The organism is Streptomyces virginiae (genome assembly GCF_040638905.1).
Lineage (GTDB): Bacteria > Actinomycetota > Actinomycetes > Streptomycetales > Streptomycetaceae > Streptomyces > Streptomyces virginiae_B.
Genome location: NZ_JBEZYV010000029.1, coordinates 1 through 97,527, shown reverse-complemented (window position 1 = coordinate 97,527; position 97,527 = coordinate 1). Strand labels below are relative to the sequence as shown.

The following is a 97,527-nucleotide window of genomic DNA, read 5'->3' as shown; positions in this document are numbered from 1 at the left end:
AGGTGCCGCTCGATGAGCCGGGCCATCGTCACGTACTGCGTGAACACGAGCACCGAACCGCCCTCGGCGACGATGGTGTCCAGCAGCTCGTCGAGCAGGGCGAGCTTGCCCGAGCGGTGCGGGAGGCGGGGCTGCTCCTCCTTCAGGTACTGCGCGGGGTGGTTGCAGATCTGCTTGAGCGAGGCCAGCAGCTTCATGATCATGCCGCGTCTCTCGATGCCCTCGCTCTCCCCGATGACGGCCATCGCCTCGTCCACCGCGGCCTGGTAGAGGGAGGCCTGCTCCCGGGTGAGGGACACCGGGTGGTCGGTCTCGGTCTTCGGCGGCAGCTCGGGCGCGATGCCAGGGTCGGACTTCTTGCGCCGCAGCAGGAACGGCCGGACGAGCGCGGCCAGCCGGGCGACCGCCGCCTCGTTGCCGCCGTCCTCCTCCTGCTGGTGCTCCACGGGGCGGGCGTGGCGGGCCCGGAAGGTGGTCAGCGGCCCCAGCAGCCCCGGCGTGGTCCAGTCGAGCAGCGCCCACAGCTCGGAGAGGTTGTTCTCCACCGGGGTGCCGGTCAGCGCCACCCTGGCCGGGGCCGGGATCGTGCGCAGGGCCTTCGCGGTCGCCGAGTGGGGGTTCTTCACGTGCTGCGCCTCGTCGGCGACGACCATGCCCCAGTGCTGTTCGGCGAGGAGGGCGGCGCTGGCCCGCATCGTCCCGTAGGTCGTGAGCACGAACCCGCCCGCGCAGGACGTCAGGTCCTCGGTGCTGCGGCCGCCGCCGTGGAAGCGGCGCACGGGCGTGCCGGGCGCGAACTTCTCGATCTCCCGCTGCCAGTTGCCCAGGAGGGACGCGGGGCACACCACGAGCGTCGGCTCGCGGCGGTCCCGGTGCAGGTGCAGCGCGATCAGCGTGACGGTCTTGCCCAGGCCCATGTCGTCGGCGAGGCAGCCGCCGAGCCCGAGGGAGGTCATCAGGTCGAGCCAGGCCAGGCCGCGCGCCTGGTAGTCGCGCAGGGTGGCCCGGAGCGCGGCGGGCTGCGGGAGCGGGGCGAACTCGCCCGTCAGCCGTTCCCGCAGGGCGGCCAGCGCCCCCACCGGTACCGCTTCGACCGGCTCGCCGTCGACCTCGGCCGTCCCCGAAAGGGCGGTGGCCAGCGCGTCCACCGGGTCCAGCAGGCCCAGCTCCCGTTTGCGCGCCTTGCGCACCAGCTCGGGGTCGACCCGCACCCACTGGTCCCGCAGCCGTACGACGGGCCGGTGGGCCTGTGCCAGGGCGTCCATCTCCCCCGGGGTGAGCCGGTCACCGCCGAGGGCCAGTTCCCAGGAGAAGGCGAAGAGGTGTTCCGCGTCGAAGAAGGCGGTCCCGTCGGTGGCCGACCCGGGCGCGGTGGACCGTACGACAGCGGTCGCGGACAGCGTACGGGCCAGGTCGCGCGGCCAGTGGACGACGACCCCGGCGGCGGCCAGCCGGTTCGCGGCGACCCCCAGCAGGTCTTCCAGCTCCGGGTCGGACAGGGCGAGGGCGTCGGGGACGGGCTGGTCCAGCAGCCGCAGCAGCGGCGGCCAGACGCGCGCTGCCCGGCGCAGCGCGAGCACGGCGTCGATCCGGGCTCGGGGACCGAAGCCGGCCCCCGCAGTGCCGGCCCACAGCTGTCCGGCGTCGGTGACGAGCGTGGGATCGGCGAGGCTGTGCACCTGGACGACGGCGGCGCCGGCGCGCCGGGTCTCCTCCCCCTCGGCCTCGTCGAAGAGGCGGAAGGAGGACAGGTCGAGCCGGAGCGAGAGCCCGACTCCTGTGTCGGCCCCGGCCGCGACCCGGGCGGCCCACTCCTGTATCCCGGGCACCTGCTGCGGTTCCCGCGCGGCGAACGGCCGCCCGGCCGCCACGGGCGCCGCCGGGGTGCGGGGCAGGCTGTCGGCGACGGCGTCGAGGAACGCGCGGACCAGCGCCTCCGGCTCGGGCAGCTGGAGCGGGCGGCGCCCGGCGAGGGGCGTCGCGTGCCCCTCGTGGGGCAGGGCGGCGGCGACCGCCCGGAGGTGGGCGATGTCATCGGCGTCGAGCGGACCCGCGCGCCAGGCGTCGACGCCCTCGAGGGTGAGCCCGGGGAGCAGCCGGCCGCGTGCGGCCAGGGTGAGGGCCTGCGTGGCGGCGGTGCCCCAGGCCCGGGTGGCGGGGTGCGCGACGGGGCTGCGGGGGGCCCGCGCGAGCAGGGGCAGGGCGTCGGTGACGGAGAAGGTCACCGCGGGCACGGGCCGGCTGCGGACCCCGCTGCCGTGCGGCCGTACGACGGTGAGCGGACCGGGCGTGCCCGCTTCGGGCAGAGCGTCGCCGTCGGGCGACCAGAAGGCGACCCGCCCCTCCCGGGGGACGGCGGCGGGCAGGAAGACGGCGGCATGGCGCAGGAGCGCGGATGCCTGCGGCTGCGGCTGCAGCTGTCTCAGCGACTCCGGCTGTCGCAGCGGCTGCGTCTGCCCCTGTGACTGTGACTGTGTCTGCGCCTGTGTCTGGGCCTGTGCTGTCATGGTGTCCCCCTCCCTCACGCTCGTCCTCCCGGACCTGCCGGCCCCTTGCCCACGAGTCTAGGTGCGGCCACTGACATCGCCCCTGGCCTGCGGTTTCAGCGGGCCCAGCGGCCCTGTTCCAGGGCGTACCCGTAGACGGGCCGGCCGGTGGCGGCGCTCGTGCGCAGCGGGCGGCCGCCGTCGTCGACGCGCAGGGTGCCCGACCCGGCCGGAGAGGTCCACCGCAGATCGAGGGACCAGTCACAGTCGCAGCCCGTGGTGACGGCCTCCACCCTCAGGACGACCGGCTCGTCGGCCGTGACCCGCATCGGGAAGGCCGGGGCCGGAAGCCGGTTCCCGGCGTCGTTCCCGGCGACGGGGCGGGCCAGCGGGCGCGGCGCGTCCAGGTTGACGGCGAAGACGGCCGGGGTGAGACCCCCGCCGCAGCCCTGCGACATCTGGTAGACGTTCCAGGCGGGCGGTGTGCGTCGCGCCCCCACCCGCACCTCCAGCCCCTCCAGGACCACCGCGCCCGCGCCCGTGCCGTGCAGGGTGACCTCCACGATCTGGCTCCCGGCGTGCACGGCGGACTGCGCCGTCGCCCAGGCGGACGCGTCCGCCTGCACGGGCGGCGGGGGCACCGATCCGGGGCCCCGAGCGGCCAGGTAGGCGTGGTCGCAGCCCGCGGCCCACACGTGCGACCGCACTGCCGCCTTGAGGGGCGCCGCCGGTGCCCGGCCGGGCGGCACGGGCGGTGGGGCGGAGGTCTGGGCCGGCGCCGTGGCCGGTCCCCCGGACGACGCCGAAGGCCGTGCCGGACCGGTCGGCGGATCCGTCGGCGCGGCACCCGGCGCGGACGGGGTCGCCGCGGCGGCGGCGGAGCCCCCGGGTCCGCCCGTGCCGGCGCCCGCCCCCGCCCGCGTACCCGCTCCGGCGTGCGGCGCACCCCGGTCGGGGCCGGTCACCGCCAGCAGCGCCACGGCCACCGCCCCGGCCGTCAGCCCCGCCGCCGCGACCACGACCGCCCTGCGCCGGTACCAGGACGAGCGCGCTCCGGATTCCGTTGCCGTCGGTCCGGCCCCCGTGCCCCGGCCCGCCACGGCAGGCGGCCCCACCACGACGGCCGACTGCGGCTCCACGACGGCCGGCTCCGGCTCACCGGCGGCGGGTACCGGGTCCGGCGCGGGCGCCCCCGCGCGCCGCCGGGCGTCCGCCAGCAGCCAGGCCCGGTGCAGGTCCACCGCCTCCGCCGCCGAGGCCCCGCAGGCCCGCGCGAAGCGGTCCACCACCGCGAACTCCACCGGCAGCGCCTCCCCCTTGCAGTACCGGTGCAGGGTCGACGTACTCGTGTGCAGCCGGCGCGCGAGGACGCCGTAGCTCAGCCCGCCGCGCTCCTTCAGCTCCCGCATCCGCCGCGCGAAATCCTCGGCCTCACTCACGGTGTCCCCCGTCCGTGTCCCACGGCTCCGTTCCATGCCTGGGGTGTTCCCCCAGGTGACAGGGCGTACGGGCGTTCCAGTGTCCCGATTTCGCCCCGAACCGTGGCCCTGCGCCCCCGCCGGGGAACAGCTTTGGCAGGCACACCGATGCAGCGTCCACGGGGAGAACCGACATGTTCCGACGTACCGACACCGCCGCCACCCTCGCCACCGCACTGGTCGCGGCGGCCGCCGCCCTCGTCCTCACCACCTCGACCTCCGCCGCGGCCGCCACCGCGCCCGGATTCCTGCACGGCACCGACCTGCCCCCGCACCCCGCGTCTCCCTGGTACGCGGGCGAGATCACCAAGGGACTGCCCGAGACGGAGACGTTCTGCCTGGACGGGGTGCTTCCGGCGGCGGGCAGCTGGCACCGCACGTTCGGCACCGAGTACGACACCGGCGCCGTGCAGGTCTCCGTACGGTCCGCCTCGCCCTCCGCGGCCGCCAAGCTCGTCGGCACGCTGGAGCGCAAGGTCGCCACCTGCGCCGCCGACTGGCTGCGCACGACCCCGGGCGGCACGGCGTCCTGGCAGGACTACGGGACCCTGCCCGTCGAGGAGGGCGCGCACGTCTACGGGGTCCACACCTCGATCCCGGAGTCCGAGCCGGGCGTGCACCTCTACGGGATCGGGCGCGACGGCTCCACCGTGACCGTCGTCAAGTGGGGGCAGATGGGCGACCTCTCCCAGGCGCCGGTCGCCGCCTTCAAGAAGTCGACCGCCAAGGCCGTGAACAGGCTCAACCCCTGACGGGACTGGCCGGCCGAGTGGGACCATGGACAGGAGAGGCGATGCCATGCGTTCCGGAAACGAGCCGGTGACAGCGCGCAGTCCGCTGCGGCTGCGGTTCTGGCTGGGCGTCTGGGGGCTGGTCTGGGCCGCCGCCGGCACGGCCGCCTTCGCGCTGGCGGGCCGTCCCGGATGGGCGGCGGCGTGCGGTGCGCTGGCGGTCGTCGTCGGCGTGGACCTGTTCATGATCGTGCGCCACATCCGGCAGGGCCCGCACTACCAGCCCGGCCGGGACGTCCCCCCGTACGAGCCGCCCGAAAGTCGCTGAGGGGTGGAGCGCCGGTCCCTCCGGATCAGGCCTGTTCCTCGAAGCGGGCCGCCGCCCGGTACTCCGGCTGCGGGTCGAGGGCCGCGGCCAGCCGGAAGTGCTTGCGCGCCTGCTCGGGCCGGCCCGCCCGCTCGTGCGTACGGGCCAGCGCGAAGTGGGCGAAGGCGTTGTCCGGCTCACGCTCCAGCACCAGCTCGAACTCCAGCTGCGCCGGGCGCAGCTGGGCTGCGGCGAAGAAGGCCCGGGCGCGCAGCAGCCGGGCCGCCGTGTTCTCCGGGTGGGCGGCCACGACCGAGTCGAGGAGCTTGACCGCACCGCGGGGGTCGCGTGCAGCGAGCAGCTGCTCCGCCGCCCGGAAGTCGATGACGTGTGTTTCCGGGCTGGACGGCGTGGGGCGCGTGGTCTCGGACACGGTATGGATCCTTCCCTCTACCGGCGCCTTCAACGCCCGAGCCCCGCGCGGTATTCCATGCACACGTCAGGCGGCGCCGTCGCCCGCCGTCGGCGCCGCCGACGCCCGCGCCGTGAGTTCTTCCCACACCTTGCGGACCTGCGGCTCCAGCGCGTCCAGCGGCCCGTCGTTGTCGATCACGAGGGTGGCCACCGCCAGCCGCTGGTCGCGCGTGGCCTGGGCGGCCATCCGCGCCCGGGCCTCCTCCTCGGCCATCGCGCGCAGCCCGGTCAGCCGGGTGAGCTGCGTCGACGGGGCCGCGTCGACCACGACGACCAGGTCGTAGAGCGGTGCGAGGCCGTTCTCGGTGAGCAGCGGTACGTCGTGCACGACGATGGCGTCGGGGCCCGCGGCGGCCTCCAGCTCGGCGGACCGGGCGCCGACCAGCGGGTGCACGATCGCGTTGAGCGTACGGAGCTTCTCCGGGTCCGCGAACACGATGGATCCCAGCTTCGGCCGGTCCAGCGTGCCCTCGGGGGTCAGTACGTCTTCCCCGAAGGCGGCGACGACGGCCGCGAGCCCCGGCGTACCGGGCTCCACGACCTCGCGTGCGATCCGATCGGCGTCCACGACGATCGCCCCGTACCCCGCCAGCAGGCGCGAGACCTCGCTCTTGCCGGCACCGATTCCGCCCGTCAGGCCTACCTTCAACATGCCCCGCAGCTTAGGCCCCCGCACAGCCGTGCGGGGCCGGGCCCCCGGGACGGGGGACTCAGCCCTCGCCCTCGCGCTCCGCCAGGAACCGCTCGAACTCGCGGCCGATCTCGTCCGCCGACGGCAGTTCCGCCGGCTCGGCGATCATGTTGCCCCGGGTCTCGGCCCCGGCGGCGGCGTCGTACTGGTGCTCCAGCCCCTGCACCAGGCCGACCAGCTCCTCGTCGCCCTCGCGGATCTGCCGGTCGATCTCCGTCTGCGTACGGTGGGCCTCGGTCCGCAGCGCGTGCGCCACGGCCGGCAGCACCAGGCCGGTCGCCGCCGTGATCGCCTCCAGCACCGTCAGCGCCGCGTCCGGGTACGGGGAGCGCGCCACGTAGTGCGGGACGTGCGCGGCGACGCCGAGCACGTCGTGTCCGGCCTGGGACAGGCGGAACTCCACCAGGGACTCGGCGCTGCCGGGCACCTGGGCCTCGTCGAAGGGGCTGCGGTGGCCCGGCATGAGGTCGGTCCGGTTGCCGTGCGGGGTGATGCCGACGGGCCGGGTGTGCGGGACGCCCATCGGGATGCCGTGGAAGTTGACCGAGAGCCGGACCCCGAGGCGTTCGACGATCTGCCGGACGGCGACGGCGAAGCGCTCCCACTCCACGTCCGGCTCCGGGCCGGACAGCAGCAGGAACGGCGCTCCGGTGGCGTCCTGGACCAGCCGGACCTCCAGCCGGGGCTCCTCGAACTCCGCCCAGTGGTCGCGCTGGAAGGTCAGCAGCGGACGGCGCGCCCGGTAGTCCACGAGCCGGTCCGCGTCGAAGCGGGCGACGACCTGGTGGGGCAGGGTGTCCAGCAGCCGTTCGACGATCTGCTCCCCGGCCTCTCCCGCGTCGATGTACCCCTCGAAGTGGTACAGCATGACCAGCCCGGCCGAGTCCTGGGCGACCGCCAGGTCGGCCACCGCCAGACCCTTGGCATCCCATTCGTACAAACCCTGTGGATCAAGCACCGCCACCACTCCTCCTCGCCTCGTTCTCTGCCAAGAACGTCCAAGGCGGCGCCGTCATTCCCCAGTTGGCCCCCTTCACAGGAACGCAATGGATCACGTCGCGACGGGCGGGACGGGTGGGGAGGGACGGGACGGGCGGGAACACCGGGTGCCGAACACCGGGAACGCCGGGAACGCCGGGAACACCGGGAACGCCGGTGAACGCGGTGAGGCCCGCCCCCCGAAGGGGACGGGCCTCACCGTCGTGCTCAGTCAGCTCTGCTCACACCGGAGTGCGATGCGCGCTGCGATCAGCTCTGGCCGCCGGCCAGCTTCTCGCGGAGCGCGGCCAGGGCCTCGTCCGACGCCAGGGCGCCGGAGGTCTCGTCCGACTCCGAGGAGTAGGAACCACCCGAGATGCCCGCACCGGCGTTGCCACCGGCGGCCGGGGCGGCAGCGCCCTCGGCAGCAGCGGCCTCGTCGGCCTCGCGGCTCTTGATGACCTGAGCCTGGTGCTGCTCGAAGCGAGCCTGCGCCTCGGCGTACTGGCTCTCCCAGGCCTCGCGCTGCTTCTCGTAGCCCTCGAGCCAGTCGTTGGTCTCGGGGTCGAAGCCCTCGGGGTAGATGTAGTTGCCCTGGTCGTCGTAGGACGCGGCCATGCCGTACAGGGTCGGGTCGAACTCGACCGACGCCGGGTCGGCACCGAAGGACTCGTTGGCCTGCTTCAGGGACAGCGAGATCCGGCGACGCTCGAGGTCGATGTCGATGACCTTGACGAAGATCTCGTCGTTGACCTGGACGACCTGCTCCGGGATCTCCACGTGGCGCTCGGCCAGCTCGGAGATGTGGACCAGACCCTCGATGCCCTCGTCCACGCGGACGAACGCGCCGAACGGAACCAGCTTGGTGACCTTACCCGGGACGACCTGACCGATCTGGTGCGTACGGGCGAACTGCTGCCACGGGTCCTCCTGCGTCGCCTTCAGCGACAGGGAGACACGCTCGCGGTCCATGTCGACGTCGAGGACCTCGACGGTGACTTCCTGGCCGACCTCGACAACCTCGGACGGGTGGTCGATGTGCTTCCAGGACAGCTCGGAGACGTGGACGAGACCGTCGACGCCACCCAGGTCCACGAAGGCACCGAAGTTGACGATCGAGGAAACGACGCCGGAGCGGACCTGACCCTTCTGCAGGGTGGTGAGGAACGTCTGGCGGACCTCGGACTGGGTCTGCTCCAGCCAGGCACGGCGGGACAGGACCACGTTGTTGCGGTTCTTGTCCAGCTCGATGATCTTCGCCTCGAGCTCCTTGCCCACGTAGGGCTGGAGGTCGCGGACACGGCGCATCTCGACCAGGGAGGCCGGGAGGAAGCCGCGGAGGCCGATGTCGAGGATGAGACCACCCTTGACGACCTCGATGACGGTACCGGTGACGATGCCGTCTTCTTCCTTGATCTTCTCGATCGTGCCCCAGGCACGCTCGTACTGAGCGCGCTTCTTGGACAGGATCAGACGGCCTTCCTTGTCCTCCTTCTGGAGAACCAGGGCCTCGATCTCGTCGCCGACCTTGACGACCTCGTTCGGGTCGACGTCGTGCTTGATCGAGAGCTCGCGGCTCGGGATCACGCCTTCCGTCTTGTAACCGATGTCGAGCAGGACCTCGTCCCGGTCGACCTTCACGATGACGCCGTCGACGATGTCGCCGTCGTTGAAGTACTTGATCGTTTCGTCGATCGCGGCGAGGAAGGCTTCCTCGTTACCGATGTCGTTGACCGCTACCTGCGGAGTGGTAGAGGTGGTCTCGGTGCTGCTCGTCATGTGGGAAAGGGCTCCGGTTACGGACAGAAAGTCGTAGGTACTGCTACGCCGGGAGCCCTTATCGGCATCTGCCGAAGAAGCCGGACAGCCAAGGAAGCCCCTGATCCCCACAAGCGGGGAGGGCCTCGAAAACCGAGGGGACATCAACAGATGCAAGCGCAGCCTGCTAGGTCTGAGGAGCACAGGCTCGCAGCGCAACTTGTAGCATACGGGGGCAGCCGGACAGGGTCAATGCGCGAAGCCCCACACCCCGGGCGGATCACCGCACAACCGGCACAATTCATGGGCGGGAAGGCCCTGATGGCGCTTCCTGCCACATTCCCAAGACACTCGCAGACTACGACGACGGGCCCCATGAACCAAGAGGACTACGCCCCCGAAGACGCGTACGCGGCCGATCCGGACTCCTCGGACGACGCCGAGGCCACGCGCCGTGACGCCGGGGAAGCGGAGAGCAGCCGGGCGAGCCGCAGCTGGTGGGACCGCAACGCCGACGAGTACCAGAGCGAGCACGGCACCTTCCTCGGCGACGACCGCTTCGTATGGGGGCCCGAGGGGCTGGACGAAGCGGACGCGGCCCTGCTCGGCCCCGCCGCCTCCCTCAAGGACAAGGACGTGCTGGAGATCGGCGCCGGCGCCGCCCAGTGCTCCCGCTGGCTGGCCGCCCAGGGCGCCCGCCCGGTGGCCCTCGACCTCTCGCACCGCCAGCTCCAGCACGCCCTGCGCATCGGCGGCGGCGACGTGCCGGGGGTCCGGCTCGTCGAGGCCGACGCCGGCCGGCTCCCCTTCCGCGACGGCTCCTTCGACCTCGCCTGCTCCGCCTACGGCGCCGTCCCCTTCGTCGCCGACCCGGTCAACGTCATGCGCGAGGTGCACCGCGTCCTGCGCCCCGGCGGCCGCTGGGTCTTCTCCGTCACCCACCCCCTGCGCTGGGCCTTCCCCGACGAGCCCGGCCCCGAGGGCCTGTCCGTCTCCGCCTCCTACTTCGACCGGACCCCGTACGTGGAGCAGGACGAGGAGGGGCGCGCCGTGTACGTCGAGCACCACCGCACCCTCGGCGACCGCGTCCGCGACGTCGTCGCGGGCGGCTTCCGCCTGGTCGACCTCGTCGAACCCGAGTGGCCCGAATGGAACAGCCAGGAATGGGGCGGCTGGTCCCCGCTGCGCGGGAACCTGATCCCCGGCACCGCGATCTTCGTCTGCGAGAGGGCCTGACGCCTTGATCCGCCAGGCCGCCCTCGACGCCCTTCCCGTACGCGAGGCCCTGCCCGAGCTCGTCTCCGCGCTCGACGGACACGGCGCCGCGGTGCTGTGCGCGCCACCCGGGACGGGCAAGACGACGCTGGTCCCGCTGGTGCTCGCGGGCCTGGCGGGCGGCGGGCCGCGGCGCCGGGTGATCGTGGCGGAGCCCCGGCGGATCGCCGCCCGGGCGGCGGCGCGCCGGATGGCCTGGCTGCTGGGCGAGCGGGTCGGCGGCGCGGTCGGGTTCACGGTGCGCGGCGAGCGGGTGGCCGGCCCCGGCACCGTGGTGGAGGTGGTGACCACCGGTGTGCTGCTCCAGCGGCTCCAGCGCGACCAGGAGCTGGCCGGCGTGGACGTGGTCGTCCTGGACGAGTGCCACGAACGGCACCTGGACGCCGACACGGTCGCCGCGTTCCTCCTCGACGTACGCGAGACCCTGCGGCCGGAGCTGCGGCTCGTGGCGGCCTCGGCGACGACGGACTCCGCCGGCTGGGCGCGCGTGCTCGGCGGTGCGCCGGTGGTGGAGGCGGCGGGCGTCTCGTACCCGGTGGAGACCGTCTGGGCGCCTGCGGCCCGCCCGGTGCGGCCCCCGCACGGGATGCGGGTGGATCCGGCGCAGCTCGCACACGTGGCCTCGGTGGTGCGGCGGGCGCTGGCGGAACGTTCCGGTGACGTGCTGTGCTTCCTGCCTGGCGTCGGCGAAATCGCCCGGGTGGCGGGGCAGCTGGGCGGCGTGGACGCGGAGGTGCTGCAGGTCCACGGCCGGGCCCCGGCGGCCGTGCAGGACGCCGCGCTGACGGCCTCGGACCACCGCCGGGTGATCCTCGCGACGGCGGTGGCGGAATCGAGCCTGACCGTGCCCGGCGTGCGCGTGGTGGTCGATTCGGGGCTGGCGCGCGAGCCCCGGGTGGACCACGCCCGCGGGCTGGGGGCGCTGGCGACCGTACGGGCGTCCCGCGCGGCCGGGCGCCAGCGGGCGGGCCGGGCCGGGCGTGAGGCGCCGGGCACGGTGTACCGCTGCTGGGCCGAGGCGGAGGACGGCCGGCTGGCCGCGTTTCCCTCCCCGGAGATCCGGATCGCCGACCTGGCGCAGTTCGCCCTGCAGGCCGCCTGCTGGGGCGACCCGGACGCGGCCGGGCTGGCACTGCTGGATCCGCCGCCGGCCGGTGCGATGGCCGCGGCGCGCGAGGTGCTGGTGGCCGTCGGCGCGGTGTCCGCGGCCGGCGCGGTCACCCCCCGCGGGCAGCGGATGGCCCGGCTCGGGGTGCACCCGCGGCTGGCGCGGGCCCTGCTGGACGGCAGCGCCGCGCTCGGCGCCCGCCGGGCGGCGGAAGTGGTGGCGCTGCTGAGCGAGGAGCCGCCGCGGGAGTACGGGGACGACCTGGCGGCGGCCTGGCGGCGGGCCCGCGCGGGCGGCGACGCGTACGCCGCCCGCTGGCGCACGGAGGCCCACCGCCTGGAGCGGGCTCTCCAGGACCCTGCGGGGCTCTCCGCCGCACCGCCCCTTCCCGACACCGGGGGTTCCGCCTCCGGCTCTCCGGTCCCGGGTTCCGCCCCGACCCCGGCGGCGGCTCCGCCCCCGGGCGCGGGGCGGGTCCCCGACGACGCCGCGGCCGGGCTGATCGGCGCACTCGCGTTCCCCGAGCGGATCGCCAGGAGCAAGGGATCGGGGGCCTTCCTCATGGCCTCCGGGACGGGGGCCGATCTCGGCGACGGGTCAGCGCTGCGCCACGCGCCCTGGCTGGCCGTGGCCGTCGCAGACCGGCCCCCGCACTCCGCCGCCGCGCGGATCCGGCTGGCCGCGGTCGTCGACGAGGACACCGCCCTGACCGCCGCCGCGCACCTGCGCGCGGACGCCGACGAGGTGCACTGGGAGGACGGCGACGTGGTCGCCCGCGCCGTCCAGCGGCTCGGGGCGATCGAGCTCGCCGTGCGCCCTCTGCGCGCTCCTGGCCCGGCGCTCGTCCGGGCCGCGCTGCTCGAGGGGCTGCGCGCCGAGGGCCTCGCCCTGCTGCGCTGGACCCCGGACGCGCGGGCCCTGCGGGCCCGTCTCGGCTTCCTGCACCGCACGCTGGGCGGCGCCTGGCCGGACGTGGCCGACGACGCCGTGCTGCTGGAGCGGGCCGACGACTGGCTGGAGCCCGAGCTGTCCCGGGCCCGGCGGCGCGCGGACCTCGCCCGGATCGACGCCGGCCAGGCCCTGAACCGGCTGCTGCCGTGGGCCACCGGCGAGGCGGTCCGGCTGGACGAGCTGGCTCCGGAACGGCTGGAAGTGCCCAGCGGGTCCCGTATCCGGCTGGACTACTCCGCCGAGCACGGGCAGCCGGTGCTCGCGGTGAAGCTCCAGGAGCTGTTCGGGCTGGCCGAGACCCCGCGGGTGGCGGGCGTACCGGTGCTCGTGCACCTGCTGTCCCCCGCCGGCCGGCCCGCGGCCGTCACCGCCGACCTGGCCTCCTTCTGGCAGGGCGGCTACCGCGCGGTCCGCGCGGAGCTGCGGGGGCGCTACCCCAAGCACCCCTGGCCGCAGGACCCGGCCACCGCCGAGCCCACCCGCCACACCAACGCCCGGCTGCGCCGCTGATCTAAGGGGTGTCCCGCGGTTCGCGGGCGCGGCGGCCGCGGGCCTCCAGCCACAGCGCCGGCACGAGCAGGGCGAGGCCGCCGGCGGCCAGGCCCGCCGGGGCGTAGGTGTGGAGCACGAGGACCTTCGTACGGTTCGCCTTGACCAGGTCGACGGTGTGGTCGGAGTAGTCCTCGCGCATGGTCACGTGTCCGGCGAAGGCGGTGAGCTTGCCGTCGGGTCCGCCGGAGGCGATGCCGCCGCGCATCTCCTGCTGGATGTCCTGTTCGGCGTTGACGGGCGCCCCGGTCACGGGGTCGACCCAGAAGCGCACCTTCGCTGTGTACCAGAGGGTGGTGCCGGTCGCCGCCTCGATCGTCGCCGGGTCGATGCCCTCGATCGGCATCTTCTTCGGCATGGACACCTTGGTCCACGGGACGGTCTGCTCGAAGTAGTAGACGTCCATGCCCTTGAAGCGGCGCGGTCCGACGTAGTGGATCGGCGAGGAGGTACGGGTCTGGGCGTCGAAGTAGAGGTAGTCGCGCGGTTCGGTGAAGAAGGGCCATTTGAACTCGATGCCCTCGCGCTTGACCGCGTCGCCGTCGACCATCTCGCCGGTGGCGTGCACCGGGTCCTGGGTGTGGGCGTCGAAGATGTAGCGCTCGGGGATCTGGGAGACCATCTTGCCGTCGGGGCCGATGATGTAGGACAGGGTGTCCCAGACCACGACGTCCTTGCCCGCGCTCGCCTCAATCTCCTTCGACGCCTCGACGTTGCCCTTGAGGGTCTGGACGATCGTGACCTTGTCGACCTTCTTGGGCTGCATACCGCCGGTGTAGTCGAGGAGGGTCGCGTCCTTCGCCTCCAGGACCATCTCCTGGTACTGGTTCGGCGGGATCTTCGCGAGGCGCGGGTACGCGTACCAGCGCAGCAGCGGGGCGAGGGCCGCGCAGAACACGGCCAGGGCCAGCAGGACAAGGCTCGCTCTGCGTCGCACGGCCGGGCCCTCCTCTACTTTCCGGGCGCGGGGGGCGCGGTGGTGAGCAGGGGCCTGGGTGAGGTCTCGCCCTCGGGCACCCCGAACGCCGTGATGGCGAACACGAGGGCCAGCGCGGCCGCGAGGCCGATGACGGCGGCGACGAATGCGCGCATGCCGGGGCTCCGAAATCTGATGAGGCGTCAGAGATGGGGCACCGTAGCAACGGGAGGCCGAGATGAGAACCGTCTCGCGTCGCCTACGGGGAAGGGGGCCGGCGGGATCCGGAAGCGACCGCCTGCGTGATGTCGGCGCGGGCGACCGCAGGGCCGAGCCCGGGCGGAATGTGCGCGGCGACGAGGGCGACCGCTTCCCCGGCGGTGTCGGCCCAGCCGATCACGTGGGCGCTGCGGACGCTGCGGACGCGGAACCGCCCGTCGGCCATGGGGTCCACGGAAGGTACCTGCACGAGGCAGGGGTGCTCCGTGCAGCTGCTGAGGTTCAGGCTGTAGTGACTGGTGAAGGGAAACAGCCGACGCAGACGCGGGTGCGCGTACGCCGCCTCCAGGAGGGGGACGACGGACGGGTACGGGCGGTCGGGACCACGCACCTGGTAGTGGTCCCGGGCCGCCCGCCGGCCCAGCAACAGCGCCTACCAGCTCGGCTCGACGAACTCCGCCGGTCCGAGCAGGCGCGCGGCGGCCAGGTCGGGAAGGACCGGCCGACGCATGAGGGGTGTCTCGCACGCGGCGGGGTCGCCGCTGTCGGTCATCACCCCAGTGGGACGGCCGACGCGGCGCGCGTCGCCGTCGGGCTCGGCCCGGGAGCGGACCCGGGCTTCGCGGAAGCCGTGGGGCTGGGCGTGGGAGTGGGCCGGGCACCGGTGGTCGGGCTCGGGGAGGGCTTCGGGGTCGGCGTCGGGGTCGGGGGCGGCGTCGGCGTCGGACTTCCCGTCGGGGTGGGGGTGGGAGCCGGCGTCGGGGTCGGCTTCGGATCCGGCGTGGGAGTGGGTGTAGGCGTCGGCGTCGGCTTCGGGTCCGGCGTCGGCGTCGGGGTGGGCTTCGGGTCCGGCGTCGGGGACGGGGTGGGCGTCGGGGACGGGGTGGGCGTCGGCGTGGGCATCGGCGTCGGCGTGGGCCTCGGGTTCGGCTTCGCCGGCGGGGTCGGCGCCGTGCCGCCCGTGTCCGGGACTTCGTGCGCGCCCTTGAGGTAGTACGCGAACCAGGAGCGCACCGTCCGCAGGTACTCCGTCGACCGGTTGTAGGAGAGCACGGCCCGGTCCAGGTCCGCGTCGACGCGCAGGTCCCGGGTTCCCGCGCACAGGTACCGGCCGGCCGCCAGGGCCGCGTCGTGCACGTTGTTCGGGTTGCGCCGGCCGTCGCCGTCCGCGTCCTGACCCCACGCCGCCCACGTGGAGGGGATGAACTGCATCGGCCCGACCGCCCGGTCGTACCGCGCGTCCCCGTCGTAGGCCCCGCCGTCGGTGTCCGCGATGTTCGCGAAGCCGTTGCCGTCGAGCACCGGCCCCAGGATCGGCCGCAGCGTGGTCCCGGTCGCGTCCACCTGCCCGCCGCGTGCCTGTCCGGACTCCACCTTGCCGATGGCCGCGAGGAGTTGCCAGCGCAGACCGCAGCCGGGATCGCTCTGCCCCACCGTCTTCTCGGCCCGCTGGTACGCCGCGAGCACGCTCGCCGGTATCCCCTGCGCGGCCCCGCCCACGGCGACCGCCGTCGCCGGCTGCGGCGCCCCCTGTTCCTGCGGCCGGGCCTCGGGCGGCCCGTCCGGCAGCACCACGGCCGGCGGCTCCGGGCCGACCAGCGGCGGGAGTTCGGTGAAGTAGGACGAGTCGCCGCCGCCCGGGTCCGCCGGAAGGGGCTGGGCACCGTTCGCGCCCGACGCCGACACCGGGGCCGGGCCGTCGGGCGACGGGCCGCGGGAGCCGGTCAGCGCCGCGGCCGTCAGGGCACAGACCAGGGCGGCGGTCGCGCCCCTGTACAGCCTGTAGCGCCCGCGTCCGCCTGATATGGACGACATGAGCCGGACTCCTCCCCCTCGACGTCCGCGTGACCCTACGTCAACTACCTTGAGAGGGCACGGGCAGCGCGTCGGAATTCACCGGATCCCCACGTCCATGTAGAGGTCACGCATACTGTCGGGACCCTTCGGGCGCATTGACCCGAAGCAGAGGAAACGCGCGGAACGTCCAGGAGAGGTGCCATGCCCTTCACTCTCAGCCATGCGGCCGCCGTACTGCCGGCCGTCCGCCGGACGGGGCGTGCGCGGGGTCCCCTCGTGGCCTCGGCGCTCGTCCTCGGCTCCTTCGCACCCGACACCTTCTACTTCACGGACGCGATCGTCGAGGGCGTCATGGCGTACGGCACCTTCACGCACTCGCTGCCCGGCGTGCTCACCGTGGACGCACTGCTCACCGCCGTGCTCGTGGGCTGCTGGCTGCTGCTGCGCGAACCGCTGGTCGCCCTCCTGCCGAGCGGTCTGCGGGGCAGGGTGCATGCCTTCGTACGGGGCGAGGAGTGGCGCGTGAACCGCCGACTGCCCGCGCTGGCCGCCTGGTTCTACGTCTCGGCGGTCGTCGGGTCGCTCACCCACGTGGTGTGGGACAGCTTCACGCACATGGACCGCTGGGGGACGAACGCGATGCCGTGGCTCGGCGAACCCATCGCCTTCGGCTTCCCGCCCTACACCTTCCTGCAGTACGGCACTTCGGCGGTCGCGGCCTGTGCACTGCTGTGGTTCACGGCGACGGCGCTGCGCCGGCTGCCCGCGTCCCCGGCGCCCGCGGACGTGCCGGTGCTCGGCCGTGCCGAGTACTGGGGCTGGCTGGCGCTGATCGCGGCGTGCGTGACGACCGGCGCCACGGTGCGCGTGATCCGCTTCTTCACCTTCTTCGACCGGATCCGTACGCCCCTCGACATCATCCCGACCATCTGCTTCGGGGCGGGCGGCGGACTGGCCGTCGGCCTGCTGCTCTACGGGCTGCTGGTCCGGCTGCGCCACCGCCGCGACGGCCGCGACCGCGGCGGACGTCCGGCGGACGAGCAGAGGGGCGAGGAAACGCGGACGCCCGTCCCCACCGCCTGAGCGGGCGGTGGGGACGGGCGCCGGCCGTGCCTCGCGCCGGTCAGTGCGCGGCGGACTCCCAGTCCGCGCCGACACCGACCGACACGTCCAGCGGGGCGCGGAGCTCGACGGCGGCGCCCATCTCGCGGCGCACCAGCTCCTCGACCTGCTCGCGCTCGCCGGGGGCGATCTCCAGCACGATTTCGTCGTGGACCTGGAGCAGCATCCGCGACCTCAGGCCGGCCTCGGCGATCGCCTTGTCCACGCGCAGCATCGCGACCTTGACGATGTCGGCGGCGGTGCCCTGGATCGGGGCGTTGAGCGCCATCCGCTCGGCGGCCTCGCGGCGCTGGCGGTTGTCGCTGTTGAGGTCGGGCAGGTAGCGGCGGCGGCCGAAGATCGTCGCCGTGTACCCGGTGGCGCGGGCCTCGTCCACGACGCGCTGGAGGTAGTCGCGCACCCCGCCGAACCGCTCGAAGAAGGTCTCCATCAGGCCGCGCGCCTCGGCGGGCTCGATGCCCAGCTGCTGGGAGAGACCGAAGGCGGACAGACCGTAGGCCAGGCCGTAGGACATCGCCTTGATCTTGCGGCGCATCTCGGCGTCGACCTGGTCGCGCTCGACACCGAACACCTGGGAGGCGACGGTGGTGTGCAGGTCCTCGCCGGTGGCGAACGCCTCGATCAGGCCCTCGTCCTCGGAGAGGTGGGCCATCACGCGCAGCTCGATCTGGCTGTAGTCGGCCGTCATCAGGGACTCGAAGCCCTCGCCGACGACGAAGCCGCGGCGGATGGCACGCCCCTCGTCGGTGCGCACCGGTACGTTCTGCAGGTTCGGGTCGGTGGAGGACAGCCGACCGGTCGCGGCGACGGTCTGGCTGAAGCTGGTGTGCACCCGGCCGTCGGCGGCGATGGTCTTGACCAGGCCCTCGACGGTGACGCGCAGCTTGGCCTGCTCCCGGTGGCGGAGCATGATCACCGGCAGTTCGTGGTCGGTCTGCGTGGCCAGCCAGGCGAGCGCGTCGGCGTCCGTGGTGTAGCCGGTCTTGGTCTTCTTCGTCTTCGGCAGGTCCAGCTCGCCGAAGAAGACCTCCTGGAGCTGCTTGGGCGAGCCGAGGTTGAACTCGTGCCCGACCGCCGCGTGCGCCTCCTTGACCGCCTGCTGCACCGCTCCCGCGAACTGCTGCTCCATGGCTTCCAGGTGGTCGCGGTCGGCGGCGATGCCGGCGCGCTCCATCCGGGCGAGCAGCTCGGAGGTGGGCAGCTCCATGTCGTGCAGCAGCTCCGCGGCGCCCACCTCGGTGAGCTTGCCGGTGAAGGCGTCGCCCAGGTCCAGGACGGCGCGGGCCTGCGCCATCAGTGCCTCGGCCTCGGCCGTCTCGTCGGCGCCGAAGGCCAGCTGCCCGTCGGCGGCGGCGGGGGCCAGCTCACGGTGCAGGTACTCCGTGGACAGGGCGTCCAGTGCGAAGGAGCGCCGTCCCGGCTTGACCAGGTAGGCGGCGAGCGCGGTGTCCATGGCGATGCCGGCCAGGCTCCAGCCGTGCTCGGGGAAGACCCGCATCAGACCCTTGGCATTGTGCACGACCTTGGGCCGGGCCGCGTCGGCCGCCCAGGCCGCGAAGGCCCGCTCGTCCGTCTCGTCGAGCTCGGCCGGCGTGAACCAGGCCGCGGCTCCCCCGGCGGCGGCCAGCGCGACCTCGCTGACATTGCCCTGGCCCAGCGCCCAGCTGTCGACGGTCGAGACGCCCAGCGGCTCGCCGCCGTGGCTCTCCAGCCACGGCGCCAGCTCGCCCGTACCCAGTACGCAGCCGTCGAGCTCCACGCCGGCCGCGGGCGCCGGGGCGGCGTCCTGTTCGGCGGCGCCCGGGTCCACGGCCAGCAGCCGCTCGCGCAGCGACGGGTTGCGGATCTCCAGCACGTCCAGCACACCGGTCACCGCGGACCGGTCGTAGGGCAGGCGGCCCAGGTCGGCGGGGGCCTTGGACAGCTCCACGTCCTTGACCATCTCGGTCAGGACCCGGTTGAGCTTGACGGCCTCCAGGTGGTCCCGGAGGTTCTGCCCGGCCTTGCCCTTGACCTCCTCGGCGCGCTCCACGAGCTCCGCGAACGACCCGAACTGGGTGATCCACTTGGCGGCGGTCTTCTCGCCGACGCCCGGGATGCCGGGGAGGTTGTCGGACGGGTCGCCGCGCAGCGCCGCGAAGTCCGGATACTGCTGCGGGGTGAGTCCGTACTTCTCCTCGACCTTCTCCGGCGTGAAGCGCGTCAGCTCCGAGACGCCCTTGGTCGGATAGAGCACGGTGGTGTGCTCGGACACGAGCTGGAAGGAGTCCCGGTCACCGGTGACGATCAGCACCTCGAAACCGAGGGCCTCCGCCTGCGTCGCCAGCGTCGCGATCACGTCGTCGGCCTCGAAGCCGTCGACCGCGAACCGCGGCACCTTCATCGCGTCGAGGAGTTCGCCGATCAGCTCGACCTGCCCCTTGAACTCGTCGGGCGTCTTGGAACGGTTCGCCTTGTACTCGGGGAACTCCGTCGAGCGCCACGTCTTGCGGGACACGTCGAACGCCACCGCGAAGTGCGTGGGCGCCTCGTCGCGCAGGGTGTTCGCCAGCATCGACGCGAAGCCGTAGATGGCGTTGGTCGGCTGCCCCGTCGCGGTCGTGAAGTTCTCCGCGGGCAGCGCGAAGAACGCCCGGTACGCCAGGGAGTGCCCGTCCATGAGCATCAGGCGGGGGCGGTTCGCTGCGGTCGTCTGGTCCGTCTTCTTCGATGCTGAATCTGCCACGTCCCCGATCCTAGGCGCCCCCACCGACAATTCCGGCCCGTCGCCTCCCCCTGCGCATCCGCCCCACCGGACGCCCCGGCGCACCGGCCGGGGCGCCGCGAACACCGGACCGCCTCCCCCGGTACCCGTGGGTCGTGCAAGGATCGAAGGACGCGGCCACCCGTGCTGCGACGTACGTACGCTCGAAGGGGAGCGCGATGGCGACCAAGCCGCCCACAGGTGATCCGGTACAGGACGCACCGCAGGTCACACCGCCCAAGCACGCGGCCGCCGGCCTGCCCGCGATCGGCCACACCCTGCGGATCGCGCACCAGCAGATGGGTCTGGCCCGCACCGCCCGCACCCTTCTCAAGGTCAACCAGAAGGACGGCTTCGACTGCCCGGGCTGCGCCTGGCCCGAGGGCGACAAGCGGCACACCGCCGAATTCTGCGAGAACGGCGCCAAGGCCGTCGCGGAGGAGGCCACCCTGCGCCGGGTCACCCCGGAGTTCTTCGCCGCGCACCCCGTGGCCGACCTGGCCACCCGCTCCGGCTATTGGCTGGGCCAGCAGGGCCGCATCACCGAGCCCGTGTACCTCCCCGAGGGCGGCGACCGCTACGAGGCGATCAGCTGGGAGCGCGCCTTCGCCGTCATCGCGGAGGAGCTGACCGCGCTCGGCTCCCCCGACGAGGCCCTCTTCTACACCTCGGGCCGCACCAGCAACGAGGCCGCGTTCCTCTTCCAGCTCTTCGCGCGCGAGTTCGGCACCAACAACCTGCCCGACTGCTCCAACATGTGCCACGAGTCCTCGGGCTCCGCGCTGACCGAGACCATCGGGATCGGCAAGGGCAGCGTCTCCCTCGAAGACCTCCACCAGGCCGACCTGATCATCGTCGCCGGGCAGAACCCGGGCACCAACCACCCGCGCATGCTCTCCGCCCTGGAGCGGGCCAAGACCGCCGGCGCGAAGATCATCTCGGTGAACCCGCTGCCCGAAGCCGGCATGGAGCGGTTCAAGAACCCGCAGACCCCGCTCGGCATGCTCAAGGGCACCGCCCTCAACGACCTCTTCCTGCAGATCCGCATCGGCGGCGACCAGGCCCTCTTCCGCCTCCTCAACAAGCTCGTCATCGAGACCGAGGGCGCCACCGACGAGGCCTTCATCCGCGAGCACACCCACGGCTACGAGGACCTCGCCGCCGCCGCGAAGGAGGCCGACTGGGACGAGACCCTCACCGCGACCGGTCTGACCCGGCCCGAGATCGAGCGCGCGCTGGCCATGGTCCTGGCCTCGAAGCGCACCATCGTCTGCTGGGCCATGGGCCTCACGCAGCACAAGCACGCCGTCGCCACCATCCGCGAGGTCGTCAACCTCCTCCTGCTGCGCGGGAACATCGGCCGCCCCGGCGCCGGCGTCTGCCCCGTCCGCGGGCACTCCAACGTCCAGGGCGACCGCACCATGGGCATCTTCGAACGGCCCGCGCCCGCCTTCCTCGACGCCCTCGACAAGGAATTCGGCATCACCTCGCCCCGCGGCCACGGCTACGACGTGGTCCGCTCCATCCAGGCGATGCGCGACGGCCGGGCCAAGGTCCTCTTCGCCATGGGCGGCAACTTCGTCGGTGCCACCCCCGACACCGACGTCACCGAGGCCGCGATCCGCCGCACCGCCCTGACCGTGCACGTCTCCACCAAGCTCAACCGCTCCCACGCGGTCACCGGCCGGCGCGCCCTGATCCTGCCCACCCTCGGCCGCACCGACAAGGACGTCCAGGCCTCGGGCCGGCAGTTCGTCACCGTCGAGGACTCCATGGGCATGGTCCACGCCTCCCGCGGCAACCTCGCACCCGCCTCCCCGCACCTGCTCTCCGAACCCGCGATCGTGGCCCGCATGGCCCGCGCCGTCCTCGGCACCGCCTCCGCAACCCCCTGGGAGCAGTTCGAGCGCGACTACGCCGCCATCCGCGACCGGATCTCCCGCGTGGTCCCCGGCTTCGAGGACTTCAACGCCCGCGCCGCCCGCCCCGAGGGCTTCCGCCTCCCCCACGCCCCGCGCGACGAACGCCGCTTCCCCACCAAGACGGGCAAGGCCAATTTCACCGCGGCGCCCGTCGAATACCCGCGGGTCCCGCAGGGCCGGCTGCTCCTGCAGACCCTGCGCAGCCACGACCAGTACAACACCACCATCTACGGCCTCGACGACCGCTACCGCGGCATCACCGGAGGCCGCCGCGTCGTCATGGTCAACCCCGCCGACGCCGCGGAGCTCGGCCTGGCCGACGGCTCGTACACCGACCTGGTGAGCGAGTGGCAGGACGGCGTGGAGCGGCGCGCACCGGGATTCCGCGTCGTGCACTACCCGACCGCCCGCGGCTGCGCCGCCGCCTACTACCCCGAGACGAACGTGCTGGTGCCGCTCGACTCCACCGCGGACACCAGCAATACCCCGGCGAGCAAGTCCGTCGTCGTGCGCTTCGAACCGGCCTGATAGAACGACCTCAGGACATGAAGGTTAACGAGCGTTGACGAACGGAGCCTGACCATGGGTGAGCAGCACGCAGTGAAGTTCCCGCAGGAGGTCCTCGACGAGTACGCGGCCCTGGGCGTCGACCTGCCCGCGCTGTTCTCGGCCGGCGACCTGGGCGAGCGCATGGACATCCGCATCCTGGAGGCCTCCGCCGACCGCGTCGTCGCCACCATGCCCGTCAAGGGCAACACCCAGCCCTACGGCCTGCTCCACGGCGGCGCCTCCGCCGTACTGGCCGAAACCCTCGGCTCGATCGGCGCCATGTTGCACGGCGGCATCAACAAGATCGCCGTCGGCGTGGACCTGAACTGCACCCACCACCGGGGCGCCCGCAGCGGCATCGTCACCGGCGTCGCCACCCCGGTGCACCGCGGCCGCTCGACCACCACCTTCGAGATCGTCATCACCGACGAGCAGGACAAGCGGATCTGCACCGCCCGCCTGACCTGCCTGCTGCGCGACGTCGACCAGGTCGCCGGGGGCGCCGAGGCCCACGCGGGATCCTGACCCGGCCGAGAGCCCGGCACCCCTGCCGCAGGGCGCCCCCAGGCCCGGACCCCGACCCTCACGGGCGGTGGATCCGGGCCTGCGCCGTCCCGGCGCTCCCGGGCACCGGCGCTCCCGGGCACCGGCGCCCCCAGGCACGCCTCCCCGGCCCGCGACCGCCCGGAATCCGCCAGTCCGCACGCTTCGCGGCGACATCTGTTGTCTCGCAGGGGGCCACCGCCTACCGTCCCCCCATGGGGACCATGCGACGCACGGCCCGGTACGCCGCCCACACCCTCCTCGCGGTGCTCGCCCTGGCCGGGTGCTCATCCTCCGCACCACCCTCCGCGGCGGGTTCCCCGAGCTCCTCCGCCCCCACCCCCGCCTCGCCCGTACAGGTGTGCACGAGCCTGGTGTCCTACTGGGCGAGGGAGACCCTCCTGGGCACCAAATGGTCCGGCCTGGACTGGGAACAGAAGGGACTTTCCAACGACCAGTACGCGATCCACGAGGACGCGGTGGCCGCGGGGCGCGCCGAGGAACGAACTGCCGGGCGGAACAAGGCACTTGAGCTGATCGACCGGCTCGTCGCGCAGCGCTGCGCCGAACAGGACGGCGCGACGCGCAGTTCGGAGAACTGGCGTCCGCCGGTGTGACCGGCGTCACCGCATTCCGAGCACACTGTCCGGCTTCCGGTCACATGACCCTGCGGGGTCGAACCGCAGGTGAGGGGCCCTGCCATCCCCAGGACAAGATCCTTCACAGTCCCGACACGCCGCCGCAATGATCACTCTGCGTAATGCCCAGGACGGTCTTAATCCGTCTTTTCCCTTGAGAATGGCCACCCCGCGGATTCTTTCGGACACACGCAGCCACATTCGGCTGAATTTGATCTAAGACAGGTGCATGGAGCCCTCAAGCCCCTTAGGGGAACAGGTATTTCTCACGATGCGGACAATCTTAGAGGTACCTAAATGTCCGGTTTGCTCTAACTCTCACCACACATTCTTGGCCTTGGCATAACAAGAGCGTCACATCCTCCTTTCCCGCCTCCCGGTGCTCGCCACCTCGGCCCTAGAGTCACGGCCAGTCACCGCGCCGCAGAGCGCGAATCAGCACGGCCGTGGACCTCTCCAGTGCGGCCCGGCGACCCAACGGCAACTCGACAGAGTGCGCCGCGCCAGGGAAAGGAAGAATCGTGCGACACCGTTCTTTGCTCATCCTCACCACCGTGATCACCACGGGAGCACTGACCCTCACCGCTTGCGGATCGCGCGACGGAGGCTCCAAGGACAACAGCGGCGGCAAGAAGACCGTCGTCGTCATCGGCGTCGACGCCCCGCTCACCGGATCCCTCTCCGCTCTCGGTCAGGGCATCAAGAACTCCGTCGACCTCGCGGCCAAGACGGCCAACAAGAACAACGAGGTCCCGGGCATCGAGTTCAAGGTCGAGGCCCTCGACGACCAGGCCGTCCCGGCCTCCGGCCAGGCCAACGCCACCAAGCTCGTCGGCAACAAGGACGTCCTCGGCGTCGTCGGCCCGCTGAACTCGGGCGTCGCCCAGCAGATGCAGGGTGTCTTCGCCTCCGCCAAGCTGGCGCAGGTCTCCCCCGCCAACACCAACCCCGCGCTCAGCCAGGGCGACAACTGGGGCAAGGGCGAGTTCAAGCGCGGCTTCGACACCTACTTCCGCACCGCCGCCACCGACGTGGTCCAGGGCAAGTTCGCCGCCCAGTACCTCTTCAAGGACGCCGGCAAGAAGAAGGTCTTCATCGTCGACGACAAGCAGACCTACGGCGCCGGCCTCGCCGCGATCTTCGCCGACGAGTTCAAGAAGCTCGGTGGCGAGGTCGCCGGCACCGACCACGTCACCGTGAAGGAGACCGACTTCTCCTCCACCGCCGACAAGGTCAAGTCCTCCGGCGCCGACTCCGTCTACTTCGGCGGCCAGTACCCCGAGGGCGGCCTGCTCGCCGACCAGATCAAGAAGACCGGCGCCAACGTCCCGCTCATGGGCGGCGACGGCATCCAGGACCCCGCCTTCATCAGCGCCTCCGGTGAGGCCAACGAGGGCGACCTCGCCACCTCCATCGGCTACCCCGTCGAGAAGCTGGACACCGCCAAGAAGTTCATCGAGGACTACAAGGCCGAGGGTTACAAGGACCCGTACGCCGCCTACGGTGGCTACTCCTACGACGCCGGCTGGGCCGTCATCCAGGCCGTCAAGGCCGTCGTCGCCGCCAACAGCGGCAAGCTCCCCGACGACGCCCGCGCCAAGGTCGTCGAGGCTCTCGGCAAGGTCTCCTTCGAGGGCGTGACCGGCAAGGTCGCCTTCGACCAGTACGGCGACACCACCAACAAGCAGCTCACGGTCTACAAGGTCGAGGGCGGCAAGTGGGTCGACGTCAAGAGCGACACCTTCAACCAGTAAGCCCGTAGCACCCAGCACCACCCGTAACACCTGAACCAACGCCGCGCGAGGGCGCAAACAGTGCCCTCGCGCGGAGTCTTATCCGACACGCTCATCGGAGGCCCTGCGGTGCACGAACTGCCGCAACAGCTGGCCAACGGCCTGGCCCTCGGTGCTCTCTATGGCCTCATCGCCATCGGGTACACCATGGTCTACGGCATCGTCCAGCTCATCAACTTCGCCCACGGCGAGATCTTCATGATCGGCGGCTTCGGCGCGCTCACCGCCTACGCCATCCTCCCGACCGGCACCACCCTGCTGATCGCGATACCCGTCATGATCGTCGGCGGCGCCATCTGCTCCGTCGCCGTGGCATGCGCAGCCGAACGCTTCGCCTACCGCCCCCTGCGCAGCGCTCCAAGGCTCGCACCCCTCATCACCGCAATCGGCCTCTCGATCGCGCTCCAGCAGCTCGTCTGGCAGTTCTACCCGGACGCCAAGAAGGCCGTCAGCTTCCCCGAGTTCACGGGCCCGGCCTTCAAGATCACCGACAGCCTCGCGATCCAGCGTGCGGACCTCTTCGTCCTCATCCTCGCCCCGCTCTGCATGCTCGCCCTCGGCGTCTTCGTCCAGAAGAGCCGCAGCGGCCGCGCCATGCAGGCCACCGCGCAGGACCCCGACACCGCCAAGCTGATGGGCATCAACACCGACCGCATCATCGTCATGGCCTTCGCCATCGGTGCCGCGTTCGCCGCCGTCGCAGCCGTCGCCTACGGCGTCGACAAGGGCCAGATCAACTTCGAGATGGGCTTCATCCTCGGCCTCAAGGCCTTCACCGCGGCCGTCCTCGGCGGCATCGGCAACATCTACGGAGCCATGGTCGGCGGCGTCGTCCTCGGACTCGCCGAAGCCCTCTCGATCGCCTACATCGAAGAGATCCCCGGCATGCAGCAGCTCGGCGGCGGAGCCTGGTCCAACGTCTGGGCCTTCGTACTCCTCATCGTCGTCCTCCTCGTGCGGCCCCAAGGCCTGCTCGGCCAGCGCGTCACGGATCGGGCGTGAGAACCATGACCACCAACACCACCCCGCAGACGCAGACCGCGAAGACGGCACCCGCACCCGCCGCGCTCCTCTACGCGATCGTCGGTGGCAGCCTCCTCACCATCGTCAGCGCCTTCCTCGCCTGGACGTGGACCGCCGACTTCCCCGGCGACCTCACCTTCTACGGCAGCCCCGCCGACCTCCAGTACGTCACCCTGGCCGGCGCCGCCCTCACCCTGGTGCACGCGCTCGCCGCACTCGGCGTCAAGGGCTTCAGCTGGCTCACTCCCGCCGGCTCCCGCAAGGCCGTCTGGTTCCTGGCCCTCGGCACCCTGGCCGCCACCTGGTTCACGGTCATCTCGATCACCGTCGTCCTCGGCGGCGTGGTCAACCTCGAACCCGGCGCCTACGTCGCCCTCGTCGGCTCCCTCGTCCCGGCCCTCGCCGCGTACAAGCTCCCCGACGACACCCGCAAGGCCGCCCCGGCCAAGAGCAAGCTGCCCTCTTGGGCCGAGATCCTCATCATCACCGGCGTCTTCGCCCTCGGCCTCTTCGTCATCACCTTCGGCATCGACACCGATGACAAGGAACCGCAGCTCTTCGTCGCCTACCTGATCATGGTCGGCCTCGCGGCCCTCGCCCTGAACAAGTCGGGCCTCCTCGCCCGCTTCTCGGTGCTCACCGCGAACAACCGCCAGGTCACCCTCCTCGGCACCGCGGCCGCCGCGATCGCCTTCCCGTTCATCCAGCAGAGCGGCGACACCTACACGCTGATCGCGGTCAACATCCTGATCTTCGCGACCGTCGCCCTCGGCCTCAACATCGTCGTCGGCCTCGCCGGTCTCCTGGACCTCGGATACGTCGCCTTCCTCGGTGTCGGCGCCTACGCCGCCGCCCTGGTCTCCGGCAGCACCGCCTCCGCCTTCGGCATCCACCTCCCCTTCTGGGCAGCGGTCATCGTCGGCGCGATCGTCTCGCTCGTCTTCGGCGTGGTCATCGGTGCACCGACCCTGCGCCTGCGCGGCGACTACCTCGCCATCGTGACCCTCGGCTTCGGAGAAATCTTCCGCATCGCCATGGGCAACCTCGACGGCACCTCCGGCCCGGACGTCACCAACGGCCCCAACGGCATCCCGAACATCCCCCACCTCGAAATCTTCGGGTGGAACTTCGGCGAGTCCCACATCGTCGCGGGCATCGAACTCGGCGCCTACGCCAACTACTACTTCCTGATGCTGCTGGTGATGGCCCTGGTCGTCCTGGTCTTCGCCCGCGCCGGCAACAGCCGCATCGGCCGCGCCTGGGTCGCCATCCGTGAGGACGAGACCGCCGCCGAAGCCATGGGCATCAACGGCTTCAAGGTCAAGCTCATCGCCTTCGCCCTCGGCGCCACCCTCGCCGGCCTCGCCGGCACCGTCCAGGCACACGTCAACACCACGGTCGTCCCCGAGAACTACGTCTTCGCCGGGCCCGTCCCGCCGAACTCCGCGTTCCTCCTCGCCGCCGTCATCCTCGGCGGCATGGGCACCATCCGCGGCCCCATCCTCGGCGCCGCACTCCTCTTCCTGATCCCGGCGAAGCTGGCCTTCCTCCAGGACTACCAGCTCCTCGCCTTCGGCATCGCCCTCATCCTGCTCATGCGCTTCCGCCCTGAAGGCCTCATCGCCAACAAGCGCGCGCAGCTCGAGTTCCACGACGACACCGCTGACCAGGCCCCCCAGGACCTGGCCACCGCCAAGGCGGGGGCGTGAACAACATGACGACCACCACGGACACCACCACCAAGACCAAGACCACGGTTCTCGAAGCCAAGGGCGTCACCATGCGCTTCGGCGGCCTCACCGCCGTCAAGGGCGTCGACCTCCAGGTCAACGCGGGCGAGATCGTCGGACTCATCGGCCCCAACGGCGCCGGCAAGACCACCTTCTTCAACTGCCTCACCGGGCTGTACGTCCCCACCGAGGGCTCCGTCAGCTACAAGGGCAAGGTCCTCCCGCCCAAGCCCCACCGGGTCACCGAGGCCGGCATCGCCCGCACCTTCCAGAACATCCGGCTCTTCCACAACATGACGGTGATGGAGAACGTCCTCGTCGGACGCCACACCCGCACGAAGGAAGGCCTCTGGTCCGCCCTGCTGCGCGGCCCCGGCTTCAAGAAGGCCGAAGCCGCCAGCGAGGCACGCGCCATGGAACTCCTCGAGTTCATCGGCCTGGAGCACAAGGCCGACCACCTCGCGAAGAACCTCCCCTACGGCGAGCAGCGCAAGCTGGAGATCGCCCGCGCCCTCGCCAGCGACCCCGGTCTCATCCTCCTGGACGAGCCCACCGCCGGCATGAACCCGCAGGAGACCCGCGCCGCCGAAGAGCTCATCTTCGCGATCCGGGACATGGGCATCGCCGTACTCGTCATCGAGCACGACATGCGCTTCATCTTCAACCTGTGCGACCGCGTCGCCTGCCTCGTCCAGGGCGAGAAGCTCATCGAAGGCACCGCCTCCGAAGTCCAGGGCGACGAGCGCGTCATCGCGGCCTACCTCGGCACCCCCTTCGAGGGCGAGCCGGGAGCGGCCGAGGTCGCCGCGGTCGAGGCGGCAGAAGCCCACGCCGAGGCACAGACCGAGCCCGAGGCGGAAGCCGAAGCGGAGGCCGAGCCCGAGGCTGCGGTCGACGCCGACGCCGGGACCGAGGCGGAAGCCGCGGACGAGGACGAGGCCCCCGCGGCCGACTCGGACGACGCACCCGCCACGGACGCCGGGGCCGAGGGCGACGCGGACAGCACCACCAGCACGGAAGGAGAGGCCAAGTGACCGCACTGCTCAAGGTCGAGGACCTCAAGGTCGCCTACGGCAAGATCGAAGCCGTCAAGGGAATCTCCTTCGAGGTCAACGAAGGCGAAATCGTCTGCCTCGTCGGTACCAACGGCGCCGGCAAGACGACCACCCTGCGTACCCTCTCCGGGCTCCTGAAGCCCACCGCGGGCAGCGTCACCTTCGACGGCCAGCCCCTCGTCGGCGTCCCCGCCCACAAGATCGTCGCCCTGAAGCTGGCTCACTCCCCCGAGGGCCGCCACATCTTCCCGCGGCTGACGATCGAGGAGAACCTCCAGCTCGGCGCCTTCCTCCGCAGCGACAAGGACGGCATCGAGAAGGACATCCAGCGCGCCTACGACCTCTTCCCCATCCTGGGCGAGCGTCGCAAGCAGGCCGCCGGCACCCTCTCGGGCGGTGAGCAGCAGATGCTCGCCATGGGGCGCGCGCTCATGTGCCAGCCGAAGCTCCTCATGCTGGACGAGCCCTCCATGGGTCTCTCCCCGCTGATGATGCAGAAGATCATGTCGACCATCTCCGAGCTCAAGGCCTCGGGCATGACGATCCTGCTCGTCGAGCAGAACGCCCAGGCGGCGCTCTCCCTCGCCGACCAGGCGCACGTCATGGAGATCGGCAAGATCGTCCTCTCGGGCACCGGCCAGGACCTCCTCCACAACGAGGACGTCCGCAAGGCCTACCTCGGCGAGGACTGACGAAACGTGTGAGGCCCGCCTCCCTCGGGGGAGGCGGGCCTCACGCATGTTCCGGGGACCGAAGGGAGGGGAACTACTTCCCGCTCTCCTTCTTCTTCGCCTCGGCGTCCTCGATGACCACCTCGGCGACCTGCTGCATCGACATCCGGCGGTCCATGGAGGACTTCTGGATCCAGCGGAAGGCGGCGGGCTCGGTCAGCCCGTACTGCGTCTGCAGGATGCTCTTCGCCCGGTCGACCAGCTTGCGGGTCTCCAGCCGCTGCGAGAGGTCCGCGACCTCCTGCTCCAGAGCACGCAGCTCGGCGAACCGGGACACCGCCATCTCGATGGCCGGCACCACGTCGCTCTTGCTGAACGGCTTCACGAGGTACGCCATGGCCCCGGCGTCCCGGGCCCGCTCGACGAGGTCGCGCTGCGAGAACGCCGTCAGCATCAGGACGGGCGCGATGGACTCCTGCGCGATCTTCTCAGCGGCGGAGATCCCGTCCAGGACGGGCATCTTCACGTCGAGGATGACCAGGTCGGGCCGGTGCTCGCGGGCGAGCTCGACGGCCGTCTGCCCGTCGCCGGCCTCGCCGACGACGGAGTAGCCCTCTTCTTCGAGCATCTCTTTGAGGTCGAGACGGATGAGCGCCTCGTCCTCGGCGATGACGACCCGGGTCGTCAACGGCGGAACGTGCGACTGGTCGGCGTCGGGCGTGGGCGTCGACTCGTGCTCGGCGGTCACGGGGGCTCCTTGTTGCAAGGCGATTCAGCTCCCCCGAGCCTACCTAGCTCCTGTATGTTTGTGACACGGAGGGTCTTCTGTATCCTTCATTTCGAAGGGGCCCCGGTAGCCCAGCGGTAGAGGCAATGGATTCAAAACCCATTCAGCGTCGGTTCGAATCCGACCCGGGGTACTTCTCCTTCAATTTCAAGGTCGCGAGGATAATTCAGCGATCTTCACTCGTCCCGGTGAACGAAACTTCGAATTGCGGCCAACCGGGCGAAGGCCGGCGAGGCTCCCGATTGCGGAGCACTATCCCTCGATGTCTTCCGGGTCGGTGGACAGGCGGGCGTGCAGGTGTTCGTCGTGGTGGAGGCCGTCTCCGAAGAGGTGGGACTCGCGCAGGGTGCCTTCGGGGAGGTAGCCGCAGTGGTGGGCGACGCGGCAGGATGCCTCGTTCCCGGTGGCGTGGGCGAGTTCGATGCGGCGGGCACCGGCCGTGTGGAAGCCCCAGGTGGTGACGGCCCTGGTGGCGCGGGTGGCCAGGCCGCGGCCGCGCGCGTCCGGGAGGAGCCAGTAGCCGATCATGGCGAGGCCGTCCGCCCGGTCGACCCAGCGGAGGTTGACGGTGCCGAGCAGGGCGCCGTCGGTCGCGGCCAGGACGGCGAAGGCGGCGCCCGCGCCCCGGTCCCAGCCGTCCTCGCGGGCTTCGAGCCAGGTCTGGGCGGCTTTGCCGTCGGTCGCGGCGAGGGGGTTCCAGAGGGCGATCGTCGGGTCGGCCGCGGCGGCGACGAGGTCGTCCAGGCGCTCCGGTCCGGCGGGATCGCGGCCCCACGGGTGGAGAGTCGCGTCGCCCAGGTCGAGCGTGGTGCGGACGAACGTCCTCATGGAAGTGCTCATGGCGCCCTTCCTACTCGGCCGCCGGTCCCGTCGCCAGCCCTTTTCCGACGTTACGGCAGGTCGCCGTCACCTCCGAGGTTGCCGGCCATGCGGCGCAGTACGTCGATGGTGGCCGCGTATTCGGCGTCGTCGATGCCCTGCCGCATCGCGGTGTGGACCTTGGCGTTGCGGGCTTGGGCGCGCAGGCGGCCCGCCTCGCCCGCCTCCGTCAGCGTCATGCCGTCGGTGGTCTCGGCGAGCCAGCCGCGGGCGGTGAGGTCGTCGTAGACGGTGTCGAAGTCGGTGTGCTGGTCGTCGTACGGGGCGAGCTTCGTGGTGAGGGTGGGGCGGGTCCATGCGCCGGGGGCGCCGGCGACGTGGTTGAGGGTCCACCAGTGGGGCTGGGTGAGGTCCTCCTCGGCGAGGGCGGTGCGGAGGGCTCCGATGGCCAGGTTGGCGACTTCGCGGCTCCAGTAGCCGATGGGCTGGGCGGCGAGCTGTGCCCGGGAGTACTGCTTGGCGGTGGTCATGCGGGTGACCGTAGGACCTCAAGTGGGCTTGGGGTCAAGGGCGGTAGGGAGTGTCGTCGAAGTGGCGTCGGCCGCCCCAAGGGCGGGGCCGGCGACCCCGCCGGTCAGGGGGGGACTTTGACGACACGACCCAGGGGGGTGGACCTCCCGTACGACTGCGGTGGCGGTCGCGGGACGGCCTTCGTGCATGGTGATGCGTTGGCCGGGTCGGACGTGGTTCCAGTGGGCGGGGGTGAGGGGGACGAGGCGGGCGGTGGTGCGGTCGCCGGGTTCCAGGGAAGGGGTGTTTTCGAGCCAGAGGGCGGCGATGTTCACGGCCGGCTCGCCGGTGGGTGAGAGGTTGCCGATGTTCCATACGGGGCGTAGGACGCCGTGTCCGGGGATCGGTGCCCTGCGTGCGCCGAGGGTGAGGTCGATCCGGATCATGCCGTTGCGGAGTTCGGCGGATCGCCAGCGGCACCAGGCCGCGCTGTGGGCGAGGTGGAGTTGCTCGGCGGCTTGGGCGAGTTGTTCCCAGAAGTGCTGGGATCGGGGCGGCGTGTTCCCGAGTTCTTCCAGGATGTTGAGGGCGGTTTCCCACTCGTCGTGGGCGAGGTGGTCCCAGACGTCCCGCGCCGTGAGGTCGTTGTCGGTGGCCTTCTCCTCGGGGGTGAGGAGGGCGGCTGATTCGAGCAGCTCGATGACGTCCATGGGGTGATTGTCCGCACCGCGCCGGGCGCTCCGGCGCGGTGGGGTGGGATGGGGTGGGTGGTGGGGGGCGGGGTGGAGCGGGTCAGCGGACGGCGTCGCCGATGTGGTGGATGCGGACGAGGTTGGTGGAGCCGGTGACGCCGGGGGGTGAACCGGCGGTGATGACGACGACGTCACCGCTCACGCAGCGGCCGATGCGCAGGAGTTCTTCTTCGACCTGGGCGACCATGGCGTCGGTGGAGTCGACGTGGGGGCCGAGGAAGGTTTCGACGCCCCAGGTGAGGTTGAGCTGGGAGCGGGTGGCCGGGTCGGGGGTGAAGGCGAGGAGGGGGATCGGTGAGCGGTAGCGGGAGAGGCGGCGGACGGTGTCGCCGCTCTGGGTGAAGGCGACGAGGAATTTGGCGTCGAGGAAGTCGCCCATTTCGGCGGCTGCGCGGGCGACGGCTCCGCCTTGGGTGCGGGGCTTGTTGCGGTCGGTGAGGGGCGGGAGGCCCTTGGCGAGGATGTCCTCTTCGGCGGCTTCGACGATGCGGGACATGGTGCGGACGGTTTCGACGGGGTGTTTGCCGACACTGGTCTCGCCGGAGAGCATGACTGCGTCGGTGCCGTCGATGACGGCGTTGGCGACGTCGGAGGCCTCGGCGCGGGTGGGCCGGGAGTTGTCGATCATCGAGTCGAGCATCTGGGTGGCGACGATGACGGGTTTGGCGTTGCGCTTGGCGAGTTTGACGGCGCGCTTTTGGACGATGGGGACTTGCTCCAGGGGCATTTCGACGCCGAGGTCGCCGCGGGCGACCATGATGCCGTCGAAGGCGGCGACGATGTCGTCGATGTTGTCGACGGCCTGGGGCTTTTCGATTTTGGCGATGACGGGGAGGCGGCGGCCCTCTTCGTCCATGACGCGGTGGACGTCCTCGATGTCGCGGCCGCTGCGGACGAAGGAGAGGGCGATGACGTCGGCGCCGGTGCGCAGGGCCCAGCGGAGGTCTTCGATGTCCTTGTCGGAGAGGGCGGGGACGGAGACGGCTACGCCGGGGAGGTTGAGGCCCTTGTGGTCGGAGACCATGCCGCCTTCAATGACGCGGGTGTGGACGCGGGCTCCGTCCACGGCGGTGACTTCGAGGGTGACGCGGCCGTCGTCGACGAGGATGCGTTCGCCGGTGGTGACGTCTGCGGCGAGTCCCTTGTAGGTGGTGCCGCAGGCGTGGCGGTCGCCTTCGTGGTCTTCGACGGTGATGGTGAAGTCGTCGCCGCGTTCAAGGAGTACGGGTCCTTCGCGGAAGCGGCCGAGGCGGATCTTCGGGCCTTGAAGGTCGGCGAGGACGCCGACGCTGCGGCCGGTCTCGTCGGAGGCCTTGCGCACACGCTGGTAGCGCTCCTCGTGTTCGGCGTAGGTGCCGTGGCTGAGGTTGAAGCGGGCGATGTCCATTCCGGCTTCGACCAGTGCTTTGATCTGGTCGTATGAGTCGGTGGCGGGGCCCAGGGTACATACGATTTTCGCTCGGCGCATAAGGCGAGCGTATTCCCCTACCAACGGGTAGGTAATCGCTTCCGGGTGTCCACTCAACAACCTTTGCGCAAAAGGTTGTTGACAACTGTTGAATGTGCATGGGGGTGCTCCGATGAGCACCCCCGGGGGCCCGTTTCGTACGCGTTTCAGAGTTGGGGCGGGGTCATCGTGAAGCGGGCGTTCACCTGGGCGTAGACGGTCTGGCGCTGGGGTTCGAGGTCGAGCGGCGGGGGGCCGCCCGCGTCCTCGGCGGCGCTGAAGGCCATGGTGCGCATGCCGGCGCCGGGGGCGGCGGCGAAGGGGGCGGCGTTCTCGGTTCCGAGGTCGGCGAGTTCGACGAGGGCGGCGAGGCGGGCGCCGAGCGCTTCGGCGTATTCGCGGGCGCGCTGGACGGCTTCGAGGACGGCCTGGCGGCGGGCCTGGCCGTGGGCGGGCGAGGTGGGGCGCAGGGCCCACCAGGGGCCGTCGACCTGGGTGAGTTCGAGGTCGGCGAGGCGGGTGGTGAGTTCGCCGAGGGTGGTGAAGTCGCTGAGTTCGGCGGTGATGTGGACGCGGCCGTGGTAGGCGCGGACGCGTTCGGCGCGGCCGTGGCGGGTGAGTTCGGGGGTGATGGAGAGGGCGCCGGTTTCGAGTTTTTCGACGGGGTCGCCGTAGCTCTTGATGAGGTCGAGGACGGTGTTGTTGCGTCGGGTGAGGTCTTCGAGTGCGGTGCGGCGGTCGGTGCCGCGGGCGTTGACGGTGATGCCGATGCGGGCGATCTCGGGGTCGACTTCGAGGCGGGCTTCGCCGCGGACGGCGACGCGGGGTACTTCGGGGGTGCCGTAGGGCTGGTGCGATGCGTCCTGGGTCATGGTTTCACTCTCGCACTGTCGCCCGTTCGGGTGTGGTCATCGGATCGAAACCTGACGGGGGTGTTGCGGCTTGTTACCAGTGGGTCAGAATCTACGCGCGTTGTTCACGCCTCAAAAGGGGAGACGGCATGGCGTTCGACCGCAGGACATTCATAGGGACCACGGCCGCGACCGGTGCGGCCGTGGCGTTGGCGGGGGCCACGAGCACCCCGGCCGCCGCCGCGCAGCAGGATGCGAAGAAGCAGGGGCCGCGGACGTACGCGTTCACGGTGATGGGGACGACGGACCTGCACGGGAACGTCTTCAACTGGGACTACTTCACGGACAAGGAGTTCGACGACAAGGCGCACAACGACGTCGGTCTGGCGAAGATCTCGACCCTGGTGGACCAGGTGCGGGCGGAGAAGGGGCGGTGCAACACGCTGCTCATCGACGCGGGTGACACCATCCAGGGCACGCAGTTGTCGTACTACTACGCGAAGGTCGATCCGATCACGGCGCGGCGTGGTCCGGTGCATCCGATGGCGCAGGCGATGAACGCGATCGGTTATGACGCGGCGGCGCTGGGGAACCACGAGTTCAATTACGGCATTCCGGTGTTGCGGAAGTTCGAGGAGCAGTGCGACTTCCCGCTGCTGGGGGCGAACGCGCTGGATGCGAAGACGCTGCGGCCGGCGTTCGCGCCGTACAGCATGCACCGGTTGCGGACCCCGCACGGGCGCGACGTGAAGGTGGCGGTGCTGGGGCTGACGAATCCCGGTATCGCGCTGTGGGACAAGGCGAACGTGCAGGGGAAGATGACGTTCCCGGGCCTGGAGGAGCAGGCGGCGAAGTACGTGCCGCGGCTGCGTTCGATGGGTGCGGACGTGGTGATCGTGTCGGCGCATTCGGGGTCGAGCGGTACGTCGTCGTACGGTGACCAGCTGCCGTACATCGAGAACGCGGCGGCGCTGGTGGCGGAGCAGGTGCCGGGGATCGACGCGATCCTGGTGGGTCACGCGCACACGGAGATCCCGGAGTACCGGGTGAAGAACAAGGCGACCGGCAAGGACGTGGTGCTGTCGGAGCCGCTGAAGTGGGGGCAGCGCCTGACGCTGTTCGACTTCGAGCTGGCGTGGGAGAAGGGCCGCTGGTCGGTGGCGAAGGTCGCGGCGAAGGTGCTGAACTCCAACACGGTGGCGGAGGACGCGAAGATCACGCGGCTGCTGTCGGACGAGCACCGCAAGGTCGTGGCGTACGTGAACCAGGTGATCGGCACCTCGACGCAGGCGATGTCGTCCGCGGAGGGTCCGGTCAAGGACGTGGCGATCATCGATCTGATCAACCACGTGCAGGCGGAGACGGTGAAGGCGGCTCTGGCGGGTACGCAGTGGGCGGCGCTCCCGGTGCTGTCGCAGGCTTCGTGCTTCTCGCGGACGGCGGCGATCCCGGCCGGGCAGGTGACGATCCGGGACGCGGCGGGTCTGTACCCGTTCGAGAACACGATGGAGGCCCGGCTGCTGACGGGTGCGCAGCTGAAGGACTACCTGGAGTTCTCCGCGCGGTACTTCGTGCGGACGGCGCCGGGTGATGCGGTGGATCCGGCGAAGCTGACGAACGCCGATGCGATCCCGGACTACAACTACGACGCGGTGTACGGGCTGGCGTACGACATCGACATCGCGCAGCCGGCGGGTTCGCGGATCTCGGGGTTGTCGTTCCAGGGGAAGCCGGTGGATCCGGCGGCGCAGTTCGTGCTGGCGGTCAACAACTACCGGGCGTCGGGTGGCGGGAACTTCCCGCACGTGCCGCAGGCCAAGCAGCTGTGGTCGAACTCGGACGAGATCCGCAACACGATCATCCAGTGGGTGCAGGCGAAGGGGACGATCGACCCGGCGCAGTTCGCCTCGGTGGACTGGCGGCTGACGCGGGCGGGCGTGCCGGTGTTCTAGTCGGCGGTCGTTTTCGACGGGGGTCGGTGTCCGCGGCGGCGGGCGCCGGCCCCGTCGGTGTTCTCAGGGGTCGGTGCGGACGAGGTGCGCCGGGACGGCGGCGTCGAGGGCGGCGATGACGCGTTCGCCGCGTGCGACGTGGTCCGGGTGGATGTGCAGGTGGCAGCCGCAGCCGGTGAGGACGATGCGGCCGGGGCCTTCGTGTCGCATGACGGCGATCTCGTCGAAGCGGATGTCGTGTTCGTCGCGGTTGCCGTCGCGGACGACCAGGCCCCAGGGGGCGAGGAGGTATTCGCCGCTTTCGTGGCGGGGGGTGATGAGGCGACGGAGGGGGGTCTTGCGGAAGCGGGTGCCGGGGGCGCTGGGGGTGCCGGGGTGCTCACCGTGGACGCGCCAGCAGGTGGAGTTGGGCAGCGGGGTGCCGCCGGGGGTGGCGGGCCGGGGGAAGACCTGGGGTGGCACGACGAGGACGGCGTCGGTGAGGGCGCGTTGCAGGTGGTCGGCGACCTCCTGCGGGGTGACGGCGGCGTGCTGCGCGAGGAGGGTGCCGGGGTCGTGGTAGGGGATGCCGAAGTGTTCGCTTTCGAGGGCGCGTTGGAGGGACGTCCAGCGGTCGTGGCCGCAGTGTCCGTCGTGGCAGCGCAGTTCGGCGCGCGCGTGCTCGGTGAAGGTGTCGAGCTCGTGCCGGGTGGGGCCTCGTCGGGCGAGGCGCAGGGTTTCGTTCCACAGGATGTCGGCGGCTTCTTCGGCGTGGCCGTCGGCGGGGCGCAGGACGAGGACGCGGTCGAGGGTCAGTCGGTCGCGGAGGAACCGGTGGAGGGTGACGCCGTCGGAGATGCCGCGTGTGTGGTGCGTGAGGTGCTCGACGCGTTGGCTCAGGACGTGGCAGGCGGCGACGGCGGCGGGTTCGTGGGCCCGTGAGGTCAGGAGGAGGGAGACGGTGTCGACCAGGCGGTGCTGCCAGGTTCCCGGTACGCCGGCGCGCAGGCGGGGAGCGGACCGGTCGGGGCGGGGGCCGTCGGGCAGCGGGAGGGTGAGTCCGGCGGGTGGGGGGCCGTCGAGGGCGAGGACGGCGTTGCCGCGGGTGAAGTGGGCGGCGGCGTGGGTGCGGACGGCGTCGGGGGTGAGCCGGGCGTACATGTCGGGGTCGTGGTGCAGGACGAGGCCGAGGCCGTGGGGCCCGTAGCGTGCGCTGAGGGGTTCGGCGCCGCGGTGGTCGCAGGTGCGGGGCGGGTGGAGGCCGAGGAGGCGGGTGGCGTGCTCCATGTACTGGGTCGGCAGGTCACGGAGGGCGCTGCAGACGGTGTGGAGGAAGCCGGTGACCTCTTGGGGGGTGCCTTCGACCACGAAGTGGGTCGCCTCCTCCTCGACGGAGCTGGTGAACTCGTGGGGCCGCCTGCCGAGGTGCGTCGTCACGAGGGCTTCGACGAGGTGGGCGGCGCCGAGGGTGGGGGCGGTTTCGTCCCGCAGCCCGGTGCCGAAGGAGAGGACCGCGGTGAGGGGGCCCGGGGCTGGGGCGGCCTGCCACAGGACGGTGACCCCGTCGGCACTGGTGCGCTGCATGACGGCGACGATAGCCGCAGGTCAGGTGCGGTTGGCCGAGGGGGCCGCCGGAAGGGGCCCGGGGGGTCTGCTGTCGATCCGGCCTGATCGACAAGACGCCCCCTAGGGGTGGTCGACGAGCGGGAGCAGTTCGACCGCGGGGCGGGGGCGGGTGTGCTCGCGCTGTTCGAGGCCGAAGGTGGTGAAGGCGGTGCGCGGGGGCTGGGGGTAGGCCTCTTTGCCGGTGAGGGTGTTGAGGATGGCGGCGCTGCGCCAGGCGGCGAGGCCCAGGTCGGGGGCGCCGACGCCGTGGGTGTGGCGTTCGCCGTTCTGGACGAAGATGCTGCCGCTGACGGAGGGGTCGAGGATCATCCGGTAGCGGTCGTCGATGCGGGGGCGGCCGGAGGAGTCCTTGCGCAGGTAGGGGTCGAGGCCTGCGAGGAGGCGGGTGAGGGATCGTTCCTTGTAGCCGGTGGCGAGGACGACGGCGTCGGTGATGAGGCGGGAGCGGGCGCCCTGTTCGGCGTGTTCGAGGTGGAGCTCGACCTTGGTGGTGGCGACGCGTCCGGCGGTGCGGACGGTGACTCCGGGGGTGAGGACGGCGTCGGGCCAGCCGCCGTGGAGGGTGCGGCGGTAGAGCTCGTCGTGGATGGCGGCGATGGTGGCGGTGTCGATGCCCTTGTGGAGCTGCCATTGGGCGGGGACGAGGTGGTCGCGTACGGGTTCGGGGAGGGAGTGGAAGTAGCGGGTGTAGTCGGGGGTGAAGTGTTCGAGGCCGAGCTTCGAGTACTCCATGGGGGCGAAGGAGGGGGTGCGGGCGAGCCAGGTGAGCCGTTCGCGGCCGGTGGGGCGGGCGCGGAGCAGGTCGAGGAAGACTTCGGCCCCGGACTGCCCCGAGCCGATGACGGTGACGTGTTCGGCGCCGAGGATGCGCTGGCGGTTGTCCAGGTAGTCGGCCGAGTGGATGACGGGGACGGTGGGGGCTTCGGCGAGGGGGCGCAGGGGTTCGGGGATGTGGGGGGCGGTGCCGATGCCGAGGGCGAGGTTGCGGGTGTAGGTGCGGCCGAGGGCTTCGGCTTCGCCTGCGGGGTCGAGTTGGGTGTAGTCGACTTCGAAGAGGTCGCGTTCGGGGTTCCAGCGGACGGCGTCGACCTGGTGGCCGAAGTGGAGGCCGGGGAGGCGGCCGGCGACCCAGCGGCAGTAGGCGTCGTATTCGGCGCGGTGGATGTGGAACTGCTCGGCGAAGTAGAAGGGGTAGAGCCGTTCCTTGTGCTTGAGGTAGCTGAGGAAGCTCCAGGGGCTGGCGGGGTCGGCGAGGGTGACGAGGTCGGCGAGGAAGGGGACTTGGAGGGTGGCGCCTTCGATGAGGAGTCCGGGGTGCCAGCGGAAGTCGCGGCGCTGCTCGTAGAAGACGGTGGCGAGTTCGCCCGCTCCTTGGTGGGGGAGGCCGTGGGCGAGGGCGGCGAGGGACAGGTTGGACGGTCCGATGCCGATTCCGACGAGGTCGTGGGGTGCATCGAGCTGGGCGGTCATCGGTGGGTGCTGCCTTCCAGGTGGGCGATGAGGGTGTCCAGGTCTCCCGCCGTGGTGTGCGGGTTGAGCAGGGTGGCTTTGAGCCACAGGCGGCCGTCGGCGTGGGTGCGGCCGAGGACGGCGCGGCCTTGGTGGAGGAGGGCACGGCGCTGGGTGGCGAGTTCGTCGTCGGTGGCGTGGGTGGGCCGGAAGAGGACGGTGCTGATGGTGGGTGCCGAGTGGAGTTCGAAGCCGGGGTGGGCGTCGAGTCGCTGGGCGAGGTGGTGTGCGAGTTCGCAGGTGCGGTCGATGAGGTGGGTGAGGCCGTCACGGCCGAGTGAGCGCAGGGTTGCGGCGATCTTGAGGGCGTCGGGGCGGCGGGTGGTGCGCAGGGAGCGGCCGAGGAGGTCGGGCAGTCCGGCTTCGGTGTCGTCGGGGGCGTTGAGGTAGTCGGCCTGGTGGGCGAGGGGGGCCAGGAGCGCGGTGTCGGGGACGGTGAGGAGTCCTGCGGCGACGGGCTGCCAGCCGAGTTTGTGCAGGTCGACGGTGAGGGAGTGGGCGCGGCCAAGGCCTGCGAGTTTGTGCCGGTGGCGGGGGCTGAGGGCGAGGAGTCCGCCGTAGGCGGCGTCGACGTGGAGGTCGGCGCGGTGGTGGTCGCAGAGGTCGGCGATGGCGGGGAGGGGGTCGATGAGTCCGGCGTCGGTGGTGCCGGCGGTGGCGGTGACGAGGGTGGGGCCGGGGGTGGCGGCGAGGGCTTCGGCGAGGCGGGCGGGGTCGAGGACGCCGGTGGGCGTGGGGAGTTCGGTGGCCGGGGGCAGGCCGAGGAGCCAGGCGGCGCGGGGAACGGAGTGGTGGGCGTTGGCTCCGTGCAGCACGGTGAGGCGGGGGCCGTGGCGTTCGCGGGCGAGGAGCAGGGCGAGTTGGTTGGCTTCGGTGCCGCCGGTGGTGACGAGGGCGTCGGGGTGGGGGGTGTCGTAGAACTCGGCGGCCAGGGTACGGATGAGTTCGGCTTCGAGGGTGGAGGCGGCGGGGGCCTGGTCCCAGGAGTCGAGGGAGGGGTTGAGGGCGTTGGCGGCGAGGTCCGCGGCGGCGGCGACGGCGAGCGGCGGGCAGTGCAGGTGGGCGGCGCAGAGGGGGTGGGCGGGGTCCGCGGCGCCGGCGGCGAGGGCGTGGACGAGGGTGCGCAGGGCTTCGTGGTCGCCGGTTCCGTGGTCGGGCAGTACGTCGCCCAGTGCGGCTCTGACGCGGGCGCTGACGGCGTCGGGGCCGCCGGCGGGGAGGGGGCCGCGGCGTTCGGCGGCGCCGGTGCGGAGGGCGTCGAGGACGGTGTCGAGGAGGGGGCGCAGGGCGTGGGGGCCGTGCGCTCCGCCGGCGAGCGCGGTGCCGTGCGGCGCTGTCATGGGTACTTCCGGCCGGCCGGGATGCCGGGTGCCGTGCGGCGCTGTCAACGGGACCTCCGGGGGCTGGCCGGGGTGTGCCTGGCGGCGCTGTCGTCCCGGTGCTGGCCTGGGTGCGGCGGGGGGCACCCTGCCAGTACAACGATCAGACCCGAATGGGGTAACCGCCGGGGTTTGTTCCGAATCGCCGAGGCCTGGGGGCCGGTGCCGGGGGCGGGGTGGGGCGCCGTCCGGGACTGCATGATGTATGGCGCCCCGGGCCGAGTGGCCCGTACGGGCTCCTACCGCGCAACACATCACGTTCTACGTCCCGGACAGCGCCCACCCCGCCCCCGTCACCGGCCGCGCGACCCCGGCGCCCCCGCCGGGGTCGGGGCTGGGCCCGGCCCCCGTTCCGCCGAGCCGCCACGCAGGGCTAACGGCGGATGCGGATCGCGCGCGACAGGTCGTCCAGTTGGTCGACGAGCTTGCGGCGCAGGAGCGGGATGATGCCGGGGTCGGCGAGGCAGGCCTGGCCGGCCTTGAGGTTGGCCTCGTCGACCGCGTAGACGGGGAAGGCGTAGCGGCCCGCGGCTTCGCCGATGGCGGGGCCGCGGCGGGCGCCGAGGGCGACGGCGTCGGGGTAGTAGCGGGTCACGTACTCGGCGGTGAGGTCGCTCTGTTCGGGCTGCCAGAAGCCCTGGGCGGTGGCGCTGAACAGGTAGTTGGACAGGCTGTCGTCGTTGAAGAGGCGGTTCCAGGCGGCGGCTTTGGCCTCCGGGGTGGGGAGGGCGGCGCGGCAGCGTGCGGCGCCTTCTTCTCCGGTGGCGCTGGGGTCGGCGGCGAGGGCGGCGTCGATGTCGGTCTCGCCGACGGCGCCGAGGACGGCGAGGCGGCCGAGGATGCGCCAGCGCAGTTCGGGGTCGAGTGCGGGCCCCCCGGGGACGGTGTCGTCGGCGAGCCAGGCGGCGATGGTGTCGGGCTGGGTGGCGCTGCCCACGAGAGTGCGTACGGCGGTCAGCCGCATGCCTGGCTCCGAGCCGTCCTCGGTGCGCCGCAGGAGGTCGCGGGCGATGGCGGTGAGGGTGGCGAGCGCGGCCGTGCGGTTCCCGGGGGCGAGGTAGCGGACGGCGATCTCGGTGCGGGCGAACGCGAGGACGCCCTGGACGATGGCGAGGTCGCGTTCGGCGGGCAGGTGCGCTTCGGCGGCGTTCAGGTAGTCCTGCGGGGCGAGTTCGCCGTCGCGGACCATGTCGCGCAGGCAGTTCCAGACGACGGCGCGGGTGAGGGCTTCGGGGATGCCGGAGAGGCCGCGCAGGACCGTTTCGAGGGAGGTTCCGTCGAGGCGGATCTTGGCGTAGGTGAGGTCGGCGTCGTTGAGGAGGAGCAGTGCGGGGCGTGCGCCGCTCGTCGAGACCACCTCGTCGGAGGGGACGTCGAGGTCGAAGAGTTCGCGCAGTTCCAGGTTGCGGCTGTCCACGGGGTCGCGGTCGTAGACGCCGACGGCGATGTGGTGGGGGCGGCTGCCGTCGCGGTCGACGGTGAGGGTCCAGCCGGCGGTGCCTTCGGGAGCGTCCTCGATGCGCGGGGTGAGGGTGTCGATGCCGGTGGTGCGCAGCCATGCGTCGGCCCAGCCGCGGACGTCGCGTTCGGTGTGGGCGGCGAGGGAGTCGATGAAGTCGGCGAGGGAGGCGTTGGCGAACCTGTGGCGGGCGAAGTGGGTGTTGATGCCGGCCAGGAAGTCCTTCTCGCCGAGCCAGGCAACGAGTTGGCGCAGGGCGGAGGCGCCCTTGGCGTAGGAGATGCCGTCGAAGTTGAGGAGCGCGGAGGCGGTGTCGGGGACGTCTTCGGGGGCGACGGGGTGGGTGGAGGGGCGCTGGTCCGCTTCGTAGCCCCAGGGTTTGCGGGTGACGCCGAAGGCGGTCCAGGTGTCGGTGAAGCGGGTGGCTTCGGTGAGGGTCTGGTAGCCCATGTATTCGGCGAAGGACTCGTTGAGCCAGATGTCGGCGAACCAGGCGAGGGTGACGAGGTCGCCGAACCACATGTGGGCCATCTCGTGGGCGATGACCATGGCGCGGGACTCGCGTTCGGTGTCCGTGACGGCGGAGCGGTAGATGAATTCGTCGCGGAAGGTGACGAGGCCGGGGTTCTCCATGGCGCCGGCGTTGAATTCCGGGACGAAGGCCTGGTCGTAGGAGTCGAAGGGGTAGGGCTCGGTGAACTTGACCTGGTAGCGGTCGAAACAGGCCGTGGTGATGGAGAGGATCTCGTCGGCGTCGGCGTCCATGTGGGGCGCGAGGGACTGGCGGCAGTGGATGCCGAAGGGCAGGCCGGCGTGTTCGGTGGTCACGCTGTGCCAGGGGCCTGCGGCGACGGCGGCGAGGTAGGTGGAGATGACGGGTGTGGGGGCGGACTGCCAGATGCCGGCCCCGTCGGTGTCGCGGTCGGCGAGGCGGGTGGTGACGCCGTTGGCGAGGACGGTCCAGTGCGCGGGGACGGTCACGGTGAACTGGAAGACGGCCTTGAGGTCGGGCTGGTCGAAGGCGGCCAGGACGCGCTGGACGTCGTCGAGGAACATCTGACTGTAGACGTAGGTCTCGCCGTCGGCGGGGTCGGTGAAGCGGTGCAGGCCTTCGCCGGTGCGGGAGTAGCGCATGCGGGCGTGGACGCGCAGCTCGTGGTCGCCCGGCGCGAGGGCGAGCGGGAGGCGGTTGTCGTCGAGGGTCGCCGGATCGAGGGGGTGGCCGTCGAGGGTGGCGGAGCGCAGTTCTTCGGGCTTCAGCTCCACGAAGGTCTCGCCGGCGGAGCGGGCGGTGAACCGGATGGTGGTGGTGGAGTCGAAGGTGTCGTCGCCGGTGGTGAGGTCGAGGCCGACGACGTAGTCGTGGACGTCGAGGAGCTGGGCTCGGAGCTGCGCTTCGTTGCGCGTCAGTGCGGACATGGGGCCCATGCTGCCCCAGTGGGCGGCCGGACCCCGAGCGTCTACTCTTCGCCGGCGGCGATCGTCTCGTGGTGGCGGATGACCTCGGCGATGATGAAGTTGAGGAGCTTCTCGGCGAAGGCGGGATCGAGCTTGGCGTTCTCGGCGAGCTGGCGGAGCCGGGCGATCTGGCTGGCCTCGCGGCCCGGGTCGGCGGGGGGCAGCTGGTGGCGTGCCTTGAGGTGGCCGACCTGCTGGGTGCACTTGAAGCGCTCGGCGAGCATGTGGACCACGGCCGCGTCGATGTTGTCGATGCTGTCCCGCAGGCGGGCGAGCTCGGCGGTGACGCTCTCGTCGATGCCGTCGGCGGCGGGGCCCTGGCCGTTGCCCGTGCCGTTGTCGAGGTCGCTGATGTTCATGGTTCCCGAGAATACGTGGCGCGGGCCCGCAGGTCGCGGGGGTAGTCGGCCTGTGAGACGGCGGCCGGGTCACCGGGGTGGGACCGCGGTGGCGGCCGGCCGCCTTCCGGGCCGGGGCCTGCGGTGAGGTGGCCGCCGCGGGCCTTTCGGGAGGGCAGGAGGCGGAACCAGGGAGCGGCGTGCGGGTAGGTGCGGGCCCAGAACGTCGAGGGGGTCACCGGTCGCTCCCGGCTCTGCCGATGGCCCCCGGGCTCCGGCCCGGACCCGGTGCGGTGACCGTCGCGGCGGTGCGGGCGCCCGTGTGGGCCCGCCCTGCGGCGGGCCGCTGCGCCGCGGCTGCCCGGGGCTCCGCCCCGAACTCCGCGCCTGGCACGCCGGCGGGGCCGGCTCCGGCCGGGCGCGGCGCGGGGTGGTGCGGGATGCGGTCACGCCGTTGTGGCGGCCGGGCCGCCCGCCCGGGCCATGCGGCCATCCCGACGCCGGGTGGGTCGTGACGGACGTGGGAGGGAGACGTAGAGCTCGCCGGCGATCTCGGCGTTGGTCATGCCGCGGGCGAGGCGGCGTACGACGTCGCGTCCGCCGGTGGGAGGAGGGAGCCGCCGACGGCTGCCGCCCGTACGGCTTCAACCAGCGTGGCCGGGTCTGCGTCCTTGAGGGGAGCCGGCTGCTTCGCCGTGGAGCGCCGCGCGGACGTACTCGTCGAGGCCGAAGGTGGTGACGATGACGATGCGTGGCCGGTCGCTGGCGGACAGGCGCCGGGTGGTCTCGGAGCCGTCGAGTCCCGGCATGCGGATGACGGGGAGCAGGACGTCGGGGCGATGCTCGGCGACGGCTGCGGGGGCTGGCCTCTCCGTCGACGCCGTCGGCGAGGACCTCGATGTCCGACCGGCTTTCGAGGATCGTCCGGAAGCCGGTTGCGATCATCTCCCGGTCGTCCGCGACGACCGCGCTGATCGCCGTGCGCCGCCTGCCCCGCGTCGCCCGCTGCCTCAGGTTCCCTCCCGTGGGACCGGCGCGTGGGTCGGCCCGCAACCGCACGGCGGGCCGGCGGGGAGGGTGCCGCGGGGCCCGGGCGGCGGCGGTGGCGGTGGTGGGTGCGCCTCGTCCTCCCGGCCGGTTCGTGCCGGGCCGGGAGGACGAGGGTGGGTGCGGGTGGGGGCTACAGGGTGGCCGCGGCGCTCTTGATCTGGGCGGCGAAGGTGGAGACCTCGGTGTAGACGCCCGGGTAGTCGGGGCGGGCGCAGCCGATGCCCCAGCTGACGATGCCGACCTGGATCCAGGCTCCGGCGTTGTCGCGGCGGAACATGGGGCCGCCGGAGTCGCCCTGGCAGGTGTCGACGCCGCCCTGGTCGATGAAGCCGGCGCAGATCTCCTCGCCGGGGACGAGGTCGCTGTAGGCGGCGTTGCAGGCGGCGTCGGAGACGAAGGGGACGGTGGCCTTCATGAGGTAGCGCTGCTGCCCGCCGCCCTCGCGGGTGGCGCCCCAGCCGGCGACGGTGAAGGTGCCGTTGTCGTAGTCCTTGGTCTCGGCGATTTTGAGGGTGGGCAGGTTGATGGGCTTGGCGAGCTTGATCAGGGCCCAGTCCTTGCCGGTGCCGTTGTAGCCGGGCGCGCGCAGGACCTTGGTGGACTTGACCTTGATGGCGCTGGAGCTGTTGAGGTCGACGACTCCGGCCGTGGCGGTGATGGAGGTGTTGTTGCCGGAGCCGTTCACGCAGTGGGCGGCGGTGAGGACGATCTGCTGGGTGTAGAGGGCGCCGCCGCAGCCCATGGAGAGGCGCACCATGAAGGGGAACTCGCCCTGGGCGGCTCGGGTGCCGCCGACGACGGGTGCGGTGCCGGCGGTGGCGGTGCCGGGCTGGAGGCTGACGGCCGCGAGGGCGACGGCGCCGACGGCGAGGGTGCGCTTCATGAATCGCACGAGGCTGGACACAGTCAACACACTGCCTTTCGTGGGGGGTTGGGCCGTGCGTGTCATCGGGGAATGACGGGTCCATGACACAACAGGAGCACGGCGGCCAACAAGAACGCAGTTTCGGCCAACTCCCCCCAGCGCGACAGGGATTGCGGTAAGGAGCACCCGATGAAGGAGAACGGCGGGCGGGAAGGGATCATCGAGCACGGATTTCCGCACCTCGCGACCGTGCGCGCCTCGATCACCGCGCTCTTCCGGCGCCTGTCGGCCGACGGGGTCCGCGCCTACGCCACGAGCTTCTCCCCCGCCGACGCGGCCTTCGACGCCTCCGACGACCTGCACCTGGGTGCGCAGCGGGTGGCCTCGGCGATGGTGCGCGCGCTACGGCTGCCCGATGCGCGGATGGTGGTCGCCTTCCGGCCGATGGAGGAGGCGGCCACGGTGGAACTGGCCGCGGGGCCCGAGTACTTCGTCGAGGTCAACGACCGTTTCCGCACCCGCCGGCGGGACCTGGCGGCGGCCCTGTCGCACGAGGTCGCCCATGTGCTGCTGCACCGGCTGGAACTCGCCTTCCCCGATCCGGCGGAGAACGAGATCCTCACCGACACCGCCGCCGCCTACCTGGGGGCGGGCTGGCTGCTGCTCGACGCCTACCGGGAGGACGCGCTCACCCACCAGAGGTTCGGCTACCTGACGCCGGAGGAGTTCGGCTACGTCCTCGCCAAGCGGGCGGCGCTGTTCGGCGAGGACCCGTCCCCGTGGTTCACCAGCCCGCAGGCGTACGAGGCCTACGTGCGCGGGAGCGCGCTGGCGGCCCGGGACCACCGCCGGGCTCCGCTCGCCGCCGCCGGCCCGGGGGCGCGGCGGCGGTACGCGAGGGCGCGGCGCACCGGGGCCACCCCGGCGGACGGGTCGGCGTACCGCTTCGAGCGCGAAGGGTCCGGCGCGGGGCTGCGCGTCAGTTTCCCGTGCCCCGTGTGCGAGCAGCGGGTGCGGGTGCCGGTGCGCGGACGGCTGCGGGCGCGATGCGGACTGTGCCGCTCGCTGCTCGACTGCGACACGTAGTCCCGGTCCGCCCGCATATGGCTTGATCATTCACCGGTCGGTCGCGAAAAGTTTCCTACCGGCCAGTAGACATGGGTGCGGTTCTCGCCAACTCTGGTCACGTCCATGCCAATTCGTGACCGAGGAGCGCCCCCCATGCGCAGTTCCCGCCGCATCCGCACGCCCCGTACCGCCGCCGTCGGCGTGGCCGCAGCGGCCGCCGTCCTGACGCTCGTTCCGGCCACCGCGGCCCAGGCGGCCCCCGTCGCCGCGCCCGCGCCCGTCTCCGCACCGGCGACCACGCCCGCGTCCGCGTACGCGTCCGCCTCCGCGCCGGGCGGGAACGCGGCGATACTCGGCATCGACTACGCCACCTGGCAGCGGGAGGTGGCCGCCGCCGTCGACGCGGCGCGTCCGGCCATCGAGCAGCGCATCGCGAACTCGCCCGCCGGCGAAAAGCCGGCCCTCGTCCTCGACATCGACAACACCTCGCTGGAGACGGACTTCCACTGGTTCTGGACCTACCCGACCCCCGCGATCACCAAGGTGCGCGCACTGACCCAGTACGCCCACGCGCGCGGCGTCGCCGTCTTCTTCGTCACGGCCCGCCCGGGGATCATCCACTCCCTGACCGAGTACAACCTCAAGGCCGTCGGCTACCCGGTGTCCGGGCTCTACGTCCGCGACCTGCCCGACCTCTTCGAGGAGGTCAGCACCTACAAGACGGCCAAGCGCGCGGAGATCGAGGCGCGCGGCTACACGATCATCGCGAACATCGGGAACAGCCCGACCGACCTGGTCGGCGGCCACGCCGAGCGCACCGTGAAGCTCCCGGACTACAACGGCCAGCTCTCCTGACGCACCCGCGGGGAGGGTACGGCTCCCCCTCGCGCGCGGCCTTCGAGCGGCCTTCGCGTGATGTCACGTGACTTCGCGCACAACAGATGGCCCGACCGCGGTTCAGCGGGTGGACCCAGCGGGTAGTCATACCTCAACGCACCGACGAAGACTCGGGCCCGACCCCTCGCCAGGGGGCCGGGCCCGCTTCCGTTCCCGGCTTCCGCAGGCGCGGCGGGCCCGTCCGGCCCGTGCCGACCGGTCGCGGACCCGCCCCGCGCCGCCTTTCTGCAGCGACCGGCCGGAAAGGGGTCGCCGAGGCCGACGAAGGGCAGGCCCTGCCGGTCCTGCGCGCCTTCCTCCACTCCTGGGGGGCGGGGGCAGGGTCACGCACGGTGTGCCGGTCGGCTGCCGGGGGGCGAGCAGGCGGCTCGGCGGCGCGCCGGGCTCGCCCAAGTAGGCGTTCGCCTGCCTCCTGCCGCACCCGGGCCGCGGCCCGTTCACCCTGCTCCCGGACCGGACTCCGGGCCCGACCGGCGCGGCGCGAAGGGCGGCCCCGGCGACGCCGCCCCCGCCGCACCGGAGCGGCAGCCGGCTGCGGCCTGAGCCGGGGGCCGGCTCCCCCACCCTCACCGCGGCAGTGGACCCGGCCCTGGAGAAGCCCGGCCCGGAGCAACCGGCCACCCCCAGGGCGTGTCCGCAAAGTGGCGCCGGCCGCCCGAAGGGCGGGCCCCGGCGTCCGGTGCCATGGACTCTCCCCGGGCCCGCAGGGCCGAGGGGAAGCCCCGAAGGGCCGAGGGCCGCCCGAGTACCGGACCCACCCCGGCGCGCCCGACACCGCGGCAAGGCACGCTGCCGGGCCCCGCCGGCCAGGCGGGACTTGGACGACACGAGCTAGCGCGAGCCGTACACCGGTAGCGGGGGGTCGGCCGCGGCCAGGAGCTTGACCGCCGCCTCGCCCGCCTCCGCGGGAGTCCACCTCGCGCCGCGGTCCGCCGTGGGGCCCGGCCGCCAGCCCTCCATGACGGTGATCCGGCCGCCTTCGGCCTCGAAGACCCGTCCGGTGACCCCGGCCGAAGCGTCCGCGCCGAGCCACACCACGAGCGGTGACACGTTCTGGGGTGCCATGGCGTCGAAGCCGCCGCCCTCGGGAGCGGCCATGGTCTGCGCGAAGGCCTGTTCCGTCATGCGCGTCCGCGCGGCCGGGGCGATGGCGTTGACCTGGACCCCGTACCGGCCCATCTCGGCCGCCGCGACCAGCGTCAGGCCGAGGATGCCCGCCTTGGCGGCGCTGTAGTTGCCCTGCCCGACGGACCCCAGCAGGCCCGCCCCGGAGGAGGTGTTGACGACCCGGGCGGCCACCGGGCGGCCGGCCTTCGCCTCCGCCCGCCACCACGCGGCCGCCGACCGCAGCGGCAGGAAGTGCCCCTTCAGATGGACCCGCACGACCGCGTCCCAGTCGTCCTCGTCCAGGTTCACCAGCATCCGGTCCCGCAGGAACCCCGCGTTGTTGACCAGCGTGTCGAGGCGGCCGAAGGCGTCGACGGCGGCCCGCACCAGGGAGTCCGCACCCTGCGCTGTCGCGATGTCCCCGCCGTGCGCCACGGCTTCGCCGCCGAGGTCCTCGATCTCCCGGACCACCTGCGCCGCCGGGCTCTCCGGTCCGGGCAGCCCGTCCAGCCCCACGCCCAGGTCGTTGACGACGACCTTCGCCCCTTCCGCGGCGAAGCCCAGCGCATGGGCCCGGCCCAGCCCCCGCCCCGCGCCCGTCACGATCACGACCCGGCCCTCGCACAGTCCCGCCATCTCAGCCCTCCTTGTTGACAGTTGCCGCATCCAGGAACGCCGGGCGCTCCCCGCCGCCGTGCACCAGCAGGCCGGCCCCGCTCACGTACCGCGCCCGGTCGGAGGCGAGGAAGACCGCCGCGTCGCCCACGTCGGCCGGTTCGGCGAGCCGCCCCAGTGGGACGGTCGCGCCGACCGCTTCGATCCCGGCCGCGTCGCCGTAGTGCAGGTGCGCGAGTTCGGTCCGCACCATGCCGAGGACCAGCGAGTTCACCCGTATCTCGGGTGCCCACTCGACGGCCATGGACCGGGCCAGGTTCTCCAGGCCCGCCTTGGCCGCCCCGTACGCCGCCGTCCCCGGCGAGGGGCGGGTCCCGCTGACGCTGCCGATCATCACCACCGAGCCGCGGCTCCGCTTCAGCCAGGGGCGGGCTGCCAGGGAGGCCGTCATCGGGGCGACGAGGTTGAGTTCGACGACCCGTGCGTGGCGTTCGGCGTCGCCTTCGCCGAGGAGGCGGTACGGGGTCCCGCCTGCGTTGTTGACCAGGCAGTCGAGCCGCCCGTACCGCCCGGCGACCGTGTCGAAGAAGTCCCGTACGGCGCCCGTGTCTCGCAGGTCGAGCGCGGTGAAGGACGCCTCGCGGCCGCCCGCCGACACCGGCCGGTCGGGGGGCCTGCGTGCGCAGACGGCGACCTCCGCGCCGGCCGCGAGGAACGACCGGGCGATCCCGGCGCCGACGCCCCTGGTTCCGCCGGTGACGACGACAACCCTCCCGTCGAGCTCCATCGGCTGCTACCTTCCTCACCTAACAAATGTTTGGTGGAAAGGTAGCTGATCCTCTCATGGGTGTCTCCACCTCCGGCCCGGACAAGGGCGTCGCACTGGTCACGGTCGACTTCCCGCCCGTCAACGCGCTGCCCGTGCAGGGCTGGTACGACCTGGCCGACGCCCTGCGGACCGCGGGGCGGGACCCCGGGGTCCGGTGCGTGGTCCTCGCCGCCGAGGGCCGCGGCTTCAACGCGGGCGTCGACATCAAGGAGATGCAGCGCGACACCGGCCACGCGACCCTCATCGGCGCCAACCGGGGCTGCTACGAGGCGTTCGCCGCCGTCTACGAGTGCGAGGTGCCCGTCGTCGCGGCCGTGAACGGGTTCTGCCTGGGCGGCGGCATCGGCCTGGTCGGCAACGCCGACGCGATCGTCGCCTCCGACGACGCCGTCTTCGGTCTGCCCGAGCTCGACCGGGGCGCCCTGGGCGCCGCCACCCATCTGGCCCGGCTGGTCCCCCAGCATCTGATGCGCGCCCTCTACTACACCTCGCGCACCGTGACCGCCGCCGAACTGCACGCCCACGGCTCGGTCTGGAAGGTGGTCCCGCCCGAGGCACTGCGCGGCGCCGCCCTGGAGCTGGCCGCCGAGATCGCGACGAAGGACGGCTGCCTGATCCGCCTCGCGAAGGCGGCCATCAACGGGATCGACCCCGTGGACGTGCGCCGCAGCTACCGCTTCGAGCAGGGCTTCACCTTCGAGGCCAACCTCAGCGGGGTGGCCGACCGGGTCCGCGACACCTTCGGGAAGGGAGAGCGCGCATGAGCGACAAGACCATGACGGTCGAAGAGGTGGTCGGGCAGCTGCGCAGCGGGATGACCCTCGGGATCGGCGGCTGGGGGTCCCGGCGCAAGCCCATGGCCCTGATCAGAGCGCTGCTCCGGTCCGAGATCACCGATCTCACCGTGATCTCGTACGGTGGCCCCGACGTCGGCCTGCTGGCGGCCGCGGGCCGGATCCGCCGGCTCGTCGCCCCCTTCGCCACCCTCGACTCCATCGCGCTGGAGCCGCATTTCCGGGCCGCCCGCGAACGGGCCGCCTTCGCGCTCACCGAGTACGACGAGGCCATGTTCATGTGGGGCCTGCACGCCGCTGCCAACCGGCTGCCCTTCCTCCCGGTCCGCGCCGGCCTCGGCTCCGACGTGATGCGGGTCAACCCGGAACTGCGCACGGTCACCTCGCCCTACGACGACGGCGAGGAGCTCGTCGCCGTCCCCGCCCTGCGCATGGACGCCGCCCTGGTCCACCTCAACCGCGCCGACCGCCTCGGCAACGCCCAGTACCTGGGCCCGGATCCGTACTTCGACGACCTGTTCTGCGAGGCCGCCGACGCCGCCTACGTCTCCTGCGAGCAGCTCGTCGGGACCGCCGAGCTCACCAAGGCCGGCCCCCCGCAGTCCCTCGTGGTCAGCCGGCACTCCGTCACCGGAGTGGTGGAGACCCCGAACGGCGCGCACTTCACCTCCTGCGCCCCCGACTACGGCCGGGACGAGGCCTTCCAGAAGCTCTACGCGCGCACCCCCTGGCCCGAGTTCTCGGAACGGTTCCTGTCCGGGGCGGGCGAGCACGACTACCAGTCGACCGTCCGGGCCTGGCACGAGGAGCAGCAGTGACCACGACGACCGCCGGCTCCGCCACCTCCGCCACCCGTGCCGAGTACTGCGTGATCGCGTGCGCCGAGGCATGGCGCGGCGACGGCGAGGTGCTCGCCAGCCCGATGGGCCTGGTCCCCTCCTTCGGGGCCCGGCTCGCGAAGCGGACCTTCTCCCCCGACCTGCTGCTGACGGACGGCGAGGCCATGCTCGTCGGGCTCGACGGCACGCCCGAGGGCTGGCTCCCCTACCGGCGCCACCTGACCATGGTCACCGGCGGCAGGCGGCACGTGATGATGGGCGCGAGCCAGATCGACCGGTTCGGCAACCAGAACATCTCCTGCATCGGCGACTGGGAGCGGCCGGCCCGCCAGCTGCTCGGCGTGCGCGGGGCGCCGGTCAACACCCTCAACCATCCCGTGAGTTACTGGATCCCCAAGCACTCGACGCGGGTCTTCGTCGAGCGCGTCGACATGGTCAGCGGCGTCGGCTACGACCGCGCCGCCGAGGCGGGGGTGACCCGTTTCCACCGGCTGCCCCGGGTGGTCAGCGATCTGGGCGTCTTCGACTTCGCCGGCCCCGGGAACGCGATGCGGCTGGCTTCCCTGCACCCCGGGGTCACCGTCGAGCAGGTCCGGGCGGCGACCGGCTTCGAGCTGGCGCTGCCCGAGGAGGTCCCGTACACGCGGGAGCCGACCGAGGCGGAACTGCGGCTGATCCGCGAGGTCATCGACCCCAAGGGTCTGCGCGACCGGGAAGTGCGGGGCTGATCCGTGGAGACGGCGTTCACGAGACTGGTCGGGGTCGAACACCCCATCGTGCAGACGGGCATGGGCTGGGTCGCCGGCCCCCGCCTGGTGTCGGCCGCGGCGCGCGCCGGCGCCCTGGGCGTCCTGGCCTCCGCGACGATGACCACGGACCAGCTGCGGGCGGCGGTCCACGAGGTGCGGTCCCGCGTCCCGGAGGGGACCCCCTTCGGCGTCAACCTGCGTGCGGACGCCGGGGACGCGCCCGAGCGGGTCCGGCTGATCATCGACGAGGGGGTCCGGGTCGCGTCCTTCGCCCTTGCGCCCTCCAGGGAGCTGATCGGCCGGCTGAAGGATGCGGGTGTGGTCGTCATCCCGTCGGTCGGGGCGCGGCGGCACGCCGAGAAGGTGGCCGCCTGGGGCGCCGATGCGGTGATCGTGCAGGGCGGCGAGGGCGGCGGTCACACCGGTGACGTGGCCACGACGGTGCTGCTGCCCCAGGTGGTGGACGCGGTGGACATCCCGGTCGTCGCGGCGGGCGGCTTCAGTGACGGCCGCGGCCTGGTCGCGGCCCTGGCGTACGGGGCGGCGGCCATCGCCATGGGCACCCGGTTCCTGCTGACCTCGGACTCGACCGTGCCGGACGCGGTGAAGGCCGAGTACCTGAAGGCGACGGTCCGGGACGTCACCGTGACCACGGCCGTCGACGGGCTCCCGCACCGCATGCTCCGTACGGAGCTGGTCGACTCCCTGGAGCGCGCCGGCCGTACCCGGGCGCTGGTCCGGGCGGTCCGGCACGCGGCGGGCTTCCGGAAGGTGTCCGGTCTGAGCTGGCCGCAGATGGTCCGCGACGGCCTGGCGATGAAACACGGCAAGGAGCTGTCCTGGAGCCAGGTCCTGCTCGCCGCGAACACTCCGATGCTCCTCAAGGCGTCCATGGTCGAGGGCCGTACGGACCTCGGCGTCATGGCATCGGGCCAGGTCGCGGGGGTGATCGACGATCTCCCGTCCTGCGCGGAGCTCGTCCGTCGTGTCATGGCCGAGGCCCACACCGTGCTGGACCGTCTGCACGGGCCCGACGGACCGCAGTCGCTCGACGCCCTGCCACCACCAGGGTGATCCCCCTTCTCCGTCACAGGAGTCGCCCCCATGAGCCGTGTCAGAATCCGCAGAGCGGCCGCGGCGGCCGTCGCCGCCCTCGCCCTCACCACCCTGCCGACCGCCGCGCACGCGGCGGCACCCGGAGCCGGGGTCAGCGCCCGGCACCATCACCAGCAGCAGCAAGCTGAAACGATTCGTCAGATCGTCCTCCAGGGCGCGGTCAACGTCCGCGACCTGGGCGGCTACCGCACCTGGACCGGTGGCCAGGTCCGCCACGGGCTCGTCTACCGCTCCGACGCCCTGGGCAAGCTGACCGACGCGGACGTCACCACCGTCTCCGGTCTCGGCCTCACGAAGGTCGTCGACTTCCGCATCCCGACGGAGGTCCAGTACGACGGCGCCGACCGGCTGCCATCCGGACTCTCCCCGACCGCACGCCCGGTCAGCGACCTCGGCCTCTACGGGACGCTCGTCGCAGCGATCGGCAGCGGGGACCCGGTCGCGCAGGAGCAGATGCTCGGCGGGGGCCGCGCCGAGGCCTACATGCGCGACATCTACCGCACCTTCGTGACCAGCCCCGAGAACCGGGCGCAGTTCGCGGCGACCCTGCGGGAGCTCGCGGACGGCCGGCAGGGTCCGGTCCTGTACCACTGCACGTCCGGCAAGGACCGGACGGGCTGGATGAGTTACGTGCTGCTGCGCGCCCTCGCCGTCCCCGAGGACACCGCCGAGCGCGACTACCTGGCGTCGAACACCTTCCGCGCCGCCTACGACGCCAGGGTGCGGGCGGGCCTGAAGCAGTCGGGGCGGATGCAGAACCCGGACCTGCTGATCCCGCTCCAAGAGGTACGCCAGGACTACCTGGACTCGGCAACGGCGCAACTGGAGGCCGACTACGGCAGCTTCTACGGCTACCTGACCCAGGGCCTCGGCCTGGACCTGCGAGCGCTGGCGAAACTCCAGAGCAAGCTGGTCCGCTAGCGGAAACAGCGGAAACCGCGGAAACGGCGAAGCCGGGCAGCGCGTGGTGCGCTGCCCGGCTTCGCCGTGCGTACGGGTGGGGCCGGTACGGGTCAGACCGCGCGGCGGCGGCCCTGGCCGCCGGTGCCGACCCGGCTGCGGGCGGAGGCCGCCGCGGCGCCGCCGCCGGAGCCGACCGCGCCGCGTCGGCCGCGCTCGCCGGATCCGGTGGCCGAGCCGCCCTGGCCGCCCTGGCCGCCGCGACGGGCCTGGCCCGAACCGGAGCCCGTAGGGGCCTGCCCGGATCCAGCGCCGGAACGGCGTCCGCGGCCGCCGGCCGCCGGGGCGCCGGCGGTGACGGTGGCGGTGGTGGCGCGGCCGCCGCCCGAACCCGAGCGGCGGCGCGAGCCGGAGCCCGAACCGGAGCCGGACCCGCTGCGCGCCTTCGGCGCGGGCTGCTGCGGAACCTCCAGCACCACCGGGATGCCCGAGGGCTCCTTGGCGCCGGTCAGCCGGGCCAGCTCCTGGTCGGAGGACTTGATCTGCGCGGTGCGCGGGGAGATCCCGGCGTCCGACATCAGCCGGGTCATGTCCCGCTTCTGGTCGGGCAGGACGAGGGTGACCACGCTGCCGGACTCGCCGGCCCGGGCGGTACGGCCGCCGCGGTGCAGGTAGTCCTTGTGGTCGCTGGGCGGGTCGATGTTGACGACCAGGTCGAGGTCGTCGATGTGGATGCCGCGCGCGGCGACGTTCGTCGCGATCAGCGCGGTGACCTCGCCCGTCTTGAACCAGTCCAGGGTGCGGTTGCGCTGCGGCTGCGAGCGGCCGCCGTGCAGGCCGGAGGCGCGCACGCCGTCGGCGAGGAGCTTCTTGACCATGCGGTCCACACCGCGCTTGGTGTCCACGAACATGATCACCCGGCCGTCGCGAGCGGCTATACGCGTCGCCACGGCCTTCTTGTCGGTCTCGTCCATGACGTACAGGACGTGGTGCTCCATGGTGGTGACCGCGCCGGCCGACGGGTCGACGGAGTGGCCGACCGGGTCGGTCAGGAACATCTTGACGAGCTTGTCGATGTTCTTGTCGAGGGTGGCCGAGAAGAGCATGGTCTGGCCGCCGGGCGCGACCTGCTTGAGCAGCGCGGTGACCTGCGGCATGAAGCCCATGTCGGTCATCTGGTCGGCCTCGTCCAGGACGGTGATCGACACCTGCGAGAGGTCCGCGTCACCGCGGTCGATGAGGTCCTTCAGACGGCCGGGGGTGGCGACGAGCACCTCGGCGCCGCGGCGCAGGGCGCCCGACTGCCGGTTGATCGACATGCCGCCGACGACGGTGGCGATGCGCAGGTTGACGGCCGTGGCGTACGGGGCCAGGGAGTCGGTCACCTGCTGCGCGAGCTCGCGGGTCGGTACGAGGACCATCGCGAGCGGTGCCTTCGGCTGCGCCCGGCGGCCGGCGGTACGGGCCAGCAGCGCCAGGCCGAAGGCCAGCGTCTTGCCGGAGCCGGTGCGGCCGCGGCCGAGGAGGTCGCGTCCGGCGAGCGAGTTCGGCAGGGTCGCGGCCTGGATGGGGAACGGCTCGGTGACGCCCTGGGCGGCGAGGGTCTTCAGCAGCGCCTCGGGCATGCCCATGTCCTCGAACGCGGCGACCGCCGGCAGCGCCGGGACGGCCGGCTCGGGCATGGTGAATTCCTGGGGCCGGGGGGCGGGGGCGGACTTCTGCCGTCCCGCACCAGCCTTCGGACGCCCCTGGGCCGCTCCTCGTCCCCGGGTGGGGCGGCGGCTGGGTCGTGCGGAGCTGGAGCTGGTCATGCGAGAAAGCCCTCCTGAAACCGGCAGGTAAAACAAAGTTCGAGACAGCAGACAAGCCGGGGCCCGCACCTCTCGGTGCGGACCCCGGCATGCTGAAGGAATTAGGCGGGGAGGATGTTCTCCGCCTGGGGGCCCTTCTGGCCCTGCGTCACGTCGAAGGACACGCGCTGGCCCTCGGTGAGCTCACGGAAGCCCTGGGTGGCGATGTTCGAGTAGTGGGCGAAGACGTCCGGACCGCCACCGTCCTGCTCGATGAAGCCGAAGCCCTTTTCCGAGTTGAACCACTTCACGGTGCCAAGTGCCATTTTAAATCTCCTGAATAGGCGGCAAAGGGCCCCATCCGGAGATTCCGGCAAAAAAACAATAAAAGCGCCTGAGGAACATTCCCGTCAGGCGCACATAAAGTTCATGGGTACCACAACTGCAACGGCCACTAAGCTAGCACATCTTGGCCCCGGCGTGCAGACGGGCGGGTGTGACCTACACCCCCGCGCTACGGGAATGCCCTGGAACGCGCGGTGTGTCCGGGGCGGGCGGCGCGTCCGCCACCCGCCCCGGACACGGACTACAGGCGTTCGATGATCGTCACGTTGGCCTGGCCGCCGCCCTCGCACATCGTCTGGAGGCCGTAGCGGCCGCCCGTGCGTTCCAGCTCGTGCAGGAGCGTCGTCATCAGCTTGACGCCGGTCGCGCCGAGCGGGTGGCCGAGGGCGATGGCGCCGCCGTTGACGTTGACGCGTTCGGGGTCGGCGCCGGTCTCCTTCAGCCAGGCCAGGACCACCGGGGCGAACGCCTCGTTGATCTCCACCAGGTCGATGTCGGCCAGGGCCATGCCGGTCTTCTTCAGGGCGTACGCCGTCGCCGGGACGGGCGCGGAGAGCATGCGGATGGGGTCCTCGCCCCGTACCGACAGGTGGTGGATGCGGGCCCGCGGCCGCAGGCCGTGCTCGTGGACGGCGCGCTCGGAGGCGATCAGCAGGGCCGCGGCGCCGTCGGACACCTGGGAGGAGACCGCGGCGGTGATGGTGCCGCCCTCCACGACGGGCTTCAGCGCCGCCATCTTCTCCAGGGTGGTGTCCCGGCGCGGTCCCTCGTCCACGGCCACGTCCCCGTAGGCCACGGTCTCGCGGGCGAAGCGGCCCTCGTCGATCGCGCGTACCGCCCTCTGGTGGGAGCGGAGCGCGAACTCCTCCATCTCGCGGCGCGAGATCCCCCACTTCTGGGCGATGAGCTGGGCACCGTGGAACTGGTTGACCGGTGCGTCGCCGTACCGGGCGCGCCAGCCGGCGGATCCCGCGTAGGGGCCCTCGGTGAGGCCGAGGGGTTCGGCCGCCTGCCGTGAGGCGAAGGCGATCGGGATCATCGACATGTTCTGGGTACCGCCGGCGACCACGAGGTCCTGGGTGCCGGAGAGCACGCCCTGAGCGGCGAAGTGCACGGCCTGCTGGGAGGAGCCGCACTGGCGGTCGACGGTGACGCCGGGGACCTCTTCGGGCAGGCCGGCGGCGAGCCAGGCCGTGCGTGCGATGTCCCCGGCCTGCGGGCCGACCGTGTCGAGGCAGCCGAAGACCACGTCCTCCACGGCGGCCGGGTCCACACCGGACCGTTCGACGAGTTCCTTGAGGACGTGCGCGCCGAGGTCGGCCGGGTGGACGGCGGACAGGCCGCCTCCGCGCCGCCCGACGGGGCTCCGTACGGCGTCGACTATGTAGGCCTCGGGCATGTCGGGACTCCTCGGACGGTCGGATCTGTCATGTGGGGCGCAGGGCGATCCCGTCCAGGACCATCGACAGGTACTGGCGGGCGATCTCGTCGGGGCTGTGCTGCCCGCCCGGCCGGTACCAGGACGCCGCCACCCACACCGTGTCGCGCACGAAGCGGTAGGTGAGGCGGATGTCGAGGTCGGCCCGGAAGGCCTTGGCGGCGACCCCCCGTTCCAGCGTCCCCAGCCAGGCCTTCTCGAACTTCTGCTGCGAGTCGGACAGGTAGTGGAAGCGGGGCTGGGCGGAGAGGGTGCGGGATTCCTTCTGGTAGATCGCGACGGCGGCGCGGTGCCGGTCGATCTCGCGGAAGGACTCGGTGACGAGGGCCTCGATGGTCTCCCTGGGGCCGAGTCCGGCGGCGAGGACGGCGTCGTAGCCCTCCCACAGCTCGGTCAGGAAGGCGGAGAGGATCTCGTCGAGCATCGATTCCTTGGAATCGAAGTGGTAGTAGAGGCTGCCGGCGAGCATCCCGGCCGCGTCGGCGATCTTGCGGACCGTGGTGGCGTTGTAGCCCTGCGCGGCGAAGACCTCGGCCGCGGTGTCGAGGAGCTCGCGGCGCCGCTCGGGCGAGGACGTCACCTGCGGCTTCTTCTTCGCTGTCGGCTTGGCTTCGCGCTGGGCTTCCGGCTCGGTGTCCGGCTTGTTCGTGGGCACGCGCCCATTGTCGGACACCCCCTCACGGGTGCTGACTGCTGACGGACACCGTCTCGCCCGTCATGTACGACGAATAGCCGCTGGCCAGGAAGACGATGACGTTGGCGACCTCCCAGGGCTCGGCGTGCCGGCCGAAGGCCTCGCGGGCGGTGAGTTCGGCCAGGAGTTCCTCGCTGGTGACCTTCACCAGGTGGGGGTGCATGGCCAGGCTCGGCGCCACCGCGTTGACCCGTACGCCGAAGTCCGCGGCCTCCAGGGCCGCGCAGCGGGTGAGCGCCATGACCCCGGCCTTGGCCGCGGCGTAGTGGGCCTGGCCGGTCTGGGCGCGCCAGCCGATGACGGAGGCGTTGTTGACGACGACTCCGCCCGCCCCGGAGGCCTTGAAGGAGCGCAGTGCGGCGCGGGTGCAGCGGAAGGTGCCGTTCAGGGTGACGTCGAGGACGCGGGTCCACTGTTCGTCGGTCATGTCGACGAGGGCGGCGGTGCCGCCGAGTCCGGCGTTGTTGACGACGATGTCGAGGCTGCCGTGGGTCTGCTCGGCGAGCGCGAAAAGGGCCCTCACCTGGGCCTCGTCGGTGACGTCGCAGGGCAGGGAAGTGACGCGGCCGGCCCCGAACTCGGCCGTGAGCGCGTCCTCGGTCTCCTTCAGCCGGCGGGCGTGCGCGTCGCCGATGACGATGCGGGCGCCCTCCTCCAGGAAGCGGCGGGCGGTGGCCCCGCCGATCCCGGCGCCCGCGGCGGCGGTGATGACGGCGGTGCGGTCCTGCAGCAGGTGGTGGCCGGCGGTGTACCGGGGCTCGTTCATGCGAACTCCTCGACGCTGCTCATCGCCGTACGATAACCTACCAAACACTTGTTAGGGAAGTGGCGGCGTACGGCGTTCCAGGAGGTGGGCACCTGATGGACCTGACCCAGACGGCGGAGGTGGAGGCCTTCCGGGCCGCGGCGCGCGCCTGGCTGGCCGACCACGTACCCGCCTCCCCCCTGCCCTCCCTGGAGACGCGCGAGGGCTTCGCCGCGCACCGCGCATGGGAGGAGCGGCTGCACGCGGACCGCTGGTCGGTGGTGTCCTGGCCCGAGGAGTACGGCGGCCGGGGCGTCGACATCGTGCGGTGGCTGGTCTTCGAGGAGGAGTACTGGGCGGCCGGCGCGCCCGGCCGGGTCTCGCAGAACGGCATCAGCCTCCTCGCACCGACGCTCTTCGACCACGCGACGCCCGAGCAGCGGGCGCGCGTGCTGCCGCCGATGGCCGGCGGCGAGGTGGTCTGGGCGCAGGCCTGGTCGGAGCCGGAGTCGGGCTCCGACCTGGCCTCGCTGACGTCGCGGGCGGTCCGCACGGAGGGCGGCTGGCTGCTGTCCGGGCAGAAGACCTGGTCCTCACGGGCGGCCTTCGCGGACCGGGCCTTCGGCATCTTCCGCACCGACCCGGACGCCCCCGCACCGCACCAGGGGCTCACGTACCTGATGTTCGACCTGCGGGCGCCCGGCGTCACGGTGCGGCCCATCGGCCGCCTCGACGGCAAGCCGGCCTTCGCGGAGCTCTTCCTGGACGAGGTCTTCGTGCCCGACGAGGACGTGATCGGGGAGCCGGGGCAGGGCTGGCGGATCGCGATGTCGACCACGGGCAACGAGCGGGGCCTGACCCTGCGCTCCCCCGGCCGGTTCCTGGCGGCGGCGGACCGGCTGACCGCCCTGTGGCGGGAGCAGGGGGATCCGGCCGACACCGCACTGCGCGACCGGGTGGCCGACGCGGTGGTGGGGGCGCGCGCCTACGAGCTGTTCACCTGGGCCGGCGCCTCCCGGTTCGCCGCGGGCGGGGCCCTCGGCGCGGAGTCCAGCCTGAACAAGGTGTTCTGGTCGGAGTACGACATCGCCCTCCACGAGACGGCGCTGGACCTGCTGGGCGCGGACGCCGAGCTCGCGGACGGGGAGTGGGCCGAGCCGTGGATCTTCTCGCTGGCCGGACCGATCTACGCGGGGACGAACGAGATCCAGCGCGACATCATCGCCGAGCGGCTGCTCGGCCTCCCGAAGGGCCGCCGCTGATGCGCTTCCTGCCGACCGACGAGCAGTCGGACTTCGCCCGTACGCTGCGCTCCCTGCTGGGCGCGGCGCAGGTCCCGGCGGCCGTACGGGCCTGGGCGGACGGGGACTGCCGGCCCGGGCTGGCACTGCGGTCCCGGCTCGCGGGGACGGGCCTGTTCGCGCTGGCCGCGCCCGAGGCGTACGAGGGGGCCGGCCTGCTCCCGCTGGAGCTGTCGCTGGGGTTCGTGGAGCTGGGCCGGGCGGGGGTGCCGGGGCCGGTGGTGGAGAGCGCCGCCGTATCGGTACTGCTGTCGGAGCTGGGGGACGAGGCGCTCGCCAAGCGGTTCCTGCCTGGCCTGGCCGCGGGCGAGGCGTGGGCCACGCTGACGCTGCCGGGCGGGAGCGGCGGGGGGCCGTACGCCCTGGACGCGGACGCGGCGACGTACTGCTTCACCGTGTCGGGGGCGGCCGAGCTGCGGCCGGCCGCCGCGGGCGCCACCCTGCGGTCGACGGATCCGGCCCGGCGCCTGTCGCGCCTCGCGGCCGCCGGGGGCGAGCCGCTCGCGGCGGGACCGGCGGTGGCGCGGGCGGCCCGGGCGGCCGGGCTCTGGGCGCGGCTGCTGACGGCGGCCCAGTGCCTGGGCGTGGCCGAGGCCCTGCTGCAGCGGACGGTCGGATACGTGAAGCAGCGCACGCAGTTCGGGGCGCCGATCGGCTCCTTCCAGGCGGTCAAGCACCGGCTGGCGGACACCCTCGTGGCCCTGGAGTTCGCGCGGCCGCTGGTGTGGGCGGCGGCGCTGTCACTGGCCCCGGGCGACGTGGCGGCGGCGAAGCTGCGCTGCGGGGAGGCGGCGTACCGCGCGGCCATGACGGCGCTCCAGCTCCACGGCGCGGTCGGCTACACCGAGGAGCTGGACCTGTCGCTGTGGCTGCGCAAGGCACGCCCGCTGCGGGACGCGTGGGGCACGCCGTCGGCGTGCCGGGCGGAGGTCCTGCGGTCGCTCACACCCGGGCGACGTTGAGGCTGACCACGTAACGCTCCTCGACCGTGCCGTCGGGGAAGTGCGGGGCCAGCCGCTCCCGTTCCGCGGCGAAGTATTCGCGGGTGCCGGCCTCGCCCAGCGTCAGGAAGGCGGAGTGGCTGGCGAGGTTGGCGAGGTGCGCGTCCAGCGGAACGCGCCGCGACCAGCGCACGGAGCGGGTGGCGAAACCGCCGAGCCCCTGGGGCAGCGTACGGAAGCCGTTGCCCTCGGCCGCCCCGAAGAACTCCGCCAAGCGGGCCTCCTGCTCGGCGATCCAGGGGACGGTGAGGTCCGCGTCGTTCCACCAGATGGCGAGCGCACCGCCGGGGCGCAGCACGCGGCGGGCCTCGGGGACGGAGCGGGCCGGGTCGGTCCAGTGCCAGGCCTGGGCGTAGGTGAGGAGGTCGAACGCGCCGGTGGCCAGCGGCAGTCGGTTCCCGTCGCCGCGCACGACCGGGATTCCGGGGTGCGCCCGGCGCAGCTGCGCAGCCATCCCGTCCCCGGGTTCCACGGCGACGACCTCGGCTCCGCGCTCGTGCAGCAGGGCGGTGGCGATCCCGGTGCCCGCGCCGACATCCGCGACGCGCGACCCGGCGAGCGGGCGACCGGCGAGCTCCTCGACGGCGTCGAAGAGGGCCGACGGGTATCCGGGCCGGTGGGCGGCGTAGGAGGCGGCTGCGGCGTCGAAGGAACGGGCGCGTGTCGTCATGCGTCCATTGTTTTCGATCACACGTACAAAGCAACAAGATCGAGGTATCAGTACATGCGCAGGACCATCACCGCCATGACGCTGTGCGCCGGGGCGGCGCTGCTGCTCACCGGCTGCGGGAGCGCGGAGCCGGAGCCGGCCCCCGAGGGCGGCAAGCAGCAGCCGCAGCCTGCCGCCTCGCGGGGCGAGGGCCAGGGCCCCGCGCCGGCCCCGGCGGCCGGCGGTGGCGCGAAGCACGAGGTGACCCTGGAGGTCGGCGGTACGGGCAGGACGGCCGTCATGTACAGCGGCATCGGCAGCGGCTTCGAGCAGCAGACGCTGCCGTGGTCGAAGTCCGGCACCGCCGAACTCACCGCCGCGGAGCAGAAGGTGGGCTACCTGGTGAACGTGGTCCCGGGCACGATCACGGGCGCCGACGGCAAGCTCCAGCAGGCCCCCTGCACGATCAAGGTCGACGGCAAGGTGGTCGCGGAGAGCGACGGCGTCACGAACACGAAGGGCTGCTCCTACAAGATCAAGTAGCCCGCCTCGACGGGCCGCCTCGACGGGCCGTCTCGACGGCTCTTCCCGCGTCGCTGTCAGCCCGGGGAGCGGCGCAGGGAGAGCCGGAGCAGGAGGGCGGCCTGGATCAGGAGGAGCGCGCCGGTGCCGGCCGCCTGCCACAGCGGCCGGTCCGGGCGGCCGCCCGGGGACCACGCGGGGCCGCCGGGGTCCACCGTGACCGTCAGCCGTGCGCCGACCGCGAGGTCCATCGTCACCGGGCCGGGCAGGTCGCGGCCCGCCTCGGTGCGCAGGCGCAGCGACGGGGACGTGGCCGAGCCGCCCTCCGCCATCGTCCGCTGCGCGACCACCGCCACCTCCTCCCGGCCGCGGTCGTGGAGGACGTGCCGGTCCCAGGTGATCCCGCCGAGGACCGCCACCCCGACCGCGGTGAGCGCCACGGCGGTGCGAGCGACGAATTCGGCGTCCGTGCCGTGCGGTACGGCCGCGCCGGCGACGAAGACGGCCAGCAGGACCGGGACCCAGAGGCCCTCCGGACCGCGCAGCAGCCAGATCGCACCGAACTCCACTGCCAGGAGCAGGCAGTTGCGCAGGACCGCTCCGGGCAGTCTCCGTATCCGATCAGCCATGGCCACATCATGCCGGGGCGGGGCTGTGTCGTGTCCTGCGGGTCAGGCCGTCGTCATCCCACCGTCGACCGTGAACTCGGCGCCCGTGACGTACGAGGACGCGTCCGAGCAGAGGAAGAGGACGAGTTCGGCGACCTCCTCCGGCCTCCCGATCCGCCCCAGGGGCAGGTGCGACCAGTCCCGGTCCTCGACCGCACCGGCCACCATCGGGGTGTCGATGGCCCCCGGGTGCACCGAGTTCACCCGGATCCGGTCCCCGGCGAGGTCCAGCGCCGCGGACCGGGTCAGCCCGCGCAGCCCGAACTTGGTGGAGCCGTAGGCCGCGTGGCCCGGTATCCCGACCAGTCCGGCGGTGGAGGAGACGTTGACGACGGAGCCTCCCCCACCCGCCCGCAGCACCGGGGCCACGGCCTGGATGCCGAGGAAGGGCCCCAGCAGGTTGACCCGCAGGAGGGCCTCGAAGTCGTCGAGCCGCTGCTCCTCCACATGGGCCGTGCGCCACAGGGCGGCGTTGTTGACCAGCGCCGACACCGTGCCGAAGGCGCGGACCGCCTGGGCGACCACCGTCGCCCAGCTCGCCGGGTCGGCCACGTCGTGGCGGACGTACAGCCCCCGGCCGCCCAGCTCGGCGGCGACGGCCCTGCCTTCTTCCTCCCGGATGTCGGTGACCACGACCCGCGCGCCGGCCTCGGCGAAGAGCCGGGCCCCGGCGGCCCCCTGGCCGCGCCCGGCGCCGGTGACGATGACGACCTTCCCGTCGAGCCCGGTGTGCGCCATGGAGCCCCCTCCACCTTTATGCCTAATAGGCATACATCTAGCAGTCGCAACCAGCGGACGGAAGGGCGCCGCAGGCACCTCGCCGACCTGGGCCTACCCGGCGGTGACCCCCAAGTGGACGAGCGGTAATACACCTCGAAGCGCGATCTGGCGGCGGTCATGCTCGACGACATCGACGAGCCGGCCAAGGGGGCAGCCGTGAGCTCAGTCAGTCGATCGGCTTGCCGTTGTACTTGCCGTCGACGCAGACCCACGAGCCCTTGGTGGACTCGTACTCCACGGTTCCGCCCTCCTCCGTGCACATCTGCCCGTCGATCGCGGGCACGGCGGCCTGCGCGGCAGGGGCCGTGACGGCAAGAACGGCGAAAAGCGCGGCAGCAGTGAGTCCGAGAAGTCGTGCACGCATCGGAACCTCCAACCAGGACGAGCGACACGGTCGTCACCAGCGTCGCGCCGCCCCGTGCCCGGGCGCCCACCCTGTTACTCCATTCGGGTGACGACCGCGTCCCCGTCATTGCACGGGAGGCCCTCCCGCGGGACGTGCTCCAGCGGCGTTCACCCGAATGCGGGCGCAGGCTGGCGGCATGAACATCAAGCCCACCGTGGTCGTAGGACCACCGGATGACGACGGTCTGCGAAAAGTCGTGATCGACGGCAAGAGCAAGGGCAAGGTGTGGAGCCACCACGAACTGCAGAAGATCCTGCGTCGCGCCGGCGTGGCACCTGAGGCCGACATCGATTGGCACGGCGGAAATTGCACCGTGTGGCCGGCCCACTCCTGGGGTCGACGCATGACCGGCGCCGTCATGGCAGCCGGTTTCCTGGCGACCGCCGGCATGTGCGCCTGGATAGGGATCAACGACTCCTTCGACGCCCTCACCTTTGCCGGTCGCGTGACAGGATTCGTCTTCCTGCTTATGGCCGTCGTGGAATTGATCGCCTTCGCCGCCGGGTTCGACTACTGGCGCAAGCAGAAGATGCAGTACTCGGGCCCGGCCCTTCTCTTCGGAGCGCTGATCGAATTCTTCGTCGCCGCGGTGCTGCTCCTGATGTTCTTCGCCAGCAAGGGCAGACCGTCGTACGCGCTGTGCCTGCTGCTCTGGTCAGGCCTCATCGCCTGCGCTTCATGGTCCCTTTGGATTCTCTACCGCCGCCGCGTGTGGAAGGCGCTCCGCTATCCCGGCCGCATCGCGGTCGGGGCGATCATCTCCACCGTCCTCGTCATGACCAACTTGGCGTACACCCAGATCTACCTCCCGTCCATCTCCCGCACACTGGTGCAGGGCACGGCCGACATCGGATCGCCCAGCCTGAACCAGGCAGGGACGAAGATGTACCTGCGGGTCCGCCTGCACCTGAAGAACTCCGGCGAGGTCCCGGTCCACATCCTCGGCAGCATCTACTGGATCCACGTCAGGCTGGCGAGCGATCCGAAGGACAAGTACAAGCTGCTCAAACCTGGCGAGCTGGTCAAGCCGCCGGGGCAGGAGCTGAGCCCCGGGGAGGAGATTTCGGAGGACGTGGTCGTCGAAATCGAAAAACCCGAGGACGTCAACTACGAGGCGATCACGGCCCAGGTGGAGGCTTACGCGTTCAGGCAGGACAGAATGAGACTGGATGCCGAATACGAGATGTCCGGCACATGGCGAGGGAAGCTCGCGAAGGAGGGAAAGGACGACGACCCTCCGAGCCCCATAGGGGACGGCAGGGAATACTTCCGATACCAGTCCGGCATATCCCAGAGCAGTGAGCTCCTGAATTTGACGCGCGGTCGGGAGCGTGTGACGGTCTGGTGGTTGTACCGTCCTCTTCCGGTCGTGTATGTCCAAGTCGCGAGTCCCGATGACAAGAGGGTCTTCAACCTCAAGGATCCCGAGGAGCAGAGGCAGGCTGTCGATCGCTACGGTCTGGCATTCGTACGCGGCTCCATGGCCCAGACGCCGTACCCGCAACTCCTCAGGGAGGCCCAGGTACGACGCCCGAAGTGACCGGGGCCCGCGGCCTTCGGCATACCCTCACCCCCATGACGAGCAGCGCCATCAGCCTCCGCAAGGTCGAGGAGTCGGCTCCGGCCCTCGTGAACCTCTACAAGAGCGCCGGGATATCCCTGCGCAAGTACGGCCTGGAGGGCGGACGCGCCGCCGTCTACCTGGTCCTGGACTACTCGGGGTCGATGCGCCCCTACTACCAGGACGGCAGCGTGCAGGCCCTCGCGGACCGGGTGCTCGGCCTGTCCGCGCACCTCGACGACGACGCCCGCGTGCCGGTGGTCTTCTTCTCCACCGAGGTCGACGCGGTGGAGGAGATCTCCCTGGCCGGGCACGAGGGCCGGGTCACCGAGATCGCGTCCCGCCTGGGCCACATGGGCAAGACCGCCTACCACGCGGCAATGGACGCGGTCATCGACCACTACCTGGACTCGGGCTCGACGACCCCCGCCCTGGTCGTCTTCCAGACCGACGGCGGGCCGATCAACAAGCTCGCGGCCGAGAAGTACCTGTGCAAGGCCGCCCGGCTGCCGCTCTTCTGGCAGTTCGTGGGCTTCGGAAACACGCGCAGCACCCAGTTCGACTTCCTGCGCCGGCTGGACGAGCTGCCCGTGCCCGCAAAGCGGGCCGTGGACAACGCGGGCTACTTCCACGCCGGTGAGGACCCCCGCGCGGTGGCGGACGGCGAACTGTACGACCGCCTCGTCGGGGAGTTCCCCGCCTGGCTGGCGGCGGCACGCGGTGCGGGCATCGTGCGCGCCTGACCCCGGCCCGCCGGTGCCCGCGCTTTGATGGACGTATGACGCACACCAGTTGGGCAGTCTTCGAGAAGGCGGAACCCGATTTCGCGGCGACCGTCCAGGCCCGCTTCGCGCAGTACCCCCACCACGTCCTGGCCACCCTCCGCAAGGACGGCTCCCCCCGGGTGGCCGGGCTGAACGTCGACATCCGGGGCGGGGAGCTGTGGCTCGGCATGATGGCCGGCTCGATGAAGGCCAAGGACCTCCAGCGCGACCCGCGCTTCGCCCTGCACACCAATCCGGGCGAGGGCGAGACCATGCCGGACGGCGACGTACGGATCTCCGGGCGTGCGGTGGAGCTCGTGGACCCGCCCGAACTCCACCGCTACGCGGAGGAGACGGAGACCCCGCACCCCTTCCACCTCTTCTACGCCGACCTGACCGAGGTCGTCCACATCGGCATCGAGGGCGACGACCTGGTGGTGCGGTCGTGGGCACCGGACCACGGCCTGCGCACCCAGCGCCGGGGCAACGACGACGAACCGCCGCGCGAGGACCCGGCGCCGGAGGACGAGCCCGGAGGCGGCGGGGTCCCCGCCGCGGGCGATTAGGGCCGGGCGAGTAGGGCCGAAGAAGCGGCCGGAGCCGGTTGCGTTGGCTTCGGCCGCCCCTCGCCGTCCGGCGGCGCAGCCACCAGGCGCGGGCGCCGGCCGGGCCGCTGAACATGAGCGGGGTGAACCGGCCCCGGTTGAGGCGGTCGATGGGAGGCGCCCACCAGGTCACCATGAGGCCGAGCAGCCCGGTCACGGCGACGGCGATCAGGCCGACGGCCCGAGCTTGACCAGCGGCCGGCGGCCACGGGTGCTCTGCTTCTACCGGCAGCCGTCCCGGAGCGACGCCCCTTCAGCGGCTACGACCGGGACGCCAGCCTGATCGCCGTCAACGATGACGAGGTCGCGGTCTTCTGGAACTTCCAGAACACCTAGCGGGCCTTCACGCCCAAGATGAACGCGGACCACACGCCGGCCGGGAACACCAGGACCGGGCCGATGCCGGCCTGCTTGCTGTCGCGGACGGGGACCAGGCCGGGGAGGAGATCATCGGACACCTCTACGCAGCTGCCGCCGTCCCCGTTGCTGTACGAGGACTTGCGCCAGGTCAGACCGTCCGCGTCTGCGCACACGTCGCGTACTCCTCCGCCACCGACTCGACCAGGCTCAGGGACACCTCCGGCGACAGCGCAGCAGCCCTGGCAAGATCGTACGACTTCCAGTGGCGCTGAACCAGGGCCGGATAGTCGAGCAACTGCCCCGCGTAAGGGCCCTCGGTGTACGCCACGTCCGGCGCTTCGGCAAACTGCATGAGGGTCATCATCGAGCCCACTGCCCCGTGAGCCCCGGCAGCGAACGGCACGACCTGCACCATGATCCGGTGTGCACGGGCGTAGGAAGCAATGTGCCGTAGCTGAGCTGCCATCACTGCAGGGCCCCCGACTGCCGTCCGCAGGACCGTCTCGTGGAGGACCACCCACATCTCAGGGGCCTCGGGATCGCCGAGGAGTCGTGCCCGTTCAGTGCGTGCCGCAACCAGGGCATCAACACGCTCGGCGAGTGCGGTGGGGCTCGTGGCCCGGATCACCGCTCGGGCGTAGGCCTCGGTCTGGAGCAACCCGGGAACCAGAGTGGGAGCGTACTCGTAGATCGCCGTCGCCAGCCCCTCCAACTTGGCCGCGTCGGCGAAGTACTCGCTGTGCTTGGACTTGAACGCCCTGGCCAGACGGAAGAAGTAGTCTCCCGTGTTGAGCTCCCTGTCGATGAGCTTGGCGATCTCCGGGCCCAGTCGACGGCGCCCGCTCTCCATCATCCCGACCGACGCCCCCGTGGCGAAGATCCGCTCGCCCAGCCCCTCCTGGGTCAACCCCGCCGCCTCGCGCTTCCCCCGCAGTTCCTCACGGGCGCCGCACCGGCGGGTTCAGCGGAACGCATTGATGCGACTACACAACGCCACGGCGCCCGCCACCCCTGGTCGGGGACGTGGCGGGCGCCGTGTCGGGTGTTCCGTACGCCGTTGTACGGACCGTATGAGGGGTCCCGCCCTTCGCGGAGCGGGGGTGCTTCCCGGCGGCCCGGACTCCGCACCGCCGGTCGGAGGCCGGCGCAGCCGGGCGAAGCCCGGGAGGCCGCCTGCGGCCGAGCGGTGCGAGCACGGCGTCAAGAAGGAGTCGTGGCGGGCGCCGTGTCGGGTGTTCCGTACGCCGTTGTACGGACCGTATGAGGGGTCCCGCCCTTCGCGGAGCGGGGGTGCTTGCCGGGCGGCCCGGACTCCGCACCGCCGGTCGCAGGCCGCCTGCGGCCGAGCGGTGCGCTGCGGGTGTTACACCGTCAGCGAGCGGTCCGTCGGCTTGACCGGGTACGGGAGGGTGCTGCTGCCGGTCAAGAAGCGGTCCACGCCGCGGGCGGCCGAGCGGCCCTCCGCGATGGCCCAGACGATCAGCGACTGGCCGCGGCCCGCGTCGCCGGCGACGAAGACGCCGTCGACGTTGGTCGCGTAGGAGGCGTCGCGGTCGATGTTGCCGCGGGCGTCCAGGTCCACGCCGAACTGCTGGACCAGGCCGTTCGCCTGGTCGGTGCCCGTGAAGCCCATCGCCAGGGTCACCAGCTGCGCGGGGAGGACGCGCTCGGTGCCGGGCTTCTGGACGAGCTTGCCGTCGACGAACTCGACCTCGACCAGGTGCAGGGCCTTGACGTTACCGTCCTCGTCGCCCTCGAAGTGGGTGGTGGAGACGGAGTAGACCCGCTCGCCGCCCTCCTCGTGGGCCGAGGTGACCTTGTAGAGCATCGGGAACGTCGGCCACGGCTGGTTGGCGTTCCGCTCCTCGCCCGGCTTCGGCATGATCTCCAGCTGCGTGACCGAGGCCGCGCCCTGGCGGTGGGCGGTGCCCACGCAGTCCGCGCCGGTGTCGCCGCCGCCGATGACGACCACGTGCTTGCCCTCGGCGGTGATGGGGGGCGCCATGAAGTCGCCCTCCTGCACCTTGTTCGCGAGCGGCAGGTACTCCATGGCGAAGTGGATGCCGTTCAGCTCGCGGCCCGGGACCGGCAGGTCGCGCGAGACGGTGGCGCCGGCCGCGACGACCACCGCGTCGAACCGCTTGCGCAGGTCGGTGGCCGTGATGTCACGGCCGACCTCGATGCCGGTGCGGAACTTGGTGCCCTCCGCGCGCATCTGCTCGATGCGGCGGTTGATGTGCACCTTCTCCATCTTGAACTCGGGGATGCCGTAGCGGAGCAGGCCGCCGATGCGGTCCGCGCGCTCGTACACGACCACGGTGTGGCCGGCCCGGGTCAGCTGCTGGGCGGCGGCCAGGCCGGCCGGGCCCGAGCCGATCACGGCGACGGTCTTGCCGGACAGGCGCTCCGGGGCCTGCGGGGTGACGTCCCCGTTGTCCCACGCCTTGTCGATGATCGAGACCTCGACGTTCTTGATGGTGACGGCCGGCTGGTTGATGCCGAGCACGCACGCCGACTCGCACGGGGCCGGGCACAGGCGTCCCGTGAACTCCGGGAAGTTGTTCGTCGCGTGCAGCCGCTCCGACGCCGCCGCCCAGTCGTCGCGGTAGGCGAAGTCGTTCCACTCGGGGATCAGGTTCCCCAGCGGGCAGCCGTTGTGGCAGAACGGGATGCCGCAGTCCATGCAGCGGCCGGCCTGCTTGCTGATGATCGGCAGCAGCGAGCCCGGGACGTAGACCTCGTTCCAGTCCTTCAGCCGGTCGGCGACGGGACGGGAGCAGGCGGTCTCGCGCGTGGTGGTGAGGAAGCCCTTCGGGTCAGCCATTGGTCGCCGCCTCCATCATCTTCTCCGTGGTCTCGGATTCCGAGAGTCCGGCGAGCTCAGCGGCGTCCTTGGCGGCGAGCACTGCCTTGTACGTGGTCGGGATGATCTTGCTGAAGCGGTCCACCGCGACGGACCAGTCAGCCAGGAGCTTCGCGGCCACGGTCGAGCCGGTCTCCTCCTCGTGGCGGCGCACCACATCGTGCAGCCACTGCTTGTCCGCGTCGGACAGGGCCTCGACGGCGCCCGCGTTGCCGACGTTGACGTTGTGCGGGTCGAGGTCGATGACGTACGCGACGCCGCCCGACATGCCGGCCGCGAAGTTGCGGCCCGTCTCGCCCAGGACGACCGCCGTGCCGCCGGTCATGTACTCGCAGCCGTGGTCGCCCACCCCCTCCGAGACGACCAGGGCGCCGGAGTTGCGGACGCAGAAGCGCTCGCCGGTGCGGCCGCGCAGGAACATCTCACCGCCGGTGGCTCCGTAGCCGATGGTGTTGCCGGCGATGGTGGAGTACTCGGCGAGGTGGTCGGCGCCGCGGTCCGGGCGGACCACGATGCGGCCGCCGGAGAGGCCCTTGCCGACGTAGTCGTTGGCGTCGCCCTCCAGGCGGAGGGTGACTCCCTTCGGGACGAAGGCGCCGAAGGACTGGCCGGCGCTGCCGGTGAACGTCAGGTCGATGGTGTTGTCGGGCAGGCCCGCACCGCCGAACTTCTTGGTGACGTGGTGGCCGAGCATCGTGCCGACGGTCCGGTTGATGTTCCGGATGGCGACCTGGGCGCGGACCGGCTGGGCGGCCTCGACGGACTCGGCGTTCAGCGCGTCGGCGGCGAGCTCGATGAGCTCGTTGTCGAGGGCCTTCTCCAGACCGTGGTCCTGCTCGATCAGGGCGTGGCGCACCGCGCCCTCGGGCAGCTCGGGCACGTAGAAGAGCGGCTCCAGGTCGAGGCCCTGCGCCTTCCAGTGCGTGACGGCCTTGGTGGTGTCGAGGAGCTCGGCGTGGCCGACGGCCTCCTCGATGGTGCGGAAGCCCAGCTCGGCGAGGATTTCGCGCACCTCCTCCGCGATGAACTCGAAGAAGTTCACGACGAACTCGGGCTTGCCGGAGAAGCGGTCCCGCAGGACCGGGTTCTGCGTGGCGATGCCGACCGGGCAGGTGTCCAGGTGGCAGACGCGCATCATGACGCAGCCGGAGACGACGAGCGGGGCGGTCGCGAAACCGAACTCCTCGGCGCCGAGCAGCGCGGCGATGACGACGTCGCGGCCGGTCTTGAGCTGGCCGTCGGTCTGGACGACGATGCGGTCGCGCAGGCCGTTGAGCAGCAGGGTCTGCTGGGTCTCGGCGAGGCCGAGCTCCCAGGGGCCGCCCGCGTGCTTGAGCGAGGTGAGCGGGGAGGCGCCCGTACCGCCGTCGTGGCCGGAGATGAGGACGACGTCCGCGTGGGCCTTGGAGACACCGGCGGCGACCGTGCCCACGCCGACCTCGGACACGAGCTTCACGTGGATGCGCGCGGCCGGATTGGCGTTCTTGAGGTCGTGGATCAGCTGGGCCAGGTCCTCGATGGAGTAGATGTCGTGGTGCGGCGGCGGGGAGATCAGGCCGACGCCCGGGGTGGAGTGCCGGGTCTTGGCGACCCACGGGTAGACCTTGTGGCCGGGCAGCTGGCCGCCCTCGCCGGGCTTGGCGCCCTGCGCCATCTTGATCTGGATGTCGTCCGCGTTGACCAGGTACTCGCTGGTGACACCGAAGCGGCCGGAGGCGACCTGCTTGATGGAGGAGCGGCGCGCCGGGTCGTACAGGCGCTCCGGGTCCTCGCCGCCCTCACCGGTGTTGGACTTGGCGCCCAGCTGGTTCATGGCGATGGCGAGGGTCTCGTGCGCCTCCTTGGAGATGGAGCCGTACGACATGGCGCCGGTGGAGAAGCGCTTGACGATCTCGGAGACCGGTTCGACCTCGTCGATGGAGATCGACGGGCGGTCGGACTTGAAGCCGAAGAGGCCGCGGAGCGTCATCAGGCGCTCGGACTGCTCGTTCACGCGGTCCGTGTACTGCCGGAAGATGTCGTACCGGCGGTTGCGGGTGGCGTGCTGGAGGCGGAAGACCGTCTCCGGGTCGAACAGGTGCGGCTCGCCCTCGCGGCGCCACTGGTACTCGCCGCCGATCTCCAGCGCGCGGTGCGTGGCCGCGACGCCGGAGACGGGGTACGCCTTGGCGTGGCGGGCGGCCACCTCCTTGGCGATGACGTCCAGGCCGGCGCCGCCGATCTTGGTGGCGGTGCCGTTGAAGTAGGTCTCGACGAACTCGTCGTTGAGGCCGACGGCCTCGAAGACCTGGGCGCCGCGGTAGGAGGCGACGGTGGAGATGCCCATCTTGGACATGACCTTCAGGACGCCCTTGCCGAGCGCGTAGATCAGGTTCTTGATGGCCTGCTCCGGCTCCAGGCCGGACAGGAAGGTACCGGCGCGCAGCAGGTCCTCGACGGACTCCATGGCCAGGTACGGGTTGACCGCGGCGGCGCCGTAGCCGATGAGCAGGGCGACGTGGTGGACCTCGCGGACGTCGCCGGCCTCGACCAGCAGGCCCACCTGGGTGCGCTGCTTGGTGGCGATGAGGTGGTGGTGCACGGCGGCGGTGAGCAGCAGCGACGGGATGGGCGCGTGCTCGGCGTCCGAGTGGCGGTCCGAGAGGACGATCAGGCGGGCGCCGTTGGCGATGGCCGCGTCGGCCTCGGCGCGGATGTCCTCGATCCGGGCGGCGAGCGCCTCGCCGCCGCCGGAGACCCGGTAGAGGCCGGAGAGCGTGGCGGCCTTCATGCCCGGCATGTCGCCGTCGGCGTTGATGTGGATGAGCTTGGCCAGCTCGTCGTTGTCGATCACCGGGAAGGGCAGGGTGACGCTGCGGCAGGACGCGGCGGTCGGCTCCAGCAGGTTGGACTGCGGGCCGATCGAGGACAGCAGCGAGGTGACGAGCTCCTCGCGGATGGCGTCCAGCGGCGGGTTGGTGACCTGCGCGAACAGCTGGGTGAAGTAGTCGAAGAGCAGCCGGGGGCGCTCGGACAGGGCGGCGATCGGGGAGTCCGTGCCCATGGAGCCGAGGGGCTCGCCGGCGGTACGGGCCATCGGCGCGAGGATGACGCGCAGCTCTTCCTCGGTGTAGCCGAAGGTCTGCTGGCGGCGGGTGACCGAGGCGTGCGTGTGCACGATGTGCTCGCGCTCGGGCAGGTCCGTCAGCTCGATCTCGCCGGTCTCCAGCCATTCGGCGTAGGGGGCGGCGGAGGCGAGCTCGTTCTTGATCTCGTCGTCCTCGACGATCCGCTTCTGGGCGGTGTCGACGAGGAACATCCTGCCGGGCTGGAGGCGGCCCTTGCGGACGACCTTGGCCGGGTCGATGTCGAGGACGCCGACCTCGGAGCCCAGGACGACGAGGCCGTCGTCGGTGACCCAGTAGCGGCCGGGGCGCAGTCCGTTGCGGTCGAGGACCGCGCCGACCTGGGTGCCGTCGGTGAAGGTGACGCAGGCCGGGCCGTCCCAGGGCTCCATCAGCGTGGAGTGGTACTGGTAGAAGGCGCGGCGGGCCGGGTCCATGGAGGTGTGGTTCTCCCACGCCTCCGGGATCATCATCAGCACGCTGTGCGGCAGCGACCGGCCGCCGAGGTGGAGCAGCTCCAGGACCTCGTCGAAGGAGGCCGAGTCGGAGGCGTCCGGGGTGCAGATGGGGAAGATGCGGTCGAGCGCGCCCTCGCCGAAGGCGGCGGACGCGAGCTGGGACTCGCGGGCCTTCATCCAGTTGCGGTTGCCCTTGACCGTGTTGATCTCGCCGTTGTGCGCGACGAAGCGGTACGGGTGGGCGAGCGGCCACGACGGGAAGGTGTTCGTGGAGAAGCGCGAGTGGACCAGGGCGAGCGCCGAGGCGAAGCGGCGGTCGGAGAGGTCCGGGAAGAAGGGCTCCAGCTGGCCGGTGGTCAGCATCCCCTTGTAGACGATGGTGCGGGCGGAGAGCGACGGGAAGTACACGCCGGCCTCGCGCTCGGCGCGCTTGCGCAGCACGAACGCCTTGCGGTCCAGCTCGATGCCGGTCGTCCCGTTGCTCACGAAGAGCTGGCGGAAGGCGGGCATGGTGGCGCGGGCGCCGTTGCCGAGCAGGTCGGGGGTGACCGGGACCTCGCGCCAGCCGAGGACCGTGAGGTTCTCCTCGGCGGCGATGGCCTCGATCTGCTCCGCGGCGACGGCCTGTGCGGTGCCGTCGGCGGGGAGGAAGGCGATGCCGACGGCGTACGCGCCGGCCTCGGGGAGCTCGAATCCGGCGACCTCGCGCAGGAAGGCGTCCGGCACCTGGGACAGGATTCCCGCGCCGTCGCCGGAGTCCGGCTCGGAGCCGGTGGCGCCACGGTGCTCGAGGTTCCGCAAAACGGTCAGGGCCTGCTCAACGAGGGTGTGGGTGGCCTCGCCGGTGAGGTTCGCCACGAATCCGACGCCGCAGGCGTCCTTCTCGTTGCGCGGGTCGTACATGCCCTGCTGGGCGGGGCGACCGTCCATGGGCGACCAGGCGGTGTTCAGGCCGGTCGCGGAGTGCGTGGATGCGGAACGCATCGGCTCTCCCGTCGTCGTCGTGGCATATGTGCATAGCCGAGGGACGACGTTGGCCCTCTGCGAAATTTCGTGCAGATTACATGATGACGACAATCCCGAGAAGCGGATATGCCATTCCAGCATGCGGACACTGCGCGAGGCAGGAAGAAGGGACTTTCGCGGCGCTCTACGGGCGGACCGAGGGGGTAACGCGAGGTAACCCGGCTGCCGCGGCGTATCGCGTGGGGCGAAGGTCCCGGTACAGGGCGGGCATCATTGCCCACCCGGAGTCCTGGTGTGATGCCCGGCGGACACGGGATCGAAACCGCCGAGTAACGGACTACTTATGTTGCCTCCTGCATAGTGTCTCACTCCCAGGCGGGTCAGCCTATGGCTGCACCGATCCAGGTTCCCAGGACGTACGTCACACCGGCGGCCGCGCCGCCGAGCAGCAGCTGGCGCAGGCCGCTGTACCACCACGACCGGGCGGTGACCCGGGCGACGACCGCGCCGCAGGCGAAGAGCCCGGCCAGCGCGAGCAGCACCGCCGGCCACAGGGCCGTGGCGCCGAGCAGGTAGGGCAGTACGGGGAGCAGGGCGCCCAGCGCGAAGGACCCGAAGGACGAGACGGCGGCGACCAGCGGCGACGGCAGGTCGTCGGGGTCGATGCCGAGCTCCTCGCGGGCGTGGATCTCCAGCGCCTGCTCGGGGTCGCGGGAGAGCTGCATGGCGACCTCGCGGGCGAGCGCCGGCTCCACGCCGCGGGACACGTAGAGCTCGGCCAGCTCCTCCATCTCGTCGACGGGGTGCTTGCGCAGCTGCTGCCGCTCGATGTCGAGCTCGGCGAGGACCAGCTCGCGCTGCGAGGCCACGGAGGTGTACTCGCCGGCGGCCATCGAGAAGGCTCCGGCGGCGAGGCCGGCGAGGCCCGTGATCACCACGGTCTGCGGGGCGACGGCTCCGCCGGCCACGCCGGTCATGAGGGCGAGGTTGGAGACGAGCCCGTCCATCGCACCGAAGACGGCCGGCCGCAGCCATCCACCGTTGACGTCGCGGTGGGTGTGGTTGTCGCGATGGGCGGTGTGCAGCGGTGCTTCGGTGTCGATGATGGACATGCCTGGTATCTCCCCTTGTCTCCCCATTGGTGCGAACGGACGCCGTGACGCGTCCCGCTCCCCCTGAACACCTCGAAACTACGCACGATTTTCGTGGTCCGCCAGCAAGGAAGGCCGTACTTACCTGCGGTTTTACGGGTCGGCGACCGGGTGACCCCGATGTTCCCGGGGTGTTTCGCGGCGCGCGACAAACCGTATGACATGGCACAAATCCCCCAAGGGCTCATGATGAGCCCATCCACGTGGGAGAGGCGCGCCATGGAGCCGGTGAAGCAGGTTGCATGCAATCCGCAGGTCCTCCTCGAACGGGCCAGGGGCGCTCTTCTGGGACTCGCGGTGGGCGACGCGCTCGGCGCCCCCGCGGAGAACATGAAGCCGTCGCAGATCCGGGCGAAATGGGGCCGCATCGAGGGCTTCGTGACGGATGACCCGGTGGGCACGGACGACACCGAGTACGCGATCTTCTCGGGGCTGCTCCTGGCCCGCCACGGCTCGGCGCTCACCGTCTCCCACGTCGAGCGGGCGTGGCACCACTGGATCGCGGACCTCGACGAGGGCCCATTCCGCGGTGCGGGGTTCTCCGAGCGCGGCACGCTGGAGAACCTCCGCCGGGGCCTGGCGGCGCCCATCTCGGCCCAGCACCGGCACGCGTGGTCGGACGGACTGGCCATGCGGGCCGCGCCGTTCGGCGTGTTCGCGGCGGGGCGGCCGGCCGAGGCGGCGCGACTGGTCGCCATCGACGGCACGGTCAGCCACGACGGCGAGGGCATCTACGGCGGCCAGGCGGTCGCGGCGGGCGTGGCGGCGGCCATGGCGGGCGGCAGCCCGGCGTCCGTCGTCTCCGCCGCCCTCTCGGTCATCCCGTCGGACTCCTGGACGGCCCGCTCCCTGCGCCGGGCGGTCACCGCCGCCCCGCGCGGGGAACGGGCGGTGCGTTCGGCGGTGGTCATCGGCGGCTACCCGTGGACGGACCTGGCGCCGGAGGCGGTGGGCCTGGCCTTCGGCGCGTTCGCCGCCTCCGGCGGAGACTTCGCCACCTCCGTCCTCACCGCCGTGAACATGGGCCGCGACGCGGACACCACCGCCGCTGTGTCGGGCGCCCTGGCCGGCGCGATGGCGGGTGCCACGGCGATCCCCACCGCCTGGGGCTCGGCGATCGGGCCGGTACGCGGCAGCTGCCTCCCGTCGATGCGGGGCTACCACGTCCTGGACATCGCGGACCTCCTCACCCCGGAATACGAGGCCGCCCGATGACCCAGACCCCTCTCAACGAACCCGCCCCCTTGCAGGAACCCGCCCCGCCGCCGCCCTCGGCGACAGACCCGGCGCCCCCCGCGGAACGCGGGCCGGACGAGCGGTCGCAGGCCGTACCGACCAGGGCCGGCAACGGCGCGGACCCGGGCCTGAGAGCCCAGCCACAGCTCGTACCGGCAAACCCGGCGGGCCTCGCGGGAGCGAGGCCGCAGCCCCCGACGGGCGACCCGGCGGCCCCCGCGGAACGCGGGCCGGACGGGCGACTGCGGCACCCCGGCCCGGGGTCCGACGCAGGCGAGGGCCTGGGCCCGGGGGCGCGGACACGGCCCGTACCGATCAGCCTGACGGCAGGCCACGGTGCCGGGTCCCAGCCGGTGGCGGCCGGCCTCCCGCGCCGGGGCGCTCCGTCGGACCGGGCCGCCTCCGCGCCGACGGCGGACGGGCGGCCGCAGGCCGTACCGGCTGCGGAGGCCCGGGCCGGCGCCGTGGCGGCGGGCTCGGGCGGACGGTTGCTGCCCGTGCCGGCCGGCACGCCGCTGCGGGCGGTGGCGGACGCCCGGCCCGCCGGGCTTGCGGCGCCGGACGAGGCCGCTCCGCTGCGGGCCGTCATCCGGTCCTTGCCGGCGCCGCACCCCGCGGACACCCGGCCGGCGCAATCGGCGACCCACGACCGCCGCCCCATCGAAGGCCTCCTCCTCGGGCTCGCCGCAGGCGACGCGGCCGGCTGGCCCGCGGCCCGCCACCGCGCCAGCCGGATGCCCGAGTGGACCCGCCGCCTCACCCGTGAGCTCGACACCTTCGCCGAACAGAACGCCACCACCACCCTCCCCGTCCCCATCGCCCTCAACCAGCCCCCCGAGCCGCTGCGCCTCGGCCCCTCCGACGACGCCGAGTGGGCGGCCTTCGTGGCCGAGTCCGTCCTCACCGCCGCCGGTGTCCTCCTCAGCGACCTCTCCCGCTCCCGCCGCATGCGCGCCGCCATCGACCTCGCCTGGAACGCCCTCGCCTCCGAAGTCGCCGCGGCAGCGGAACGCGCACCCGAAGTCGAGTCCGCCGTGCTGCCCCTGCGGGCGCGGATCTCCGTACGCGCCGGCCTCGGCAACCTCGCCACCGGCCTGCGCCCGCCCGCCACCGGCCACGACAACCCGCACTACTTCGACGACGCCGCCTGCATCCGCGCCTGCGTCCTCGCCGTCGTCCACCCCGGCGACGCCGAGGCAGCCGCCGACCTCGCCGAGTTCGACGCCCGCTACACCCAGGACGGCGACGGCGTGCACGGCGCCCGCGCCATGGCGGCCGCCGTCGCCACCGCCCTCACCACCGCCGATGTCGACGCCGCCGTGGACGCCGCCCTCGCCCAGCTCCCCGCGGCCACCGAGATCGGCCGCAACGCCCGCCACGCCGTCGGACTGGCCCGCGCCCACGCGGACGGCGGCGCCTTCGCCATCGTCCCGACCCTCGAACACGAGATCGTGGACCACGTGTACAGCTACGGCATCGCCGCCGCCGAGACCGTCCCCGTGGCCCTCGCCCTCGCGACCGCCGCCCGCGGAAGGACGACCGAGGCCGTACCGGCCGCCGCGTGCCTGTCCCGCGTCGCGGACTCCGCCCCCGCCCTCGCCGGCGCGCTCACCGGGGTGATCGGCGGCGGCGACTCGATCCCCGCCGCCTGGCGCGAGGCCTGCCGCACCCTCTCCGGCTGCGCGCTCCCCCGCCTCGCCGGCACCGACCTCGTGCAACTGGCCGCGCTCCTCGCCGGCACCGAGCTCACCTCGCCCAAGGCCGCCCCTCCGGAGCGGAGGCCGCACGTGTGATCGGCGACTTTCAGCCCCGCGACGACGCTCAGGACGTGTCGACCACGCCCGCGCGGGCCCGCCCGGGGCAAGGTGGTAGACCTCCCGCACGCACTGGCTGCGACCAGGGTTTCCGGACAAGGAGAGTGGAATGACGCTCACGTTGGAGGACCGGGCCTGCGGGGCCCTCGTCGGCGCCGCCGTCGGTGACGCGCTCGGCGGCCCCGTGGAGGGCTGGACACCGGACCAGATCGTCGAACGGCACGGCGGCCGCGTCCACGGCATCGTCGGCCCGTGGCACGAGAACTGGCGCACGGCCCGCCCCATCGCCCCGTACCACAAGGGCGACGGGCACGTCACGGACGACACCTTGATGACCCACGCGCTGGTCCGGGTCTACGAGACCGTACGGGACCACCTCGACGCCTACGCCGTCGCCGAGCACCTGGTCCCCGACCTGATGTCCACCCCGCGCTGGATCCCCGAGCTGGAGGCGGAGGCACTGCCGTTGCAGCGGGTCTTCCTCGCGGAGAAGTGGATGGTGACCCGCCTGCACTACGCGCACGTCGACCCCCGCGAGGCCGGCACCGGCAACATCGTCAACTGCGGTGCGGCCATGTACATGGCTCCAGTGGGCATCGCCAACGCGGGCAACCCGGCGGGGGCCTACGCGGAGGCCCTCGACATCGCCGGCGCGCACCAGTCCTCGTACGGGCGGGAGGCGGCGGGGGTGTTCGCGGCGGCCGTGGCGGCGGCGTGCATGCCGGGGGCGACGGCCGCGAGCGTGGTGGACACGGCGCTGTCCCTGGCGAAGGACGGCACGCGGGCGGCGATCGCGGCCGTCCGCGAAGCGGCTCGCGCCCACCGGGACTTCGAGTCGGCGCTCGCGCCGCTGCGGGCGGCGGTGGCCCCGTACGACTCGGTCGGCCCGGACTACCGCAGCCCGTCGCTCGACGCCCGCCGCCCGTCCCGCCTCCATGCCATCGAGGAACTCCCGATCGCGCTGGGGATGCTGCTCGTCGCGGACGGCCGGTACGAGGGGGCCGTGCTCGGGGCGGTCAACTACGGGCGGGACTGCGACTCCATCGCCACCATGGCGGGGGCGATCGCCGGAGCCCTGGGCGGCGAGGCGGCGGTCCCGGCCGTCTGGGCGAAGCAGGTCGCCGAGGCCAGCCGCCTGGACCTGCACGCCCCGGCCGTGGCGCTGGCCGCGGTGACCCGGGAGATCTTCGCCCACGACCGTGCCCGCCGCCGCGCCCACGAATCGGCCTTCGCCACGATCGCCACCCCCCGATGACCCCTTCCCCGCCCTGCGGCCCCTCCCTCCCCACCGGCCCCACGACGCCCCGGAGGGCGGGTCCCGGCACGCCGGAGCCGCCACACGCCGCCGCTACCCGTCAGGCGGCCGACGCCCGTCCCCCTTCCACCAGCCGGTTCCCGGGCGAGGGGGAGACGCCGTCCACCGGGCCGAAGGCTGCCCGCCGGGCGGCCGGAGCGGGCGTCGACGCTCGCGACCGCCCCAGTGCCCCCGGCACAGCCGCCGGCCAGCACCCGGCCGACGGCTCGGCCTCCGCCCACCCGAAGCCCGGCCCCGGCTCAGCACCCCCGACGGCGGGCCCCGGCACGCCGGAGCCACCACTCGCCCCTCGGGAACCCGCCGCCGGGCCCGAGCCCCGCGCAGCAACCGGTCCGCACCCGGCTACCGCGGGCACCGCGAGGGCGGCCCTTGTCGGCGTACCCGCCGCCGGGCCCGTGGCGGACCCGGCGGCGGCCGACAGGCACTCGGCCGGACCATCGGCGGATGGGTCCCGCGCCCGCGGCGGCGGGGGCGACGGTGTGCGGCTGACCTGGGCCCAGCCCGAGGATCTCGTGGGGCACGAGCTGCGCCAGGCGGCCGAGGACGGCCGCGACGCCGGCCCCGCCCTGCGGGCGTGGTCCGCCGCGGGGGGGCACCCGGCGCCCGAGCGCGCCGGGGCCTCGCCGGCCCCGGCGCCCCCGCACCTGCGTGCGCTGGCGGCCCGTCTGCTGGACGAACTCGCCCACCTGCCCTCCCCGTCGTCCGCCGACGAGCCGACCTCCTGGGACGCCATCGTCGCGGCCTGCCCCCCGCCACCCGCCGACCCGCCGCGCCCCCGCCCCGGCCGTGAGCCCGCGGATCCGGACCCGGAAGCCGAGGGCAGGACGCAGCCCGCACACCCCGGACGCGCCACCGCCGACCCGGGGCCCCGGGCGCGCAGCCAGGACCCCCGAACACTGCCGCAAGGCCCCCGCCCCGGCCGTGGGGCCGCAGGCTCGGACCCGGAAGCCGAGGGCGAGGCACGCCCCGGGCGCGCCACCGCCGACCCGGGGCGCCCTGTCCGCGGCCAGGAGTCCCGAGCGCTGCCGCAGGGCACGAGACCGGTGGCCGGGCCCGCGCCGGGGTGCCGGGCGCGGGCCTCATCCGCGGAGGGACCCGCGCGGGTCCCTCCGCGCGGGACCTGCCCCGACCCGTACCAGCTCCCGGGCGGGCTGTGGGGGCGGCTGGAGGCCGCGTGGGTCGGGCGGGCCGTCGGGTGCCTGCTCGGCAAGCCCGTCGAGAAGCTGCCCCTCGACGGGATCCGGGCGCTGGCCCGCGCCGCGGGCAACTGGCCGCTGGACGACTGGTTCACCGCTCGCGGAGTCCCCGCGGAGCTGCTGGCCGCGTACCCCTGGAACCGCCGCTCCGCCCCCACCTCCCTCGCCGAGAACATCGACGGCATGCCCGAGGACGACGACCTCAACTACCCGCTGCTGAACCTGCGCCTGCTCCAGCGCTTCGGCAAGGGCTTCACCACCGCCGACGTCGCCCGCCTGTGGCTCGACGAGCTGCCCGCCGGTCGGACCTTCACCGCCGAGCGCGTCGCGTACCGCAACCTCCTGCTCGGCCTGGAGCCCCCCGCCACGGCCACCCACCACAACCCCTTCCGCGAGTGGATCGGCGCCCTCATCCGCGCCGACGTGCACGGCTGGACCAACCCCGGCGACCCGCACGCCGCCGCGGCCCAGGCCTATCGGGACGCCGCCCTGACGCACACCGGCAACGGCGTCTACGCCGCCCTCTTCGTCGCCGCCGCCACCGCCACCGCGGCCACCGGCCGAGCGGACGTCCACACCGCGCTGCGGGCCGGACTGGCCGCCGTACCGCCCCGTTCCCGGCTCGCCGAGGCGATCCGCTTCGGGATCCGGGCGGCCACCGAGGACGCCGACTTCGAATCCGTAGTCGACCGGCTGCACGCCCGCTACGGGCACTACCACTGGGTCCACGCCGTCCCGAACACCGCCCTGATCGCCGCCGCCCTCACCCACGCCGACGGGGACTTCACCCGTTCCGTCTGCCGAACCGTGTCCGGCGGCTGGGACACCGACTCCAACGGGGCCACCGCCGGCGCCCTCGCGGGGCTGCTCGCCGGCTCCCCGGAACGGATCCCCCACCGCTGGACCGCCCCCCTCAAGAACCGCCTCGCCACCACCGTCCCCGGCTTCGACGGCATCGGTTTCGACACCCTCGCCCACCTCACCGCACAGGAGGCAGCACGCTCATGACGGCCATCGCCGTGCTCGGCAGCACCAACATGGACCTCGTCGCCTACGTCCCCAAGGCCCCCCTCCCCGGGGAGACGGTGACCGGCCGCGCCTTCCGGACCGTCCCCGGCGGCAAGGGCGCCAACCAGGCCGTCGCCGCCGCCCGCTCCGGCGGGAAGGTGGTGATGATCGGCGCGGTCGGGGCCGACGAGTTCGGCGTACGGCTGCGCTCCGCGCTCACCGCCGCCGGCGTCGAGACGGCGGGCCTGCGCACCGTCGAGGGCGCCAGCGGCACCGCGCACATCACCGTGGACGACGAGGGCGGCAACCGCATCGTCGTCATCCCGGGCGCGAACGGCAGCGTCACCGGCCTGGAAGCGGGGGACGAGGCCCGGATCGCCGCCGCCGGCGCCCTCCTCCTCCAGCTCGAACTGCCGCTGCCCGCCGTACTCGCCGGCGCCCGTGCCGCCCGAGCGCACGGCGTCCGTACGGTGCTCACCCCGGCCCCGGCGCAGCCCCTGCCCGCCGAACTCCTCGCCGCCACCGACCTCCTGGTGCCCAACGAGCACGAGGCGGCCACCCTGACCGGCCTGACCGATCCGCGGCAGGCCGCCGAGGCACTGCTGACCACCGTGTCCGAGGTGGTGATCACCCTCGGCGCGGCGGGGGTCCTCCACGCGGCGCGCGGCCAGGACCCGCTGACCGTGCCCGCGCCCCGGGTCCGGGCCGTGGACACCACCGCCGCCGGGGACACCTTCGTCGGGGCCCTGGCGGTGGCCCTGGGCGAGGGCCGGCCGATGCCCGAGGCACTGCGCTGGGCCTCGGCGGCGGCCGCGCTCTCCGTGCAGCGCCACGGCGCCCAGGATTCGATGCCCACGCGCGCCGAGACGGACTCCTTCGCCCTGGCCGGGTGGGAGGCGGAGCACGGGCAGGCGGCCCCGGCCGCCGCCTCCGGCCCCGGCGACGCCGAGGCCGAGGCCGGAGCCGCCTCGTGACGTACTCCGCCGGGGCCGGGAGTGTGCCGGGGCGGTCCCCGCAGGGCGCCGAACGCACCGCCGCCGCACTGTCGGACCCCGAGCACCGTTCGGCGCCCGAGGAGACGCCCCGGCGCGCGCCCGGCCCCGCCGAAGCCCCCGCCCCCACCGGAGCCCCCGGCACGGGCACCGCACCCCAACCCGCCGACGCCCGGCCAGGGCCACGGGCAGGGCAAGGGCATGGACCCGGGCCGCTGCGCGGGCTGCGGGTGCTGGACCTCGCGACCCTCTTCGCCGGGCCGCTCGCCGCGACCCTGCTCGGTGATTTCGGCGCCGAGGTCGTCAAGGTCGAACACCCGGCCGTCCCCGACCCCTCCCGCGGTCACGGCCCCGCCAAGGACGGGATCGGCCTGTGGTGGAAGCTGCTCGGCCGGAACAAGCGGACCATCACCCTCGATCTGTCCACCCCCGGCGGCCGGGACACCCTGCTGCGGCTCGCCGCCACCGCCGACGTGGTCATCGAGAACTTCCGCCCCGGCACCCTGGAGCGGTGGGGCCTGGGCTGGCCCGAGCTGTCCGCCGCCAACCCGCGCCTGGTCCTGGCCCGCGTCACGGCCTTCGGCCAGCAGGGCCCGTACGCCCACCGCCCCGGCTTCGGCACCCTCGCCGAGGCCATGAGCGGCTTCGCCGCAGTCACCGGGGAGCCGGACGGCCCGCCGACCCTGCCGCCCTTCGGGCTCGCCGATTCGATCGCCGCGCTGACCTGCGCGTATGCCGTGATGACGGCGCTCGCCGGGCGCGACCGCACCGGGCACGGGCAGGTCGTGGACCTGGCCATCATCGAGCCGATCCTCACCGTGCTCGGCCCGCAGCCGCTCTGGTACGACCAGCTGGGCTACGTCCAGCCGCGCACCGGCAACCGCTCCGCCAACAACGCCCCCCGCAACACCTACCGCAGCGCCGACGGCCGCTGGCTGGCGGTCTCCGCCTCCGCCCAGTCGATCGCCGAGCGCGTGATGCGGCTGGTCGGCCGGCCGGACCTGATCGCCCAGCCGTGGTTCGCCACCGGTGACGGGAGGGCCCGGCACGCCGACGTCCTCGACGAGGCGGTCGGCGGCTGGATCGCCCGCCGCAAGGCGGAGGAGGTCGTCGGCGCCTTCGAGGACGCCGAGGCGGCCGTCGCGCTGGTCTACGACGTCCGCGACGTGATGGCCGACCCGCAGTTCGCGGCCCTCGACACGGTGACCGAGATCGAGGATCCGGAGCTGGGCCCCCTGCGGATGCAGAACATCCTCTTCCGGCTGTCCGATACCCCCGGCGGGATCCGCTGGGCCGGCCGCCCGCACGGCGCGGACACGGCCAAGGTGCTGGCCGAGCTCGGACTGACCGGCTCCGAGATCACCGCGCTGCGAACCGAGGGGGCACTGTGATCCTGACCTGGCTGTACGCGCCCGGCGACCGCCCCGCGGTGGTCGCGAAGGCTCTGGCCTGCGGGGCCGACGCCGTCATCGTCGACCTGGAGGACGCGGTGGCGGCCTCCCGCAAGGAGTACGCCCGTGCCGCCACCGTCGAGCTGCTCGCCGAGCGGCCCGCGGTCCCCGTCCACGTCCGCGTCAATGCCCTCGACTCCCCGTGGGGCGGCGCCGACCTCACCGCGCTCGCCGGGCTGCGCGGGCTCGCGGGACTGCGGCTGCCCAAGATCAGTGCCCCGGAGCAGATCGCCGCGGCCGCCGACCGCGCGGGAGGGGTGAGCCTGCACGCCCTGCTGGAGTCGGCGCTGGGCGTGGAGCGCGCGTACGAGATCGCCCGCGCGCACCCGGCCCTGCGCGGGCTCTCCCTCGGCGAGGCGGACCTGCGGGCGGACCTGGCGGTCGGCGCGGAGGAGGGACTGGACTGGTGCCGCTCCCGGGTGGTGGTCGCGGCGCGCGCCGCCGGTCTGGCGCCCCCGGCCCAGTCGGTGTTCCCCGACATCCGGGACCTGGAGGCGCTGGCGGTCTCCTGCGCGCGCGGCCGGTCCCTCGGCTTCCTCGGCCGGGCCGCGATCCACCCGCGCCAGCTCCCGGTGATCGAGCGGGCCTACCTCCCGGCGCCCGAGGAGGTGAGCGCCGCGGTGGAGGTGCTCAGCGCGGCTCGGGCCGCGCCCGGCGCGCTGGCCCTGCCCGACGGCCGGTTCGTGGATCCGGCGGTCGTGGCGTCGGCGCACCGCACCCTCGCGCTGGCCGCGCGGAACCCGGTCCATTGAGAACCCGCCGTCCGCGCCGGCGCGGACACCGCCACCCCGGCGGAAGCCAGAACGCTTGCCGGGTGCGGCGCCGTGACGGGGGCGGCGGCGCCGCCGTCAGGCCTTGTCGGCCTCCGGGGCCTCGGCGTCGACGGCCGGCTGGCGCAGGTCGGCCTTGACGGCGCCCTCCCGTACCTCGGCGTCGGCGCGCGGGGCGCGGGTCGGCAGGGAGTCCTTCGGCACGGAGCCGGACTCGGACTCGGACTCGGACTCGGCCGTGCCGTCCGTCCTGTCCTCGGCCTTGTCGTCGGACGTGCCCTCCTCGGCCTCGGACTTGCCCTTGCCGTCCTTGCCGCCGGGGGCGTCGGGCTCGACGACCTCCTCGCGGCCCGGCCGCAGCTTCGCGGAGAGCACGAAGTAGACGACGGCGAGCACGAAGACGACGATCGAGGTCCAGACGTTCAGCCGGACGCCCAGGATGTGGTGCGCCTCGTCGACGCGCATGTACTCGATCCAGCCGCGGCCGACGCAGTACGCGGCCACGTACAGGGCGAACGCCCGGCCGTGCCCGAGCTTGAAGCGGCGGTCGGCCCAGATGACCAGGAAGGCGACGCCGATGCACCACAGCGACTCGTACAGGAAGGTCGGGTGATAGGTCCCGGCGTCCCGGTTCGGGCCGGCGCTGATCTCGACCGCCCACGGCAGGTCGGTGGCCCGGCCGTAGAGCTCCTGGTTGAACCAGTTGCCCCAGCGGCCGCAGGCCTGGGCCAGGGCGATGCCGGGGGCGAGGGCGTCGGCCCAGGCCGGCAGCGGGATGCCGCGCAGCCGGCAGCCGATCCAGGCACCCACCGCGCCGAGCGCGATGGCGCCCCAGATGCCGAGGCCGCCCTCCCAGATCTTGAAGGCGTCGACCCAGTTGCGGCCCTCGCCGAAGTAAAGCTGGTAGTCGGTGATCACGTGGTAGAGGCGACCGCCGACCAGCCCGAACGGCACCGCCCACACGGCGATGTCCGCGACCGTGCCCGGCTTTCCGCCGCGCGCGATCCAGCGCTTGTTGCCGAGCCAGACGGCGACGAAGACGCCGATGATGATGCAGAACGCGTAGCCGCGGAGCGGGATCGGTCCGAGATGGATCACGCCGGTCGACGGACTGGGGATGTAAGCAATGTCCATGGCAGACCTGACGCTACCCTGCCGGACGGTGCATACCGCAACCCGCCCGGCAGGGTCGAAACCAAATCCAGACATGGATCGGCGGAAGTCAGTCCCCCGAGGACCCGGTCCCGGTGCCGTTGCCCGACCTGGTGCCGGAACCGATCACGGAGCCGTTCGCGGTGCCCTTCGAGGCCGTCGACGCCGTCCTCGACGCCGAAGGTGAGGCCTTCGCCCCGCCCTTCCCGGTGTCCTTGCCCGCGTCCTTCCCGGTGTCCTTGCCGGACTCCTTGCCCGTCTCCTTCTCCGCGCCCTTGGCCCCGGCTCCCCCGGAGCCCTTGGCGCCCGCCTCCACCTGCTCCTTCAGCTTCTGCGGGGTCAGCGGGGCGGCCTGGTCGGAGAAGATGTCCTTGCCGTCGAGCAGCACGGTCGGCGTGCCGCGGAACTTCCCTGCGGCGAAGGCCTCGTGCGACTTGGCCACCCAGCTGTTGTGCGTGCCGTCCTCGACGCACTTGCGGAACTCGGGTGTGTCCAGCCCCTCGACCTTGCCCGCCAATTCCAGCAGCTTGGCGTTCTTGCCGTAGGCGTCGTCGACCTCCTGCGGCTGGTTCTGGAAGAGGACGTCGTGGTACTCGGCGAACTTTCCGGCGTCCTGCGCGCAGGCCGCCGCGTTGGCGCCCTTCAGGGAGCCGCTGCCGCCCATGTTCCCGTCGATGAGCGTGACCAGGTGGTAGTCCACCTTGAGCAGGCCCTTGGCCTCCAGCTCGTGGACGGTGTCCCGGTAGCTGTCCTCGAAGGACTTGCAGGCCGGGCAGCGGAAGTCCTCCCACACGGTGAGGGTGGACTTCGCCTCGGGCTTGCCCGTCCGGATGGCGAGGGCGTCCTTGCCGGTGGCGCCGGAGGGGGCGACCACCGGGCCCGCCGAGTCGGACTTGTCGCCCTTGCCGGCATTGGCCGCGATCACGCCCACGACCGTCGCCAGGCCCAGTACGCCGACCACCGCCGCCGCGACGATCAGGGTCCGCCGGCGCTTGTCCCGGGTCTTCTGCCGCTCACGCTCCGCTTGGAGTCGCTCCCGGGCCGATCGTTTCGTCGCATCGCGGTTCGCACCGTCGTTCTTCTCGCTCACGCTCCGCCAAACGAAGCAGGGAGGCACTCGCGTGCCTCCCTGCCGACCATTCCACCCGATCGGACTACAGAACCCGATCGGGTGTCCGGTTTGCCTCAGCCCCTGCGGACGCCCCGCGCGAGCTCGCCGGCCAGCGCCCGTACGGCGTCGAGCCCGGCCGGCAGGTCGGGCGCGTCCAGCAGCAGCTTCACGAAGGCCGAGCCGACGATCACGCCGTCGGCGAAGCCCGCGACCTCCTTGGCCTGGGCGGCGTTGGAGACGCCGAGGCCCACGCAGACGGGGAGCTCGGTCGTGGCCCGGGTGCGGCGGACCAGGTCCTGGGCCTGGTTGCCGACCGATTCGCGGGTTCCGGTGACGCCCATCAGCGAGGCGGCGTAGACGAAGCCGGAGCCGACCGCCGTGATGGTGGCCAGGCGCTCGTCCTTGCTGCTGGGGGCCACGACGAAGACGGTCGCCAGACCGTGCTTCTCCGCGTGCTCGCGCCACAGCGCGGACTCCTGGACCGGCAGGTCCGGCAGGATGCAGCCGGCCCCGCCCGCGGCCGCCAGCTCGGCCGTGAACCGCTCGACGCCGTAGCGGTCGATGGGGTTCCAGTAGGTCATCACCAGGATCGGGGCGCCGGTCGCCTCGTGGGCCTCGCGGACCGTGCGGAACACGTCGGCGATCTTGACGCCGCCGCGCAGGGCGATGTCGTCGGCGGTCTGGATGACCGGCCCGTCCAGGACCGGGTCGCTGTGCGGCAGGCCGATCTCGACGACGTCCGCGCCACCGGCGATGACGGCCTTGACCGCCTCGATGCCGCCGTCGACGGTCGGGAAGCCCGCGGGGAGGTAGGCGACGAGGGCCGCGCGGTCCTCGGACTTCGCCTTGGCGAGGGTGGCGCCCAGCAGCTCGATGTTGCCGCGCCCGTGCGTGGAACTCACTTGTCGTCCCCCTCGGAGAACTCGTTGTCGGCGACTTCACCGTCGGTGTCGTACAGGCCGAAGTAGCGGGCGGCCGTGTCCATGTCCTTGTCTCCGCGGCCGGACAGGTTGACGACCAGCAGGCCGTCCTTGCCCAGTTCCCGGCCCAGGTCCAGGGCGCCGGCGAGGGCGTGCGCCGACTCGATCGCCGGGATGATCCCCTCGGTGCGCGACAGCAGGCGCAGGGCCTGCATGGCGGCGTCGTCGGTGACCGCGCGGTACTCGCCGCGGCCGGTGTCCTTGAGGTAGGAGTGCTCCGGGCCGATGCCCGGGTAGTCCAGGCCCGCCGAGATGGAGTACGGCTCGGTGATCTGGCCCTCCTCGTCCTGGAGGACGTAGGAGCGGGAGCCGTGCAGGATGCCGGGCTCGCCGGCGGTCAGCGTGGCCGCGTGCTCGCCGGTCTCGACGCCGTGCCCGGCGGGCTCGAAGCCGACCAGGCGGACGTCCGCGTCCGGGATGAAGGCGTGGAAGAGGCCGATGGCGTTGGAGCCGCCGCCGACGCAGGCCGCGACGGCGTCGGGCAGCCGGCCGGCGCGCTCCAGGATCTGGCGGCGCGCCTCGACACCGATGACCCGGTGGAAGTCGCGGACCATCGCCGGGAAGGGGTGCGGGCCGGCGACGGTGCCGAAGAGGTAGTGGGTGCGGTCCACGTTGGCGACCCAGTCGCGGAACGCCTCGTTGATCGCGTCCTTCAGGGTCCGCGAGCCGGACTTCACCGCGATGACCTCGGCGCCCAGCATGCGCATGCGGGCGACGTTCAGCGCCTGGCGCTGCGTGTCGACCTCGCCCATGTAGATGGTGCATTCGAGGCCGAACAGGGCGCAGGCGGTGGCGGTGGCCACGCCGTGCTGGCCGGCGCCGGTCTCGGCGATCACGCGGGTCTTGCCCATGCGCTTGGTGAGCAGCGCCTGGCCCAGCACGTTGTTGATCTTGTGCGAGCCGGTGTGGTTGAGGTCCTCGCGCTTGAGGAAGATCCGCGCGCCGCCCGCGTGCTCGGCGAAGCGGGGCACCTCGGTGAGGGCGCTCGGGCGGCCGGTGTAGTTGACCATGAGGTCGTTGAGCTCGGCCGCGAAGGACGGGTCGCCCTTGGCCTTGTCGTACTCGACGGCGACCTCGTCCACGGCGGCGACGAGCGCCTCCGGGATGAACTTTCCGCCGAAGTCGCCGAAGTAGCCCTCGGCGTTGGGGACGTGACCCTCCGGGTCCGGGATGAAGAACTCGCTGGACATGATCCAGTGCTCCTACGGGTGCGAGATGCGGCGGGTGGTTTCACCGTATTGCGCCGCCCGCCCGTGCCGCGGGACACCCCGCTGGGGGATGTCGGCGTACGTGCGGAGCGGCCCGCTCCTGGAGCCGGTCGGCCCGGGCAGCAGGCCGTACGGGACCGCCTCGCGACGCGGTACGTCTCGCGTACCGGGCCGCGGCAGCCCTCGTTACGGCGCGTCTCCGCGGCGCCATCGCATGCCGTTGACCTGGCCGGGCTCGGAGCCGATCACGTACCGGACCCGCCGCCCGTGGACACGCCGGGCCGGGGCGCGGCAGCCGCGGGGGCGGCAGCCGCGCGCCAGGGGCGCGTACGCCGTCGGCACGCGCCGCGTGCGGACGGAGGGGCGGTCGTGGGCCATGGGACGGGTCAGCTCCGTCCGTGGCGCAGGGCGGGGTGGGCCCCGGCGGCGACGAGGTCGGCGACGGCCGCCTTCGGGTCGCGGCCGGTGACCAGGGACTCCCCGACGAGGACGGCGTCGGCGCCCTCGTTGGCGTAGGCGATCAGGTCGTGCGGTCCGCGGATGCCGGACTCGGCGACCTTGACGATGTGGGGCGGGATCTCGCCGACGACGCGCTCGAAGGTGGAGCGGTCGACCTTGAGGTCCTTGAGGTTGCGGGCGTTGACACCGATGATCTTGGCGCCGGCGGCCACCGCACGCTCCACCTCCTCCTCGTCGTGGACCTCGACGAGCGGGGTGAGGCCGATGGACTCGGCCCGCTCGATGAGGGAGACGAGGGCCTCCTGCTCCAGGGCGGCGACGATCAGCAGCGCGAGGTCGGCGCCGTAGGCGCGGGCCTCCCAGAGCTGGTACGCCGTGACGATGAAGTCCTTGCGCAGGATCGGGATGTCCACGCGGGCGCGGACGGCCTCCAGGTCGGCCAGCGAGCCGCCGAACCGGCGCTGTTCGGTGAGGACGGAGATGACCGCCGCACCGCCTGCCTCGTAGTCCGCGGCGAGCCCGGCCGGATCCGCGATCGCGGCCAGCGCACCCTTGGAGGGGCTGGAGCGCTTGACCTCGCAGATCACCTTGACGCCGTCGCCGCGCAGGGCCGCGACGCCGTCCTTGGCCTGGGGCGCCTTGGCGGCACGCTCCTTGAGCTCGTCGAGGCTCACGCGGGCCTGCCGTTCGGCAAGGTCTTCGCGGACCCCTTCGATGATCTCGTCGAGCACACTCACGCGAGCGGCCCCCTTCCGGGTCGATGACGGTCGGCCGCCCTGCAGACACGTACCACTGCAAGGTCGGCAATCAAATGGTATCCGGCGGAGGCGTCGCCCTCCGCACCCGGTTGACGGCGTCCCAGTAACTGGACATTCGGAATACGCCCTTCATCCCCGCTGTACACGGGGCTCAGGGCGCCAGCGCCGACCCGAAAGAGAAATTTCGGACAACGGCGAAAACCAGTAGCACCGCGCCCACCGCCCACCAGTGGCCGGGACGCAGGACGATCCTCGGGACCGGCCCGCCGCGCAAGGCGCGAACCAGCCACAGGGCCATGAAACCCGCGAAGACGAAGTAGCCGACGACGGCGAGGGCGTTCGACCCGAAAGCGGCGGCCAGGTCCCCGTGGGCGAACGCGTGCGCGCTGCGCAGCCCGCCGCAGCCCGGGCACAGGATGCCCGTCAGCCGCAGCAGCGGGCAGACCGGGTAGTGGCCCGGCTCATTGGGGTCCACGGTGCCCACGTACGTGAACGCCGCGCCGGCGGCCGCCAGGTAGAGCGCCGGGGCGGCGAGCCGCCCGGCCCGGGACGCCCGCTCGGCGGGCACCGAGGATACGGCGGGCACCGCAGGTACGGCAGGCACCGCAGGTACGGCGTGCCCGGCCGGCGGACCGGGCACGGCGTCGGGGGTGCTGGAGGCGTCCACCTGCTGATTCTCTCCGCTCACGACAAAAGGCGCAGCCCGGCGGGGCCGCGCCTTTCGGCTCTCTTCCAGGACCGGCGCAGACGGCGCGCTCAGGCCTTGGCAGGAACCTTGTTCGCGGCGATGACCTCGGCGAGGTCCTTGTGGGCGGCCTTCGGCGCGCCCATGCCCGCGGCCTTCATCGCCAGGCCGACGACACCGCCGAGCGCGACGACGACGAGACCGGCCCAGAAGCCCAGCGGGTTCGCGAGCACCATGAAGGCGCCGGAGATGCAGAAACCGATGAAGGCGATGATGACACCGGTCCAGGCGGCCGGGGTGTGTCCGTGGCTAGTGCCCGCCATGAGTTGCTCCTCGTTGCTCTGTCGCGCTGCTGTGTCGAACGTGCGGTCTGTGCGAACGCTCGGTGACATTGTCCCGCACCGGACGGCTTCGCCGTCCAGGGGGGTCGGCTCAGGGGCCGGGTCAGCGGGTCCGGTCGCCGCCCGGGTCCGCGGTCGGGTCCGCGGTCGGGTCCTCGCCGCGGTCCAGAGCCTTCCACAGATCTTCCGGCCGGTCGGGATCCACCGCCGCGACGGCCCGCGGACGTGGGCTGCCGTCACGCTCGTAGCGGCCTCCCATCGAGGGCCAGCCGCTGCCGAAGCGCAGCGCCAGCAGTCCGGCGGCCAGGATCAGGACCGCGCCGGCGGCCGTGACGTACGGCCACGTCGTCTGGGTCAGGCCGGCCACGTGGGCCGCGCTGTCCGCGGTCGTACGGACGGCCTGCGCGTCCAGGGCGCTGCGGCCGTCGGAGCCGAAGAGGGCCGACAGCGCCGCGCCGAGGCCGCTGAGGGCGAGCAGGCCCGACACCAGCAGCCGGCTCTTGCCCCGTACCGCGAAAACGGCGACCAGCGCGGCCAGGCCCACGATGGCCAGAGCCGCCGGGAGGCCGGTCACGGCCCGCCCGTCGGCGCTGAGCCGGAGCGAGTCGCTGCCGATGGCGGCGGTGCCCCGGGCCCAGACCCGGCCGGAGGCGAGCAGGACGACGGTGGCGCCGAGCGCGCCGAGCAGCAGCGCCGCGGCCACGCTGCGGCGGCTGCTGCGGCTGTCGGCGGCCTCGGGCCCGGGCTCGGCGGAGGCATCGGATCGGGGCGGGGGTACGGCACTCACGTACCCCACTATCCCCTACGCCCTCAGGAGCCGCTCAGGCGGTTCGCCGCTGCCACCGCGCGCAGCACGGCGGCGGCCTTGTTGCGGCACTCGTTGTCCTCCAGTTCGGGCACCGAGTCGGCGACGACACCGGCGCCGGCCTGCACGTACGCCGTGCCGTCGCGCAGCAGGGCCGTACGGATGGCGATGGCCGTGTCGGAGTCGCCGGCGAAGTCCAGGTAGCCCACGCAGCCGCCGTAGAGTCCGCGGCGGGAGGGCTCCAGCTCCTCGATGATCTGCATGGCGCGCGGCTTGGGCGCCCCGGAGAGGGTGCCGGCCGGGAAGCAGGCGGTGAGCACGTCGAATGCGGTCTTCCCCCCGGCCACGCGCCCCGTCACGGTGGAGACGATGTGCATGACGTGCGAGTAGCGCTCGATCGACATGAAGTCGACGACCTCCACCGATCCCGGCTCGCAGACCCGGCCGAGGTCGTTGCGGCCCAGGTCGACGAGCATCAGGTGCTCGGCGCGCTCCTTGGGGTCGGCCAGCAGCTCCTCGGCGAGGTCGTTGTCCTCCTGCGGGGTCGCGCCCCGGTGGCGGGTGCCGGCGATGGGGTGGACCATGGCCCGCCCGTCCTCGACCTTGACCAGCGCCTCGGGGCTGGAGCCGACGACGTCGAAGCCGTTCTCGAAGCGGAAGAGGTACATGTACGGGGACGGGTTGGTGGCGCGCAGCACCCGGTAGACGTCCAGCGCGGAGGCCTCGCAGGAGGTCTCGAACCGCTGCGAGGGCACCACCTGGAAGGCCTCGCCGGCCCGGATCCGCTCCTTGATGTCCTCGACGGCCGCCTGGTACTTCTCGCCGCCCCACAGGGCGGAGAACTCCGGCAGCTCGGAGGCGGGCAGCGGGGCCGGCACGTAGGGCGCGGGCCGGGCCAGGTCCGCCTCCATGGCGTCGAGGCGGGCCACGGCGTCCGCGTGGGCCTCGTCGACCCCGGAGTCGAGGTCGTTGTGGTTGATGGCGTTGGCGATGAGCTGGACGGTGCCGTCCCAGTGGTCCAGCACCGCGAGGTCGGAGGTGAGCAGCATCGTCAGCTCGGGCAGCTCCAGGTCGTCGCTGCCGTGCTCGCCGATGCGCTCCAGGCGGCGCACGATGTCGTAGCCGAGGTAGCCGACCATGCCGCCGGTGAAGGGGGGCATGCCGCCCGCCAGGTCGCGGGGCGTGTGCAGGGCCTCGACGGTGGCGCGCAGGGCGTCGAGCGGGTCGCCGTCGGTGGGTACGCCGACGGGCGGGGTGCCGATCCAGTGCGCGCGGCCGTCCCGGACGGTCAGGGTCGCGTCGCTGCGGACCCCGACGAAGGAGTACCGGGACCAGGACCGGCCGTTCTCCGCGGACTCCAGGAGGAAGGTGCCGGGGCGTTCGGCGGCCAGCTTGCGGTAGAGCCCGACGGGCGTGTCCCCGTCGGCGAGCAGCTTGCGGCTCACGGGGATGACGCGGCGGTCGGCCGCGAGCTTGCGGAACGTCTCAAGATCCATTGCGTGGGGACCCCTGCCTAGTCGGCTGCGCGGAGGAGGACATCGTCGTCGAAGCAGGTGCGGGCACCGGTGTGGCAGGCGGCTCCGACCTGGTCGACCTTGACGAGCACGGTGTCGGCGTCGCAGTCGAGGGCGACGGACTTGACGTGCTGGAAGTGGCCGGAAGTATCCCCCTTCACCCAATACTCCTGGCGGCTGCGCGACCAGTACGTGCAGCGGCCGGTGGTCAGGGTGCGGTGCAGGGCCTCGTCGTCCATCCACCCGAGCATGAGCACCTCACCGGTGTCGTACTGCTGGGCGATGGCCGGTACCAGCCCGTCGGCGGAGCGCTTGAGGCGCGCGGCGACGGCGGGGTCGAGGTTGCCGGGGCGGGGGGACGTACTCATGGAGCCATTGTGCCGGGCGAGGACGGGCGGAATGATCCATGTCCGCCTGATGGGCGGGCGTCCGGCGCGATCCGGTCGTAGGCTGGCTGGCATGTCTACCCATGCGAAGCGTGAACGCCTGCTGTTGGCGGACCTGTTGGAGGCGGCCGGCCCGGAGGCCCCCACGCTGTGCGACGGCTGGACCTGTCGCGAGCTGGCCGCGCACGTGGTCGTCCGGGAACGGCGGCCCGACGCGGCGGGCGGGCTCCTGCTGAACGTCCTGAAGGCCCGCTTGGACAAGGCGATGGAGGAGTACGCGGCCAAGCCGTACGAGGAGCTCATCCAGCTGATCCGGACCGGGCCGCCGCGGATGTCGGTGTACGCGCTGAAGCAGATCGACGAGGCGGCGAACGCGGTGGAGTTCTACGTCCACGCCGAGGACGTCCGCCGGGCCCAGCCCGACTGGTCCCCGCGTGAGCTGGACCCGGTGTTCTCGGACTCTCTGTGGTCCCGCCTGGAGAAGCTGGCCCGCCTGACAGGCCGCCGCTCGCCGGTGGGCCTGGTACTGCGCCGCCCGGACGGGCGAACGGCGGTGGCGCACAAGGGCGTGCCGGTGGTGACGGTGACGGGCGAGCCGGGGGAACTGACGCTGTTCTGCTTCGGCCGCCAGGCGTCTGCCGCGGTGTCGCTGGACGGCGAGAAGGACGCGATCGCCATGCTCACCGCTGCCGCCCTGGGCATCTAGCCCCCGCCTGCGGGCCGGTGCCCCGGGTACGGGCCGGTGCCTTGGGGGGCGCTGCCCCTGCTCCCCTCCGGCTGCGGGCCGGTGGCCGGTGGCCGCGCCTCAAAGGCCGGCGGGGCTGGGGTGTGCCCCCCGGGTCGGGGTCGGGACAGGGGGGTGGAGGTGCGGGGCCGCCGGGGGGTGTCTCCTCGGCTCGCGCGGGACTGACCTTCTCGGCCGTACCCGCCGGTGCGCGCTCGTCCTGCGGGGACACCCCCCACCGACCCCACA

General features: G+C 72.5%; 85 protein-coding genes, 1 tRNA gene and 1 pseudogene. 36 read left to right on the top strand and 51 right to left on the bottom strand.

What is annotated here, in order from left to right:
* Both AB0F82_RS29690 and AB0F82_RS29685 read right to left on the bottom strand, forming a co-directional pair.
* Positions 1 to 2,507 (bottom strand): DEAD/DEAH box helicase (locus AB0F82_RS29690; protein ID WP_362632778.1); only part of this gene is annotated, 2,507 nt, incomplete at its 3' end.
* Between the two features lie 95 nt (positions 2,508 to 2,602).
* Complete coding sequence (locus AB0F82_RS29685) at positions 2,603 to 3,925, bottom strand: helix-turn-helix domain-containing protein (RefSeq protein ID WP_362632776.1); 1,323 nt, start codon at positions 3,923 to 3,925, stop codon at positions 2,603 to 2,605.
* A gap of 173 nt (positions 3,926 to 4,098) precedes the next feature.
* Between AB0F82_RS29685 and AB0F82_RS29680 the strand changes: the two genes are divergently transcribed.
* Both AB0F82_RS29680 and AB0F82_RS29675 read left to right on the top strand, forming a co-directional pair.
* Positions 4,099 to 4,716 carry a hypothetical protein gene (locus AB0F82_RS29680; protein WP_362632774.1) on the top strand — a complete coding sequence of 206 codons (618 nt, stop codon included), beginning with the start codon at positions 4,099 to 4,101 and terminating at the stop codon, positions 4,714 to 4,716.
* Between the two features lie 46 nt (positions 4,717 to 4,762).
* Positions 4,763 to 5,023 carry a DUF6343 family protein gene (locus tag AB0F82_RS29675; RefSeq protein WP_356815745.1) on the top strand — a complete coding sequence of 87 codons (261 nt, stop codon included), beginning with the start codon at positions 4,763 to 4,765 and terminating at the stop codon, positions 5,021 to 5,023.
* Positions 5,024 to 5,048: 25 nt separating this feature from the next.
* Here AB0F82_RS29675 and AB0F82_RS29670 read toward each other — a convergent pair whose 3' ends face one another.
* The 4 genes from AB0F82_RS29670 to rpsA form a co-directional block, all read right to left on the bottom strand.
* Complete coding sequence (locus AB0F82_RS29670) at positions 5,049 to 5,435, bottom strand: tetratricopeptide repeat protein (protein WP_356815744.1); 387 nt, start codon at positions 5,433 to 5,435, stop codon at positions 5,049 to 5,051.
* Between the two features lie 66 nt (positions 5,436 to 5,501).
* Positions 5,502 to 6,128, bottom strand: coding sequence for a dephospho-CoA kinase (gene coaE, locus AB0F82_RS29665; protein WP_362632771.1), 627 nt, complete (start codon positions 6,126 to 6,128; stop codon positions 5,502 to 5,504).
* Between the two features lie 58 nt (positions 6,129 to 6,186).
* On the bottom strand, positions 6,187 to 7,125 hold the full coding sequence (locus AB0F82_RS29660) for a PAC2 family protein (protein ID WP_076044002.1): 939 nt from the start codon (positions 7,123 to 7,125) through the stop codon (positions 6,187 to 6,189).
* Between the two features lie 290 nt (positions 7,126 to 7,415).
* Positions 7,416 to 8,924, bottom strand: coding sequence for a 30S ribosomal protein S1 (gene rpsA, locus AB0F82_RS29655; protein WP_356815742.1), 1,509 nt, complete (start codon positions 8,922 to 8,924; stop codon positions 7,416 to 7,418).
* A 354-nt stretch (positions 8,925 to 9,278) separates the two neighbouring features.
* On the opposite strand from rpsA, the gene AB0F82_RS29650 reads away from it, so the two are divergent.
* Together AB0F82_RS29650 and AB0F82_RS29645 are read left to right on the top strand one after the other, a co-directional pair.
* Positions 9,279 to 10,139 carry a class I SAM-dependent methyltransferase gene (locus AB0F82_RS29650; protein ID WP_356815741.1) on the top strand — a complete coding sequence of 287 codons (861 nt, stop codon included), beginning with the start codon at positions 9,279 to 9,281 and terminating at the stop codon, positions 10,137 to 10,139.
* A 4-nt stretch (positions 10,140 to 10,143) separates the two neighbouring features.
* Positions 10,144 to 12,747 (top strand): ATP-dependent RNA helicase, encoded by a 2,604-nt coding sequence (locus AB0F82_RS29645; RefSeq protein WP_362632768.1) that lies wholly within the window; start codon positions 10,144 to 10,146, stop codon positions 12,745 to 12,747.
* 1 nt (position 12,748) lies between these two features.
* On the opposite strand, the gene AB0F82_RS29640 is transcribed toward AB0F82_RS29645, so the two are convergent.
* The 4 genes from AB0F82_RS29640 to AB0F82_RS29625 form a co-directional block, all read right to left on the bottom strand.
* Positions 12,749 to 13,723 (bottom strand): DUF3068 domain-containing protein, encoded by a 975-nt coding sequence (locus tag AB0F82_RS29640; protein ID WP_362632766.1) that lies wholly within the window; start codon positions 13,721 to 13,723, stop codon positions 12,749 to 12,751.
* Between the two features lie 14 nt (positions 13,724 to 13,737).
* On the bottom strand, positions 13,738 to 13,878 hold the full coding sequence (locus AB0F82_RS29635; RefSeq protein ID WP_107089658.1) for an SPW_0924 family protein: 141 nt from the start codon (positions 13,876 to 13,878) through the stop codon (positions 13,738 to 13,740).
* An 83-nt stretch (positions 13,879 to 13,961) separates the two neighbouring features.
* Positions 13,962 to 14,312, bottom strand: coding sequence for a DUF6193 family natural product biosynthesis protein (locus AB0F82_RS29630; RefSeq protein ID WP_362632764.1), 351 nt, complete (start codon positions 14,310 to 14,312; stop codon positions 13,962 to 13,964).
* 161 nt (positions 14,313 to 14,473) lie between these two features.
* Complete coding sequence (locus tag AB0F82_RS29625) at positions 14,474 to 15,736, bottom strand: lytic murein transglycosylase (RefSeq protein WP_362632762.1); 1,263 nt, start codon at positions 15,734 to 15,736, stop codon at positions 14,474 to 14,476.
* A gap of 183 nt (positions 15,737 to 15,919) precedes the next feature.
* On the opposite strand from AB0F82_RS29625, the gene AB0F82_RS29620 reads away from it, so the two are divergent.
* Positions 15,920 to 16,801, top strand: a complete 882-nt coding sequence (locus AB0F82_RS29620) for a DUF4184 family protein (protein WP_362632760.1) — start codon at positions 15,920 to 15,922, stop codon at positions 16,799 to 16,801.
* 40 nt (positions 16,802 to 16,841) lie between these two features.
* Here AB0F82_RS29620 and polA read toward each other — a convergent pair whose 3' ends face one another.
* Positions 16,842 to 19,565, bottom strand: coding sequence for a DNA polymerase I (gene polA, locus AB0F82_RS29615; RefSeq protein WP_362632758.1), 2,724 nt, complete (start codon positions 19,563 to 19,565; stop codon positions 16,842 to 16,844).
* Between the two features lie 197 nt (positions 19,566 to 19,762).
* On the opposite strand from polA, the gene AB0F82_RS29610 reads away from it, so the two are divergent.
* The 8 genes from AB0F82_RS29610 (at position 19,763) to AB0F82_RS29575 (ending at position 29,528) form a co-directional block, all read left to right on the top strand.
* On the top strand, positions 19,763 to 22,033 hold the full coding sequence (locus AB0F82_RS29610; RefSeq protein WP_362632756.1) for an FdhF/YdeP family oxidoreductase: 2,271 nt from the start codon (positions 19,763 to 19,765) through the stop codon (positions 22,031 to 22,033).
* Positions 22,034 to 22,087: 54 nt separating this feature from the next.
* The gene (locus tag AB0F82_RS29605; RefSeq protein ID WP_362632754.1) at positions 22,088 to 22,579 is read left to right on the top strand and encodes a PaaI family thioesterase; all 492 of its coding nucleotides are present in this window, start codon (positions 22,088 to 22,090) and stop codon (positions 22,577 to 22,579) included.
* 233 nt (positions 22,580 to 22,812) lie between these two features.
* Positions 22,813 to 23,214, top strand: coding sequence for a hypothetical protein (locus tag AB0F82_RS29600; protein WP_362632753.1), 402 nt, complete (start codon positions 22,813 to 22,815; stop codon positions 23,212 to 23,214).
* A gap of 542 nt (positions 23,215 to 23,756) precedes the next feature.
* A complete protein-coding gene (locus tag AB0F82_RS29595) occupies positions 23,757 to 24,989 on the top strand; it encodes a branched-chain amino acid ABC transporter substrate-binding protein (RefSeq protein WP_136234319.1) in 1,233 nt (410 codons plus the stop codon).
* A 108-nt stretch (positions 24,990 to 25,097) separates the two neighbouring features.
* Complete coding sequence (locus AB0F82_RS29590; RefSeq protein ID WP_030846419.1) at positions 25,098 to 26,030, top strand: branched-chain amino acid ABC transporter permease; 933 nt, start codon at positions 25,098 to 25,100, stop codon at positions 26,028 to 26,030.
* Between the two features lie 5 nt (positions 26,031 to 26,035).
* Positions 26,036 to 27,760: a branched-chain amino acid ABC transporter permease gene (locus AB0F82_RS29585; RefSeq protein WP_362632794.1), complete on the top strand. Its 1,725-nt coding sequence runs from the start codon at positions 26,036 to 26,038 to the stop codon at positions 27,758 to 27,760.
* A gap of 5 nt (positions 27,761 to 27,765) precedes the next feature.
* Positions 27,766 to 28,815, top strand: coding sequence for an ABC transporter ATP-binding protein (locus AB0F82_RS29580; protein ID WP_362632791.1), 1,050 nt, complete (start codon positions 27,766 to 27,768; stop codon positions 28,813 to 28,815).
* Positions 28,812 to 29,528 carry an ABC transporter ATP-binding protein gene (locus AB0F82_RS29575; protein WP_046775340.1) on the top strand — a complete coding sequence of 239 codons (717 nt, stop codon included), beginning with the start codon at positions 28,812 to 28,814 and terminating at the stop codon, positions 29,526 to 29,528. The genes AB0F82_RS29580 and AB0F82_RS29575 overlap by 4 nt, the downstream gene beginning before the upstream one ends.
* Positions 29,529 to 29,601: 73 nt before the next feature.
* Here AB0F82_RS29575 and AB0F82_RS29570 read toward each other — a convergent pair whose 3' ends face one another.
* A complete protein-coding gene (locus AB0F82_RS29570) occupies positions 29,602 to 30,255 on the bottom strand; it encodes an ANTAR domain-containing response regulator (protein WP_356812124.1) in 654 nt (217 codons plus the stop codon).
* Between the two features lie 99 nt (positions 30,256 to 30,354).
* Here AB0F82_RS29570 and AB0F82_RS29565 point away from each other — a divergent pair.
* Positions 30,355 to 30,427 (top strand) — tRNA-Leu (locus tag AB0F82_RS29565).
* Positions 30,428 to 30,546: 119 nt separating this feature from the next.
* On the opposite strand, the gene AB0F82_RS29560 is transcribed toward AB0F82_RS29565, so the two are convergent.
* The 5 genes from AB0F82_RS29560 to AB0F82_RS29540 all read right to left on the bottom strand — a co-directional run bounded on the left by AB0F82_RS29560 (position 30,547) and on the right by AB0F82_RS29540 (position 34,694).
* Positions 30,547 to 31,134 carry a GNAT family N-acetyltransferase gene (locus AB0F82_RS29560; protein ID WP_362632749.1) on the bottom strand — a complete coding sequence of 196 codons (588 nt, stop codon included), beginning with the start codon at positions 31,132 to 31,134 and terminating at the stop codon, positions 30,547 to 30,549.
* A gap of 50 nt (positions 31,135 to 31,184) precedes the next feature.
* Positions 31,185 to 31,643, bottom strand: coding sequence for a MarR family winged helix-turn-helix transcriptional regulator (locus tag AB0F82_RS29555; RefSeq protein ID WP_362632747.1), 459 nt, complete (start codon positions 31,641 to 31,643; stop codon positions 31,185 to 31,187).
* Positions 31,644 to 31,661: 18 nt separating this feature from the next.
* Positions 31,662 to 32,333 carry a hypothetical protein gene (locus AB0F82_RS29550; protein WP_362632745.1) on the bottom strand — a complete coding sequence of 224 codons (672 nt, stop codon included), beginning with the start codon at positions 32,331 to 32,333 and terminating at the stop codon, positions 31,662 to 31,664.
* 82 nt (positions 32,334 to 32,415) lie between these two features.
* Positions 32,416 to 33,843 carry a pyruvate kinase gene (gene pyk / locus AB0F82_RS29545; protein ID WP_362632743.1) on the bottom strand — a complete coding sequence of 476 codons (1,428 nt, stop codon included), beginning with the start codon at positions 33,841 to 33,843 and terminating at the stop codon, positions 32,416 to 32,418.
* Between the two features lie 146 nt (positions 33,844 to 33,989).
* On the bottom strand, positions 33,990 to 34,694 hold the full coding sequence (locus AB0F82_RS29540; RefSeq protein WP_362632741.1) for an SIMPL domain-containing protein: 705 nt from the start codon (positions 34,692 to 34,694) through the stop codon (positions 33,990 to 33,992).
* A gap of 128 nt (positions 34,695 to 34,822) precedes the next feature.
* Here AB0F82_RS29540 and AB0F82_RS29535 point away from each other — a divergent pair, with 128 nt between their 5' ends.
* The gene (locus AB0F82_RS29535; protein WP_356812116.1) at positions 34,823 to 36,625 is read left to right on the top strand and encodes a bifunctional metallophosphatase/5'-nucleotidase; all 1,803 of its coding nucleotides are present in this window, start codon (positions 34,823 to 34,825) and stop codon (positions 36,623 to 36,625) included.
* Positions 36,626 to 36,688: 63 nt separating this feature from the next.
* On the opposite strand, the gene AB0F82_RS29530 is transcribed toward AB0F82_RS29535, so the two are convergent.
* The 7 genes from AB0F82_RS29530 to AB0F82_RS29500 form a co-directional block, all read right to left on the bottom strand.
* Entirely contained in the window at positions 36,689 to 38,188 is a 1,500-nt protein-coding gene (locus AB0F82_RS29530; protein ID WP_362632739.1) for a hypothetical protein, read from the bottom strand.
* 102 nt (positions 38,189 to 38,290) lie between these two features.
* Positions 38,291 to 39,700: a lysine N(6)-hydroxylase/L-ornithine N(5)-oxygenase family protein gene (locus AB0F82_RS29525; protein ID WP_362632737.1), complete on the bottom strand. Its 1,410-nt coding sequence runs from the start codon at positions 39,698 to 39,700 to the stop codon at positions 38,291 to 38,293.
* Entirely contained in the window at positions 39,697 to 41,079 is a 1,383-nt protein-coding gene (locus tag AB0F82_RS29520) for a pyridoxal phosphate-dependent decarboxylase family protein (protein ID WP_362632735.1), read from the bottom strand. The genes AB0F82_RS29525 and AB0F82_RS29520 overlap by 4 nt, the downstream gene beginning before the upstream one ends.
* A 412-nt stretch (positions 41,080 to 41,491) precedes the next feature.
* Positions 41,492 to 44,005 carry an aminopeptidase N gene (pepN, locus tag AB0F82_RS29515; protein ID WP_362632733.1) on the bottom strand — a complete coding sequence of 838 codons (2,514 nt, stop codon included), beginning with the start codon at positions 44,003 to 44,005 and terminating at the stop codon, positions 41,492 to 41,494.
* A 32-nt stretch (positions 44,006 to 44,037) separates the two neighbouring features.
* Positions 44,038 to 44,394 (bottom strand): chorismate mutase, encoded by a 357-nt coding sequence (locus AB0F82_RS29510; protein ID WP_356812111.1) that lies wholly within the window; start codon positions 44,392 to 44,394, stop codon positions 44,038 to 44,040.
* 623 nt (positions 44,395 to 45,017) lie between these two features.
* Positions 45,018 to 45,200, bottom strand: coding sequence for a hypothetical protein (locus AB0F82_RS29505; RefSeq protein WP_362632788.1), 183 nt, complete (start codon positions 45,198 to 45,200; stop codon positions 45,018 to 45,020).
* A gap of 353 nt (positions 45,201 to 45,553) precedes the next feature.
* The gene (locus AB0F82_RS29500; protein WP_362632731.1) at positions 45,554 to 46,306 is read right to left on the bottom strand and encodes a S1 family peptidase; all 753 of its coding nucleotides are present in this window, start codon (positions 46,304 to 46,306) and stop codon (positions 45,554 to 45,556) included.
* Positions 46,307 to 46,477: 171 nt separating this feature from the next.
* Between AB0F82_RS29500 and AB0F82_RS29495 the strand changes: the two genes are divergently transcribed.
* Entirely contained in the window at positions 46,478 to 47,374 is an 897-nt protein-coding gene (locus tag AB0F82_RS29495; protein WP_362632729.1) for a hypothetical protein, read from the top strand.
* A 135-nt stretch (positions 47,375 to 47,509) separates the two neighbouring features.
* Positions 47,510 to 48,211, top strand: a complete 702-nt coding sequence (locus AB0F82_RS29490) for an HAD family acid phosphatase (protein WP_362632727.1) — start codon at positions 47,510 to 47,512, stop codon at positions 48,209 to 48,211.
* Positions 48,212 to 49,084: 873 nt separating this feature from the next.
* On the opposite strand, the gene AB0F82_RS29485 is transcribed toward AB0F82_RS29490, so the two are convergent.
* Both AB0F82_RS29485 and AB0F82_RS29480 read right to left on the bottom strand, forming a co-directional pair.
* On the bottom strand, positions 49,085 to 49,996 hold the full coding sequence (locus AB0F82_RS29485; protein ID WP_362632725.1) for an SDR family oxidoreductase: 912 nt from the start codon (positions 49,994 to 49,996) through the stop codon (positions 49,085 to 49,087).
* 1 nt (position 49,997) lies between these two features.
* Complete coding sequence (locus tag AB0F82_RS29480) at positions 49,998 to 50,762, bottom strand: SDR family oxidoreductase (protein WP_362632723.1); 765 nt, start codon at positions 50,760 to 50,762, stop codon at positions 49,998 to 50,000.
* Between the two features lie 56 nt (positions 50,763 to 50,818).
* Between AB0F82_RS29480 and AB0F82_RS29475 the strand changes: the two genes are divergently transcribed.
* The 5 genes from AB0F82_RS29475 to AB0F82_RS29455 are packed head-to-tail and all read left to right on the top strand — an operon-like array spanning position 50,819 to position 55,223.
* Positions 50,819 to 51,568 (top strand): enoyl-CoA hydratase family protein, encoded by a 750-nt coding sequence (locus AB0F82_RS29475; protein ID WP_362632721.1) that lies wholly within the window; start codon positions 50,819 to 50,821, stop codon positions 51,566 to 51,568.
* Complete coding sequence (locus AB0F82_RS29470; RefSeq protein WP_362632719.1) at positions 51,565 to 52,416, top strand: CoA transferase subunit A; 852 nt, start codon at positions 51,565 to 51,567, stop codon at positions 52,414 to 52,416. Before AB0F82_RS29475 ends, AB0F82_RS29470 begins: the two co-directional genes overlap by 4 nt.
* Positions 52,413 to 53,165: a CoA-transferase subunit beta gene (locus AB0F82_RS29465; RefSeq protein WP_362632718.1), complete on the top strand. Its 753-nt coding sequence runs from the start codon at positions 52,413 to 52,415 to the stop codon at positions 53,163 to 53,165. The genes AB0F82_RS29470 and AB0F82_RS29465 overlap by 4 nt, the downstream gene beginning before the upstream one ends.
* A gap of 3 nt (positions 53,166 to 53,168) precedes the next feature.
* Positions 53,169 to 54,260, top strand: coding sequence for an NAD(P)H-dependent flavin oxidoreductase (locus AB0F82_RS29460; RefSeq protein ID WP_362632717.1), 1,092 nt, complete (start codon positions 53,169 to 53,171; stop codon positions 54,258 to 54,260).
* A 30-nt stretch (positions 54,261 to 54,290) separates the two neighbouring features.
* Entirely contained in the window at positions 54,291 to 55,223 is a 933-nt protein-coding gene (locus AB0F82_RS29455) for a tyrosine-protein phosphatase (RefSeq protein WP_362632715.1), read from the top strand.
* Positions 55,224 to 55,315: 92 nt separating this feature from the next.
* Here the strand turns inward: AB0F82_RS29455 and AB0F82_RS29450 are convergent, their stop codons facing one another.
* From AB0F82_RS29450 to AB0F82_RS29430, 5 genes are all read right to left on the bottom strand, one after another.
* Positions 55,316 to 57,013, bottom strand: a complete 1,698-nt coding sequence (locus tag AB0F82_RS29450; RefSeq protein ID WP_436842184.1) for a DEAD/DEAH box helicase — start codon at positions 57,011 to 57,013, stop codon at positions 55,316 to 55,318.
* Between the two features lie 101 nt (positions 57,014 to 57,114).
* Positions 57,115 to 57,318, bottom strand: coding sequence for a cold-shock protein (locus AB0F82_RS29445; protein ID WP_008743912.1), 204 nt, complete (start codon positions 57,316 to 57,318; stop codon positions 57,115 to 57,117).
* Between the two features lie 260 nt (positions 57,319 to 57,578).
* Positions 57,579 to 58,736, bottom strand: a complete 1,158-nt coding sequence (locus AB0F82_RS29440) for an acetyl-CoA C-acetyltransferase (protein ID WP_362632710.1) — start codon at positions 58,734 to 58,736, stop codon at positions 57,579 to 57,581.
* A gap of 28 nt (positions 58,737 to 58,764) precedes the next feature.
* Complete coding sequence (locus AB0F82_RS29435) at positions 58,765 to 59,430, bottom strand: TetR/AcrR family transcriptional regulator (RefSeq protein WP_390075015.1); 666 nt, start codon at positions 59,428 to 59,430, stop codon at positions 58,765 to 58,767.
* Between the two features lie 22 nt (positions 59,431 to 59,452).
* On the bottom strand, positions 59,453 to 60,235 hold the full coding sequence (locus AB0F82_RS29430; protein ID WP_356812097.1) for an SDR family oxidoreductase: 783 nt from the start codon (positions 60,233 to 60,235) through the stop codon (positions 59,453 to 59,455).
* A gap of 95 nt (positions 60,236 to 60,330) precedes the next feature.
* On the opposite strand from AB0F82_RS29430, the gene AB0F82_RS29425 reads away from it, so the two are divergent.
* Positions 60,331 to 61,476 (top strand): acyl-CoA dehydrogenase family protein, encoded by a 1,146-nt coding sequence (locus tag AB0F82_RS29425; protein ID WP_362632708.1) that lies wholly within the window; start codon positions 60,331 to 60,333, stop codon positions 61,474 to 61,476.
* A complete protein-coding gene (locus AB0F82_RS29420) occupies positions 61,476 to 62,477 on the top strand; it encodes an acyl-CoA dehydrogenase family protein (RefSeq protein WP_362632706.1) in 1,002 nt (333 codons plus the stop codon). Before AB0F82_RS29425 ends, AB0F82_RS29420 begins: the two co-directional genes overlap by 1 nt.
* Here the strand turns inward: AB0F82_RS29420 and AB0F82_RS29415 are convergent.
* Positions 62,458 to 63,186 (bottom strand): class I SAM-dependent methyltransferase, encoded by a 729-nt coding sequence (locus AB0F82_RS29415; protein ID WP_362632705.1) that lies wholly within the window; start codon positions 63,184 to 63,186, stop codon positions 62,458 to 62,460. The two genes, AB0F82_RS29420 and AB0F82_RS29415, sit on opposite strands and share 20 nt — an antisense overlap.
* Before the next feature lie 54 nt (positions 63,187 to 63,240).
* Here AB0F82_RS29415 and AB0F82_RS29410 point away from each other — a divergent pair, with 54 nt between their 5' ends.
* Positions 63,241 to 63,708, top strand: a complete 468-nt coding sequence (locus tag AB0F82_RS29410) for a hypothetical protein (protein WP_362632703.1) — start codon at positions 63,241 to 63,243, stop codon at positions 63,706 to 63,708.
* 56 nt (positions 63,709 to 63,764) lie between these two features.
* On the opposite strand, the gene AB0F82_RS29405 is transcribed toward AB0F82_RS29410, so the two are convergent.
* The 3 genes from AB0F82_RS29405 to AB0F82_RS29395 all read right to left on the bottom strand — a co-directional run bounded on the left by AB0F82_RS29405 (position 63,765) and on the right by AB0F82_RS29395 (position 65,499).
* Positions 63,765 to 64,316 (bottom strand): hypothetical protein, encoded by a 552-nt coding sequence (locus tag AB0F82_RS29405; RefSeq protein WP_362632702.1) that lies wholly within the window; start codon positions 64,314 to 64,316, stop codon positions 63,765 to 63,767.
* A 42-nt stretch (positions 64,317 to 64,358) separates the two neighbouring features.
* The gene (locus AB0F82_RS29400) at positions 64,359 to 65,093 is read right to left on the bottom strand and encodes a glucose 1-dehydrogenase (RefSeq protein ID WP_362632700.1); all 735 of its coding nucleotides are present in this window, start codon (positions 65,091 to 65,093) and stop codon (positions 64,359 to 64,361) included.
* 208 nt (positions 65,094 to 65,301) lie between these two features.
* Entirely contained in the window at positions 65,302 to 65,499 is a 198-nt protein-coding gene (locus tag AB0F82_RS29395; protein WP_362632699.1) for a hypothetical protein, read from the bottom strand.
* Positions 65,500 to 65,677: 178 nt separating this feature from the next.
* On the opposite strand from AB0F82_RS29395, the gene AB0F82_RS29390 reads away from it, so the two are divergent.
* The 3 genes from AB0F82_RS29390 to AB0F82_RS29380 are packed head-to-tail and all read left to right on the top strand — an operon-like array spanning position 65,678 to position 68,432.
* Positions 65,678 to 67,081: a hypothetical protein gene (locus AB0F82_RS29390; RefSeq protein ID WP_362632697.1), complete on the top strand. Its 1,404-nt coding sequence runs from the start codon at positions 65,678 to 65,680 to the stop codon at positions 67,079 to 67,081.
* A gap of 35 nt (positions 67,082 to 67,116) precedes the next feature.
* Positions 67,117 to 67,845: a VWA domain-containing protein gene (locus AB0F82_RS29385; RefSeq protein ID WP_362632696.1), complete on the top strand. Its 729-nt coding sequence runs from the start codon at positions 67,117 to 67,119 to the stop codon at positions 67,843 to 67,845.
* 35 nt (positions 67,846 to 67,880) lie between these two features.
* Positions 67,881 to 68,432: a pyridoxamine 5'-phosphate oxidase family protein gene (locus tag AB0F82_RS29380; RefSeq protein WP_362632694.1), complete on the top strand. Its 552-nt coding sequence runs from the start codon at positions 67,881 to 67,883 to the stop codon at positions 68,430 to 68,432.
* A gap of 371 nt (positions 68,433 to 68,803) precedes the next feature.
* On the opposite strand, the gene AB0F82_RS29375 is transcribed toward AB0F82_RS29380, so the two are convergent.
* The 5 genes from AB0F82_RS29375 to AB0F82_RS29355 all read right to left on the bottom strand — a co-directional run bounded on the left by AB0F82_RS29375 (position 68,804) and on the right by AB0F82_RS29355 (position 77,334).
* Positions 68,804 to 69,004, bottom strand: a complete 201-nt coding sequence (locus AB0F82_RS29375) for a DUF397 domain-containing protein (RefSeq protein WP_362632693.1) — start codon at positions 69,002 to 69,004, stop codon at positions 68,804 to 68,806.
* The gene (locus AB0F82_RS29370) at positions 68,980 to 69,738 is read right to left on the bottom strand and encodes a helix-turn-helix domain-containing protein (RefSeq protein WP_362632691.1); all 759 of its coding nucleotides are present in this window, start codon (positions 69,736 to 69,738) and stop codon (positions 68,980 to 68,982) included. Before AB0F82_RS29370 ends, AB0F82_RS29375 begins: the two co-directional genes overlap by 25 nt.
* A gap of 456 nt (positions 69,739 to 70,194) precedes the next feature.
* Positions 70,195 to 71,655, bottom strand: coding sequence for a glutamate synthase subunit beta (locus AB0F82_RS29365; protein WP_356812082.1), 1,461 nt, complete (start codon positions 71,653 to 71,655; stop codon positions 70,195 to 70,197).
* Positions 71,648 to 76,240 carry a glutamate synthase large subunit gene (gene gltB, locus AB0F82_RS29360; protein WP_362632689.1) on the bottom strand — a complete coding sequence of 1,531 codons (4,593 nt, stop codon included), beginning with the start codon at positions 76,238 to 76,240 and terminating at the stop codon, positions 71,648 to 71,650. The genes AB0F82_RS29365 and gltB overlap by 8 nt, the downstream gene beginning before the upstream one ends.
* 362 nt (positions 76,241 to 76,602) lie before the next feature.
* Positions 76,603 to 77,334 (bottom strand): VIT1/CCC1 transporter family protein, encoded by a 732-nt coding sequence (locus tag AB0F82_RS29355; protein ID WP_362632688.1) that lies wholly within the window; start codon positions 77,332 to 77,334, stop codon positions 76,603 to 76,605.
* Positions 77,335 to 77,592: 258 nt separating this feature from the next.
* Here AB0F82_RS29355 and AB0F82_RS29350 point away from each other — a divergent pair, with 258 nt between their 5' ends.
* The 7 genes from AB0F82_RS29350 (at position 77,593) to AB0F82_RS29320 (ending at position 87,137) form a co-directional block, all read left to right on the top strand.
* On the top strand, positions 77,593 to 78,588 hold the full coding sequence (locus AB0F82_RS29350) for an ADP-ribosylglycohydrolase family protein (RefSeq protein WP_362632686.1): 996 nt from the start codon (positions 77,593 to 77,595) through the stop codon (positions 78,586 to 78,588).
* Between the two features lie 509 nt (positions 78,589 to 79,097).
* Positions 79,098 to 80,402 carry an ADP-ribosylglycohydrolase family protein gene (locus tag AB0F82_RS29345; protein ID WP_436842185.1) on the top strand — a complete coding sequence of 435 codons (1,305 nt, stop codon included), beginning with the start codon at positions 79,098 to 79,100 and terminating at the stop codon, positions 80,400 to 80,402.
* Between the two features lie 130 nt (positions 80,403 to 80,532).
* Positions 80,533 to 81,678, top strand: coding sequence for an ADP-ribosylglycohydrolase family protein (locus tag AB0F82_RS29340; protein ID WP_362632684.1), 1,146 nt, complete (start codon positions 80,533 to 80,535; stop codon positions 81,676 to 81,678).
* Between the two features lie 539 nt (positions 81,679 to 82,217).
* Positions 82,218 to 83,942 carry an ADP-ribosylglycohydrolase family protein gene (locus AB0F82_RS29335; RefSeq protein ID WP_362632682.1) on the top strand — a complete coding sequence of 575 codons (1,725 nt, stop codon included), beginning with the start codon at positions 82,218 to 82,220 and terminating at the stop codon, positions 83,940 to 83,942.
* Positions 83,939 to 84,916 carry a ribokinase gene (rbsK, locus tag AB0F82_RS29330; protein WP_362632680.1) on the top strand — a complete coding sequence of 326 codons (978 nt, stop codon included), beginning with the start codon at positions 83,939 to 83,941 and terminating at the stop codon, positions 84,914 to 84,916. Before AB0F82_RS29335 ends, rbsK begins: the two co-directional genes overlap by 4 nt.
* 233 nt (positions 84,917 to 85,149) lie before the next feature.
* Complete coding sequence (locus AB0F82_RS29325; protein ID WP_362632781.1) at positions 85,150 to 86,325, top strand: CaiB/BaiF CoA transferase family protein; 1,176 nt, start codon at positions 85,150 to 85,152, stop codon at positions 86,323 to 86,325.
* Positions 86,322 to 87,137 carry an HpcH/HpaI aldolase/citrate lyase family protein gene (locus AB0F82_RS29320; protein WP_362632678.1) on the top strand — a complete coding sequence of 272 codons (816 nt, stop codon included), beginning with the start codon at positions 86,322 to 86,324 and terminating at the stop codon, positions 87,135 to 87,137. Before AB0F82_RS29325 ends, AB0F82_RS29320 begins: the two co-directional genes overlap by 4 nt.
* Before the next feature lie 96 nt (positions 87,138 to 87,233).
* On the opposite strand, the gene lgt is transcribed toward AB0F82_RS29320, so the two are convergent.
* From lgt to hisI, 11 genes and pseudogenes are all read right to left on the bottom strand, one after another.
* Positions 87,234 to 88,289 (bottom strand): prolipoprotein diacylglyceryl transferase, encoded by a 1,056-nt coding sequence (gene lgt, locus AB0F82_RS29315; RefSeq protein ID WP_362632676.1) that lies wholly within the window; start codon positions 88,287 to 88,289, stop codon positions 87,234 to 87,236.
* Positions 88,290 to 88,602: 313 nt separating this feature from the next.
* Positions 88,603 to 89,397: pseudogene (locus AB0F82_RS29310) on the bottom strand (DsbA family protein); the annotation flags it as partial.
* A gap of 95 nt (positions 89,398 to 89,492) precedes the next feature.
* On the bottom strand, positions 89,493 to 90,320 hold the full coding sequence (trpA, locus tag AB0F82_RS29305) for a tryptophan synthase subunit alpha (protein WP_362632672.1): 828 nt from the start codon (positions 90,318 to 90,320) through the stop codon (positions 89,493 to 89,495).
* Entirely contained in the window at positions 90,317 to 91,588 is a 1,272-nt protein-coding gene (gene trpB, locus AB0F82_RS29300) for a tryptophan synthase subunit beta (protein ID WP_356815548.1), read from the bottom strand. The genes trpA and trpB overlap by 4 nt, the downstream gene beginning before the upstream one ends.
* A gap of 204 nt (positions 91,589 to 91,792) precedes the next feature.
* The gene (trpM, locus tag AB0F82_RS29295; protein WP_045324077.1) at positions 91,793 to 91,984 is read right to left on the bottom strand and encodes a tryptophan biosynthesis modulator TrpM; all 192 of its coding nucleotides are present in this window, start codon (positions 91,982 to 91,984) and stop codon (positions 91,793 to 91,795) included.
* Positions 91,985 to 91,992: 8 nt separating this feature from the next.
* Entirely contained in the window at positions 91,993 to 92,802 is an 810-nt protein-coding gene (gene trpC / locus AB0F82_RS29290; RefSeq protein WP_030032547.1) for an indole-3-glycerol phosphate synthase TrpC, read from the bottom strand.
* Positions 92,803 to 92,974: 172 nt separating this feature from the next.
* A complete protein-coding gene (locus tag AB0F82_RS29285; RefSeq protein ID WP_390074986.1) occupies positions 92,975 to 93,511 on the bottom strand; it encodes a DUF2752 domain-containing protein in 537 nt (178 codons plus the stop codon).
* Positions 93,512 to 93,579: 68 nt separating this feature from the next.
* On the bottom strand, positions 93,580 to 93,831 hold the full coding sequence (locus tag AB0F82_RS29280) for an HGxxPAAW family protein (RefSeq protein WP_030662148.1): 252 nt from the start codon (positions 93,829 to 93,831) through the stop codon (positions 93,580 to 93,582).
* 121 nt (positions 93,832 to 93,952) lie between these two features.
* Positions 93,953 to 94,645, bottom strand: coding sequence for a TIGR02234 family membrane protein (locus AB0F82_RS29275; protein ID WP_362632668.1), 693 nt, complete (start codon positions 94,643 to 94,645; stop codon positions 93,953 to 93,955).
* A 14-nt stretch (positions 94,646 to 94,659) separates the two neighbouring features.
* Positions 94,660 to 96,150 (bottom strand): anthranilate synthase component I, encoded by a 1,491-nt coding sequence (locus AB0F82_RS29270; RefSeq protein WP_362632666.1) that lies wholly within the window; start codon positions 96,148 to 96,150, stop codon positions 94,660 to 94,662.
* A 17-nt stretch (positions 96,151 to 96,167) separates the two neighbouring features.
* Positions 96,168 to 96,536, bottom strand: a complete 369-nt coding sequence (gene hisI / locus AB0F82_RS29265; RefSeq protein ID WP_356815544.1) for a phosphoribosyl-AMP cyclohydrolase — start codon at positions 96,534 to 96,536, stop codon at positions 96,168 to 96,170.
* 91 nt (positions 96,537 to 96,627) lie between these two features.
* On the opposite strand from hisI, the gene AB0F82_RS29260 reads away from it, so the two are divergent.
* Positions 96,628 to 97,260, top strand: a complete 633-nt coding sequence (locus tag AB0F82_RS29260) for a TIGR03085 family metal-binding protein (protein ID WP_362632663.1) — start codon at positions 96,628 to 96,630, stop codon at positions 97,258 to 97,260.
* The last annotated feature ends 267 nt before the right edge of the window (positions 97,261 to 97,527 follow it).

Coding starts and splice junctions, on each gene's coding strand:
- AB0F82_RS29470 (WP_362632719.1), top strand. CDS start 51,565: ATGAGCGACAAGACCATGACGGTCGAAGAGGTGGTCGGGCAGCTGCGC.
- AB0F82_RS29260 (WP_362632663.1), top strand. CDS start 96,628: ATGTCTACCCATGCGAAGCGTGAACGCCTGCTGTTGGCGGACCTGTTG.
- AB0F82_RS29440 (WP_362632710.1), bottom strand. CDS start 58,736: ATGCCCGAGGCCTACATAGTCGACGCCGTACGGAGCCCCGTCGGGCGG.
- hisI (WP_356815544.1), bottom strand. CDS start 96,536: ATGAGTACGTCCCCCCGCCCCGGCAACCTCGACCCCGCCGTCGCCGCG.
- AB0F82_RS29475 (WP_362632721.1), top strand. CDS start 50,819: ATGGGTGTCTCCACCTCCGGCCCGGACAAGGGCGTCGCACTGGTCACG.
- AB0F82_RS29610 (WP_362632756.1), top strand. CDS start 19,763: ATGGCGACCAAGCCGCCCACAGGTGATCCGGTACAGGACGCACCGCAG.
- coaE (WP_362632771.1), bottom strand. CDS start 6,128: ATGTTGAAGGTAGGCCTGACGGGCGGAATCGGTGCCGGCAAGAGCGAG.
- AB0F82_RS29380 (WP_362632694.1), top strand. CDS start 67,881: ATGACGCACACCAGTTGGGCAGTCTTCGAGAAGGCGGAACCCGATTTC.
- AB0F82_RS29340 (WP_362632684.1), top strand. CDS start 80,533: ATGACGCTCACGTTGGAGGACCGGGCCTGCGGGGCCCTCGTCGGCGCC.
- AB0F82_RS29500 (WP_362632731.1), bottom strand. CDS start 46,306: ATGAAGCGCACCCTCGCCGTCGGCGCCGTCGCCCTCGCGGCCGTCAGC.
- AB0F82_RS29485 (WP_362632725.1), bottom strand. CDS start 49,996: ATGGCGGGACTGTGCGAGGGCCGGGTCGTGATCGTGACGGGCGCGGGG.
- AB0F82_RS29525 (WP_362632737.1), bottom strand. CDS start 39,700: ATGACCGCCCAGCTCGATGCACCCCACGACCTCGTCGGAATCGGCATC.
- AB0F82_RS29365 (WP_356812082.1), bottom strand. CDS start 71,655: ATGGCTGACCCGAAGGGCTTCCTCACCACCACGCGCGAGACCGCCTGC.
- AB0F82_RS29540 (WP_362632741.1), bottom strand. CDS start 34,694: ATGACCCAGGACGCATCGCACCAGCCCTACGGCACCCCCGAAGTACCC.
- AB0F82_RS29550 (WP_362632745.1), bottom strand. CDS start 32,333: ATGGACGTCATCGAGCTGCTCGAATCAGCCGCCCTCCTCACCCCCGAG.
- AB0F82_RS29495 (WP_362632729.1), top strand. CDS start 46,478: ATGAAGGAGAACGGCGGGCGGGAAGGGATCATCGAGCACGGATTTCCG.
- pyk (WP_362632743.1), bottom strand. CDS start 33,843: ATGCGCCGAGCGAAAATCGTATGTACCCTGGGCCCCGCCACCGACTCA.
- trpB (WP_356815548.1), bottom strand. CDS start 91,588: ATGTCCAGCGAGTTCTTCATCCCGGACCCGGAGGGTCACGTCCCCAAC.
- AB0F82_RS29390 (WP_362632697.1), top strand. CDS start 65,678: ATGAACATCAAGCCCACCGTGGTCGTAGGACCACCGGATGACGACGGT.
- AB0F82_RS29620 (WP_362632760.1), top strand. CDS start 15,920: ATGCCCTTCACTCTCAGCCATGCGGCCGCCGTACTGCCGGCCGTCCGC.
- lgt (WP_362632676.1), bottom strand. CDS start 88,289: ATGGACATTGCTTACATCCCCAGTCCGTCGACCGGCGTGATCCATCTC.
- AB0F82_RS29280 (WP_030662148.1), bottom strand. CDS start 93,831: ATGGCGGGCACTAGCCACGGACACACCCCGGCCGCCTGGACCGGTGTC.
- AB0F82_RS29555 (WP_362632747.1), bottom strand. CDS start 31,643: ATGACCACCGCCAAGCAGTACTCCCGGGCACAGCTCGCCGCCCAGCCC.
- rpsA (WP_356815742.1), bottom strand. CDS start 8,924: ATGACGAGCAGCACCGAGACCACCTCTACCACTCCGCAGGTAGCGGTC.
- AB0F82_RS29355 (WP_362632688.1), bottom strand. CDS start 77,334: ATGTCCATCATCGACACCGAAGCACCGCTGCACACCGCCCATCGCGAC.
- AB0F82_RS29600 (WP_362632753.1), top strand. CDS start 22,813: ATGGGGACCATGCGACGCACGGCCCGGTACGCCGCCCACACCCTCCTC.
- AB0F82_RS29430 (WP_356812097.1), bottom strand. CDS start 60,235: ATGAACGAGCCCCGGTACACCGCCGGCCACCACCTGCTGCAGGACCGC.
- AB0F82_RS29395 (WP_362632699.1), bottom strand. CDS start 65,499: ATGCGTGCACGACTTCTCGGACTCACTGCTGCCGCGCTTTTCGCCGTT.
- AB0F82_RS29405 (WP_362632702.1), bottom strand. CDS start 64,316: ATGGCTGATCGGATACGGAGACTGCCCGGAGCGGTCCTGCGCAACTGC.
- AB0F82_RS29625 (WP_362632762.1), bottom strand. CDS start 15,736: ATGTCGTCCATATCAGGCGGACGCGGGCGCTACAGGCTGTACAGGGGC.
- AB0F82_RS29385 (WP_362632696.1), top strand. CDS start 67,117: ATGACGAGCAGCGCCATCAGCCTCCGCAAGGTCGAGGAGTCGGCTCCG.
- AB0F82_RS29580 (WP_362632791.1), top strand. CDS start 27,766: ATGACGACCACCACGGACACCACCACCAAGACCAAGACCACGGTTCTC.
- AB0F82_RS29425 (WP_362632708.1), top strand. CDS start 60,331: ATGGACCTGACCCAGACGGCGGAGGTGGAGGCCTTCCGGGCCGCGGCG.
- AB0F82_RS29415 (WP_362632705.1), bottom strand. CDS start 63,186: ATGACGACACGCGCCCGTTCCTTCGACGCCGCAGCCGCCTCCTACGCC.
- AB0F82_RS29535 (WP_356812116.1), top strand. CDS start 34,823: ATGGCGTTCGACCGCAGGACATTCATAGGGACCACGGCCGCGACCGGT.
- AB0F82_RS29450 (WP_436842184.1), bottom strand. CDS start 57,013: ATGACCAGCTCCAGCTCCGCACGACCCAGCCGCCGCCCCACCCGGGGA.
- AB0F82_RS29445 (WP_008743912.1), bottom strand. CDS start 57,318: ATGGCACTTGGCACCGTGAAGTGGTTCAACTCGGAAAAGGGCTTCGGC.
- AB0F82_RS29520 (WP_362632735.1), bottom strand. CDS start 41,079: ATGACAGCGCCGCACGGCACCGCGCTCGCCGGCGGAGCGCACGGCCCC.
- rbsK (WP_362632680.1), top strand. CDS start 83,939: ATGACGGCCATCGCCGTGCTCGGCAGCACCAACATGGACCTCGTCGCC.
- AB0F82_RS29605 (WP_362632754.1), top strand. CDS start 22,088: ATGGGTGAGCAGCACGCAGTGAAGTTCCCGCAGGAGGTCCTCGACGAG.
- AB0F82_RS29680 (WP_362632774.1), top strand. CDS start 4,099: ATGTTCCGACGTACCGACACCGCCGCCACCCTCGCCACCGCACTGGTC.
- pepN (WP_362632733.1), bottom strand. CDS start 44,005: ATGGGCCCCATGTCCGCACTGACGCGCAACGAAGCGCAGCTCCGAGCC.
- AB0F82_RS29675 (WP_356815745.1), top strand. CDS start 4,763: ATGCGTTCCGGAAACGAGCCGGTGACAGCGCGCAGTCCGCTGCGGCTG.
- AB0F82_RS29400 (WP_362632700.1), bottom strand. CDS start 65,093: ATGGCGCACACCGGGCTCGACGGGAAGGTCGTCATCGTCACCGGCGCC.
- AB0F82_RS29410 (WP_362632703.1), top strand. CDS start 63,241: ATGCGCAGGACCATCACCGCCATGACGCTGTGCGCCGGGGCGGCGCTG.
- AB0F82_RS29455 (WP_362632715.1), top strand. CDS start 54,291: ATGAGCCGTGTCAGAATCCGCAGAGCGGCCGCGGCGGCCGTCGCCGCC.
- AB0F82_RS29635 (WP_107089658.1), bottom strand. CDS start 13,878: ATGCGCGCATTCGTCGCCGCCGTCATCGGCCTCGCGGCCGCGCTGGCC.
- AB0F82_RS29350 (WP_362632686.1), top strand. CDS start 77,593: ATGGAGCCGGTGAAGCAGGTTGCATGCAATCCGCAGGTCCTCCTCGAA.
- gltB (WP_362632689.1), bottom strand. CDS start 76,240: ATGCGTTCCGCATCCACGCACTCCGCGACCGGCCTGAACACCGCCTGG.
- AB0F82_RS29480 (WP_362632723.1), bottom strand. CDS start 50,762: ATGGAGCTCGACGGGAGGGTTGTCGTCGTCACCGGCGGAACCAGGGGC.
- trpM (WP_045324077.1), bottom strand. CDS start 91,984: ATGGCCCACGACCGCCCCTCCGTCCGCACGCGGCGCGTGCCGACGGCG.
- AB0F82_RS29420 (WP_362632706.1), top strand. CDS start 61,476: ATGCGCTTCCTGCCGACCGACGAGCAGTCGGACTTCGCCCGTACGCTG.
- AB0F82_RS29585 (WP_362632794.1), top strand. CDS start 26,036: ATGACCACCAACACCACCCCGCAGACGCAGACCGCGAAGACGGCACCC.
- AB0F82_RS29650 (WP_356815741.1), top strand. CDS start 9,279: ATGAACCAAGAGGACTACGCCCCCGAAGACGCGTACGCGGCCGATCCG.
- AB0F82_RS29510 (WP_356812111.1), bottom strand. CDS start 44,394: ATGAACATCAGCGACCTCGACAACGGCACGGGCAACGGCCAGGGCCCC.
- AB0F82_RS29490 (WP_362632727.1), top strand. CDS start 47,510: ATGCGCAGTTCCCGCCGCATCCGCACGCCCCGTACCGCCGCCGTCGGC.
- AB0F82_RS29270 (WP_362632666.1), bottom strand. CDS start 96,150: ATGGATCTTGAGACGTTCCGCAAGCTCGCGGCCGACCGCCGCGTCATC.
- AB0F82_RS29560 (WP_362632749.1), bottom strand. CDS start 31,134: ATGAGCACTTCCATGAGGACGTTCGTCCGCACCACGCTCGACCTGGGC.
- AB0F82_RS29530 (WP_362632739.1), bottom strand. CDS start 38,188: ATGCAGCGCACCAGTGCCGACGGGGTCACCGTCCTGTGGCAGGCCGCC.